This is a genomic window from Arthrobacter sp. Soil736, from assembly GCF_001428005.1.
In the GTDB taxonomy this organism is placed as follows: domain Bacteria; phylum Actinomycetota; class Actinomycetes; order Actinomycetales; family Micrococcaceae; genus Arthrobacter.
Genome location: NZ_LMSB01000002.1, coordinates 73132 through 157226, shown reverse-complemented (window position 1 = coordinate 157226; position 84095 = coordinate 73132). Strand labels below are relative to the sequence as shown.

Below are 84095 nucleotides of genomic sequence, written 5' to 3'. Positions count from 1 at the left end.
GGCGCGCCTGCTGGACTTTCGGGACGGGTGATTAAGACTGGTTTCATGCAGGGTCGTGAGGATGCTCAACGCGGGTATTTGGACGTGGAGGCGCTGGCCGGGGAGTTGTTGGTTCCGGGCAGCGTTTTCGCGTTTCTGGCCGGACACCGGGGGCGGTTGTTCCCGGATTCGATGATGGAGGATCTTTTCCCGTCGGGGCGGGGGCGCCCGTCGGTGCCGGCGCCTGTGATCGGCTMGGTCCTGGTGCTTCAGGCGTTGCAGGGGCTCTCGGACCGGGAGACCGCGGAGGCGTTGACGTATGACCTGCGGTGGAAAGCTGCCTGCGGGTACGGGCTGAACGAAACCGCATTCCACCCGAGCACCTTGACCTATTGGCGTAGACGGCTCGCGGCGAGTTCGGATCCACACCGGATCATGGACGCGATCACTGAAGTCGTCGCCGAAACCGGGATCCTCAAGGGCCGTCGCCGGCGCGCGGTGGATTCGACGGTGCTCGATGATGCGGTGGCCAGGCAGGACACGGTCACGCAGTTGATTGCCGCGATCCGCCGCTTCGGCCGTGAGGTGCCCGGTGGCAAGGACCTCCTCGCCGCCCACGCGACCGGGTATGACTACACGCGCACCGGCAAACCCGACATCGCGTGGGATGACGAGGACGCGAAGGATTCGCTGGTGTCGGCCCTCGTGGCGGATGCGCTGGCCCTGCTGGCCGCGGTGGATCCGGAGGGTCTGGACGGTAAGGCAGCGGACGCGTACGCGCTGCTGGCGCTGGTGGCCGGGCAGGACGTGGAACCGGCCGAGGGCTCGGACGGGACGGACGGGCGGTGGCGGATCGCCCGGAAAGTCGCGCCGGACCGGCTGATATCGATGGTGGACCCCGATGCCCGGCATGCTCATAAGACCCGGGAGGACCGCCGGGACGGATACAAGGCCCACATCGTGATTGAACCGGACACCGGGCTGGTCACCGCCGCGGCGATCACCAGGGCCGCGGGCGAGGGCGCTGCCGATGCGGAAGCCGGCGCCATGCTGCTGGAGCGGGATCCGACGATCACCGGAGAGGTCCAGGTGCTGGCGGACTCGGCGTACGGGACCGGGGAACTGCTCAGGACCCTGGCCGCGGCCGGACACACGGCGTTGATCAAGCCCAAGCCCCTGGCCCGGGCGATCGAGGGYGGATTCACGATCGATGACTTCGCCTACGATCAGCAGGCCCGGACGCTGACCTGCCCTAACGGGCTGGTACGCACGATCACCGCGAAGGGGCGGGCCACGTTCGGAGCCGGCTGCACCGGCTGCCCGCTGCGCTCCCGCTGCACCACCGCCGCCAGAGGCCGGAAGATCGAGCTGCATCCCGAGCACGAACTCCTGCGCGAACACCGCGCCGCAGCCCGGGACGACGGCTTCCAAGCCGACTACAAACGGCACCGGCCCATGGTCGAACGCTCCATCGCCTGGCTCGTGAAAGGAAACCGACGCCTTCACTACCGCGGGGCCACGAAGAACCATGCCTGGTGGCAGCTGCGCATCGCCGCGGTGAACCTCAAACGACTCCTTAACCTCGGTCTCACCCACCGGAGCGGCGGGTGGGCGACCGCATGAGGGCCAGCGGTAGTGAAGGCCCCGGAGGGACCCGGGGAAGGTTCCTCCGGGGCTGCGGGCCCGACCCGGACCGGCAACTGACCGAGGTCCGCCGCGAACACCGCACATGCCGGAGGGGCCAGCCAAAGCGCACACACGCCCGCACCGACCCCTCCAACAGCACTTAGTTCAGCAGGCTCCTAGCACAACGCGTCCAAAATGAGCTCGCCGGTGCAGTTTTGTGGGTGATCGTTCAACTGGGCCCGAAGAGGTAACTGTTGGCCAGCTCGAAAGGCCCAGACAAAAAGGTGTGGAAATCGCGATTCGGATGGGACGGTTCACTGCGCTCTTGACGATCGTTGCGATGATCGTCAACAACAGTTGGTGGACTGGCAGGAACGTCATTCGGGAGATACTGACGGTCGCCCTGGCGTTTTCCGTTTCGCTTGCCGTCGTAGGCCTATTCGACTTTGTGAGACGTTGCATTGGGTCTCGTCACAAAAGGTGGATAGGGTGCCTGTTGACATCGGATCCGATTCAAGGAGTCAACGGACCTTGGATCACACGCAGTGCAAGATCGGCGTCGCCTTCGATAGACGCGGTGTCCACAAGACCCGAGCGTCCCCAAAGGCCGAGGTACATTTCGCGCAGCGGACCGGAAATCGTCGCTGCCGCTGGCCCTTCGCCGAGCGTCCATGCGGAGCCATCTGGCACGCGGAAGGTCACCGCTTGTTCGAGAGGGACCATTCTCTTCAGCCCAATTTGGCGCGGCGCGAACATCGCCAAGGCTTCATCGACGCCGTCAAGCATGAAGTCCTCCGCGAAAGCCGGGATCGCCAGACCCGAAGCCGCGCAAGCGTCCACGAGATGGATGGCGTGTTCGTGGGCCTGGCGGCGGAGCCAGAACCCAGCGATGTGCGGCGCGGGTCCAAAGGTCCAGCACTGCGCCTCAGGGTCAAGGGCCGCCATGGTTTCGAAGAACGCACCTACACCGTCAAGGAACCAAGGCGCGGCTCGCTCACCCGGCGCCTTCCCCTCGTCCACGAACCTTCCGCGCCGGACTACTTCGGCAGCCCAGCGCTCGATCACGCCGAGGTGCCCGAAAAGCTCGTCAAGGGTCCAGCCGGGACAGTCCGGAACCGGTCGTCTGAGCGTTTCGGCAGACTGACGTGCAAGCGTGCTGAGGGAATCGAGGCTGCTGGCCAGTTCGGAAAGATAGCGGTCGGGCAACATGGGTTGAGCATAACTGGTCACCCAATGATCAAACCCGCACCGACCTCCCCCTAGTGCCCCAAACTCCGGGCAAAACGTGCGATGGCCTCCTCCGCCGTCGGGACCGGTCCGAATACCTCAGCTTGGCGCGTGGTGTCCGCGACGTATTTGCCGGTCTCGAACCAGGCGAGCATGGAGCTCATGTCCTTGACCATCGGAACAAATGGTCCCATCACGGCGCCGAGCCCGTTAACAAACCAAGCCGGCAGTGACCGGACGCCGACACGTTCACCCGCAATTGTCGAGGCGATGTCCGCCACGTCCTGCATGCTGACCGGGCGGTCCCAGCCGATGTCGATCCGTTCGCCGTCGGCGACCTCAGCGTCGACCGCGGCCGCGAGGTAGCTGGCGAGGTCGGAGGTGAGGACGAATGTTAGCGGGACGGTCTTGGTGCCGAACCACGTGAGGCGCTTCTTCTCGAACGGGTCGCCGCCCATCCGGGTGACCTGGTCGAGGAACGCACCAGGGCGAAGGGCGACAAACGGGACGTTCAGAGCCTCCAGTTTGTCCTCGGTGAGCTTCTTGTGCCAAAAGTGCGGGACGTTCGGTGTCTGGTCCGAGGTGAGGATGCTGACCAGAATGAACCGTCGGACACCCGCCCGGCTCGCCGCGATGGCGAGGTTGGTGTTGCCCTCGGTGTCGATTTCCAAAGCCCGCTTGTCGCGGCGGGTGTACCCCGCCGCGGAGGTGATAACGGCGTCGGCCCCTGTCATGGCGGCGGTGAGGGAGCCAAGGTCGAGCATGTCGCCCCGGGCGATTTCAACACCTTTGGCCTCGAGCTTGCTGGCATCCGAGGTTGGCCGGACCAGTGCCCGCACGCTCTTCCCCCTCGTGAGCAGTTCGTCGACCACTTTGCCGCCTACATGGCCGGTGGCGCCGACGACGAGGACCGGTTTGGTATCAGTCATGGGGTGCTCCTTCGTGCAGGGTTCGCTGCGGTTTTAGTTGGTGTTACCCGGCGGCAAGGCTCGGGTAGTCGGTGTAGCCCCGGTGGTCGCCGCCAAAGAAGCCGGACCGTTCGGGGGTGTTGAAAGGCCCGTTCTGGGCCAGGCGGGCAGGCAGATCGGGGTTGGCCAGGAAGAGCGCTCCGTAGGAGATCAAATCAGTGGTTCCGTCCTCCACGAGTGCGAGTTCGGCAGGACCAGTTGGGTTGCGGCGGGTGGCCGGGTTGAGGATGAACGCATGCGGCCACTGGCCTCGAAGCGCTGCGGTCAACTCACGGTGGCCATCCGTTTCCAAAACGTGGACGTAAACCAAACCAAGCTCGGCCAGTCCGGCGACAAGGGTCTTATAGCTCAGGTCGAGATCCTCCTCGAATATATCGTGCAACGGGTTGCCGGGCGAGAGTCGGATGCCGACCTTCTCGGCGCCGATTTCCGCAACCACCGCGCGCGCCACTTCCAGGGCGAAGCGGACCCGGCCTTCGACTGAGCCGCCCCAAGCATCGGAGCGCTGGTTTGCGCTCGAGGACAGGAACTGCTGGATGAGGTAGCCGTTCGCGCCGTGCAGTTCGACGCCGTCGAAACCTGCCGCGATGGCGTTGCGGGAAGCGCGGGCGAAATCCGCGATCGTCGCGACGATTTCTTCCTCGCTCAGGGCGTGCGGGACCGGGAAAGGTTTCATCCCTGAATGCGTGTAAATCTCACCTTTTGCGGCATCGCCGAGGGTCCGACGGGAATCTGGCCTTCCGGCAGGAGATCCGGATCGCCGGTGCGGCCGGCATGCATCAGCTGAGCGAAGATCCTGCCTCCCCGGGCATGGACAGCGTCCGTGACCTTGCGCCACGCGACTACCTGCTCGGCCGAGTGCAGTCCGGGAGTATCCGGGTAGCCCTGTCCGACGATTGAAGGCTGGATGCCCTCGGTGATCATCAGGCCGGCGCTGGCGCGTTGCGCATAGTAGGTGGCCATCAGTTCGGTGGGGGTCGCCCCTGTGCCGTGGGCTCGGCTGCGCGTCATCGGCGCCATGACGATCCGGTTTTTAAGGCGAAGGTTGCCAAGGTGGAAGGGGTCGAATGCGGTTGTCACGGGGGCTCTCCTCTGTGGCTCGTTCAATTGTTGAGTAACTCAACTAATATTTCCGACTCTAATCCATTGCGTGACTGAGTCAACTATTGAGTGATTGTAGTAATATGGGGATATGCCGAATCCAGAAGAGAAGCTCGCTGAGTCGCGACGGCTATCGGGCATGCTCGTGCGGATCGCTGAGCGCTCGAAAATGTCCTTTGCTGATGCGGTTGCGCCTTTCGGTCTCCCTATTCACTTGGCGCGGGCCATGCTCCTTCTCCACAACCCCGCCCCGATGCGCGAGCTCGCAGATCATCTCGCTTGCGACCGCTCCTACATCACTTCCTTGGCGGACCAGCTCGAGGAGCGCGGTCTCGTCGCGCGCACCCAAGGCGAAGATCGCCGGGTCAAGCTGCTCGCCCTCACCGAGGCAGGCCAGAATCTCCGCGATCAGATTTCGGGCGCCGTGGCCGAACAGAGCCTGGTGATGCGGAAGCTGACGGACGCACAGCGGCACGCTTTGGCGCCCCTTCTCGAGCGCCTGCTGGACGGCGACACCGACGACGACGGCGTCTCACCTGGGGCGTGCTGACCGTGGCAATGCGAAGCGGGCGATGAGAAGCGGGCCATGTCATGGGTCTCCGTCGAATCGCTGAACCAAGGTTGCCTCGGCCAACTGCCTTCCGGGCTAGGGTGGTTTCCTCGCGGCCGCTCACGCCCACAACGCACGCAATCACGGTCGAGAAACCCGAGCCCTTCAGCTTCCTTCCCACCCAGTTCACCTTCCTCCAGTTGCTGACCGAGGCGGGCGTCGACGCGCGGCCGATGTCGCTGGCGTCAGGCCCAACTCGCCCGCATCTCGAGTACGCGGTGCGCCTCTCGGACTCCTGGTTCAAGCGCGCCTTTGCGGGTCTCGAGCCCGGCAACGACGTGGCTGTGTTCGGGCCTATCGGCACTTTCGTCTTGGACGAGGAACGACCGGCGGTCCTCATCGCCGGCGGGATCGGGGTCACGCCCCTTAAAGGCATGGCTGAATATGCCGCCGACGTCGTGCTCCACATCCCCATCAGGCTCGTCTACAGCAGCCGGGACGAGACTGAAATCGCCTACCGTGACGAGTTGGACGCCCTCGAGCACCAGAACCCGAGCTTTCGCGTGTTGCACACGCTGACCAGAGATTACGACGCCGGATGGCGGGGTTCCACGGGACGGATCAGTCGGGCGCTCCTTCAGGAAGCAGCCAGTGACCTCGAGGATCCCGTCTACTACATCAGCGGCACAACCAGCATGGTAGTGGGGATACTCAGGCTGCTGCGTGAAACGGGCACATCCGGCGACTCCATCGAAGTGGAAGCGTTCCGCGGATACCGCTAGTGACAAAGCTGAAGGTTTGCCGCTCGCCCTAAACCTCAACCAGCCGCCGTCGGAGGCTCATGATCCCCAAGCCCAACCCAACTACCGCAGTCACCAGAAGGACCGCCAGGTCCCGGACCAAATTGTCGGCTGACTGGTAGAAGATCGCGGCTTCCAAAGCGTCCACCCCGTAGAACGTTGGTGTGAAGTGCACGATGTCCTGGATCCACTCCGGTAGGAACGCCGCGACACTGATTCCGCCGCTGAGGAAGAAGAGGTAGATCGAAAGGTTGATTCCGACCCCGGCCACGGCTGAAAAGCGCCGCAGCGCGCCTCCCAACGCAGTCCCGAGGCCAGCGCCGGCTAGCGCGATCAAGCCGATCGCCGCCAGTGCCGGCAGCCAATACCATCCGGCTGGTCGGAGAACGCCGAAGACGAACGACAGGACCAGGACCACCGCGGCCACCAGCATTGTCGTCACCCAGCACGCGAGGATCTTCCCGGCAATCAGCGTTCCGCGGCTGATCGGCGAAAGCAGCAGGGCTTTGATCGTCAATTCTTCGAACTCCCGGGCGGTGGCGAGCCCGCCATTGACGATCCCCATGATCGTGAGCAGGAGCACCAGGATAGGCACAAGCTCAAACTGAACCAGCTCGACGTCGTGCGGCCTCAGGTCAGATTCGGCGACGCCGACCATGACCGGTGTGTCCGGCTGCCCCGCGTAAAACCCCGTAATGGCAGCCGGGACCGATCGACGCAGGTCGTTGGTGAAATCCAGGTTCAGATTGTTGATCTGGACGCTCACGGGGTCCGGCCGATGAGCCCGGAAGTCGTCGTCGAATGAGGCCGGGACGGTGATGACCGCCGCAACTTGGAGCGTGTCCAGCAAATGCGTGGCCTCATCGTGGGATGCCCGCTGGACGCGGAACGCGTCCGAGTCCTCAAGGATCGAGACGAGTCGTTGCGCCTGCGGCCCGTTGTCTTCGACCACGAGCGCAACCGGGTTGCGGCCCACCGCGCCGGCGACGACGAAGATGATCAGCAGGAACGCCACCGGCGGCAGCAGGCTGGCCAGGATCGCCGAGGGCGTTCGGAACCACGTCAGGATATCTTTCGCCGCAATCGCGAGAACTGCTCGTCGGGCTGCCATCATTGCCTCGCCCCTCGTCGACCGAAAGCGAACGCAGCGAGCGCGACGGCCACCGCGGTGAATACGGCCAGCACGATCGCGTCAGCGGTCAGGCCTTGGGGTGCGGTCTGGTAGCCATGAAATGCGTGCTGGAAGGCGGCGATGGCGTAAGTAAGGGGCGAAGCCGCCGCGATTGCGCCGGGGATGGCGCCCAGCCAGTTCGCCGGTCCGAACGGCCCGCTCAAGAAGAACAGGGGAAGGACGGCGGCGATCGAGAGGGGAATGGCCTGCTGCCGCCGTCGGACCAGCGTCCCGACGAGGACGCCGAGGGCGAGGAAAGCCGCCAGTATCAAGAGTCCGAAGCCCAGGACTTCAAACGGATGGAGCGGGTGCACTCCGATAAAGAAGATCACGACGGCGAGTAGCAGCAGCGCGGACGCGGCCGCCAGGGCGGCGGCGCCCAGCACTTTGCCCACCCCTATGGTCAGTCGGCTGACCGGGGCCAACGCTAGTTCCTTGATAGTTCCGAGTTCGTAGTCCCGCGCTGTGTTGACGCTGCTTTGCAGGAGGGACGCAAGCATCAGTCCAGCCACCATGATGCTCACGGCAAGGTAGGGAATGTAGCCGGTGTCCTGGGCCTGGACATCGGACTCGCGGGCGGTCACCACCACCTGCGCTGGGAAGGCGTCCGCATAGAAGGACATTATCGATAGCGGAACGGCCCGCCGGATATCGTTGGTGAAGTCGACGTTCAAGTTGTTGACTTCCACGGGAATATCGATCCGCGCTTTGGCGGCCAGAGCGGCGTCGAACTCTTGCGGCACGGTGACGACGGCGACAATGCTGCCCGAGCGGATCTCGCGTTCGGCGTCGGCGGCAGAAGCGGTATGGATGATGAACGACGACGAGTTGCCCATGGCCTGGACGAACTGCTCGGCGAGGGGTCCACGGTCATTCATCACGACGGCGATCGGCGCCTGGCCGCCGCTGATGGCGAAAAGAAGGAACAGCAGCAAGAAGTTGATCGGGACGAGGACTCCGATGATCGCGAAGAGCGGCTCACGGAGGGTGAGCCGGATGTCCGCGCCGGCGACCGCCCTCACGACGCGCAGGTTGTGGCGAACGCTCATTCCCTGAGCTCCCTACCCGTCAAGCTCAGGAAGACCTCGTCCAAGCTCGGCTCGCGGCTTTGGATCTCCTCAAGGCTCGTCCATCCAACCACCTCAGTCACCACCTTGCCGGTGACGTCGGCACCGCCTTCCACCGTGACCTTCAATGAACTATCGGACGCAATCGCGGAGACGACTCCGGGGAGGGCGCGGACTTTGCGAACGACGTCGTCTCCGGGCGCCGGACGCGTGCGCATCTCAAGCACGGTGTCACCAAAACTGCGGCGGAGGTTGGACGGTGAATCGAGTGCCACCAGCCGACCTCGATCGATGATTGCCAACCGGTCGCAGAGGGCGTTCGCCTCCTCGAGGTAATTGCTGGTGATGAGCACGGTGGTGCCGCGCTGTTTGAGTTCGAGGATCCGGTCCCAGAGATCGTGTCGGCTTTGCACATCGACACCGAGGGTAGGTTCGTCGAAATAGAGGAGTTCCGGCTCGTGGAGCATCGCCCGGACGAGGGCCAGACGCCGTTTCATGCCGCCGGAGAAGGTCGAGACGCGGCTCTTCCGGCGCTCCTGTAGTTGTGCCAGTTCGAGCAATTCGGTGATCTTCTTGTCCAGGCCCTTCTTGGGGACGTCGAAGAGGTCGGCATGAAACCGCAGGTTGGCCTCGGCTGTGAGTTCCTCGTAGAGCGCGTTCTCTTGGGGTACGGTTCCGAGCGAGCGCCGGATCGTGCGTGGATCCGTAAGCACGTTGGTGCCGAGGACCGTGATGGCGCCGGAAGTGGGGTGGCTCAGGCCGCTGATCATGTTGATGGTGGTCGTCTTGCCGGATCCATTGGGTCCGAGAAGGCCGAATATTTCTCCGCGCTCCACTTGCAGGCTGAGGTCGTCGACGGCGGTGAAGGAACCGAAGCGTTTGGTGAGGCCGGTGAGTTCGATGGCCGTTTCCGTCATGCCGCACCTCTTGGTTGTCCGTGCCGGGAAGCGGTAGGCATACGGTCTTTCCCGGCGATGTGGCGGGTCACGGCTCCATGATGCGACCGCGGCGGCTAATGCACAAGGAGGGGTGGATGTTGTGGGTCCTGGATGCGCAGTGAGCGACCCCGCCGTTCTCTGTGAGTCAGGAGTCGGACCACTCAATTTTGCTGTTTTTACCACTCATTTTCTCCAATCGAGCACCTAATGGAGCAAACGGGCCGTTAGCCTCGATCTTTCATGAGGCGGGATTTCGGCGGGGTCAGGGCTTACTGGCTGCCTGACGTCGTCGATTTTTGCATGAGGGCGCGACAGAGTGCCCGCTGACCGGTGGCGGCTGGGCGCGGGCGGTTCCACTGCCACCCGGAATTTCGGTCCTTTCTCTGTCGATTCGTCGTTGGCCGACCGGTTATGGCGGTGTGATGGCCCCCAGTCTGGCGAGGCCGTTTATCAGCAGTGTTAGTTCGGGGGCCAAAGAGGCCAGATGAACGGTGACCCGTCTGGCGTGCCGGCTGATTTTCCCTCCGATCTCGAAAATCCGGGCCCGGAGTTTCTTGGGTTCCCACCGCCGCGCCTTCGTTCCCGCGAAGGCAAGCATCTGCGCCCACGCCATCAGCTCGGCCGCGAGCATGACCAGATGGCACCAGAGCGTGTTCGCCGCGGAGGAGTACAGGGGCAGGTTTTGAAGGCCGGTTTCCTTGGCACCCCGGATCCGGTCCTCGCAGCGGGCCCGCAACCGGTGCCGGACTTCGAGGTCAGCGAGTTGGCCCCGGGCCTGGTTGGTCGCGAACGCGGTGTAGCGCATCCCGTCGACGTCCGTGATCCGCAGTTGGGCGCCGGGGTCGGGATTTCCTTGCGGACGATGACCCGTAAACCTCTGGGCCATGCGGAGAGTTCGAGCATGCCGGTGATGTCGGCCACCCAGGCGCCGTCACGATCTTCACCGAAAGGTCCAGGCTGTGAACAGCAATTCTCGGCTTTCCCTGAACGACGGTGGCCGCGGCGTACAGAAGCCACGTGTCAGGGACCCAAGCACCCCCGCCCCACCCAACCCAGCTCTTTGTCCAGTCATGAGCTGACTTCCAGTCACCTGCCTCCAACGCCGCGAGAGCCCTCGTGCGACACTCCGTACCCCACTCCGCGACATTGCCACCAGGCACCATCCCGTGTTCAAACGCCATATCGAAGAGCCTGCCACAATTTCAGGCCCCGTAGCCGCGGAAGGTCTTGTGAACAGCGCCCGGTGAGGGGTTCTGAACGGGCGCCTATGCCACACAAATCGTCATTGCTTCTATTGCTGGCCTTTATGGGGTTGGCTAGCATGGGCTCCATTCAGGCCAAAGGAGATCATCACCATGTCCGTCATCATCACAACCAAGGTTTCCGGTGAAACGAGCGTGTTCACCAAGTCGCTCGAGGAGCGCGCGGATGAATACCGCAATTGGGGCGAGCGCGGTCGGGCGGCTGGCGCCATCCACCATCAGTTCGCGATCGGGGAGGGGTTTGTCCTCGTGATCGACGAATGGGAGTCCCTGGAGGCATTCCAGAAGTTCTTCGGTGATCCCGAGATCCAGGCGTTCATCGGCTCGGTCGGCGGCGATCCGAACGTGGCACCCGAAATCACGGTGGGGGAGTCGATCGACTCTCCGGACAAGTACTAGCCGACGATCCGAACTGATCCCACGCCGAGGCCAGCCTGCAGGGTGAATGCGTGTTCGGCATGATTGTTCCATGTCAGAACTCGTCGGTCAGGTCGTGAATCGGCTCCGTACCGCCGGGGTGGCGCTGGAGCGCGGCCTGAGCAATGAGGAACTGGACCAGGTCGAGGAGCGCTTTGGTTTCTCGTTCAGCCTCACGCACCGCCAATTCCTCACCGTGGTGCTTCCCCTCGGGCGCGGATGGGTGGACTGGCGGCACGGGGACCGTGAAGAGATCGAACGACGCCTCTTCTGGCCGGTTGAAAGTGCCTTGTTCGACGTTGAACACAACGATTTCTGGCCGGTGTCGTGGGGCGACAGGCCGGCTGATCAGGAGCTCGCGTTGGCTCACGCCCGGACTCGGCTTGAAGCCTTTCCGAGGCTCGTCCCTGTTTACTCACACCGATACGTCGCCGTCGGCCCGGGAGACGTGCCGAGTCCGCTCTTTTCGGTGTACCAGTACGATGTCATCTATTACAGCGACAACCTGCTGGACTATGTCGCCCGCGAGTTCCACGCACCTCCCGCTCATCCTTCAAGCGCTCAGCACATTCCGTTCTGGTCCGAGCTGGCAGACGGGCTCGAAGCCGACGAGCTGTAATTCGGCGGCAGTCATACGCGGATAGTGTCGACTGCGCGTTGTCCATGGAATGCGGCAACACGATAGCGCTTCCTGCCCCAGACGTGGCATTAGATAGCGGCGCCGTAGGCTAGTGAGGCTTGGGGCCTCTGAGTCAGGGGACGGAGGGGTCCCCGTAGTTGACGCCGATCGACCGCCCCCGCGCGAAGTGGGAGTTGGCGATTTCACTGAGTTCCCGGCTGCTCTTCTCCGGGTAGGTCAGCCGGATCCACTCGTAATCCCACTCCTGCATCTCGCGTATGTGGCGGACCTGTTTGGTGGCGCGCATCTGGTCCGCGAGATCGTCACTGACGAGGGCCGGGCTGGGCGGGGTCATGACCGGCCGGGGCTTGGGCGAACTGGGCGACTTGGGCGGGCGCACTCTGACCGGACGGGGCGGGGCCATAGCGAAGCGGACGAGCACCACGGTCAGTGCAACCACACCGAGAGCGATCAGGAGAACCCACCAGTACTGGATGAGGAGCCCGATCACGACGAGTGCGAGGAAGAAGCCGAAGGGGCCACACCCGACGGCGCCGGCCCCCGCGCTACTTGAGCGACGACGTTTGGTTGCCATGATGCAGGATCCCACCTGGTGCCGACAATCTACAGGGGCAGACGCGCTAAAGGGCCGGCGGGCTTGATGTCACTCTCTGAATCATCGGTCGCGAGCCCCTGTATTTGCGTCGGTTCGGGGCTGCTGAATTCGTTGCGCGTCGGCCTGACATGAGGTGAACGGGCGGTCTCTTCACTTGTGGGTCCCCCGTGGAGTTGTTGAACGTGAACGCCACTTTCGCATCGTGCCCGAGGCATGTCATGCGTATCTACTACTCGACTTGGCGGGGACCCGTGTGGAGACTACGGGGATCAGTACTCAGATCGAGTCGGCCTGCCGCGCGATGGTCCAAGGCGTCAGAGAGCCACGGACATGCAGTCATGGCGATTCTTCGCAAGGTTTCAGCTCTCGACTCGAGAGAAAAGTCACGATGCCCGATAGCCGGTCCTCCACCGGACAGGCCAGGCAACGATCTGCGCTCTTGATGTAATTCTCTGCGGTATTTGGCGTGAATTTTGCGGCGTTAAGTGGCGCGGTCAGGTGCCATACGTCAAGCAAGTGCTTCGACTAATGGGAGGGGTTGACCCCTGGGGGTGCGGGAGGCAGGAGTGAGAGCGTGAGGGTTTCGGTGAGCCATGACTGGAATTGTTGCGGGCTCCAGCCGCGGTCGCGGACTAGACGGTGGTAGACGTCGGCGGACATGTAGAGCCAAAGGATGTCTGCAGCGGTATGGGTATCGATGCCTTGACGGAGCGGACCTTTGCCGGCCAGGGAATCCGCCCACATGCGTGCCCCGGTGTGCCGTTGTTGCTCGGCGGTTTCCCATAGTTCGCGCAGGGCCTCATCTCCGCTGCCGACAGCGCCGCGCAGAACCTGGTCGATTTCGGCGTAGCGGCCCGCGATGGCTGTAATCAGACCGGCGAGAAGTTCTGTGGCACGGTACTGGTTCGGTTCGGCAAGGACTTGTTGGGCGGCTGGCCGGGCACCGACGGCGATCTCTTCATCGTCGCCTGCCATTGCCACATCGCGCAGTACAGCCAGCAGTGTCTGTTTGTTGCCTGCGGCAGAGAATACCGTCGGTTTGCTTACCCCGGCACGGCTGGCAATCTGTTCGACCGTCGTGGCGCCGTACCCTTTCGCGATGAACAGGTCCCGGGCAGCGTTGAGCACGGCGGCGCGGGTTGACTTGGCCTGCCGGATCCTCAGCGGTGATTCGTACCGGCCGGCGGAGTCCTTGACATTTTCCATGCCTCTAGTCTACCGTCCGACTATTGGTTAGATTACTAGTAAAGGAATTCAATATGACCGTCGAATCAGGAACAGAGCCAACCGCCCTTGTGGAACGGCTTAGCGAAGCCTTCAACACCAAAGACGCGAACGCGTTTGCTGCACTGTTCGCTCCGGAGGCCGAGTTTGTCAGTATCCTCGGGCAGCGGATGCGTGGGCGCGAAGGGATCGCCGCCGGGCACAAGGTGGTGTTCGAGAAGCTTCTGACCGGCACCAGGATGATGGTGACCCGGATCGACGTGATGCCGTTGAGCGATCAGATCGTGATGATGCACGCCGAATGGAACCGCGAACGCCTTCCTGAAGCTACCGCCACCACGCTTCCGCCCGGGAGCGGGGTTCTCACTTTCATTGCCCGCCGAACCGCACAGGACTGGGAACTGATGGCCGCCACCAACGTCCAGGAGTCCACGCCTCCAGGAGCACCGCGTCCCTGACGCAGTACCCCGTATCCGCCCTCGTCACTCCGCCCATCACCATTGGCAGCGGGTGGGAGCGCCTGAGCCAGCTCCAGGCGCTGGACTTCGACAGGGACGGAGGAATGGACATTCTTGCCCGCAACCATTCCGGGGCGTTGCTTCTGTACCGCACCAACGGGATGGGCAACTTCGTCAGGGAGAGCAGGAGAACGGTTGGATCTGGTTGGGGTACAATGAGCGGGATCACGATCAGGTCCGGGTTCGCGGGACCTGGGACGCTCGGACTGACGGCCAAAGATACACAAGGCCGGCTGCACTACTATCCCGTTGCCGGTGGCAGGTTCGGTGCATCAAGACTTCTTGGAAGCGGCTGGAATGGCTACGTGGTCGGCGGTGGGAGCGCTCCGGCGTCAGCAGCCTCTCCGAAGAGCGTCTACATGCAGGAATACTCGCGGCGCGTGTACGGCTACGTGAGGAACTGGTGTCCGCGGGCCCGGATCGTCCTCAACCACCCTTCGGTCGCTCCGGTGACGTCTACGGGATGATGTGGTGGGGCCGCGATGACCTTGCCGTCCGAATAGACATCCCCGAATCGACAACGAAGAGCATCGCTTTGCACGAGTGCGGCCACATGCTCCAAGCCAAGGTATATGGCCCCTACGGCAAGGGCACTGCCGTGTCACGGATAGGTGTGATCTATGGCGCGCACGGCACGTCAGGACTGGAACAGAACGCAGACTGCATTTCCGTCTACCTCAGCCCCCACGCCCAGCCGTCCAACATTGGCGCAGCAAGCCAGGCATCGCTCTGGTCGGTCCGTTGCGGCGGCTACAAGGGCGAGGCAGCCAAGAGCATAGCCGCCGGCAAACGGCCCTGACCGGGCCGGCCGGGCGCCTTGGCCGGCGCAGTTCGTCCGGGGCCGGAGCGCTGTTCAGGTCGCCACAATCCGGTGTAGAAGGCGGCCTTCCGCTGCGAGACCCTAGGATAGGCACAAAACGTGAGTCGCTCGTTGGGGGAATACAGAATGAAATTCAAGGTGATGGCCGCTGTCGCGGCATGTGCAGGATTGCTTCTTGCCGGCTGCAGCGGCCCGCCGCCTCAGGAGCAGGCATCCCCGACCGCGACGAGCACTACTGAGCCGAAAATCGTTCCGGACGTCACCGGAAAGACATTCACCCAGGCAAGGGACGCACTTGGAGCGGCAGGAATCGCCTGGAAGACGGTCGGAACAGACGGAGCCGCCTTCGGTGATCTTCCACCGGACTCAACTCTCGTGCTCCGCACCGAACCGGAAGCCGGCGGAGAGATAGAGCGCGGCTCGGCAGTCCTCCATCTGAAATCCACCCGCGCCGAAGCTGATGCCGCCAGGGCCGCGGTGCTCAGGTCGCTGAGATACGAGTTCCGGTGCTCACCCACAGGCAACGCAATCACCGCAGAGGACAATCAGGTCTTCCACTCCGTGAAGGCGATCTGGGCGGCCCCGGCGTTCAAGAAACTCCAGTCCTGCGACTTGTACGTGGACGGCACATGGCACCACGACGAATTCGAACTCGAGCCCGACGAGGCCGCCGTGGTCAAGCAGATAGGCGCCGGCGGTGGGGACATCAGTCTGCCTTCCTCTGCGTAGGCCGACGTGCTGCTGCTGTGCGCGCTACCGCCCGAAGATGGGTGGGACCGTAAATTCGGCGAGAACCCGGCAGGTCCCAAGGTTCGCTCCCAGGCGAAGGCCGCTGTGAAGATGTGCCCGACGGCGCCCTTCGTCGCTGAGCTCAAGCGTGTAGCCAACGGTGTCCCGCCGGCGCCTAAGACCACCATGACCGACGGGACGTTCACCGTAGGGAAGGACATCGCCGAGGGCACCTACCAGGTACAGGTGCCGAAAGGGGCGAACGGCATCCACGACTGCTACTGGGAACGGACAGCAGCCCAGGGCGGCACCATCGCCAATGACTTCCTCACTTTCGCGCCGCAGGGCCCGGTCGTCACCATCTACGGAGGGGAAGGGTTCGTCAGTAAGAACTGCGGCACCTGGACCAAAATCGGCTGACTCCCCGCAGTCGTCATGTCTCGCGCCTTGCGTCCGCTCTGGCGGCGTTGACGGACCGGGCCAGAAGCCGACCTACCTGTCGGCGATGGCCCGGTCCAGCCGCTGGAGCAATCCCGCATAGAAGGCCGGTGCCGGTCGGCCGCCGGCCGGCTCGGCCATTCTGATCCTCCACCTGTCACCGCTATCGAATCCCAGCGCGAGCGTAAGGGGCCCCGGCCAGTTCTTGACTACAAACCCGGCAGGGGTGAACGTGAGCCGTGTTCCAGGAGGCAGGCCGAGACGGCCCCAGACTATTTCGTCAAGATCCGCGACCTCCGCGGTGTCATCCTCCGCGTCGCCCGTAAAGAGGTCGAGGTCGATGATGCCGATGCGCTCGGCAGAAATAGCGAGAACAACTTTCAGTCCGGGGTCGTAGTCTTCATCCAGCGTGGTGGCGAAGTAACATTCGAGCCGGTCCGGCCGTGAAACATCTAGGCCTAGCGATTCGGCGGCAATCTGACGGATTCTGAGATCGGTGTCCGCAGTTGACTTTGTCGCGGAATCCAGCGTTCTGGCCATGGCTGCAACCATTCGGACGGCGTCAACACTTTCCGCCAGGACAAGGTCGATGATGAATCCCTGGGCCGCTCCGATGCGGACGACCGGAATTCTGCTCGTCTCTACCGATACGCGTTCCGGCAGGGAAATTCCGTGGAGGGGAAGGACCTCGGGAACGGGCAATTGGACTTGGACTACGGCGATGTCTGCTTCGTTCAGAACGGCGTCCAGTTTGTGCAGCCTGGGTGGCAGGAAGCCGCTCCAATCCACCGCAAGGACAGACACGGCTTGTGGGGAGATTACTAGAACCGCCTTCGTGGCCTTCAGCCCGAGGGCGATCCGGCATTCAGCAAATTCCAGTGGGCCAGTAGCGAGGTCATTGCGGCCCAAGGCTTCGAACTTCCGACGAATACTTGCCGTGTCCATCCACGCCTCCATTGACGGTCCACGCCTCCAGCCGGCGCGGTTGCCCCTTATGATAGGCCGGTTCGTCTCCGGATGGGACTGTCCTACGCGGCACCCTGGAGGTCTCACACTCCTGAGATTGTCCATGATGACAACTAGTGTGGACCTGCCCGTTCGGGGCGCCCGCACATCCTGAAGGAGTTTCACCGTGATAGCAGCCCTTGCAAGGCCAACCCTTGCCCAGCTGATCCTCTCCCGCAAAGTAGGGCGCAGCTTTGAAAGATTGGCTGAAAACTGCGGAGGTGAACCGGCCGGTCGGCGCCTGCAGCAGATCGCTAACGGCCGCCCGATGCGGAACTTCCCGGATCCGGAGACCATCACAGCCTTGGCGAGGGGGCTCGGCGTCAGCGAGGAAGTCATCCATGCCAGCGCCCGTATTTCCTTGGCGTCTTGACGAGGCACTAAGCGCCGCGTCCGAAGAGTTCAAGATGGGCTGCTATCGGGTGAGCCCGCTGTCGTGAACACCCATCCCCGTGTTACGTAGCGCGCTCTTAGCGGAGAACCAGATCAAAGTGATCCGCACGGACAGCTGAAATCGAACACTAAATGCGCGCTCCCGTTCCATCGTTGTGCATGTCTGGATCCCCGCCGGATGTCAGCACAGCCGATTGGCACTCTATGCTCATAGCGTGTCTTATCTGAGGGGTACGAACATGGAGCGTACAAGCCGTGCCAAGCTGCGAATCACCGCCCTATTTGGAGCAGTTGCAGCAGCCGTGATCCTGACCGGCTGCTCAAGCGTCCCTGAAGACGACCGCACTACGCCCCCTACCGTCAGTGAAAGTGCAACGACCGATACCGGCGCGGTGAGTGCAACGACCGATACCGGCGCGGTGAGTGCGACAGAGGATCCCTCTTCTCCTTCCGCCGGGCTCATTCACGCGGTCCACCACCAATGCGATTTCGGAAGCAAAATACTCCGCTACCTCGCGACGGGGGATAACCAAGGCGACCCGAAACTGGATACCGCCTTCTCGCAACATGTGGGCGTCTCGCTCCCGCAGGCTCGCGCCATGGCCGACCAGTCTATTGAGCGATGCGACGCGGCCATCTCCAAGCAAGAAGCAGCGCAGGCATCAGCCGCAGCGTCAGCACAAGCGGAAGCATCCGAGGCAGAAGCGGAAGCCCAGGCGTCGGCCATGGCTGCGCAGGACAAGGCAGACCGTCTTACCAGAGAACAGAAAGTTTGTGCTCCGCTCGGCGGGACCGTGCAGGACGGCGGCGACATTAGCGCTGACCTCTGCGTCTCGACCAATAAGGGCGAGGCGACCGACGAGGCGCACCTATCCTGCGCGTCCGCGACCATCCCGTTCCAACCGGACGGAACACTGTCCGCCGCAGATATAGCCACCTTCAAAGAGGGCTACCCTGGCTGCTTCTCCTAAAAGCTAGAGGACAGGCTGGCTGTACCCCTGCCCCTGGGGCAGAACCGGGTGAATGACCGTCCTGCTGCGCAGGGGGCCGGCAGCGCCTGCTGAGTTAGCTGACGCGGCGATAGCGGATGTGAGTGGCCAGCGGTGAGTGAAGCACCTCGGCGGGTTCGAAGCCGAAGGATTCAACCCCGTCGAAGATGCGCTCGCCCGAACCGAGCAGGACCGGTGCGATGTCGAGGGTGAGCTCGTCGATCACTCCGGCGATCAGTGCCTGTCGGACGGTCGAGGCCCCACCGGCGATGTCCACGCCTTTGTCCCCGGCGGCCTGGCACGCTGCGGAGTAGGCCGCGTCGAAGCCCTCGGTGACGAAGTGGAAGGTCGTCCCGCCGTCCATCTGGATCGGGTCATGTCCGTGATGGGTCAGCACGAACACCGGCGCGTGGTACGGCGGTTCGGCTCCCCACCACCCGGTCCATTCCTCATCCCAGTCCCCGCGGATCGGGCCGAACATGTTCCGACCCATCACATACGCGCCCCGCGGTCGCATGAGCCATTCGTTCGCGACCTTGTCGGCATCGTTGGCTCGCGGGTCGCCGATGTGCCAGCCGTGCAGCTCCAGCCCCCGCTTGCCCAGGGGGTTATCGCGGCTCTGGTCCGGCCCGGCGACGAAGCCGTCCAGCGAGATCGACATGTGGCAGGTTGTGTCCGGCACTGCGAACCTCCTGAGTGATTGCGACCTGAATACAGCCGCGTGAGAATTCTGGCGATCGTAGCACGTGATGGCATCCTCGCCGACTGCCTCCGGCGGCTGGTCGCCGACGCCAACCTCGTCGCGGAACAGCCGGGAGGGCGTGTGCTCGCTCGCCCCCACCCGGCGGCTGAGTTCGGCCAGGCCGGGGGAAGCGGTGCGAGGATCCATTCCAGGTCGGCCGGATTCAGCGCGACATTGCGGTAATGCGACTCCATCGCAGGGCCGGAGATCGCCAATATATGAGCATGTGGTGGCGAGGACGACATTGGCGTGCTGGCACGGATCTGAGGTTCCCTTTTCGCTCGTTTATGAGCACATCACCAGACCGATACACACTCCTCCGGGTCCATGTCCTTAACCATATATGTGAGAAGGCATGCGGGCGGTGGCCGATTTTCCGTCAAACATGTGCGCGGTGTTCATCGCGCGGACCTCGCCACCTGGATGGTCGCTGCCGAGTTTTGCCGACCGCATCGCGGCCTTGTCGGCAAGAATGTCGGTGCCGCCCGAGATAATACCGGTATGTCAGCTCTCGCCTCCGCGCTTGCCTACAAGCGCCTCCTCGATGACAACGCGACGCTCAGAATGCTTCGGACCGATCAAGTGGCGGTCTCGGCTGCCCTCCTTTCGGAGCATCTCGGGTCCCCGGGCATCCGTCTGACTTCCGAGGACCTGTATGAGGTGATCGATGCCGATCTCGAGGAGCTTCGCCCGCATTTCGATCTGCCCAAGACCGCCAAGGCGTACTGTGACGACTGGCGGAATGCGTCATTTCTCATCCGGCGTCCCGCGACCGAAGCGCGCGGAGAGACGTACGAGCTCTCCTCAGATGCCTTGAGCGCGATTCGCGTCCTGGACCAACTCGAAACTCCCCGATCAACGCTCACAGAGTCACGGCTGGTAAGCTTGGCGGCTGGCTTACGACAGCTCGCCGTCGACACCGACCCCGACGCCACACGGCGGCTCGAGGCGCTCCACCAGGAGCGCGAGCGCATAGACGCCGAAATTGCACGCATCCGCGACGGAGAGTTCGCCGTCCTCGATGAGCGGCGCGCGCTCGAACGCGTCACCGATATCCTGCTGCAAGCTCAGGATCTTCCTGCCGATTTCGCCCGGGTGCGCGCCCGATTCGAGCAGCTCAACCATGAGTTGAGGGTCAGCATCGTCAATACCGACGACACGCAGAGCACCGTGCTTGACGATGTCTTCCGAGGTGTCGACCTGATTGAGTCGTCCGACGAAGGCCGCACCTTCACTGCGTTCTCCGCCCTCATTCGTGACCCCGAGCGTTCTGCAGCGTTCGACACGGATGTTGCGGCTGTCCTCGATCGCGACTTCGCGGATCGGCTCGCCCCGGAGGCAAGGCGGGTATTGCGCACGCTGGTCCGCGAGCTGAAGGCCGGCAGTCGCGAGGTGCACGGGGTGCTCACCGAGTTCGCGCGCGGGCTGCGGCGCTACGTTCACTCACAGGAGTTCCAGCGCGATCGCGCGCTCCGCGGGGTGCTGCAGGAGGCGCTGGCCGCTGCGGTCGCCGCGAGCAAGAGGATCCGCCCGTACGCCGACACCGGCATCGAGGTTGAGCTCTCGGCCATGCGCCTCTTCAGCGTGGGCGAAATGATCGCCGACGACCCCTCCGAATTCGACACCGGGGCGAGGCTCGCCGACGACGAACCCGGCATCATCGACTTCGAAAAGCTGGCGGCCATTGCCCGTGAGAGCGAGATCGACTTCGCTGAGCTGATACGCAATGTGAACGAGCTGGTAGCAGGGTCGGCGCCCATGACCGTTTCCGAGATCCTCGCCTTCCGCCCGGCCACACAGGGACTCGCGAGCATCATCGGCCTGCTCTCACTCGCCACCCGGCACGGACAGGTGCGGCGCGGCGAAACCGAGCGCCTGACATGGCAGGGGGCCGACGGGATACGTCGACACGCCGACGTCGACACGCACATTTTCACGGAGAGGATCGAAGGGTGACCACCGAGCAGGAGCATGGTTCTCAAGAAGTGGGGCTGTGGAGCGGTGACATCGGAACGCTCCACGAGCAATCCCGGCGAGCCCTGCTGGAGATCCTCAAGGGTCCCTATCTATCGGGCCGCCAACGCCCGCAACTATGGGCCGCTCTGATCGCTGACGAACGTGCAGTACGATCCCAGCTGCACAATCTGTTCCTCGAACTCGTCATCGATCGGGTCGACGAATTCGCCTTCGCCCGCAAAGTGCGCACGACAGAGATTGACGTTCCGAGCGCGCTGCGCACCGAGCGACTGACCTTCCTCGACACAGCCATGCTGCTCGTGCTGCGCCAGCTGCTGCTGGCAGCGCCAGGCGAGCGCCGCGTGATCGTCGGGCAGGACGAGGTCTACGCGCGCCTCGCGGTCTATCGCGACGGCGACGAGGGGGCGTACCTGCGCAACCTCAACGGCGCCTGGGGGCGGATGAGGGACAAGTTCCGCGTCGTCCACGCCCTTGGCGACAACCGAGCCGAGATCTCGCCGGTGGTCAAGTTCATCATCGACGAGGAACAGGTGCACGCACTCGCCGATGTCTACCGGCGCGTGGCAGGGGCCGATGACGCGGAGACAGCAGCGACATCCATCACCGACGAGACGGTTGCTCCATGAGTGAGACATCACCTGCCACTCCCGAAGTTACGGCGCCCGTCGCTCCCGGACAGTGGCGCCTCGCCGAGGTGCAACTGGCCAATTGGGGCACCTTCGACGGGGCGATCTATCGCGTCCCGATCGCCCGCAAGGGACACCTGATGACCGGCCCGTCCGGTTCCGGCAAGTCCTCCCTCCTCGACGCCATCGCCGCGGTGCCCACACCCGACAAGTGGCTGCGTTTGAACCAGGCCGCGCAAGGCGACGGCACCCGCGCCGACCAGCGCACCATCGTCAGCTACGTGCGCGGGGCGTGGTCGCGCACGACCGACGAGAACGAGGATCGCGTCGTCAGCGCATACCTGCGGCCGGGCGCGACCTGGAGCGGCATCGTGCTGCGGTACGAGAACGGAGTCGATCGGCCCGTGTCACTCTGCCGCCTGTTCTTCCTCCGCGGCACTGCGATGGCCTCCGCCGACATCGCCGACCTCTGCCTCCTCGAACGCTCGGCGGTCGACCTGCGAGACCTCGAGCCCTTCACGCGCTCGGGCATCGAAACGCGCAAGGTGCAGGCGAACTGGCCCGACGCCGTCGTCACGTCGAACAGAAGCCATGGCCGGTTCTACGCCCGCATGCGCTCACTGTTCGGCATCGCCCACGAGAGCGCCCTGCAACTGCTGCACAAGACGCAGTCGGCCAAGAGTATCGACAGCCTCGACCAGCTCTTCCGTGACTACATGCTGGAACGGCCCGCCACCTACGACCTCGCCGACACCGCCGTCGCTCAGTTCGGCGAGCTGCGAGACGCTCACGAGCATGTCGTGCAGCTACGGCAGCGGCGCGACCACCTCACTGAGCTGCGCGCACACTCCGATGCGTACGACAGGGCCAACAACGCTGCCGATGCCGCCCGCTCCATGGCCGACTCGGTGGTCCCCTACCAGAAGCACCAGAGCCTCCGCCTTGCCCTGGCCGAACACGGTGCAGTTGGCGAGCAACTCGTGAGCCTGAGGGCCGACGCCGAGCGGGCGGACGGGTCGTACCGACGTGCCGACGAAGACGCAGACCTCGCCCAGCGGCGCGCCCTCGAGCTCGGCGGCGACGAGGCCGAACATCTCCAGCACCGTATCCGGACAGCGCAGGATGCGGAACGGGCGACCAGACAGCGGTGGGACGCCCTCGAATGCCAGCTCACCGAGGCCGGGGTCGCGCACACACCGACAACCGCGGCGGAGTTCGCCGAGCTCATGGCCGAGATCGACCGCACCCTGCAGTCTCCCTCCACCTCGACCGGACCGAGCCACGCGCAGCAGGAGCGCTTCTTCATCGCGCGAGCCGCGAAGGACCGCATCGAGACGGCGATCCGTACGCTGCGCATGAGCGGAACGACCGTGCCCGACAACCTCATCGGCATCCGCCGAGCAATCTCCACCGAGACGGGGCTGCCGGTCACGGCTCTCCCCTTCGCCGCCGAGATCATCGAGGTGCGACCCACGTTCGCTGAATGGACCGGAGCGATCGAGCGGGTGCTCCGCCCGTTCGCCCTCACAATGCTGGTGCGCAGCGAGCACCTCCCTGCCGTGCGACGGTGGGCAGAAGCGCACCGCGTCAACGCCCGCCTCGTCTTCGAGGAAGTCTCCTCGGAGATTCCCCCGCCCCGGCCAGCGCGAAGCAGCCTGTCCCTCGTGAACCGGATCTCCGTCGCACCTGGGCCGTTCGCCGAGTGGGTCGCTGGCCAGCTGTCAGAGCGGTTCGACTACGCGTGCGTCGACAGCCCCGACGAGCTTGACGACCATACCCGAGCGGTCACGGTCAACGGCCAGGTCAAGTCCTCCCGCACGCGGTACGAGAAAGACGACCGCGTCAAGATCGACGAGCGAGGCTATTGGGTGCTTGGCGACCGCGAGTCAAAGCTCGAAGCACTCATCGAGCAGCTGCGCGGCGCGGAACGCGAGTATTCCCAGGCCGAGACCGACGTCGATCGCGCCGAGAAGGAACGCAACAGCGATCTGGAGCGCCGAGCAACGCTCAAGGCAGTGCGGGGGCAGATGTGGCATGACATTGACCGGGATGCTGCGGCGGCGGCGATCGCCGACCTGCAGCGGCGCCTCAACGACCTGACCCGCGAAGACGGCGGGCTGCGCGACGCCGTCGGTGCGGCGCAGACCGCACGGGAAGCTCGCGAGACCGCCGCGAAGGCCCTTCAGGACGCCGAGCTCAGTCTCCGCCAGGCCACGGCGAAGCACGAAGAACTCGGCACAGCCATCCGGGATCTGGAAGAAGCCATCGCCACAGGAGGCGTCCAGGATCTCGACGAGCACACCACGGCCGCGCTCGGCCGCCGATTCCGCGAGGTCCAGCGCAGCATCACGCGGCAGAACATCGCCGAGGTCGGCCAGGAGGTCATCCGCCGGCTGCAGCAACAGCGGGACAAGGATCTGGAGGCTGCGCGCACGTCCGGCAACGATGTGGCGCGCCTGGCCGCCCAGTTCAACGAACGCTGGTCGGCGGCAGCGGCAGCGGCAGACTTGTCGCCGACGACAGCTGACCGCCGCGCCTACCTCGAGGTGCTGGACAGCATCGTCGCCCACGGCCTGCCCGAGCACGAGTCCAACTTCCTGCGCCTGCTGAGAGAACGGTCCCGCGACATGATCGGCGAGCTCGTCAGTGACATTCTGGGGGCGCCGCGGGAGATCGAGGAACGCGTCGCGCCCGTGAACGCGTCTTTGAAACGGTCAGAGTTCGACGAGGGTCGCTACCTGAAGCTGCGCGTCAAAGTGCGGCGCAGCGAGACGGTCACCCGCTTCATCGCCGACCTGCGGTCCATCTCGGAAGGCGGATGGGCGGACAACGACCTCGAATCCGCCGAAGAACGTTTCGCCACCCTCGCGGACATCATGCGGCGCTTCGCCTCCAGCGACCACGTCGACCGCAGCTGGAAGCGCCAGTGCCTCGACACGCGGCAGCACGTGACCTTCCTGGCCGAAGAGATCGACGCCCACGGAAGGGTGCACGCCACCTACGATTCGGGAGCGGCGATGTCGGGCGGCCAGCAGCAGAAACTCGTCATCTTCTGCCTCGCGGCAGCCCTGCGGTACCAGCTCGCCGACCCCGACGATGAGTTCCCCCGCTACGGAACCATCGTGCTCGACGAGGCGTTCGACAAAGCCGACACACGCTACACCCGCATGGCGCTGGACATCTTCGTCGAGTTCGGCTTCCAACTCATACTCGCGACCCCGCAGAAGCTCCTCCAGACCATCGAGCCGTACGTTGGTGCCGCGACCTCCATCGAGAACCCGACCCGCCGACGGACAGCCATCGCGAACGTGCCGTGGCGACAGGACGCCGCAAGCGACGTCACAACCGCCGGAAACGCGGACGGCGAGGCAACCTCAGAGGCCGCCCAATGATCACCGTCGCCCAGGCACGCGATACAGCTCGTGCGCGACTGCAGGCCAAACTCGGCGAGTGGGGATCAGCCGGCGACCGAGCATCGACCGGGGCGCTCCTGTCTATCGCGCTGAAACCGCCGACCGAACGGGAGATGCTCAACGACGAGGCCGCCGCGGAGAACTGGGCCAAGGACTGGGCCGCCCTTCCACTCGGCAACGGCGCCACCGTCGACTGGGAGGTGCGCGCCTGGCGCAGCATCGGCCGGCAGCGCGTGCCGGTACGGCTTCGGCTGGCCACCCTCGACGATGTCGCCGAGTTCGCCGGCGGGGAGCCCGCGCGAGCGTGGTCGCGACTGCGCACCCGCGCAGCAATCCTGCGCGAGCGGTTCGGCGACACTGATCCGATCAACACGGTGATCCGCCGACACACCGAGACCCTGATCCAGTTCGACGAGTCCCGCTTCGCCACGGTGGTTGAAGCCGTCGCATGGTTGGTCCGCCATCCGGTCACGGGCCTTCGACCCCGTCAGCTGCCGATCCGCGGCGTCGACACCAAATGGTTCACCGCACATCGCAGCATCGTCTCGTCCCTCTACGCCGCAACGACGGCCTCCACCGACCTCGGCATCGTCAACACCGACAAGCTCGTCCGGGTCCGGGTCCTCGACGAGGCGCTGGCGATCGGCGGCATCATCGACTTCGCCGCTCCCGTGTCCCAGCTCAACGTCCTGTCGTTCTCTCCCGCTGCCGTCCTCGTGTACGAGAACCTCGAGACCATCCTCGCGATGCCGCTGTGGCCGGATGCCATCGCCGTCCACGGTTCCGGCTACGCCGTCGATGTCGTCGGCCGACTGCCTTGGGTGCAGCAATCGCCAATCCTCTACTGGGGCGACCTAGACTCGAATGGCTTCGCGATCCTGCACCGCCTGCGATCGTCGCATCCGGACGTAACATCCGTCCTGATGGACGAGAGCACCCTGCTCGACCACCGCGACCTCTGGGTACAAGAACCGACGCCTAACCGCGGAACCTTCGACACACTGACCGGCAGCGAGCAGCGAGCCCTCAAACGCCTGCGTGACGAAGGGGATGTGCGTCTGGAACAGGAACGCATCCCGTGGCAGACCGCGCTGAAATCGCTGCAGACGGCATGGGAAATGATCGCTGAACGAAGCCAGTGGAAAATCAATTCCGATTGAGGCCGAACTTTCCGGTCACGAGGGCGCGCTTGTAGTGGGACTCGGCGGCGTCCACTTCAGAGGAGGACGTGCCGGAGGGTCGAACACGCGGAGGATGCTGAACACGAAGTCCCGGGCGTACTTCGCCTCGGTTCCGCTCCCGGTGGCTGCGCTGGCCTCGATCAGCTCGCGAAGGGCAACGTTGCGGCGTCAAGCGCCGGAGGGGGTCCAAATCAGGATGTCCGCCAGACGTAGGAGTGACAGCGACCGTCCATCCGGGGTTGCCTTCGTGGCGGCCAAATCCGTCAGCCAGTCGGCGTTCGCTCGGATGTCTTCCCAGAGGGCTGTACGAACCTCGCCTGGATACTTCGTGCCGTAAAAGTCGTACACACGGGAGTCGATCAGGGGCACGATGTGTGGGCGGCGACGGTGGAGAACCTTGGAAACTGTTATCGCGGTCCACCCTTTGACCTCCAAAGCGGCTCTGTTGGCGGCTGCCAGGCTTTCCACTGCCTGTTCGAGTCGAGACACGTCATCGTAAGACTCGAGGCAGTCCGCCTCGCGCAGGTCAACCAACGCGTTGTCGATCGCCTTCCGGAGTTGTTGCGCTGGACCGTCACCGTGCGTGAATAGTGGAATGACATCAGGGGCGCTGAGCTTCAGGCTCAGGAGGTTTGCCATCAGCACATCGGCTGGGGAAAGCGGGGCATCAACATCACCCTGGTGATCATATGTATTGAAGGCGTACCCGCCCGTCCGGGAAGCGTAGCGCTCCAGCTTCGCCTCAGCTGATCCCTTTAAAGACGCCAGGCTCTTCTTCATCTTCTTCGCCACGGTTACTTCCCCTGAGTATGTTTAGGCGCCCGCCCGTATGAACGGCATTGCTATGGACACGCTAACCCCTGGAGGTTGTCGAAGTGCCAAGGCCGGCAGGTGTGCCGCACGATGCCGCCGGCGTTGACGGCGAAGCGGCCGTCATCCAGGCGCCCTCTCAGATGCGGCCGGCCCGGTCCGGCCTTCCCATCGGCCCCAGAAAGTTCTTCGATGTCCCTCGTTAGTTCCTCATCTGAGCAGCAGCCATAGATCGATAGTGGCCCAGGCGGCCGCGATCAACAGGGCATGTAGGGGTGTGGGGGTCTGACCACGGTTGAGGTTCTGAAAGCTCCGGATCCCCGGCCGTGCACAGGATCCCCACAGAGGCCACGCCGCAGCAGGTGCTCCCTGAGGAAGCGCGGGCGGCAGCCGTCCACAGAAAAGTCAGGGCGTGCCGTCAGCGCCCCGGCGCGCCGCCGAACCCAGGGTCGGCCTTCGACGGCGGGTTATGCGCAGTGTGGACAGCTTTGAGCTAATCCAGGGCGGCGCTCCACCTGTCCACAATGGGCATAACCGGCGGAGGTCCCGCCCCCATGCGGCCGCTCAGCTGTCAGTACGGATGACGATCAGCTTCGTTCCCTCAGGCATTGCAGCCTCCAGGGTGGGCCTTAGAGCATCTTCGTAAGCGTCGCCCTGGGCAGAGATGTGATCGGTGCTGCCGTCCGGCATCTGAATCCTTCCTGTGATTTCCACCGGATGACCCCTAGCTGGACGGCCGGCCGCAGGCAGCTGCACGGCGAATCCCTGGTCCAGTGAAATGTACCCGTCCCCTTTGGGTTCAAACATCAGGGTCGTCATCGAGACCTTCCAGGGCTCCGATTTCCACCGCATCCAGCAGCTCGGCGGTGCTGTTCCCGGTGGCGCGGGCGAGATCATTGAGGGCGGCGAACCGGGCGCGGGCCAGGACGATGACCAGCTCCGCCAGGTAGCCGGCCCCGTTGCGCTGCACCAAGTCATCGATGACCTCGCGCATCCGCCCTGTCATTGCACTGGGGCCTTCTGATTCCTCGGCTGCAATCCTTGTCAGGGTCAGCGCGGCCAGCTGCGGGTCGTCGTAGATGAGTCCCATGGCCGCACGCTACGCACGGCGGCCTCAGTTGTCAGTGATGGACTGCAGCAACCACTGTTTCGACAGGGGATCGCGGCGCAGCTCGAAAGTCCGCAGCGCCGATGCCGAGGATCCGAGTCGGACCTGCACCCGCCAGTGCTCGACGTCCACCACGTTCCCGGCGCCTACCGGCGCGGTCCGCCGGGTGTCCCACCAGGAATCCCTGGCGAACCAGTGCACCGGATCGGCCGCGACAGCCCAGACCCGCCCGTCATAGCGGACGGCCAGGGGAGTGCCGGCCGGGGTAAACCGGACGTCCACCGGGGCGTTCAGGGTTGTTGTTTCACTTACGGTTGCTGTCACTGCTGGTTCGATCTCCCAAATTCTTCTTGTTTACATCGTCTCGGCGGGTCACCGCCGAACTCCACACCCACGTCCGGTACGTCACCGGCCCGTAGCGGCTTCTCAGCCGCACATTTATTCTGGGGGAGGGGTCTGACAAGAACGGGTTGCACGCCACGGGGACAGCTTTGAGCTGTGCGGAGGGTTCCACTTGGCCCTCAGTGGGCACAATCCGTTCTAGTGTTTTGGCTTCCTGCCGCGCGTTCTTCCGGTCCGCCATCCCGGGACTGCGGCGTCCAGCGGCTCCACCTTGGCGGAGGCGAGGTCGCCTCGGCGAAGCATGAACCGCTGGGTGTGCAGCCACACGCCGAGCTCATGCTCTTCGCCGGTGACCGTTGCCTTGTGACGCGGCCAGTCCTGCCCGGAGGCCCGGTACGCCGCCAGGGCCGCGAGCTGGTCCTGCCACCGGGCCTCATCGGCCACCGCTCGGGGGACGCCGCGCCACTCCGGCAGTACGCCCAGCCCTTCACGCAGCGCAGGCGCCAGCGTCCCGACAGCGGCTTCGCGGCGACGCCGCTGAAGCCATTCCGCCAGGGTCCGTTCCGAGACGTTGCCTGAGCTTCTGGACGGGTACCGGCCGGTTTCCTGTACAAACGCGGCGAGCTGCTGCACCCGTTCTGCCGCGTGGGCGGTGGGCCGGTCGGGTTTCCGGGCCGCCGTCTCGTGCTCGTTCTGCAATCCGGGATCATGTATCCGAGCGAGTCCGAGGTGGTAGCCCACAGTCGCCGGCGCGGCATCGGTGAGGTCGCGATCTGCGCCCGGCTCAGGCCCTTCCGGTACATGAGCACCCACTCCTGGTAAGGAGCGCTGCGTCGCGGAGTAGTCTTCATGGCTTCATCCTGCCAAAGCCCCGCCGGATCCGGGATCTTTGAGCATCCGCTGCACTCAGGTACGCAGGCCGCTATGTCGTCCGCCGGCTGTCCGTGTTCGGGAATTCGCGGAGTGTGGCCGCTACGGCTCTGACGCCGCATCAAACATAGAATGGTAGCTCCCCGGGAGCAGGCAAGACTATGCACGATCGGTGGGGCGGCGAACTTCGCCCGATCGCGATGACGCCGCGCCGCGGTGACCATTCGATCCTGTCCACTCGGATTCCCGGGCGGCAACATGTCAGGAGACAATCGGCGGCGCACCTGTAGACGGCGGCCTCCGCCGGACACGGGTAGTCGTGACCGAGCTCGAGCCCGCGTTCCACCCGAGGACCATCCATGCGCCCGATTGTTCGTCCGTCAGTCGGACGCTGGTTGGTCGAGCGAGCACGATGCGACCTGGGCCTATGCTGACCCACCTCGTTCTTGAAAGTTCGTCAAACAAGCTCGTCTCAGATGGTCTCTCGCAGGGTCGCGCTATCGTCCGTCCGGTCAAGCTCGATCGCCGTTCCAGGGGCCTATTGAATGCCGAGAACCTTGCCTGAACAAGGAGAAACACGGGCCTGAAACGACCCACCTCCTGTTTTAACATTCACTGGCAAGAAAATCACTAATTTTATATGGGTTCAAATCGGGGCAGTTTCGCGTATTTCCGCAGGTCAAAGTCATTTTTGTTACCCATCTCCGGCTAATAGTTTGTGACCACCAATGTTCACTTTTGAGGTACTCCATGCGCCGATGAGACTTCGCTCGGGGCGCGAACTTCTGCTGACCGGCACTGGGCCGCGGCCATTGAGAGTCGGATCTTGGGGGAGAGGGGCAGTCCACCGTCGGCGCATAATACTGTTCCACGAACCCGTAGCTCCTCAGCGACTGACATCGAGCCGGCCGGCCTCAGGGCTCCTGCGGGGCCCTGAGGCAGAGAAAATCCCCCAAGTGCACATCGTTGAGAGGCATGGGGGATGTGATCTCGGCAAGTTTGGCTGCGGTTGAAGAGGGCAGTTCACGAATCAACAATCACTGGCGAAGTTTAGGGGGTGGGTGTCGCAGCCCCGCCGCGCCGCTTGCCTAGAAAGCGGCCCTTCAGATCAAGTTTTCGCCACCAATCCCGGACTTGAGAGTTGGAGCGGACTCTGGCTGTCCTCAGGTTGTGCCTACGCATCACGGGTGAGGTGGGTTCACGACTCCAGGCGCAGCGGGTCACTGGGTCGCGGCTACACCAGATGTCCGTCTACTGCATCGCATATGCCGTCGGACCCTACCGGTTCAGCGATCCCGGCGTCCGTCCGAAAGCCGTACGGAGGTCGAGACACCGTGCCGGCTCCTGCTGTCGAGGTGCTGAACTTCTACCTGGGCATGAGCGGTGCTGATGTGGTTCCGCCTGGAACGAGTCAGAGGCGCTTCGTACAGTCCAACGTCTGGCCCGGCAAGCCGGCGTGGATGGCTGCATCAGCCCGCACAACCTGCGGTTCTCGTTTGCCACGATCGCCCTGGACAACGGTGTAGCTCTGCACGATTAACAGGACAGCCTCGGGCAGGCGGATCCGCGGACCAAGAGACGCTACGACCGATTGCGGCACCAGCTGGCGAAGTCCGCCGGCTACGACGTCGCGCGGAAGAGGCTAAAGTCGCGGTGCCTGCTCCGGGCAGAGGGGCCAAGACCCTACGTGTCAGGCTGGGATGAGATCACCGGTTCATAGCATGTCCGCTTGATCGCATGGGGAAATACACACGGCTGGGAATGCGTGTGTTTGCCCCTCGACTACACGGGCTCAGTAAAAAAGCCAAATCCTCCGGGCTTTTCCCGCACACATGGACGATGGGACCCACCTGACCGGATGCACACAAACGCCAGGTCACCACTGATTCTCCTCTCGCCACCGGACCGGCGAATGTGCACGGTCTTTTAGACGGCACCGTAAATTCGCCATAAACCACTTTTTGCGCTCAGTACTGTAATCCATACCGTAAATCCCCATGCGAGAAGGAAAGCGACCCAGCCCACTGCCGGCCAGAAGGCAAGTTCTGTTGGAACAGCGCACAGGAGAATGCCGGCAGCGATGACGGGAAGCCCCTTTGCTTGAATGTCGGCAGAGGCCGTCTTAGTCTGCTCCATCTGCCTTTGAAGATCCGCCTTCAGTCCTGATAACAATCCTTCGAGACGCACCAGATCATCGGAATGAGCGTCGAGCCTTGGTTGTGTCAACCATTTGTGGCCCCGGCACGACGGCCGTATCTGGCCCCACCTCCTACTAAAACTGGGAGAATCGGTTCCACGTTATCTACCCTCGCCGGAGGGTCCCCAGCGATGTGTGGTCTGAACTGGGGTCGTCTCGGAACGACGGATTAGCTACCCCTTTCGAGGTACGTTCGTATCTACGGGTCCGGTGAGGGTGACTCCGGCCGTCAGCAGCCGCAGTTCCAGGATGTCTTCGGCAAGGCTGGCGCTCGGTACCGGCTTGCGGCATCGGTCAGGATGGAATCTTTTCCCAAAGGGGCTCCTGGTCGTCTTAGCGGTGTTCTTCCTTTCACTGTGGACGTGGATGCTGCACGTTCACTGGGTTGCTCCGCCCGTGTGAGCGTTCCGGCGGAGCGGGGGAGGCCGCCCCGGCGCACCCAACGGGAACGGGGCTTCGGCCGGACCCTGATGTGGGGTCGCTGTCGAGATGGCGGGATTCCCGGCAGCGATGGGGAACGCCGTCAATGCGTGTTGTTCCTTTGTTCAGCCCGCCAACCTGTCGAGGGTCCATGCATTGGCTATGTACCGGTATTCAAGACGGTTTGAGGGACCGTCGGAATCGCCGCGCCAGAATGTCATCCGGCGCGGGGCAATTTTGTATCCGTACCAACTGGGCGGCGCGAGAAGAAGTGAGCCGGGTGGGTGCGCTTCAGCGAACCGCTCCCAAGCATCACGGCGTTCCGCGAGCGGCATCCGGGCCGTCTGGTCATCGTTTACCCAGGCGAGCAACTGGAGGTAGCGGCTACGTTGCTGGAACACGGAGGCCGCCTCCTCGTCCGAAACCCGGTGGACATCACCCTGCACAACCAGCTGCCTGCCAATGTCCGGCCATACCAGCGCAAGCGCGGCGCGGGGGTCTGACTCAAGCTGTGCGGTCTTGCGGGACCGCACGTCCGTGTTGAAGTAGAACGCGGCGCCGTCGAAGGCGCTGAGGAGCACATGCCGCACATCCGGATAACCATCCAGATCCGTGGTAGACAGCGCCATAAGGGGTCGCAACCCGTCTTCGTGCTCAGGTAACCATTCCTTGGCTAATGCCAGCGGGTCCGTTGGATCCGTATCGGGATGCGCCGTGTCACTGCCGAAGGTCGTGGAGGAGGTGATCATAAGCCTTCTCTTGCCGGACGGAAGCGCGAGATTTCCACCAACGCCGCCGTGGCCTGCGAGACTGCGGCCTCGAAGATTGCGGCGCCGTCAGCGGTGTTGGCGCGCGTCGGATCACCGATCACGCCGCTGGGGCCGAAGTCGTCGGAGAGCCAGCCAAAGCTGACCGGCTTGGAATGGAATCCGATGTACTCAGCGTCGGCAATATGGGAGGGCACGTTTCGCTCTGCGAGCGACATGTCCACCAAATCGGGCCGGATGTGCATGATAAGCGAGGTTTCGCCATGGCCGCCATGGATGCCGAGGTCGCATTCCTCCTCTGGCGGCTCGACGCCGTCAGCCGATACTTGGACCCCTATGAGGAATGTATTGAGGCCGAAGCGGCGGCGGATCTCCCTCAACGCGACCTGCAAAAGCGCCACATTTCCGCCATGCCCGTTCAGGAACACGAGGGTCCTGGCTGGGGTGGTGGCCACGGACCGGCCGATGTCAATCACGGTCTTCATCATGGCGTCCCAGCTGAGCCACACAGTCCCTGGAGCCCAGGCGTGTTCGTCCGATTTGGTGTAGGCCAGCGTTGGCAGCATCCAGACGTCGATGCCGGCCGCGGCGGCGCGTTCTACGGCGCTGCTTCCCACCGAGTCGGCAAGGAGGTAGTCAGTGATCAGGGGCAGGTGTGGACCATGGTGTTCGACCGCACCGGTAGGCACCACCACTACCGATGATGGAGCGAGCATGGAAGCGGCGGCGGGGCCGGACAGCTCTGCCAGATTGCGGGTCATCTCTGGGCCTCCACCGTCATGAGGCCGTGTGGCTGCTCTTCGTCGCGGACGAGTTTCCCGGGGTTTAGGAGCCGGAAGGGGTCGGTCACGGCCGCGAGGTCCATGGTCCGTTGGACTTCGAAGTCAACGAACCACTGGTGTGGATTGTGAACACGCACTCCAAGGTCTTTAAGCCGCTCCAGGCCAGCCTCCACCTGGGCTTTGCTCTCAAAGCGCCCGGCGAGCATGCCGATCGGATAGTCGCGCTGCGCCTCAATGTGGAGCATTCCGCCGGAGTAAACCGCGTGGACTTCATCGATCCGTTCAATCAGCGCATCACCTGCCACCTCGACGTGGAAGTAGGTGTCACGGTGTGCTTTCTGCAGCCACTCGATTGGATGGTTGTACGAGATCATGCTGAGTTTGATGACTGCCTGCGGGCCGACCCGGACGTCTTCCACCCGTCCGCCCGCTCGTTCGACGAGGGCGGTGGCTGCGGGCACGGCAGCCACGTCCAGGATGGCGCGTAGGCTTGCCCGGCCGGCGGGGATGGCTGCATCCGCCGGTAGCGCTGCGGCGAGCATCGGCAGGTCGGCCGAGACGAGTCGCGGGGTCGGTGTGGCTTGCCCGAGCTCGCGGATGATGGACAGCGCCCCCTCGAAGGCCGGGAAGCTTGCGTAGAAGGCGCGCCACTCGCGCAGCGGTTCAAGTTTGACAGTGGCCCGGACAATGATCCCGGCCGTGCCGTAGTTGTGAAGGTAGCTTTGCGCCTCTGCGCCCTCCACCCGGATCATCACCGGATCGGCAACGGCGTGAACCACGTCCAGCGCTACTACGAAGCCCGACTCGGATATGACACCGTGTTCAATTGAGCCGGTTCCACATGAACCGCCGGAGAGGAAACCGCCAATGGTGCTTTGAGCCGTGGACGGATACATGAGCAGTTCCTGGCCTGCGGCGCGGGCTGCTGTTTCCAGCTGGATCATGGTGGCCCCTGCCTCTGCGGTGACGAAACCGTCCCCGACGTCGAGGATCGCCTTTGCCCGGGAAAGGTCCAAGACCATGCCTCCGGGCATGGGGATTGCCTGGCCGTAGTTGCCGGTGCCCTTGCCCCGCGGGGTGATGGAGACACCGTGGCGCACCGCAGCCCCCACGGCCTGGACGATCTCACCGGCCGTGGCGGGGAAGGCGACCAAGTCCGCGAGACCGAGCGGAAGCTGTTCCATGATGACGGGTGAGAGCTTGGCTCCGTCGATCGAGGCCTTCTCGCGCATCGCCAGTTCGGTACTGACGCCGCGTTCGCCCAGAATGCTACGCAGTTCCGCGGCCAGCGCATCGATTGTTGATGTGGGGTAGGTGTCGTTCATGGTTATCGTTCTTTCTTTAAGAAAAGGTCAACGGCGCCGCCGGCCGTGCCGCTGTTAGGGCACGGCCGGCGGTGCTCGCCCGGAGCTGCTGTTTTGCGCGGTTACTTCAGACCGATTGAGGTGTCGATGTACCTGTTGGTGTAGATGTCCTCGGCCCTCAGCCCGGGCTTGGGGTTGCTGCCGAGCTTGGTGAAGAGCGGGATGGATTCGTCGAAAACCTTCTTCACGCGATCCGCGTCGAAATCGCCCAGTGTGGTGTTGTTGCCGTTGCCCACTATCTTCTGTTCGATCATGGCCTTCACCGAGAAGTCGGCCACACCCCGGGAGTAGACCCAGCCCGTGTTGAACTCCGTGACCAGGTCAAGGATGAGGCTCTCAACGGGCTTGGGGTCCTTAAAGAAGTCCACCTCGGCCTGCTGGAGCACGGGCACAAGTTTGGCAAGGCATCCGCCCAGCGTGGATTCGTCGGCAGACCGGACGGAGACTGCGGCCTGGTAGATCTGCCACCCGGCGTCGTGGATGAGCTGGTAGGCAACCGGCTTCTTCCACGCCGATATTTCGTTCTGGTAGATGTACGGTTCGGCGCTGGCGAAGCCCTGCTGGGCGTCCTTGCCGCCGCCGGCGACGAAGTTGGCCGGGGTTCCGTCGTAGCTTCCGTCAACTACCTTCTCGGAGAGGACGCCCTTCGCCATCAGGTACTCCATCCAAGTAGAGCCCCCGAAGTAGCGCACGACGCCGCCGTTCGCGGCAAGTTCGGTTCCCAGCTCGGCTATGGTCTTGGCCTTGTGCGTGCCCGGGTCCCACATGATCATTTGTGGGTTGATGTCCAATGGAGCGAACACCGCCTTTGTAGGCATTTTTGCGGACAGCTGGACGGCTTCGTCGGTGTTGATGTAGCCGATGGTTATGGCGGGGTCCTGGTACATCTGTGCCGCCACGCTCTGGAAGCCGATGGCCGGCCCTCCCGAGCGGACTTCGACGTTGACACCGGTGTACTGGCCGCTGGCATAGAGGGGGCCGGAGACGGATTTGTTCGCGGCGTCGATCGTGGGGCTGGGCCCGAGCAGTTGGTAGAGGTGACCGTGTTCGCTCTCCGGGTTCCAGTCGGTCTGGATCACGACGTTAGCCGGGCAACCTGCGGCCTTCAGGTCAACCGAGCCGATTGCTTGGTCCGCCGCGCTTGCGGCGGGTGCGGTGGCGCTCGATGCGCCGCAAGCGCTGAGCGTGAGCGTGGTGAGCGCCGCGACGCCGGACAGGACAATGGCGCGGGCTGAGGTGCGGGGTGTTGGGCGTTGCATGTGTCTCCTCGAGTGGGGGAAGATCCCGAATGGGGAAGGATGGAGCGTGCACGGTGAAACATCTTGGGGTGGCCAGGTGCGGCCATTAGCGGGCGTCGACGTCGTACCAGGCTCCGACCACGAGCTTGGCGATCGAGCCGAAGAGCCAGAAGATCACGACGCCGAACAGTGAGGCGGTGATGATCGCGGCGAAGAGTTCGGCGGATTCGACCCGTGATTGGTAGTTGCTGATGAGGGAGCCGATGCCGGGGGCACCGCGGCGGAAGAAGAAGTCTCCGACGATGGCGCCGACGACGGCGAGGCCTGCGGAAATACGCATGCCCGCGAAGACCGCCGGCAGGGCAGCGGGCAGTTGGAGCTTGGCCAGCACCGTCCAGCGGCTGGCGTTCTGCAGCCGGAAGAGTTCCAACTGGGAGCGGTCCGCCGATTGGAGCCCGAACAGGGTGTTCGAGACGACGGGGAAGAGCGCGATCATGACGCAGACGACTGTCCGGGAGAAGAAATCGAAGCCGAACCAGAATCCGATCAGGGGCACCAGTGCGAGGATGGGGATGCACTGCAGGATCACGGCGTAGGGAAACAGTGAGCGTTCGATCCACCTGGCCTGTGACATTGCGATCCCCCACGCCATCCCAATGACGATCGCTGCAGCGAGACCGGCGAGGGCCACGGCGGCGGTCTGCCCCAGGCTTGCCAGGATCTCGCCCAGGACATCCGGGTCCAGGAAGCCCTTTGTGACCACCTGGTCTGGAGGCGGCATGAGGAACCGTCGCTTCTCGTCCAGCACCAGGTAGCTGACTGCGTACCAGAGCCCCAGGAGCACCAGGGAGACTAGCATGGGCGGAACCCATGTGGCCGTCTGGGGCCTACGAGCCCGAACAGCGGGCATTGTTCGCCTGATGGGAAGCCCGGAGGCCGTGGCTGTGGGGGCCTTCTCCGGGTTGATCGTGGCTGACATCAGTGGTGCCCCTCTCGGAGTGCGTGGGAGACGTCGCCTACCAGGGCGGCGAACTCGGGCGTGAAACGGATGTCAGGGTCACGGGGTATGGGGAACGGCACGTCAAAGGTGCGCACGATCGCTCCGGGCCGGCCCGACATGACCACCACCTTCGTGGAGAGGTACACGGCCTCGGAAACGGAGTGAGTGATGAACAGTCCCGCGAAGCGGCGTTCGGCGAAGAGCCGAAGAAGTTCGTCGTTGAGCCGCTCGCGCGTGATCTCATCGAGGGCTCCGAACGGTTCGTCGAAGAGGAACAGTTCCGGGTCCAGGGTGAGTGAACGGGCCAGGGAGGCACGCATCTTCATGCCACCGGAGAGCTGCCGCGGAAGGTGCTCTTCGAAGCCTTTGAGCCCGACCAGATCGATGGCTTCCCGGGCCTTCTGCGAGCGGACCGCCCGGGGGGCCTTCCTTAACTCGGCCAGCAGTTCGACGTTCGCGCGGACGTTGCGCCAGGGAAGCAGGGTGGCATCCTGGAAGACGTATCCGATCCGGGACGTGGCGATGCTGACTGTTCCGTGGGATGAGCTTTCCAGCCCCGAAGCGATGCGGAGCAGGGTGCTTTTGCCGCATCCGGAAGGTCCAACGACGGTCACGAACTCGCCCTCGCGGACCGTCAGATCGACGCCCGAGAGGGCGACGGTGCCGTTGGGGAAGGTCATTTCGACGTCCTGGAAATCGAGCAGAGTCCTGGCTTCGTCCTGTGTTGCCGGCGGCGCTGCTGCCTGTGTAGCTGTCATGCGGAGTACCTTGATTCGATCGGGGTCAATGAATTGACCCGGGTTCCGGGAATTGCGATGCGGCGCGATACTTCGCTGTGCGCCACAAGCATCCCGGCGTGGATTACGTACCGGTCAGGGGACGCAGTTGCGACCACATCGCCGATGCTGGTGCCGCGGATGGCCAGGAGCTCGGCGCTGGCGTTCTCGTCCGGGCCCGCTGCGGGCAGACCCATGACGGAACGGGCGCCGGAAGAAACCGCGTCGTAGGCCTCGGCAGGTGTCAGATGCGCGGCGGCGACAAGCAGCCCGGCCGTTTCGAAGGCGTCACTTCGCCCCACTGGATTGAACGGGTCTCGCACGTTGTCAGCCCCGGCTCCCAATCGGGCGCCACGGTCCAACAGTGCACGGACTGCGGTGAGGCCGCGCGGCGTCGACACCGGGTGGTCCCAGCCTTGAAGGTAAAGGTTGGTGAGGGGGAGGGTGACTATTCCGAGGTCGCTCCGGAGGATCTCGTCTATTACGGAGTGGAGATCCTCCGTTTCGAGGGTTCCGAGCCGCACGCAGTGGCCTGCTGTCCTCATCCTGTCCGGAGGCCACGCTCGGACCAACCGGGCGAACTCGACGATGGTGAGGGCACCGTCCAGGCTCTCGTCTGTGTGAAGGTCGACGCCGACGCCGCGTCGTTCGGCGAGCGTGATCAGCCGGCGCAGATCTGTAAACGGGTCTGCGGCGAGGTGGGGTGATCCGCCGACGAGGTCGACGCCGAGATCGATGGCTGCTTCGATGTCCTGGTCCGGGACATCGGGACCCGCGAGGGCCACAAGTTCGAGGTCCATGAGCCCTGCAAGTTCCCGGCGGACAGCAGCGAGGGCTTCGACGCCGCGGAGGGGTTTGTCTCCGAGCAGGACGTCGACGTGGCACCGCACCGACGTGGTGCCGTTGGCGAGCAGCGTGAGTGCGGCTTCAAGGGCCCGGTCGCGGATGTCGTCGACGGTCATCGTGGAGGCGTGTCGCCGCCACGAATCAATCGCGTCTCGCAGATTTCCCAGGGGAGGCCGGATGGCGTCCGCGGACAGTGCCTTGTCGAAATGCGCGTGCGGTTCGGCAGGTGCCGGGAGGAGCATGAAGCCGCTGAGGTCTATCTCCGTTCCGGAGCCGGACCGCCGGCCTTGCCCAGCGGCCACGACGCGGCCAACGCGGTTTCCGTTGATCTCTACGTCCCGGACGGTTCCATCGAGCAGCGTAGCTGAACACAGGAGCGAGATCTGGCGAGGCAGCTGGTGCACAAGGCCCTCCGATTACATTGCTTTCGATGTGGGGCAAAATGTTGATACAGTCAACATGTTGATAGCTTCAACATACGGTGGTCGTGTTTCGCCCGCGTAACGCGTTGATTTCCCGACGGTGAATCCGCCGGCGTCCTGCACCACCGAGGATGAAATGACGGTTCCATAGTGTTGAGGGGGACCGAAAGGAGTGACGGTGAATAACCCGGTAGACGTAGCGGGATCCGGCGGCGAAGGCACCGGCCGGGCGCCCGCCATTGACAGGCAGATCGCACTGATGGGCCAGCGCATCCGTCGGCTGCGCAAGGACAAAGGACTCACGCTGGTCCAGCTCGCGGGAGCAACAGACCTTTCGCATCCCTTTCTCAGCCAACTGGAAAGGGGCCTTGCCCGCCCGAGTATGTCGTCGCTGGACCGGATCGCCCATGCACTGGGGATCGGCCAGATCGAGCTGATGCTCGCGGCGGAGGCCCGCGGCCCGTCCTCGGCCGACCACGGCAACGTCCACGTCGTCCGGGCCGACGAAGGCATCCGCGGGCCGACGCGCAAGGGCGAGGCCCGCACCCTGGCCCGAGGGAACCGGGGAGTCATGACCTTGGAATGGCACGATTCCAATGTCGATCCGGGCAGGTTCTATGTGCATGACGAGGACGAGTTCCTGTTCGTCATTTCCGGCAGCGTGCTGGTGGAACTGGACGACCGCGGGTGCGAGCTGCTGCATGCGGGGGACTCGATCCACTACCCCGGGGGCACCCGGCACCGCTGGAGCTCACCGGACGGCAGCGTGTACCGCGCCATCGTCGTCAAGGAAGACCAGTCGTTGACCAGCAGGACCGGCGACGTCCACTTGGAGCGCGCGGACGCCGACCGGGGTGGGAAGTCATGAGCGCCGAACACGTCGAGGTGTTCGAGGTCAGCGTCGCGGCATGCCGAGAGCTTGCGGCCGGCGTCATGGCCTTCGAGCTGGCAAGCGCAGACGGCTCAGCCCTTCCCCCCTGGACGCCGGGTTCACATCTTGATGTCCTGTTGCCTGGCGGGATTGAACGGCAGTACTCCCTGTGCAGTAGCGAGGGTACGGGATCGCCTTGGCGGATCGGCGTCCTGCGCGAGCCCGGCGGTCGGGGCGGCTCCATGCAGTTGCACGACTCCGCCACAGTTGGGACCACATTGCGCGTTCGCGGTCCTCGCAATCATTTTCGCTTTGAGCCGGAGGCCTCGGCCCGGGTCCTATTTGTGGCTGGCGGAATCGGCATCACCCCGATCCTTCCCATGGTCAGTGAGGCAACCGCACGGGGCCTCGACTGGACCCTGGACTACGCCGGGCGCTCCCGGCAGACCATGGCGTTCGTGGATGAACTGCTCGCCACCCATCCCGAACGAGTGCGGATCCACGCCGCCGATGAAGGTCGGCGTCTGGCACTGGGTGTGCTTGCGGCAGACAGCCGTCCAGGACCAGGTGCCCGGCTTGCCGTGTACAGCTGCGGCCCCGCCAGGCTGCTCGACGCCGTCGAGGACGCTTTCGCCGGGCGCGTCGGAGTGAGTGTGCATCTGGAGCGTTTCACCCCGAAGGAGGCCGGCGCGCCTCTTCTGAACGGGCCGTTCGAGGTGGAACTCCAGCAGACGGGTGTGACCGTCACAGTAGCCGAGGGCCAAACGATCCTGGAGGCCGCGGAAGAAGCCGGGGCTTTTGTTCTCTCCTCCTGCCGCGACGGTACCTGCGGCACCTGCGAGACCCCCATCATCTCCGGAACGGCTGACCACCGAGACTCCGTTCTGACAGCGGAAGAACAAGCCGAGAACCGCGTGATGATGGTCTGCGTCTCGCGCGCGGCATGCAGCCGGCTCGTGCTCGATCTCTGACCCCAGCCGCCACGTTCACCCACACGCCCACTATGCAGGGAGTCCCCCGTGCTCACCATCACCAACGCCGAACGGATCTTCATCGACGGCAACAACGAACGCACCGGCCCGCTGCACATCAGCGCCGGGATCGTGGCTGCCGAGGCAGCGCCCGTCCCAGCGGGCTCCATCCCTACATCGGGCGTTACCGCACCCTCCGACGGAGAGGTGCTCGACGCCACCGGCTGTGTGGTCACACCCGGGCTTGTGAACGCACACCACCACCTGCTTCAATCGGCCTTCCGCACCCTTCCCGGCACGCGCGGTGTGGCCATGAGCGAATGGCTGCCCACCATGGCAAAGGCCTACGGCACCGCCACCATCGACCCGGAGCTCGCGGGCCTTGCGGCAGCTGCCGGCGCCGCGGAGGGCCTGTTATGCGGGGTGACTACCGTGGCCGACCACCACCTGAGCTGGCCGCACGCGGCCGACACTGTGGCGATAGCCAGTGCAAGCGCCGAAGCCGTCCGGCGCGTGGGCGCCCGCCTTGCCTTTGTGCGAGGAACCGCAGGGGACGATCCCCAGACCGCCGCTACATCGACGGAGGACATCGTTGCAGCCCTCATGCCCGGCGCTACGGGCGGCACGAGCGGGGACGGCATGCTGCAGCTCGCCGTCGGTCCTGCCGGGGTCCACAGCGACGGCCCTGAAACGTACAAGCTGCTCGGTGAGGTGGCGCGCAGGCACGGGCTGCGGCGCAGGACTCAATCAAACGAGCAGGTGGATGTCGGGATTGCCCTGGAGCGCTACGGTCGCCGCCCCCTGGAGCTTCTGGAGGACTGGGGCTGGCTTGAGGACGATGTAACTCTGGCTCACCTGTGCGACGTCACACCCGGGGAGATCTCCCGGATTGCCGCATCCGGCGCGACGGCCACCCATGCCCCAGGTTGTGACCTCCCCATGGGCTGGGGAATCGCCCCGGTCGCCGCACTGCTCGACGCCGGCGTGAATGTGGGTCTGGGCACGAGCGGCGGCGGCTCAAACGACGCCGGCCACCTGCTCGCCGATGCACGGCTGGCCATGCAGATCGCTCCTCTTGTGGGCCGGGCCGTTTCCGCCCGCGAGGTGCTCAGCATGTCCACGGAAGGCTCGGCACGAGGCCTTGGCCGTCCGGAGCTCGGCCATTTGCGGGCCGGGGCGGCAGGGGACTTGTGTGTGTGGGATGTATCCGGGATTACCGATGCCGGCGTAGCGGATCCCGTTGCGGGGATCTTGTGGGCATCGCCGGGGCGCCGGCCACGGCATGTAGTGGTCGCGGGCAGGGTAGTAGTCCGCGACTTCCGGCTGGTGGGCGCGGACGAGCATGATCTCGTCATCGCTCTACACAGACGAGTGGGCAGATAATTCGCCTATCCGCGGCAGCGCAACTGCGGACCTTTCGTCGATCTGGAGTCCCTCATGACCTACTTGGCCTTGGTCCCTTGGAATGTCCCCGACTTCCGGGTCGACGACCACCCCGAGAAACTCCGGGAGCTGAAGCAGATCGGCGGGCTACGGGTTCACCCAAAGGCGCTACCGCGTCTACGGGGACAAGCCCTAGCTTGCAGCGCTTGTGACGCGAGAAGGGCGCACTATGCACTCGCAAACGAAGAATTCGGGGAACGCCATAATTCGAGAATCGGCGTCGGAGCTCCACGTTCCAAGAGCTGTCTCACCCTTCCCGGAAATAGGACGTTGGCACGGGACCCAGTGTCCCTCACATGGAAGTGGTCTGACGAGGCAATGGGAGTCCGGGCGGTCCACCCCAGACGAGCAGGACCGGGCAAGCTGCCCGGTCCCTGCTTGCTAAGTGGCCAATTATTGGGCTGGAAGCAATGAATGTGGCTGCCGAGCTATGACTGAAGAGATGGTTGGGGCGGCTGGTGACCGGTCGGTCTAAAGGGGGGCTGGGGCCTGGTTCTGGCGTTTTTTGGATCTTCCGGTGATGGCTGCCGTGACGCTGCGGGCGGCGATGGTCAGGATGAAGGCTGTTGCCAGGCCGAGGATGGTCCAGGAGTAGATTTCCCGGCCGGGAAGGTTCGATGCGGCGAACCAGCGGACGGCGTAGTTTGCCGTGGTGGCGACGGGGAAGGCGAAGACCCAAAACAGGGGGCTGAAGGCCAGCTTGCGGTATTCTCCGATGAGCAGAAGTTGCATGAGCAGCATGATGACGAGCACTCCGGTGAGGCCGAGCTGCAGCGCTCCCATGGGTCCCGGGTGGGAAACTATCCAGGCGATACTGGCTGTGGCCGGCGCGGCAAGGTAGGCCGACAGTCCGATGCGGGCTGTTGGGGGAAGCTCGCTGGCGGTCATCAGCCGGACCGTGACGACGGTTCCCACGACCAGCCAGAAGAACGCGCCGATGCCGAACGCGGCCAGCGCCGCATCGTGGGCGTGCACGCTGGAGAAACCGATGCTGGCGACGAAGGATCCGGCCACGACGGGCAGGAAATAGCCCGGATGAATGGACTCCATTGATACTCCGCCGGTTAGCCAGTGCGCGAAGAGTTGAGTGGCGACGATTGCGAGGGCGGCGATGAAGGCTATGCACACCCAGGTGCCTAACGCGGGAACGTATTCGCTGTAGTGGGCCGAAAGCAGGATCCCCACCAGTGGAATGAATGATGCAAAGGGGCCAGTTACGGGGTTTCTGAGGTCGGCCCGGAAGGCTCCTTTGCGTCGCAGGCCCCGCAGTAGATAGATGGTGGTCAGGATGAGCCAGATCGCGCTGGCTACCCCGTAGAGGACTTCCTCCGGCCAGGGCGGCGCCCCGAGAGTGGCTCGGGCGGCGGACCATCCGGCACCCAGGCCGGCCAGGCCCAGCGGCATACCGAACAGGCTCAGCGGCAGCATGCCCGAAGGGGCGGCAATCGGGGAGGGCGCGGGTGGAGGGACGCGCGCTCCGAGAGTTGTCGGCTCGGTTTTGATGTCAGTAACACTCATTCCGGACTCCTCGAAGTTGGCGGTGCGGTGCACTGCAGTGGTTGATTCGTTCCGGTGTCGGCGCGTAGACTCACCGTACAAGCTTTCTTGAAGAAAGTAAATTAGCTTGCTTGAAGAGAGTAAGTGGGTCTATGGAAGGGATCTCTTATGCCGCTTCGTACCAGCTGGTCAGAAGACAATTGCCCCATTGCCCGGGCCGCTGACGTCCTGGGTGATCCGTGGTCTCTGCTGGTTCTGCGGGAGGTTTTCATGGGCAACAACCGGTTCGACGGTATGAAGAAAGAGCTGCGGGTCGCTGACAACGTTCTCAGCGAACGCCTCCGGCGTCTGGGAGGGGCCGGCCTTCTGATCGCTGAACCCTACAGTGCGGGAAACCGTCCCCGGAAGGAGTACGTCCTCACCGGGGCCGGAACCGACGCACTGCCCGTGTTGCATGCACTAACTGTGTGGGCGCAGAAACATACAGAGTCTCCGAGCGGGAAATCCTTGCGCATTATTTGCACGACCTGCGGGACGGAGTCCGCCTCCGGTGCCTGGTGCCGGATATGCGGGGCGGAACTCACGGCGGCAACCACCGCATGGAACCACCCGAAATCCACTGAGAATCTCATCCAGCTCGCCACGGCCGGCACACCCAAAGTCCAACGACTGACGTCTGAATGCATGACCTAACATTCTGGAGAAGCCTAAAAGTACGCGCATATGGCGTCCGGCCACGAAACTGTCCCGCTAGGAAGCGAACCGGCCAAGGCTCGGCCGCAATTTTCTTGGGTGACGTGATGTGCTGGCTTGAGGGAGTGCGGGTCATGAGTGGTGCGGCTCCGCCAGACGGGAGTCAAAGCCGTACTGATGGGGTGCTCGGAGATGCTCGCGCTAGGTGGTGCCTTCGTAGTCGAGGTGGAACAGGCCGCGTTCTTGCAGGATGGGGACGACTTCATCGACCAAGGCGTCGATTTCGTCGTGGTAGCTGTCGATGGCGAGGGAGAATCCGTCGGAGGCGCCTCCCTCGAACCAGTCCTGCATGTGGTCGGCCACGTGGGTGGGGGTGCCGGTCACGACTGTGTGGTAGTCGATGACCCCGTGGGCGATGACGTCGCGCAGGGTCCACCCCTCACGGGCGACTTCGAGGGCGCGGGCCGATGGAAGCTCCCGGCGGCCCCGTCACAGAAGAAACGCTGCGATCAGCGCTCAGCCACGGAGCCAGGGTCCACGTCGCACAACGCGTCTTCTGATGAGGAGCGAAATCACCTGCTGAGCCAGGAGCCCTAAGGGCTCGACCAACCCCGAGCCCAGAATCTCACTGGTAATCCCTTCGGAGCGGTGAGTGGCAGCCAAACGGTCACCGCGACCAGGGTGCGTTATAAGACGTTCCGCAACCAACCGCCGTCCGTGGCTGGTTGCAGGTCACCCATCTGTGGGCGGGTGGAGCCCGAAGGATCGAGCTCAGCCGTCCATGGGCGAGCCATCAGTGCCACCGGGTTTCGCTGAGATGTCCCGACGTCAGCTGAGGGGGAAGACGAGCAGCGACCCAGTGGCGGTAGCGACCAGCTTGCCGCTGGCGTCGGTGACAGTGCCGTCTGCGAAGGCAACGCGGCTGCCGGCCTTCGATACAACACCTACACAGGTCAACGGGCCGCTGCCGGCTCGTATTGAGCGAAGGTAGTTCACTTTGATTTCTATGGAGGTGTAGCCGACGCCCTGAGGAAGGGTTGTCTGTACGGCGCAGCCCAGGGCCGAATCGAGCAGGGTGCACACCAGCCCGCCGTGAACTGCGCCGATCGGGTTGTAATGGGATTCGTCCGGGTGGCAGGTAAAGGTGGCCGTTCCCGGCGCCGCCTCAACGAGCGTCATGTTCAGTAGTTCGCCCATGGGTGGAGGCGGCAGCTTTTTGCCCATCATTGAGTGCAGGTAGTCAAGGCCGCTCATGCTCGGCATGGCCGCCGCGCCAACCGCGGGGTCATCCCAGACGATTACTCGTTCACGCTCTGTCACTGCTGCTCCTATCGTTAGGCAATTCCTGGGGGGCAAGCGCCTGCGTAGACCCGGTCGGCTCCGCGTTCAAGTGCCTGGGCTACGAAGTGTTCGCCGAGGCCGCCGTTGGCTCCGGGGTTAAAGTGGCGTGTTGTGCGTCCATGTCGCTCACCGCTCATTCGCATCAACAGTGTATCGGTTGTGGTCAGAGGCGCAACATGGTTGTTCTTTTTATTCCGGAATCTGTTCCTGCTGAGTATCCCTTAGGATGGAAATGACCCTAAAGATGGAGAAACCAATGGGCCGAGCACTACGGGCCGACGCTGAGCGAAGTGTGCGCGCCATTCTGGAAGCCGCCGAGCAAGTACTGGCCGATGACCCCCGCGCTTCCATGGAGCAGATCGGCGAGAGGGCAGGACTGACCAGGACCACAGTCCACCGCAGGTTCGCCAATCGCAAAGCCCTCACGGATGCTCTAGCGATCTCCGCCAAGCAACAGCTTGCCGACGCCATCGAAGCCGGCAACCCCGATTCGGCCCCTCCACTCGTTGCGCTGCATCGTGTGACAGCGAATGTACTGAGGACAAAGAACGCGTGGAGATTCACTCTTGGCAGCCCCCTGGCAGACACGAGTGCGGCCGAGGAAATCTGGGATCGGATCAACGCCCGCTGCATGGATCTCCTCACCAGAGCGCAGCGTGACGGGCTGCTCCATCCGGCCGCAGACCTGGAATGGACGCGGCAGGTGTACTACGCGCTCATGAGCGAGGCCCTGCAGAGATTCCCCGAAGATCAAGATCCGGACGCAAATGCTACGGATACACTCGCCACACTGGTCATCGACACCTTGCTTCACGGAACCGGAAGACGAAACTGACGGCCGATTTCGCCCATCCTGAACGTGATTGTTTAGTGCCGATAACTGTCCCCGTAAGATATCTACCAAGCCGATCGTGGGTTGAGGATGCAGCGAGCATCCGGGCCAGGTGCGGCGGAGAACCTTGGCGGACTCTCCGCCGGGAGCCCTGGAAATGGATTCCTCCACTGGGTAGGCCTCTCTGTGTCTGCACCAGGAAGTTCAGGGCCAACCGTTGCCTTTTTGCGCCTGTCGTTTGGCCTTGCCGCTGATATCCGTTCCCAGCCTTCGGAATAGAGCTGGAGCACGAGTTAGGCCATGCAGAGAGATGCCAGGAAGATGGAAATCGAACGCGAAACACTGGCCATCGACACCTTACTGGGCGATACCTGTGTCGGGCTCGTCCTGCAGCCTCAAGTAGAAAGTCCCACCCCTCGTTGACGAGGTGCAGAGCCACGAGGGACTGGAGCTTGCGGGGCATGGGCCGCACGGATCGGGTCGGGCAGCTCCTGCGTCGCCGAAGCCCTATCCGCTGCGAAAGCCGGTTGCCGGCGTCGAGAATCTCACGCCGCCCCGTTCCCGCCTCGGCCCGTAGTGGACGCACCATGGCCCCTGCCCGGTTTCCCTCAACCGACCACGCGATAGTCTCAATTGTCCTAAATAGAGACAGTCATGGCGCAATTGGAGGCATAACTGCTACAGTTCTGTAACGAATAGTCGGCGATGGGCCGAGACGAACTTTTGGAGGCAGAAATGGCATCAACACAAAAAGTAGCCATCGTGACGGGGGCGTCGACAGGCATCGGCAAGGCGGCCGCCGTCGCGCTTGTGGAAGCAGGATTCAAAGTAATCGGCACGAGCCGCAACGCATCGCGGGCCGAGCGGGTCAGTGGAGTGCAGTTCGTTGATCTCGACGTGGCCAGCGACTCGTCGGTCGAAAAAGCGATCGCAGAGGTAGTCCAGGCGCACGGGCGCATCGACGTTTTGGTCAACAACGCAGGTATCGGATCTTCGGGTGCGGCTGAGGAGAGTTCCGCGGTGCAGGCCCAGCACGTCTTCGATATCAACGTGTTCGGGGTCATTCGCGTGACCAACGCAGTCCTTCCCATCATGCGGGCCCAGAAGAGCGGCCGCATCGTGAACATGTCGTCGATCCTCGGGATCATCCCGCAACCGTACATGGCCGTGTACGCGGCATCGAAGCACGCTGTGGAGGGGTACTCGGAGTCCCTCGATCACGAGCTCCGGGAGTTCGGTGTGCGGGTCACCCTGGTCGAGCCTGCGTGGACCAACACCTCTTTTGAGGCCAACAGCATCAGGCCGGACCGCCCGCTGCCGGTGTACGCCGAGCGACGCCAGGTGTTTGAGGAGTATATGATCGGCGAGATCAAGGATGGCGATGACCCCGCGACGGTGGCAAAGGCGATCCTCGCCGCCGCTACTGACAAGAACCCCAAGGTGAGATACGCCGGCAGCTCCCGCACCGCAAGCGTGTCGACCATGCGCCGTCTCGTGCCCGTCCGGATGTTCGACCAGCAGCTCCGCAAGCTCAACAGGCTTCCTGCCTGATCCTGCTGACGATCCAAAGCAGTTCAAGCGGGGAACATCAGCCCTCGCTGACCTTAGAGCCATGAGAAATGGAGTGCCCGGTGCCAGCTGTGAAGTTTGAACAGGTCCGTTGGACGGATGAGCGTGCTGTGGCGCTCCAACGGATCCTGGAGGAGGACCTCTACAGCAGGTATGCGCACCACCTGCGGCCTGGTCCCAGGCGGGACGCTGCGCTCAGGGCCTTGGCCGTTGATCCGAGTGACGTGCTCGCGACCGTCCTGGCAGTGTCGGATGACACCGCGTCGGTGGCCCACGCTGCCCTCCGGTCACTGAACGGGGAGTGGGAAGTCAAGCGGGTCGTGGTGCTTGAGAGCGAACGAGGCCGGGGTGTGGCCAGCCTGCTGATGGGGGAGATCGAAGCGATCGCGGAACGCGGGGGAGCCTTTCGGGTCATTCTTCAGACCGGGGATCGGCAGCCCGAAGCTGTCGCCCTGTACTCGAAACTGGGGTACACGCGCATCCCGGTGTATGAGCCCTATGCAAGTGCCATTCCCTTCTCCTTTTGCTTTGAAAAGCGTTTGAGGTAACTCCCTTCGGGGCGCGCAGGATTATTCGACCCTCTGGGAAAAGCTGACCAGGAATGTGATGACTGAAATACCCGCCAGGCCCGACGAAGGTCCTCAGCACCCGAGCCGAACTGTTCGCAGCCTATGTCTGGCCATGATCTATGATCCGTCAGCGGACTCGACGAGCGCTTACCCGGGGAGGTGCCGACGCTTTTGAAGAAGGCTACCGAGCTGGCCGCAGACCATGGTTCAGGCGTACCCGCTTTCGCCGAACTCCTTAAGATCAGCCCCAGGCTGGTGCGGGACCTGCTCGGGGAGGCCGATCAGCGACCGGTGCTGCGCCTCGTCGTCGACGATTGAAGTCTGACGTAGCGCCGTACAGTGTGGGTGCAATTATTATCGGACCATCGATGTGGAGGCCGGGCGGGCGTCGTCTCATGCCCACAAGCTCCGAGTCAAGGACTCGCTACGCGGGTTTCTGGCTCCCTATATTTCCAGGGTTGTGCTTAAGCACTTCCCCTCAAGCTGCATAGGGGACACCCACCTCCCAAAACAACAATCACTGGAAAGAAAATCTGGAATTTTATATGGGTTCAAAACGGGGCAATTTCGCGCATTTCCGCAGGTCAAAGCCATTTCTGCTACCCATCTCCGGCAAATAGTTTGTGATCACCAATGTTCAATTTGAGGTATTCGATGCGCCGATGAGAGTTCAACCGGCCGCAAACTTCTGCTCACCGGAATCGGGCTGCGGCCCTTGAGAGTCGCAGGTTTGGGGGAGAACAGCCCACCGTCGGCGCAGAATGATGCTTTGCTCCCGGAACATACAGCTGCTCAGCGGCTGATATCGAGCCGGTGCGACCCGGGCCCCTGTAAATCGTCTGGGGAAAAGGGGAGCTTCGGCTACCCACCTCTGAGAAGAAGGTTGGGTCGGGTCTGGTGCTCTTGGATGCCCCCGGGTCGGGGCTTTTATCGGTTCCGCTAGCGGGTGGGTCGGGTCGGCACATGCCAGGCGCGGGGCGACAGACCGTCAGGATGGCTGGTGACGATCTCTCGACGCGGTCGCGGCCGCAGGCGAGTAGCCCCGGCGCATCGCGGGAAGGGCTGCTCGGCCGGTCCGACGCGGCGGGAGGCGCTACGCCACCCGGTAGTGCATGTGCGTGACGCCGGGTGCGTCGATTACGCGCGTCAGCTCCAGTTCGGCGCGTTCTGCGCCGAACAGTCGCCGCCCCAGTGGCTGGCGTAGTCAACGGTCTTGCGGCCGACGACGACCGCGCCGGTCGCCATTGACTCGGCGAGGACCTGTCCGCTGACCCCCGGCGGGTCGAAGTGGGGATAGTCGGAGACGGGCTCGCCCAGCCACTCGTGAAGTCGGAGACCGCCGGTTCCGAGCCCGTTGTCCGGGCCATCGTCGGGACCTGCGATGTAGCCGTCGAGAGACATCGACCGGAGACCGCCGGTTCCGAGCCCGTTGTCCGGGCCATCGTCGGGACCTGCGATGTAGCCGTCGAGAGACATCGACATGTACAGGATGGCCTTGCTCATGGTGATTCTCCTCGCGGTGTTCTGTCTGTGATGCCGAGCGGGAAGGTAGAGGAGTTCTTGGGTGCGGCCGTCGAGCGTGCGACTCTCGACCAGCTCCAGGTCGAAGTCGGCGGCACCGGCGAAGATCGGTGCGTCTCCGGTCTGGCCGCTGATCACCGGGAAGATGGTCACCTGGAGCCGGTCGACGAGGCCGGCGGCCATGAGGGTCCGGTTCAGCGAGAGGCTGCCGTGCGAGCGAAGCGGGATCTCGGATTCATCTTTGAGCCGTGCGACGACATCGGCGGCGTCGCCGCGTGCCAGAGTCGCATCAGGCCAGTCGAGAGGCTCTTCCAGCGTGGACGAGAGCACCGTCGTGGGCTGGTGCTTCATTCTGGTGTTCACGGGATCGATGGCCTCTGAATCCCGGGTGAGCTTCCGAGGAACCGCTGGAACATCCGGAACGTGTTCGCTCCGAGGACCAGCCGGAGTTCCTCGCCGTACTGCGCGACGCGGCGATCCAGGAACTCGGGACCTTGTTTGCCCCAGTAACCACCCCAGTCGCCGTGGGCTTTGTACGAGCCGAAGCCGTCGAGGGTGGTGAACACGTCCCAGGTGTAGATGGCAGTCATGATGGTCTCCTGATTCTCACTTGGTGGGGTCGGACGCGTACCGGGGGAGTCCGGCGGGCCGGTACGTCTGCAGGATGATTCCCTTCGGGAAGGCCCGCGTCGCTACCAGTTCGAGCGCCAGATCGGGGCCGTGTTCGGGGAACAGTCGCGCGCCCTGGCCGACGATCACGGGGCACACGAGCAGGGTGAGCTCGTCGACGAGGTCGTTTGCCAGCAGCCAGCGGGCGAGTGCGCCGCTGCCGTGCACCTGCAGTTCGCCGCCGGGCGGGGTCTTGAGCTCGCGGATCGCGCTGGCGAGGTCCCCGGAGAGCACGGTCGTGTTCGCCCAGGCCGGGTCGGTGAGGGTGGTGGATGCAACGTACTTCGGCCTGGTGTTCAAGGCCGTGGAGATCGGGTTGTCGCCCTGGTCGGAGCCCCAGGTGCCGGTTCCCCAGGACCAGGCGAACATCTCGTACGTGCGTCGGCCGAAAAGGAACGCGTCGGCGCGCTCGTAGTAGTCGCCGACGTAGGCCAGCGACTCGTCGTCGAACAGCGGCCTGGCCCAGCCGCCTCTCTCCATGCCCGGGTCGAAGTCGGGATGACGTCCGCCGTTGGACTGGTAGACGCCGTCGACGGACACCTGGATGTTGACCTTCAGCTCCATGGCAGTGGTTCCTCGTCTCATGGTGGCGGTCGCGTTGGGACGCGCGCCGGCTGATTGCTCGATATGTACCTTAAGAAGTGAAGCACGCTTGACCTTAACTGAGTATGCATGGAGCTGTGGCTGACTTGCCGCCAAGTAGGCGCTCGTCCTCGAAACCCTCCCTGACCTGATGTGCCCCCTGAGCTAAGAGTTGGTGCGGACTCTGGCTGTCCTCTGGCCATGCCTATGCATCGCGGGGGAGAGGCGCCCGGAGTACTGAAGGAATCATGCCGCTGGTCGCTGGAGGAGCAGGCTACGCCCTGTGGTGGATTCCAATGATGGGATGAAACATCGGAGACTGCGTGTTGCGCCCGATCCTTCCCCCTCTGGGACGCCCATTATCCTGTCCCACCGCACTGGCGTCCTCTCTTCAGCCACGGAGGCCTTCCTGGAAATCGTGACGCCGGGAAATGACCGGTAAAGGAATCAGCAACCCCGTCTGTTGTTCAGAATTGCAGCCGAGCCTGTGACACCGGCCTGAGCCGGTCTGCAAAGTTCAATTGACCCCGTAGGGGCATCGTCGTGGACACAACAGGTGCGAGCCTGCGAGCATGCCCTTCGTCTAGCTTGGGACTATTGCCCTTGGCAGGCCGGGCGGCGCAGCCGGCGATGTCTATATTGCTGGGCTGAACAGGGCAATTTCAGTCTTCCGGGTTCGGAGTCCCGGACGCGTTAAGGGGGCATTGATACTCTGGTAAGGGGAACGGGGAACAGAAATGGGTCTTAGAAGTCTTTTTCAGCGAAAAGCGGCAACCGAGGCACCCGTGAGTCCAGTTGGGGCGGCAGCACCTGTCCCGGATGCGCCCATGTCACCGGAGCTCCAGGACGAACTGAGCGCAGCGTGGGCAGAACTCACTGAGGCTGCCAAGAACTCACGAGTGTCCAACTTCCAGGCCTGCACCCGGACAGGCCGGCCTTGGACCGAAGACCCGGCGGCGGTCAGAGCCGTAGCGGCCACACTCCGTGAATTCCCGGAGACGGACAGCCAGCGGACGACCTAGCGGCCTGCGTACCTGAGTGCAGCGGACGCTCGTGGATTCCGGATTCGGCTGGGCCTTTAGGAAGGATGGACCCGTGACGGCTACTCCGCGGCGCAGCGCTCCTTACCAGGAGTGGGTGCTCATGTACCGGAGGGGCCTGAGCCGGGGGCATATCGCCGACCTCACCGGTGCCGCGCCGGCGACCGTGGGCTACCACCTCGGACTCGCGCGGACACAGGACCCCGGCATGCAAAGCGAGCATGACGCGGCTGCCCGGAAACCCGCGGTCACCGGGCAGGGGCGGGAACGCCTTCAGCAGCTCGTCGCATTCGTGCAGGACACCGGCAGGTACCCGGCCAGAGGCTCAGTCGACGTATCGGAGCGGACCCTGGCTGCCTGGCTTCAGCGGCGCCGCCGCGAAGCCGCGGACGGGACACTTGCACCGGCCTACCGTCAGGCCCTGGCAGTGCTGTCGGGCTGGCGGGGCACACCGATAAGAATGGACCCACGGAGACGCCGGCCAAGAGCTGCGGCGGCCAGCGCCTGGTGCTTGAGCCGCAGTTGGTGTGACTCGGCACGGCCGTGCATGCCGGTCAGGGCGCCGAACACGGCGTAGATCATGAGGTCCGGCCGGCCAGCCGCGAGAAGTACAAGCGCCGGTATCGCGACGCTCAGGGCGACCCGGACGGCAATGAAGCTAGCGGCATCCCTCGGAATCCCATTTGTACTCGATCCAGGCGGTGAACCCTTCGCAGCGCTCGAACATCGTGCGGGGCTCGGCGCCGTGTCCCTCGATCCAGAGGATCGCTCCGTCCTGGGTGACGCCGTCGACGCGTCCGGTGCGGACCGTTCTGTCATCCAGCCGGACTTGGATCACTTCGCCGAGTAGTGCCACCCAGTCGTGCTGGAGGTGCATCCGCTTGGCCCCGGTACTGATGGGGGCACCGGTCGCGGCCGGCGCAGCAACTGTGCCAGCTCCGACCGTGACCGAAGTGGCCGAAGTGACCGTAAGGCGCGTTAGGCCGGGAAGCATGACAATGCCGTCGAGTAGGCGGATTCCAGCGCTTCGCGAACAGGACGTGTGCGGTGTTGTTTGGAGAGGATTTCCACGCCCCAGGGTCCCTTGAAGCCGATGGCCTGGAGCGTTGTGATAAACCCGGTGACGTCTTGGTCGCCCTCTCCACAAAGACGGCGATTGTCGCGGGTGTCTTCGAAGAGGGTTCCTTTTATGTCCGCATCCGCGTCATTGAGTTCTACCCCGAAAACCTGGTCGGCGGTGAGGCTGCGGGACAGCTCATCCAGGCTTGTTCCGGCCCGGAAGACATGCCAGTAGTCAACGACCAGGCCGCATTCCGGCATATCAACGGATCGCATGAGGCCGGCGGCCGCCGGCAGCGAGCCGACCATCGAAAACGGCATGGGCTCGAGAGCGACGCGGGTCCCCCTTTTCGAGGCTTCCGTTGTCAGGCGTCGTAGTGGCTCTACCAGGAAATCAAGATCATCCAAGGGCTCGCTGAACGCCGTTCCGACCTTGATGAAGCGCGCCCCCAGTGTTTCGGCAGCATCGAGGAGCAGGTCGAACTGCGGCCCCCACTCGTGGGAGCGGGATTCGTCCCACCAGTTGTTGAGTAACTCGACTTCAACATGGCGGAAGCCTGCTTGGTCGATGAGTCTCCTGAGCCCGGAGAAGCCGATTGTGTCCCTCGCGGCAACAAGGTCATCGTGGACCAATCCGAACCCTGCCCATCCGGTGGAGGCGATGGCTGCCAAACGCTCGCCGATAGGGATGGGGCTCGTCTCGGGGTTGCTCAAAGGCGCGATATTTCCTGCGCTGGTCCAGCAGGTTGCGGTTAGTTCGGGGGTGCTTGAGTACGTCATCGTTCTCCTCGCGACGGTGCGCGGTTAGCTAAGAAACAGGGGGCAACGGTCATCGATAATTTATCGTCAATCTCAATTGGAACGGTCTATTGACATTTGGTCAAGTCTTGATTTAGCGTTGGACCGTTCCACTATGAGAAGTGGATCACATCCGTTCACAGCTAAATGGATCCGTTCTCCCACCATGCCTTCGAAGGCACAGAAGCGCGGGCGGCGGTCGAAATACGCGACATCAAAGGAGATTTCTCGTGGCGAAGTTCAATTGGCGGCGTGGCGCAGTGGCGCTGGCCGTAGTACCGCTTCTGGCACTGGGGGCATGCTCGGCAGGCGGCAAGACCGAATCGGGAAGCGCCGGGGCCGCCGGCGGTGGTGGGCAGGTGGCTGATACGGCCCGCCTCAAGATCGCTATGATCACGCATGCTGCCGCCGGTGACACCTTCTGGGACATTGTCAGGAAGGGGGCGGAGACGGCAGCGAAGAAGGACAACGTCGAGCTTCTGTACAGCGGCGACGCTGAGGGTGGTCGCCAGGCGCAGTTGGTGCAGCAGGCCATCGACCAGAAAGTCGACGGCATCCTGGTTACCCTGGCCAAGCCCGATGCATTGAAGGACGTCGTCAAGAAGGCGGTCGACGCCGGCATCCCGGTAGTGAGCTTCAACGCCGGCGAAGACCAGTCCAAGGCCATGGGAGCGATCACCCACTTCGGGCAGAGCGACAAACTCGCCGGCGTCACCGTTGGCAAGCGACTCGCCTCAGAGGGGGTCAAGCATCCTATTTGCGTGATTATGGAGCAGGGCCACGTCGGGCTTGAAAACCGGTGTGCAGGCGTGAAGGAGCAGGTACCGGGGTCTGAAATCCTCAACGTCAACGGTGCTGACATGACGTCCGTGTCCTCGACCGTTACGGCCAAGCTGCAGTCGACTCCGGATGCCGATGCAATCGTCGGTCTCGGCGCCCCGTTCACGCTGACCATCGTCAAGTCAGTCAAGGAAACGGGCAGCAAGGTCAAGGTGGCCTCCTTTGACCTGAACGCCGATCTGGCCAAGGCGGTCGAGGATGGAAGCGTCGAGTTCACGGTGGACCAGCAGCCCTATCTTCAGGGCTACGGCAGTGTTGACGCCATCTGGCTGAGCAAGGTGGGTGGCTTCAAGGTCGGCGGCGGCCAGCAGGTCTACACCGGACCGGCTGTGGTGGATAAGTCCAACGCAGCTGACGTCTCCAAGTTCGCCCAGGCCGGCATCCGCTAACCCGCCAGAAAACCGTCGGGATGCCGGGCACCTCTACCAGCCCGGCATCCCACGCCAAAGGAGTTAAGAAACCATGGCCAATGCTGTCCTCACAGCTGCCACCGACGAGCGTGTCGGCAAGCGCAGCACGCTCCAGAAGCTGCTTGTTCGTCCGGAAATCGGCGCCCTTGTCGGCGCAGTAGTCCTCTTCGTTTTCTTCGCCGCGATTGCGCCGGTCTTTCTGCAGCCCAATTCGCAGGCGACCGTCCTGTACGGTTCTTCCACCATCGGCATCATGGCTGTGGGAGTCGCGTTGCTGATGATCGGCGGCGAGTTCGACCTTTCCACCGGCGTCGCGGTGATCACCTCGGCCCTCTCGGCCTCGATGTTCAGCTGGTACTTCAGCGTGAATATCTGGATCGGAGTCGCTTTCGCCCTCGTCGTTTCTTTGGGGATCGGTTTCATCAACGGCTGGATCCTCGTCAAGACCAAACTGCCCAGCTTCATCGTCACCCTCGCTACCTTCCTGATGCTGGCCGGTCTCAATCTTGGCCTGACCCGCATGATTGGAGGTGCTGTAGCCACCCCGTCCATTTCCGGCATCGACGGCTTCGAGGAGGCACACGCAATTTTTGCCTCCAGCGTGAACATCGCCGGCATTGAAGTTCGGATCACGGTCTTCATCTGGATCGCGCTGGTGCTGCTGGCCTCGTGGGTTCTCCTGCGGACCCGGGTGGGCAACTGGATCTTCGCCTCGGGTGGAGATGCGAACGCTGCCCGTGCTGTGGGTGTTCCGGTGACCCAGACCAAGATCGGCCTGTTCATGGCGGTCGGCTTCTGCGGCTGGATCCTGGGCATGCACAACCTCTTCGCCTTCAACACCGTGCAGTCGGGCGAAGGAGTGGGCAACGAGTTCCTCTACATCATCGCGGCGGTGATCGGCGGCTGCCTCCTGACCGGTGGTTACGGTTCGGCGGTGGGCGGGGCGATCGGTGCGTTCATCTTCGGCATGGCCAACAAGGGCATCGTCTACGCGCAGTGGAACCCGGACTGGTTCAAGTTCTTCCTGGGCCTCATGCTGCTGCTGGCCACCATCGTCAACCTCATCGTCAAACGCCGCGCAGAGCTCAAGTAAAGGGCCGGAGAAATGAACGCCAAACAGATCGACCAACAGACCCTGCTCAAGGATGAAAAGGATCCGCTGACCCACACCCCCGTCCACCTTCTCTCGCTGGACGGCGTCGGAAAGCATTACGGCAACATCATCGCCCTCCACGACGTCACCATGGCAGTGGACAATGGCCGCGTCACCTGCGTCCTGGGCGACAACGGCGCGGGCAAGTCCACCCTGATCAAGATCATCGCCGGCCTGCACCAGCACGACGAAGGCGTGCTGCACATCATGGGCGATGAGCGGAAATTCAATTCGCCCAGGGACGCCCTCGACGCCGGCATCGCAACGGTCTACCAGGACCTCGCCGTGGTCCCGCTGATGCCCATCTGGCGCAACTTCTTCCTCGGTTCCGAGCTCACCACCGGGTGGGGTCCGCTGCGGCGCATGGATGTCCAGAAGATGAAGGACATCACGCTGAAGGAACTGGCGGACATGGGCATCGACCTGCGCGATGTGGAACAGCCCATCGGTCAGCTCTCCGGCGGTGAGCGCCAGTGTGTCGCGATCGCCCGTGCCGTGTATTTCGGTGCGAAGGTCCTGATCCTGGACGAACCGACGGCCGCCCTGGGTGTGAAGCAGTCCGGCGTCGTGCTCCGGTACATCCTGCAGGCCCGCGACCGTGGCCTCGGGGTCATCTTCATCACCCACAACCCGCACCACGCCTTCCCCGTCGGCGACCGGTTCCTGCTGCTCAAACGCGGCAAGTCAATCGGCTACTACGACAAGAAGGACATCACCCTCGACGAGCTCACCGCCCAAATGGCCGGCGGCGCCGAGCTCGCTGAACTCGCCCACGAACTCGAACAGCTCGGCGGACACAGCGACATCGTCAAGGAAGTCCAGGCCGAAGTCGCCGAGGTAACCGAGGTCGCTGAAGCCGCGCTCGAAAGCAACACCAAGCGCCACTGAGCGCAAACGTTCACAACCTGATGGAGCAACCATGGAAATGCTAATAGCCGGAAACTGGCGCGGCGCCGCCGACGGCCGGACCGAGGAAGTCCGCTCACCCTTTGACGGCCGGATCATCGACACGGTCCCCGTTGCAACGGTCAAGGACGCCCAGAACGCTCTCGACCGCGCCGAGATCGGCGCCCACCTGCAGAGGTCCACGCCCGCACACGTGAGGGCGGACATCCTCCTGCGCGCCGCGGCCCTGGCTGACGAACGCGCTGAGGACATTGCCCAGACCATCAGCGCCGAGACCGGCAAGCCCATCACGGAGGCCCGGGGCGAAGCCAGCAGGTCGGGGAACATCATCCGTCTGGCAGCCCACGAGGGAAGTCAGCTGTACGGCTCGACCCTTCCTCTGGATGCCAATGCCGGCACCGGGCTGGACAAGATCGGGTTCACCCTCCGGCAGCCGTGCGGCATCGTCGTGGCCATCACACCGTTCAACTACCCCGCCCTGCTGGTGCTGCACAAAATTGCGCCGGCGCTGGCTGCCGGTAACGCCGTCGTGCTCAAGCCCGCCCGTGCAACGCCGCTGACCGCGTTGAAGCTGGCGCAGTGCTTCGTCGACGCCGGTCTGCCGCCTGAAGCGCTGTCCGTGATCACCGGACCCGGCAGCTCTTTGGGCGACGTGCTGGTGACGGACCCGCGGGTCCGCAAGGTGTCCTTCACCGGCTCCACCAGCATCGGAACGCGCATCAGTTCCATCGCCGGTGTGAAGAAGCTGTCCCTCGAGCTAGGGGCCTCGTGCCCGGTCATCATCCTGCCGGACGCCGACCTGGAACTGGCCTCCACTGCAGTGGCGGCCGGCGGTTACGTCAACGCCGGGCAGGTGTGCATTTCGGTGCAGCGGGTCATCGTTGACCGCCGCGTCGAGGCGGACTTCCTGGACGCGCTGGTCCCCAAAGTCGAAGCCATCGCCGTGGGCAACCCCAAGGAAGACGGCACCCGGCTTGGCTCGCTGATCTCCGTAGAAGAGGCAACCCGCGTGCACTCCTCGATCATGGAGGCCCGCCATTCCGGCGCCCGCGTCCTCACCGGCGGTGACCGTGACGGCGCCGTGGTGACTCCCGCCGTCGTCGCCGGCGTCGATCCGCGGTCGCCGCTGAGCCGGAACGAACTGTTCGGACCCGCCGTCGCCGTCTCCTCGGCGCAGGACATGGAAACGGCCATCGCCATGGCCAACGACAACGCGTACGGTCTGGGCGCGGGCATTTTCACGAACGACGTCGCCGGAGCGGTGCAGGCCATGCGGCAGATCGACGCCGGCAACATCCATATCAACTGGTCCCCCCTGTGGCGGGCCGACCTCATGCCCTACGGGGGCTTGAAAGGCAGCGGGATCGGCAAGGAAGGCGTCCGCTCCGCTGTCCAGGAAATGACCGAAGAAAAGACGGTCGTCCTGCACGGACGCCCCTGGTAACGACGACAACTGGAATAAGGCAATGACCACACCAACGCAGACCATCAGGCTCACCACGGCCCAAGCGGTCATCAAGTACCTCTCCGCACAGTATTCGCTGGCCGACGGAGTCCGCCGCCGCCTGGTCCCCGCAGCACTGGGGATCTTCGGCCACGGCAACGTGGCAGGCCTGGGCCAGGCACTGGACGAACTGGCCGACGACATGCCGTTCATCCAGGGCCGGCACGAGCAGTACCTGGCCCACATCTCCACCGCCTATGCCAAGGCGAGCCGCCGCCGGGCAGTCCTCGCCGTAACGGCCTCCATCGGCCCGGGCGCCCTCAACCTCGTCACCGCCGCCGGCCTGGCAACAGTGAACAGGATCCCCCTCCTGCTCCTGCCCGGTGACACCTACGCCACCCGGCACCAGGGCCCGGTCCTGCAGCAGCTGGAACACCCCACGGAGGCTGATGCCACGGTCAACGACGCGTTCCGGCCCGTATCGCGCTTCTTCGACAGGATCACCCGCCCGGAGCAGCTCCTGACCGCCCTTCCGCAGGCAATGCGCGTGCTCACCAGCCCCACCGACACCGGCGCTGTGGTCATTTCGCTGCCCCAGGACGTGCAGTCCCACGCCCACGACTTCCCGGCCGAATTTTTCGAGCCGCGCGACTGGAAGATCCGCCGGACGCTGCCTGACCCGGAAGAGGTCGACGACGTCGCACGGCGCATCCGGTCGGCTGACCGCCCGGTGATTATCGCCGGCGGCGGCATCCACTACTCAGACGCCCACGCCGCCCTTGAGGCGCTGGCTGGGCAGGCCGGAATTCCCGTCGTCGAGACCTTCGGAGGCAAGGGCGCCGTGACCAAAAACGAATGGTGGCAAGTGGGCGGGGTGGGCCTGGAGGGCAACTTCGCCTCCAACACCCTCGTCAAGCAGGCCGACCTGGTCCTCAGCGTCGGCACCCGCCTCACCGACTTCGCCACCGGCTCACAGTCGATCTTCGAGAACCCGGACGTCCGTTTCGCGTCCTTGAACATCGTGGACGCCGATACCCGGAAACAGGGCGCCACCGGGATCCTCGCGGACGCCCGGCTGGGCCTGGAAGCACTTACCCAAGCACTGGAGGGACACACTACCAGCGAAGCCTGGCAGGAAACGGTCCACTCCGAGAAGGCCAAGTGGGCACCCATCCGGTCCCAGTGGCTCGACGCCGACACGCCCTTCCGCCCGGAGGACTACCCGGACGCGCCGGTCACCGGTGCCGTGTTGACCCAGCCGCAGCTGATCGGACTGATGCAGGAACACGCCCGCTCCGGCGACACCATCATCGCCGCCGCCGGAGGACCTCCCGGTGACCTGCAAAAAGTGTGGGATGCCACGGGCAACCGCAACTGCCATTTGGAATTCGGGTTCTCCTGCATGGGCTACGAAATCGCGGCAGGCATGGGCGTCCGGCTGGCCGAGGGCAACAACGACAACCGCGTGGTCACCTTCATCGGCGACGGAACGTTCCTCATGGCACCCACCGAAATCCTCACTGCTGCCCAGGAAGGGCTCAACGTCACGGTGGTCGTCTCCGAGAACCACGGCTACCAGGTCATCCACCGCCTGCAAATGAACCGCAGCGGCAAGGAATTCGGCAACGAATTCCGGTACCGCACCACCGGTGGCAGCGTCGCAGCAGACGACGCACCCAAGGCCCGACTGGACGGCGACTACCTCAAAGTGGACCTGCGCCAGATCGCCGAAGGCCTGGGCGCACTGGCCATCCGTGCCACCACCGCGGCAGAGGTCCGGGAAGCACTGGCCTCCACACGCGACACGGAAGGCCCCGTCGTGATCGTGGTGCCCACCGTTCCCCACGTGGACCTGCCCGGCGGCGACGTCTGGTGGGACGTGGCTCCCGCAGAAGTGTCCGGACAGGAATGGGTCCGCACCCTCCGCGCGGACTACGAGCAGGCACGCAGCCGCCAGCGGTGGTTCGGATGAGCGGCGGACCCATTGAGAGTCCACTCGACGGCGGTGAGCTGCGGCGGCGCTTGGCCGCCGGCGAGGTGACTGTGGGAACCTTCGTTGGCATGGCTTCCGCCACGGCAGCGGAAGTGTGCGCCGCTGCCGGCGCGGACTGGGTGCTGATCGATCTTGAACACGGTTCCGGCGGTGAAGACGCCGTCCGCGACGGGGTCCTTGCCGCCGGAAGCTACGGCGTACCCACCATTGTGCGCGTGGAAAGCGCAGAGCGGATCCGCATCGGGCGCGTCCTGGACCAAGGCGCGGCAGGCATCATGGTGCCCCGCCTGAACACCGTTGAGGAAGCCGGCCAAACGGTGAGGCACATGCTGTATCCGCCTTACGGCGACCGCGGCGTTGCAACATACAACCGCTCCTGCCGCTGGGGCATGGACCGGGCGCCGTTGAGCGCGGACCAGCAGTCAACCGTGGGAATCATCCAGATCGAAACCCTCGACGCACTGGAACATGTGGAAGAGATCGCGGCGCAGGACGGGGTGGATGTCCTCTTCGTCGGCCCGATGGACTTGTCCTACGCCCTGGGCGTGCCGCTGCAACTGGACAGCAGTGCCTTCCAGGAGGCGCTGCAGCGAGTAGTCGCGGCCGCGCAACTGCACAACAAAGCGGCCGGCATCCTCGCGGTGGACGGCGTGGCGGCGGCCAAGTATGTCCGCCAGGGCTTCCGGTTCGTTGCCATCGGCTCAGACTCCACCATCATGGCGGCGGCGTTCCGTGACGCCTTCGACACCGCACGCAACTGACAAGAATTTTCAACAAGAGAGGCATTAACGTGAGCCAAGAATCCCGCACCGTCGGTGTAGGCCTCATCAGCGTCGGATGGATGGGAAAGCTCCACTCGCGCGCCTACCAGACCGTCCCTTACGCCTACCCCGAGCTTGGCCTGACCACCAAGCTCGTCATCGCGGCAGACACGGCGCCGGACCGGGTGGACTACGCCCGCGACGTTCTCGGGTACGCCGAGGGAACCACCGACTACCACGACGTCCTGAACCACCCGGACGTAGACGTCGTTTCCATCTGCGCCCCCAACTTCCTGCACGCTGAAATCGGCATCGCAGCAGCCAAGGCGGGTAAGCACTTCTGGATCGAAAAGCCTGTCGGACGCGGCTACGAGGAAACCGCAGCCGTGCAGCAAGCCGCCGTGGAGGCCGGCGTCGTGACGTCCATCGGATACAACTACCGCCACGCACCGGCGGTAGAGCACGCCAGGAAGCTCATTGCCGATGGCCGCCTCGGTCGCGTCACCAACGTCCGCGCGGTGTTCTTCTCGGGGTACGCGTCCGAACCCAACGGGGCGCTGTCCTGGCGCTTTGACCGGAAGCTCGCCGGGACCGGCGTGTTGGCCGACCTGTTCAGCCACGCAACGGACCTGTGCCAATATGTAGTTGGTCCCATCGCCGAGGTAACCGCGCTCACCAGCACGGTCTACACGCAGCGCCCCAAGCTGGCAATGGGGTCCGGAACGCACTTCGCAGTGATCGAAAACGGTGAAATGGGAGAGGTCGAGAATGAGGACTACGCAGCAGCGCTGGTCCGCTTCGGCCCGTCCGCCCGCGGAGCAGGGGCCGTCGGCACCATCGAATCTTCCCGCGTTGCCGTTGGGCCCGAATGCGGTTACCAGATCGAGGTCTACGGGACCGAAGGCTCGCTCAAATGGGATTTTGAGCGCATGAACGAACTCAAGGTCTGCCTGGGTCGCAACAACGACGAGCAGGGCTACACCACGGTCAACGCCAGCCCCCGCCACGGGGACTACGCGCACTTCCAGCCCGGCCCCGGCAACAGTATGGGCTTTGACGATCTCAAGGTCATCGAGGCCAAAAAGTTCCTGGTCGCCGTCACCGGCGGGGTGCAGGAAAACTCCAACATCCACGATGCCGCGTCCGCTGCCGCTATTGTCAGCGCGGCCGAAGCGTCCTCGCTGTCCGGTCAGTGGCAGAAGATCGAGGAAATCCACGGCACCACGGCAGCGCGGGTGTAGCGATGGCGACTGCATCCGCCCGGCGGCCAACGATCAAGGACGTGGCCGAACGTGCCGGCGTATCCAAGTCCTTGGTCTCGCTCGTCCTGCGCGACTCACCGCGCGTCAGTGACGAACGCCGCCAGCGGGTGCTGGAGGTTGTGGAGGAGATGGGCTACGAGCTCAACATGGCCGCCAGGTCGCTCTCAACCCGTAGCAACGGGACCATCGGTGTGCTGGTCAGCGACCTGCACAACCCGTGGGCGTTTGACGTCGCCGATGCCGCACGGACCGTACTTGAAGAGGCCGGACACACGGTCCTCTTCAGCGCGGTCACGGCGGCGGGCAGGGGAGTGGACCAGTCCATCCTCCAGGCCTTCCGGGACTTGCGCGTAGCGGGCCTGCTGGTGGTTGGAACGGTGCCTGACCAGCACCCGTTCAGCCGGGCCGTTTCCGGCGGGGCTGTCGTCTTTGCCGGCGGCGGACCGGACTACATCGATACCGCCGATGTGGTTCGCAGCGATGATGCCCACGGCATGGCCATGGTTGTTGAGCATCTGATCGCCCAAGGACACCAGAACATCGTGCACCTCGGCGGGCTTGGTGGCTCGGTTGGTCGGGAACGTGTGGATGGGTATGCCGCAGCCATGGAAGAACACGGACTGGACCGCCACATCCGCGTGGTCGACGCCGACTTCTTCCAGGAGTCCGGCTACGTTGCCGCTCAAAGGGCCCTGGGCTCCCGGTCCAGGCACCAGCGTCCCACAGCGCTGGCTTGCATCAACGACCTCGCCGCGTTCGGCGCCATGACGGCTGCCGATGAACGGGGCGTGGAAGTTGCCATCACCGGCTACGACAACATCGCGTTGGGTGCCATGCCCCGCCTGGGACTGACCACCGTTGACCCCGATAGCTCCACCATTGGAATCACCGGAGCCAAAACCCTCCTGGAACGAATCCAAGGTGAGGGCAACGGGTTCGTCCACCACTCCGTCACGCCCCGGTTGGTCGTGCGTAAATCCAGCCTCCTCGGCCTCTAAAACACCAGGCTTCTAGAAACACCCATAGCGGCGCCATTCCCGGCGCAGCCCCCATACCCACATCTTCAAGGATGACGATGGCTTCTTTAACCACACCCCAAATCTTTGTCGCTCTCGGCAGCGTCGAACCAGACCTGGTGGAACCGCTGCTCTCCGAGCACCAGCGACTCATCCAGGACCCTACCGCTGAGGATCTGGCCACCGCTGATGCCGCGATCGTGAGGGCCGCCTACCGCGTGGACCGGGAACTGTTGGATCGCATGCCGGCCCTCAAAGTCATCGCCAGGACCGGCGTCGGAACCGACCTGGTTGACGTCGCCGAGGCCAACCGGCGTGGAATCCCGGTGGTCATCACGCCCGGAAGCAACACGGCCTCGGTAGCTGAAGGCGTGTTCGCCCACCTGCTGGCGCTCGTCAAGAAGCTCTCTCCGCTGACCGCCCTGGTCCGTGAGGGCCGCTGGGAGCAGCGTGCCGCCGTCGACGTCGGAGACCTCGAGGGTTTCACGCTGGGCATCATCGGCTACGGCCGTATCGGCCGCAGGGTGGCGCGCATCGCCGATGCCTTCGAGCTGAAGGTCCTGGCCTACGATCCGTTCACCGAGATTCCCGCGGAGATCCGCTGCGACAGTGTTGAAGAGCTTCTCGCGGGCAGCGACTTCGCCACCCTGCACGTGCCCCTGACACCCGAAAACCACAACCTCATCAACGCCGACCGCCTCAAAGCCATGAAGCCCGGAGCGATTCTCATCAACTGCAGCCGCGGAGGCCTGATTGACCTCGACGCCGCCCACCAGGCACTGCAGTCCGGACACCTTTCCGGGCTCGGCCTGGACGTGTACGATCCCGAACCGCCCGCGCACCACCCGTTGTTCGACCATGAAAACGTCGTCCTGACCCCGCACCTGATGGGCTTCACCCGTCAAGGCATGGCGCACACGGTCAGGGACGCCGCGCAGGGCGCGGTCGACGTCCTTGCAGGCAGGGCTCCGGCGGCGGTGGCGGCGCCATGACCGTGCGGATCGGGGTCATCGGAACCGGCGTCATGGGCGCAGAGCACGCCCGTGTCCTGCAGGGCAACGTCTCCGGCGCCACGGTGACGGCGGTCGCCGATACCGTATACGACCGTGCAAAGGCCGTGGCGGCCGAAACCGGTGCCCGCAGTTTCCAGTCCGCTGAGGAACTCATCACCTCCCCCTTCGTGGACGCAGTGCTGATCGCCTCGCACGACACCGCCCACGCCGAACAGGTGAAAGCCTGCCTCACGTCGGGCAAGCCCGTGCTGTGCGAGAAGCCGCTCGCCCCCGCGGTGGGGGAATGCCAGGACCTCGTCAGCTTGGAGGCATCCTCGGTCAGGGGAAATCCGCTGATCTCCGTCGGGTTCATGCGGCGCTTCCACCCGGCCTACCAGGGCCTGAAAGCGCAGTTGCGCGAAGGTGTCATCGGGCAGCCGCTCATGATGCTCAGTTCCCACCGCAACGTCCGGTCCTATCCGGGCGGGGATTCGGCGTCCACCATCACCAACTCCGGCATCCACGAAATCGACATCACCGCCTGGCTGCTGGATTCGCCCATCGAAACCGTGAGCTGGCACGCCCCCAGGAGCACGTCAGTGGACGGGAGCAGGCAGGATCCTCAGGTCTTCCACCTCCGCACGGCCAACGGCGTCCTCACGATCGTGGACGTGTTCCTCAATGCCCGTTACGGCTACGACGTCCGCTGCGAAGTGGTGGGGGAAACGGGCAGCCTGGAACTGGCCCGGCCGCAACAAACCATGGTGAATCAGGGACTCGGCCGCTCCCGCAGCTACGCGGACGACTGGAGGCCTGTGTTTGCCGACGCCTATCGGCTGCAATCCCAAGCCTGGGTGGATTCATTGGCATCCGGAACTCCGTCGCCCTTGGCATCGGCAACGGATGCACTCAACGCCACCCGCGTGGCCGAGGCACTGATTCAGTCCATGAACGCCGGCGGGGCAACCGTTGCCGTCAACCCTGAAGTAACAATCCAAGCCCAGTCTTCTCCGGGCAGCCCGCTAGAAAGGACCCTCTCACATGTCCACTGACCGACCCCTCAAAGTTGCGCTGTTCGGTTCCGGCCGCATCGGGCAAGTCCATGCCCGCAACATCCTTGCCAATCCTGAGCTGGAGCTGGCCCTCATCGCTGATCCCTACATCGAGGGCGCTCAAGCCCTCGCAGAGGGAACCGGTGCCCGCGCCGTCGCCACCGCAGACGAAGTTTTCGCCAGCGACGGCTTGGATGCCATCATCATCGGTTCGCCCACCAGCACCCACGTCGACCTGATTTCCCGGGCCGCAGCACATGGCGTCGCTGCCCTCTGCGAAAAGCCGATCGACCTGGACCTCGACAGAGTTCTGTCCTGCCGGGACAGCCTGCGCGACAGTGAAACGCCGTTGATGCTCGGCTTCAACCGCCGTTTCGACCCAAACTTCGCTTCTGTCCAGGCGAGGGTCCAGACAGGAGAAATCGGCCGCCTGGAACAGCTGACCATTATCAGCCGCGACCCTGCACCTGCACCGGCTGCATATATCGCTGCCTCGGGCGGCATCTTCCGCGACCAAAGCATCCACGACCTGGACATGGCCCGGTTCTTCGTCCCTGACATCATCGAGGTATCTGCGACGGGCTCGAACCTGTTCTGCGATTACATCGAAGAGGCTGGCGACTTCGACTCGGTCGTCATCAACCTCAGAGGCCGCGGTGGTGAGCAGATCACGATCATCAATTCCCGCCACAGCGCCTTTGGACACGACCAGCGCCTGGAAGCATTCGGCAGCGAGGGAATGCTGACCGCAGGCAACCTAACCCCGACAAGCGTCCGGAAATTCAGCGCGACGGGCGCCGAAGAATCCGACCCCTATCTGCACTTCTTCCTGGAGCGCTATGCCGAGGCTTACCGCCTCGAGTTGGAGAACTTTGTGCGCTTCATCCGCGAGGGAATCCCATGCAGCCCAGGTTTCGACGACGGCCTGCAGGCACTCGTACTGGCCAACGCTGCCGAAGAGTCCGCTCGTTCCGGCCGCGTCGTGAAGATCGGACAGGAGTAGGCATGTCACTTCTCCAGGACAAGGTGATCCTCATCAGTGGAGGCACCCAGGGGTTGGGGGCCGGAGTCGCGCGGCGCGCAGCTGCCGAAGGTGCAGCCGGCATCGCCGTCACAGGCCGGAACGCGGAATCAGGCGACCGACTCGCGGCGGAGATCACAGCCTCCGGCGTCGAAACCCGGTTCATCAAGACCGACCTCGCCGACGTTGAACAGGCCCGGAACTCCGTGCTCGAGACAGTCTCGGCCTTCGGGCAACTCGACTGCACGGTCAACGCGGCCGGCCTGACCACCCGCGGCACCATGCTGGACACCACACCGGAGCTCTTCGATGCGCACATCGCGGTGAACCTGAAATCGCCGTTCTTCATCATGGCCGAAACCATCAAGCATCTTCGTAGCAGGGGTGTGCCAGGAAGCATCGTGAACGTCATCTCGATCGCAGAGCTCGGCGGCCAGCCATATCTGGCACCCTACGTCGCGGCCAAGGCCGGCCTGGCCGGGGCGACCCGCAATGCCGCACATGCCCACCGATGGGACAAGATCCGCATTAACGGCCTCGACATTGGCTGGACCGCCACGGACGGAGAAGCCGAAACCCAAAAGAAATTCCACGGCGCAGGCGAGGACTGGCTGGAGAAGGCCAACGCATCCGTCCCCATGGGGAAGCTCGGACAAGTGGACGAGATCGCCGAATTCATTGTCTTTCTCCTCTCCGACAGGAGCGGAGTCGTCACCGGCTCAGTCATCGACTGGGACCAGAACGTATACGGAGGATCAGATTGAGCACTATCACCAACCGCCTCGCCGCAGCCCCCATCTCCTGGGGCGTCTGCGAAGTACCGGGGTGGGGTTACCAGCTTGAGGCGGACAGAGTCCTGTCCGAAATGACCGCACTGGGCATCAGCGCCACCGAATTTGGCCCGGCCGGGTTCCTGCCCGAGCAAGCTGCCCAACGCGCGGCCGTGCTGAAGCAGCACAACCTCCAGGCCATCGGCGGCTTCTTCCCGGTCATCCTTCACGATCCGTCCAAGAACCCCTTGGACGTCGTGTCGGCTGAGCTGGACGCGTACGAAGCTGCCGGGGCCAGCATCATGGTCCTCGCAGCGGAGACCGGAGTTGCAGGGTACGACCAACGGCACGAGCTCGACGCCGAGGGCTGGAACCTGTTCGGCAGGAACCTCGACGCCGTGGTCAAGGCCGCCGCAGACAAAGGCATCCAGGCAGTGGTCCACCCCCACGTCGGAACCATGATTGAAAGCACCTCGGACGTCAACCGGGTCCTGAACGACACCGCCGCGAACCTTTGCCTGGACACTGGCCACCTGCTCATCGGCGGCACCGACCCCAGCCTGCTTGTCCGGGACTACGCTGGACGCATCGGCCACACCCACCTGAAGGACGTGCGCAAGGCTATCGCACAGCGCGTCCAGGCCGGCGAGATCTCCTACACCGACGGCGTCAAGACCGGCATGTACGTGCCGCTGGGGCAAGGCGACGTCGGCATCGCAGGCATCGTCCGGGACCTGCTGGACGCCGGCTACCCGGGGTGGTTCACCATGGAGCAGGACACCATCCTCGAATCCGAACCCACCGATGAAGGTCCCGTCCGGGACGTCCGCCAGTCAGTTGCGTTCCTGCGCCAACTCGATTCGGAGATCAGCCAGTGAGCGCCGTCCGCTGGGGCGTGCTGACCACTGCACGGATAGCCCAAGACAGGTTCCTGCCCGCCATGAGCCGGGCCCGGAACGCCGTGGCGTCGGCCATCAGCAGCCCGAACGGAAAGGCCACCGAAGTCGCCGAACGCTTCGGCATCCCGGTTGCCTATGATTCCCACGAGGAACTGCTGGCCGATCCGAACATCGAGGTCGTCTACCTCCCGTTTCCCAACTCGCTGCACGCCGACTGGATTGTTGCGGCCGCCGAAGCGGGCAAGGACATCCTCTGCGAGAAACCGCTCGTCGCCAACACCCACGACTACCGCCGCGTGCTGGAAGCCTGCGAACGCAACGGCGTGAACCTAATGGAAGCATTCATGTACCGCTTCCACCCCCAGCACCAAAAGGTCCGAGAGTTCATCGACTCAGGCAAAATCGGTGACCTGGTGTCCATGCACGCCCGCTTCCACTTCGCCATGGACCGAACCGACGGTGAGGTCCGCCTCCAGCCGGGAATGGACGGAGGTGCGCTCAACGACGTCGGCTGCTACGCCCTCGACATCATGAACATGGTCATGGGCCGCGCTCCGCAAACCGTCTACGGAAAGGGCGCAAGTCGCACAGACCCGGTGGAAACCACCGTGGCCGCGATCCTGGACTATGGGGACGTCCTGGGAACCCTGGATTGTGGCTTCGAAGGCCCGCGCACCAACACTTTCCAGATCATCGGCACGAAAGGCCACATCACCCTGGACCAAGCATTCGACCCGGACCCTGGGGAAATTGCCCGGGTCACCGTGTCCCTCCGGGACGGACGGACCGAATCCTTCGACATTGGAGAAGACCAATTCAAGACCGAAATCGAACGCTTCAGCGCGTGGGTACGCAACTCCGGACCTGAGCTCGTCAACAGGGAACTGACCGAACAAAACCTGGCGGTCCGCCTCGCACTCCAGGAATCACTCGCCACCGGCTTGCCGCGCACCGTCACCGACGTACACGCCGCGGAGCACCACCTCTCACAGGAGCAGTAATGACCACCACCACCATCAATCATTTCATCAGCGGAGCCGAGTCCGCCGGCAGCGGAACGGGCACCAAGCCCGTCTATGATCCGGCCACGGGCGCCGTGACAGCCCAGCTGCGTCTGGCCAACCGCGAAGACCTCGACACCACCGTGGCCAACGCCAAGAAGGCGGCCGAGTCCTGGGGCGACATTTCCCTGGCCAAACGCACAGCGGTGCTGTTCAAGTTCCGCGAACTCGTCGCATCCCACGTGGACGAGCTCGCCGCCCTGATCACGGCCGAGCACGGCAAGGTCCTCTCCGATGCGAAAGGCGAGATCGGCCGTGGCCTGGAAGTCATCGAGTTCGCCTGCGGCATCCCGCAGTTGCTCAAGGGCGAGTATTCGGACCAGGTTTCCACCGGGATCGACGTCTTCTCCTTCCGGGAACCCGTCGGCGTCGTCGCCGGCATCACCCCGTTCAACTTCCCGGTCATGGTGCCGCTCTGGATGGCCCCGATGGCGATTGCCACCGGCAACGCGTTCATCCTCAAGCCATCGCACCGCGTCCCGTCGGCCGCGATGCTGCTGGCCAAGCTCTGGAAGGATGCCGGCCTGCCCGACGGCGTCTTCCAGGTACTGCACGGCGACCGTGAGGTGGTCTCCGGGCTGCTGACGCACCCGGACGTGGACGCCATCTCCTTCGTGGGTTCCACCCCTGTGGCAAAGCACATCCTCGAAGTGGCCACGGCGCACGGCAAGCGGGTCCAGGCCCTGGGCGGGGCGAAGAACCACGCGATCATCATGCCCGACGCCGACCTGGACAACGCTGCCGACCACCTCGCCGCCGCCGCGTTCGGTTCGGCCGGGCAGCGCTGCATGGCGATCTCTGTTGCGGTCGCCGTCGGCGATGCCGCCGAACTGCTGGTAAAGAAAGTCGAAGAACGCGCCCTTGATGTGAAGGTCAAGAACGGCACCGAGCCCGACGCCGACATGGGTCCCGTAATCAGCTCCGAATCCCGCGAGTTCATCGTCAAGACCATCACCGAGGCCGAGAAGGCCGGCGCTGCGATGGTGGTGGACGGCCGCGCCCTCGTCGTCCCCGGTCATGAAGAAGGCTTCTGGGTGGGCCCCACCGTGATTGACCACGTCAAGACCGAAATGACCGCCTACACCGAGGAAATCTTCGGACCCGTCCTCGTGGTGGTCCGCGTCGAGGACCTCGACGCCGGCATCAAGCTCATCAACTCCAACCCTTACGGCAACGGCACCGCCATCTTCACCTCCTCCGGCGCCAACGCCCGCAAGTTCCAGCGCTCCGTCACCGTGGGCATGATCGGCATCAACGTGCCGTTGCCCGTCCCCGTGGCCTACTACTCCTTCGGCGGCTGGAAGGCGTCCCTCTTCGGCGACAAGCACATCTACGGCCCCGAAGGCGTCTCCTTCTACACCCGCGGCAAGGTCATCACCTCCCGCTGGCCCGAAGCTAGCCACGCCTCCGGTGCCTCCTACAACTTCCCGTCCAACTAGCCCGAAGTTACGTGGGCCTCGCGCCCGGATTCGTTGAGTTTCCGGGCGCGAGGGCCTTTTTCGGGTCGACATTTGTAGACAGAAAAAATGGCGGGGCGGGACTGCTGATCCTCAGTTTCTTGCGGCTATTGAGTGAGCGAAACTTTCGAAAGAACGGTTTGCAAGCGAAACACCTTCGTCAGAAGGACCACAACAATCGTCGAAATTTGAGAAATAGGAGGACCACTATGAAATCAGCCCATTCAACAACGTCTGAAGGAAACCAAGCCGTAGGCGGGGCAACCCGCTCATGGTGGCAGTATGGATTGGAAACTGTTTGGGCCGCTGGAGCTGGGGTATTGGCAGCCCGCCCCTTTCCTTGAGGGAACGAATCGAAGGGCCCTTTCGGGGCCCTTCTTTTTTCGACACTCCTCTGCCGGCTCCGCATGGAGCGGTCGGGCCCCGAGGATCGATTAGCCGATCTGTCTCATGAGCCTGTCGAATAATTCCCAGCTCAAAAGGGCCATGAAATCCGCCACCAAAGTCCGGCGCGAATGGGTCAAGACCTTGCTGGCCAGGAACCAGGCGCCGAAGCGCCGGAAGGACTTCACCGTTCACGCCAGCACCCACCACTCCGAAACCGCCAGCGGCTAGGACGGCAAAGTGGCCGCTGAAATGGTCGGCGCCAAGGTCATAGAATCTAACGCCTGGGCATGGAAACCCGCCTCAAACTCTGTCTCAGTTATTGACCGGACTTGTCATCTTGTTCGCGTCATTACTCATAGGGTTTCTCTATTCTTTTGATAATTGTTCCCGTACTTTGAGCTCAACTATCCAAACGCTTGCTGGGGAGCAACGATGCTTGTTGGGGGACTGCGCGCAGCGCGCCACATATCTGCACATAAATCTGTTCGTGACACAACGCCGACGTCCTTGGTTTGCCAAGGCTTTTTTGGCTCTGTACCGAGTTCTGGCTTGAACCTTCGGACGGCTGAACAGCTTTCCCTGGCCGGGACGGCCACGATCATGGGTTCGAGGGGCTGACGTGGCGCGGTAATTCCTAAAGTCTGCAGGCATTGCGTTTGCTCTGGTCCTCGCGACAGTAACTCAGCTCATCGGTCCTGCGGGACCGGTTCAGGCTACAAACAGCCTCGCTAACGAAATCGCTTCGGCAGCCAGCGCGACCTTCGAGGTCACGAGTGCGGGGGCCAAAGACGTGCTGGTGGCGTCACTGAAACCAGCCGGGTTGAAGACCCCTGGGCCGGCCCGGATCGACGCTGTGGCGGGAACGGTGGGCGGCTACGTCGACGGCGTGCGCTACCGGGAGGGCTTTAACGGTCAACAAGCGTTCCGCGATGACCTCCAGCTGATCTCCCACATGGACTCCGCGGTGAGCAAAGCCACGGACGCGGCAGCCAAAGAGATCCTGTCCTCGGCTTTGACAGACCTGCTGCTCGCGGACCGCCTGACCTCCGAGACCGCCGTCNGCGGTGAGCAAAGCCACGGACGCGGCAGCCAAAGAGATCCTGTCCTCGGCTTTGACAGACCTGCTGCTCGCGGACCGCCTGACCTCCGAGACCGCCGTCGCGGACGCGCGCACCGCTCTCTCTTCGCCAACGTCTTCAAATGTGATGCTCAACGCCTCAGACCGTACAGATGCGGAACGGGAGCTGGCGTCGGCCGAGAAGGCGCTCGAACAGGCTCGTGCTGCCCTCGCTGAGGGCTTGCCCGTTGCCGCCGAAACCCATTTCGGGACAGCCTGGCGACACGGCACGAACGCGCTGGCAGAACTCGGCATCAACTACGACGGCGACCGCGACGGGGACGGCATACCTGACCGTGCTGAGCTCACCGTGGGTGCCTCGCCACTTTCCCTCGATACCGACGGTGACGGGCTGCGGGACTCCTTTGAGTTCAATGCAATGGCTGTGTTGGCCTTGAATAAGGCGGACACCGACGGCGACGGCGTGCAGGACGCCGAGGAAGAGCACGACGGCGATGGGCTGACTGCGGCAGAGGAGCAGTCGGCAGGAACCTCCGCTGTCGACCACGACACGGACGGCGACGGCCTCACCGACGCCCAGGAGCCAACCCACGGAACGGACCCCCTACGTGCCGACACCGACGGCGATTCCCTGCGCGACGGCGCTGAGTTGCGAGCTAAAACCAACCCGACCAACCCCGATACTGACGGTGACGGCGTCCGGGACGCGGATGAACTGCTCTCTGTCTCTGTGGAGGGTCCCGAGCGCGCCTCGGCGGAGGTAGTAGGAGCCGGTCAGTCCGNCGCGGATGAACTGCTCTCTGTCTCTGTGGAGGGTCCCGAGCGCGCCTCGGCGGAGGTAGTAGGAGCCGGTCAGTCCGCTCTTGGTGCCCGGATCGCCAAGGTTCCCGCCGATGACCTACGCACGAAAGTCGGCGCCAAACTTGGCCCGGCCTTCGAGTTCGAGTCCCCAGGTGAGGGGATGGTCCAGGCGCACGTCACGTTGCCTTATGACGCAGCCTCCCTGCCGTCGGGTGAGGCCACCACGCGCGCGCGTCTTCTGGTTGGACGAGAACGCCAACGCCTGGGTTCCGGTAAAAGCCGACCAACGCGTGGACGCTGCTGCCGGTACGGTCACTGTCACCGTCGACCACTTCTCTACCTACGCCGTCTTCGACATCGTCAACTGGGGCCAGACCTGGGAAGCGAAAGACAACCCGTGCCGGGTACGCACGGACGGCGGGGGAGACGACGTAGTCTTCCTTGACCTCGCCCTCTCTATCGACTCGTCCGGGTCCATGAGCTGGAACGACCCGGAGGGCCTGCGCCGGGACGCCGCGAAGATTTTCGTCGACGCGCTGCTGGCCGAAGACCGCGCCGCCGTCGTCGACTTCGACAGCCGGGCCCGCGTGCTGCAGCCCCTGACAACGAACAAAGAGGCCGTCAAGAGCGCCATCAACCGCATTGATGACTTCGGCGGCACGAACATCTGCGCAGGCGTCAGCACCGCCAACAGTGTCTTGATCAACAACAACGACCCGGACCGCGGACGGGTCATGATCCTGCTGACCGACGGTGACGGATCCTGGAACCCGTACTACCTGCAGCAGGCCAAGCAGAGCAACATCACGATCTACACCATCGGTCTCGGCAACGCCGTGAACACCGGCCTGCTCAGCACCATCGCCTCCGAAACGGGCGGCCAGTACTACCAGGTCGCCAGCGCCGACCAGCTGCCCGAGGCTTTCCGCCGCATCAGCGATGACACCGGCGGAGACGAGGGGATCACCCGCGACTCCGACAACGACGGGCTCAACGACTGCGTTGAGATCCAGGGAGCGCACAGCCCCGGCACGGCGCTGCGCTACACATCAGACCCCTTCGATGCGGACACGGACAAGGACGGTTTGCCTGACGGCGACGAGGTCCGTCCTCTCGGTGCCGACGTCGGCATCCCGACGGCGTCGGATACTTTCCAGGTGCTATCCGATCCCGCTAAGGCCGACACGGATGGGGACGGGCTCTCTGATCCCGCCGAGCTCGATGAGGAAACTTCGGTGTGGCGTGCCGACACCGACGCCGATGGGCTTGGAGATTCCGATGAGCTGAGCTGGACGACGGACCCTCTGGGCGGTGACACCGACGGCGATGGGTACGGCGACGGCACCGAGGTCCAGTGGGCCAAGCTGACCTACGCTTTCGGGCTGCCTGACCCGGCAGAGTTTCCAGCTTTGCCGGCGGCTCTCAGCACAAGGGACTTCGCGTCCGTGGGGCGGTACATCGACGCTTGCCAGGAGCTGGCCGGCTACAGCCTGCTTACAAGTCGGGGGAGAAGAGGAATTCAACGTGAGAGAAGTAGCGTTGAAGGACCACGCTGTATTGCTCCCAGTTCAGGTTGTTTCTCTCGCGGGCGACGGCCGAGGCCTTAGTTTCAGCGTCAAACCCGTCGATCTCGAGGTGACCCAGTTCAGAGTTGGGCACGAGTTTACCATCGGATACGAATGCTGAACCGATCCCTGTTCCCAGCGTGATTACCAGGACTGTGCCACTAACATCTTTGCCAGCACCAAATTTCGCTTCCGCCAAGCCAGCAGCGTCCGCGTCGTTGATGACCTCGACAATTCGTTGAAGACGATCTGTGAAGAGGGCTTGAATATCGAAGCCAACCCACGAAGGGTCCAGGTTTGCAGCTGAGCGGGCAACGCCGTGCTGGACGATCCCGGGGTAAGTAACMCCTACCGGCGCCCCCACTGACTGCGCTGCAAATCGCTGCTCCAGTTCCCGGACTACCTCTGCGACAACGTCAGCGACGGCATGCGGCGTGCGCAGACTTGGGGTCGCGATGTGTACCCCATCTCCTTCCANATCAAGAATTCACCGGCGTCGCCGCGGCACCGGTCAACGGGGTCACAAATCGCTGCTCCAGTTCCCGGACTACCTCTGCGACAACGTCAGCGACGGCATGCGGCGTGCGCAGACTTGGGGTCGCGATGTGTACCCCATCTCCTTCCAGACGGCCAGTGGTGAGGTCAGTGATGCCGCCCTTAATGCCGGTKCCGCCGATGTCGATGCCGATCATGGAAAGTGAGGTCATGCCTGTGTTTGGTCCTCTGTTAGCTGTTTATGAATTTGCCGMGTCTGGCATCTGCGTGGCAGCGAACCGAGGCAGGCGGCTTTCAGCCGAATAGCGGCGACTTTGGTGCCTTCAGGATCGGTGACAACGCGGGTTGTCACTTCAGCCGTTGTCAGCAGTTCTTTCAACAGTTAARTCTTTGSTGCTGAAGGCGGCGTCGAAGCTGGTCTGCGAGGCCGGGAAATCGTACTTTTTGAGGTTRGCGAGGGCTTCGGGCGCGCCGTGGAGGCGGTCCATGCCGGCGTCTTCCCATTCCACGCTGATGGGTCCGTTGTAGCCGATGGCGGCGAGGGCGCGGAAAGACGCTTCCCAGGGGACGTCACCGCGGCCGGCGGAGACGAAGTCCCAGCCGCGGCGGGGGTCGCCCCAAGGCAGGTGGGAGCCCATGACCGTGTTCCGGCCTGTCTGGCGGATCCTGGTGTCCTTGCAGTCCACGTGGTAAATACGGTCCTTGAAGTCCCAGATGAAGGAGACGGGATCGATGCCCTGCCACATCATGTGCGACGGGTCCCAGTTCAGGCCGAACGCTTCGCGGTGGCCGATCGCTTCGAGGGTGCGGACGGTGGTCCAGTAGTCGTAGGCGATTTCGGAGGGGTGGACTTCGTGGGCGAAGCGGACGCCGTTTTCGTCGAAGACGTCCAGGATGGGGTTCCAGCGGTCGGCGAAGTCCTGGTAGCCGGCGTCGATGACCTTTTCGGGGACGGGCGGGAACATGGCGACGTACTGCCAGATGGAGGAGCCGGTGAACCCGACGACGGTGTCCACGCCCAGTGCCYTGGCGAGCCGGGCGGTGTGTTTCATTTCCTCGGCGGCGCGGGTGCGGACGCCTTCGGGGTCGCCGTCGCCCCAGACCCTGGACCGGACGATCGCTTGGTGCCGGAAGTCGATCGGGTCATCGCAGACGGCCTGGCCGGTGAGGTGGTTGGAGATGGCCCAGACCCTGAGGTTGTACTTCTCCAGGATCTCCAGTTTGGAGTCGACGTAGCCGGGTTCGTCCCAGCGCCAGGCGTCCAGGTGGTCGCCGGAGACGGCGATCTCCAAGCCGTCATAGCCCCAGCCGGAGGCCAGCTTGGCGACTTCCTCGAAGGGCAGGTCGGCCCACTGGCCGGTGAAMAGGGTGAACGGGCGGGGCATGTCAGTCTCCTTCGGTGACAAGCGAGTTGTCGTCCACGACGGTCAGAGTGCTCTTGTTGTTGGCTGATTCTTCGACGGCTGCCAGGACGCGCTGGACCTGCAGGCCTTCCTCGAACGAGGGCGAGGGAGCAACACCTGTGGCGATGGCGGTGAGGAAGTCGCGGATCTGATGGGTGAATGTGTGCTCCCAGCCGATGATGTGGCCTTGCGGCCACCACGCCGCCAGGTAGGGGTGCTCGGGTTCGTTGACGAGGATCCGGCGGAAGCCCTGCTCGCGGACCGGGGAGGTGGCGTCYAGGAACTTCAGTTCGTTGAGATTTTCCAGGTCGAAGGTCAAGGCGCCTTCCGTGCCGTAGACCTCGATCTGGAGGCTGTTCTTCTGGCCGGTGGCCACCCGGGAAGCTTCGACGGAGGCGGCGATGTCATCGGTGAGCCAGAAGGTAGCCCACGCAGCGTCATCGACCGTGACGTCCTCCAGGCCTTCCGGGCCGGGGCGCTGGGTGACGAAGGTCTTCAACACCCCGGATGCCTCGAGGATGACTTGTCCGGTGAGGTATTGGATTTGGTCGACGGCGTGCGAGGCGATGTCACCGAGCGCCCCGGAACCCGCGGTCTCCTTACGCAGCCGCCACGTCACGGGTGATGCTGAATCTGCGAGCCAGTCCTGGAGGTAAGCGGCGCGCACGTGCCGGATGGTGCCAAGGCGGCCCTCCTCGATCAGTTCCCTGGCGAGTGCAAGGGCCGGGACCCGTCGGTAGTTGAACCCGATCATGGACTGCACGCCGCGGGCGCGGGCCTTTGCAGCAGCTGCGCTCATGAGCTCGGCCTCGGCAAGGGTGTTGGCAAGCGGCTTTTCAACCAGCACGTGCTTGCCGGCCTCAAGGGCGGCGATGGCGATCTCGGCGTGCATCCAGCCCGGTGCGCAGATATCCACGATGTCGATATCGTCCCGGGTGATGACGGAACGCCAGTCCGTGGCGGACTCCGCCCAAYCGTACGTGGCGGCTGCTTCTGCTACCTGTACGGCATCCCGGCCGACGAGCACTTTCTGCTCGAAGGCCGGGACATCGAAAAAGCTGGCCACATTTCGCCACGCATTCGAGTGCGCCTTYCCCATAAAGGCGTAACCGATCGCGGCTACGCCCAGCGGACGGGGAGTTCCGGCAAACGGCTGCCGGTCGGACGGGTGTGGGGGAATGGTCATGATGGGTTCCTGCTTGCTTTCTAGAGAGTGCCGGTTCCAGGTGCCCGGTCCTTAGCGAGGGCGGCCGGGAAAACCGGAGCGGAGCTTGCGACGTCCGGGTGGTTCAGCGCCTTTTCCACTCCGCCCCACTCGGGGATGCCATATTCCTTGGCCCGGGCTTCCGCCACCTCCTCGAACAGGTCCGCGATGACGTGCACCTTGAGGTCCCGGGAAAACGGTGCGGTTGTCYAGGTACTGCTTGCTGATGTTCTCGGCGCCGATGACGGCAACGCCTACCGGACCGTGTYCGGTTGCGGCGTTCRGCGGGGATGGGCGCTCAGGCTTCTGCTGCTGCCGTGGCGGAGGTGGACTCCTGCAGGAACTTCAGGCTCTGGGCGATGCCGTCGAAGATGTCGCCGTCGTAGTCATCAAACTCCACCACTCCCGCTTCGAGCGACTTTGCTGCTGCGATGACGTCCAGGACCGCCATCTTGCCCTTGCCCGCTGGCAGTTGGGCCTTGGTGTCGGTGGTCAAKGGCCCGTCCTTGATGTGGATGAACTTCACCCGGTTCCCGAGCTTGGTGAGGATGTCCACGGGGTCTTGGCCGCCGACGGCTACCCAGTACGTGTCCACCTCCAGAACCAGCTCAGGGTCCAGCAGGTCGGCAAAGTACTCGAGCGCGGTCCGGCCTTCGATGATGGACTCCAGCTCCCACTGGTGGTTGTGGTAGCCCACCCGGATGCCGTATTCGGCACCCTTTTTGGCTGCCTCGTTCAGCTGGGCGGCCGTCGCCTGGACGTCCTCCGCAGACTGCCAGCGGTCTGCCGGGATGAACGGATCGATCACCGTGGTGATGCCCAGATCCTTGGCTGCAGCGAAGATCCCGTCTTGGTCCTGGCTCAGCAGCGGTGCGTGGCCGGACGGTGCGGTGAGGCCGTTCTCCTTCAGGGCAGCGCCGAGTTCCTTGGCGGTGGCCACGAAGTTGTAGGGCTCCACTTGGGTGAAACCGATCTCCGCGACCCTGCGGAGGGTGGCGGGCAGGTCCTCCTGGATGGCGTTGCGCAGGGTGTAGAGCTGGAGTGAGTAGAACATTGCGTTCCTTTGCGGGAGCTGGTGGTTCTGGAAGTTGGTTTTTCGGCGGTGTCAGCGCCCGGCGAGGGATCCGCCGATGCCGCCGACGCTGAAGTATTTGTTCAGGGTGGCGAAGACGATGACGGGCGGAAGCATCATGATCACGGCGAGTGCCATGACGCCGGACCAGTCGGTTTGGTTCTGCTGGAAGAAGGACTGCACGCCCACAGGGAGGGTGAAGATCTCGGTGGAGCGCAGGAACACGATCGCTACGAGGTAATCGTTCCAGGCCAGGAGGAAGGAGAAGATCGCGGTGGAGAGAATTCCGGGGAGGGAGTTCCGCAGGACCACTTTTCTGAAGGAACCGAAGACGGAGCAACCGTCGATCCAGGAGGCCTCTTCAAGGCTGACGGGAATGGAGTCGAAGTAGGCGGCCATCATCCAGGTGGCCACGGTCATGGTGGAGCCCACGTAGATGATGGTCAGGCCCAACAGGTTGTCCACCAGGCCCATCCCGGCGAACAGGATGAACAGCGGCACGATGGAGGTGATGATGGGCAGGGACTGCATGACGAACAGCAGCAGGGAGTAGCCGGAGACGGCTTTGTTGCGGCCGCGGGAGAGGACGTAGCCGGCGGGTGCGGCGACGGCGACTGAGACGATGACGGTGGCCAGGGTGGTGATGAGGCTGTTCTGCAGCCACGTTCCGGCGAGGGTGGTGGAGAACACCCGGGTGATGTTTTCGAAGGTCAGTCCGGTGGCGGTGCTGTTCGCCGCGGGGGTCAGCGCCAGGATGATGGTGACGGCGATGGGCACCAGGACCACGGCGGTGATCAGCAGGATGGCGGTGAAGCGCCACCAGCGGCCCCGCATGCCTGCCTCGGAGAGCACACGCTTTTTCTTGGCGGGCTGTGCAACGCCGAGTTCCGGACCGGATTCTGGATGTGCGTGGAGTACTGCGCTCATTATTCGACGCTCGACTTTCGGATCTGGCGGTACAGGATGACCGAGATCACCACGAGGGTGAGGGTCATGAGGAAGGCAATGGCGACGCCGGGGCCGGTGGCGAAGTCCTGGAAGACGGTGCGGTAGGCCAGGACCACCAGTGAAGTGGTGGCGTCAACAGGGCCGCCGCCAGTCAGAAGGTAGATCGTGGGGAAGTCGTTGACGCAGAAAATGGTCATCAGGATCCAGGAGATATAGGTGGAGCGGGCGATCAGCGGCAGGGTGATCTGACTGAACTGCTGGAACCTGGTGGCACCGTCCATGCTGGCGGCTTCATAGACCGTGCCGTCCACGGACGCCAGGGCCGCGGAGATCATCATCATCATGAACGGGAAGCTGACCCACACCTTAAAAATACAAACCGTGATGGCGGCCAGGGTCGGGTCCGCCAGAAAGAGCGGCGTGCCGAGTCCAATGTTCCGGAAGATGGATGGGATCAGGCTGTCCGGGGTGCTTACGAGCCAGCTCCAGGAGGTGGAGGAGACCACGATCGGCACCACCCAGGGCAGGAGCAGCAGGACTTTGAAGGTGTTGCCCGCCGGGATTTTCGTCCGCAGCAGCAGCGCCAGGCCCAGGCCCACCAGCCAGGACCCGAAGACACCCACGACGGTGAACAACAGGGTGAACTGGGCCGCCTTCCAGAACGCGGGTGAGGACAGGACGGCGGTGAAGTTCTCGGCTCCGACAAAGTTGCCGGTCTCGATCAGGTTGCCGTCATGGGTGGCCTGGACACCTGCATAGAAGAGCGGGTAGCCGTGGATGAGCACGAGCAGGATGACGGAGGGGATCAGCAGCCAGAAGAACGTGCGGGTAGTCTGCGCCGATAGCTTGCTTTTGCGGTTCAGGCTGCCGTTGCGGGACCCGCCCCCGGGCCCGCCGGGGGCAAGCCCCCGGYGGGCCCGGACCAGGCCGGACTGCGCTGTGTTGGATGACATGGTCGGCCCTTACTTCTTCAGGACAGACTTGAGGCCGGACTCGAAGGCCTGCAGGGCGGACTTGGCGTCGGTCTTGCCGGTCAGGACAGTCTGGGTGAACTGGTTCAGTGCCTGTCCGCCGTCCACAGCGGCAAGGTCCGCGTTGAGCGCAGTTCCCTGGGCGGCGAAGGTCTTGGCGATGGGCTGCCATTCCTTGATGATCTTGACGTTGTTGGCGTCCGCCGTGAATTCGGGCAGTTCGGTGATGGACTTGAAGACCGGCAGAGCGTTCATCAGCTTCTTCTGCCACAGTTCCTTTATTCCGCCCAGGTAATGCACCAGGAACTCCTCCGAGACCTCCTGGGAGGGTGTATTCGTGTACATCATGATGTTGTTCAGGAAGACCAGGCCGTGCTTGTCGCCGTGCGGGCCGGCGATGGGGCTGGCCACCACGATATCGCCCGACGTGTCGCCCACGCGCTCGGGAACGCCGGTTACGAAGGGACCGAAGGCCGCCTTGCCGTCCTTCCACTGGGCGTTGAGGTTCTCGCTGGTGTAGCTGACGGCGGCAGGGTCGATGATGCCGTTGGACACCAATTCCAGCAGGAACTCGACGGCCTCGACGTTGCGGTCATTCAGGACATCGAGCTCGCCGTCCTTGGTGAACAGGCCGCCGCCGTTGTTAAGCATCATCATGATCATGGCGTGGTTACCCATGTTGTTGCCCGCGCCGGAACCCGTGGCGAAGCCGAAGGCGCCAATGCTCTTCAGGGCCTTGCCCGCCTCGAGAAGGGTGGSCCAGTCCTTGGGTACCTCCACGCCGGCCTTCTCGAACAGGGATTTCCGGTACCAGAGCACGCGCATGTCCAKCTGCCACGGCACAGCAACGTAGCCCTTGTCCAACTTGAACGGCTCCAGCACGCCGGGCAGGAAGTCATCGAACTGGCCGTTTTCCTTGAGCTTGTCGATCACCTTGTCCGCGTACGCGATCTGGCCCTGCCGCTCAAACTGGAACGCCTGGAAACCGCTACCGGTGGACACCGCCGGCCCGGTCTTGGACGCAATGGCCGAGGAGAACGTCTGGTAAAAGTTGTTCCACTGGATGATCTGGTAAGACGCCTTACTGCCGTTGGCTCCGGAGAAACCCTCAGCGATGCCCTTCGCGGCATCGTTGTAGGCCGGYGTGGCCCACGGCATGTCCCAGAACTTGATGGTGGAACCTGCGCCGCCGCCCCCGCCTTGGGACGCGCTGCCACCGCCGCAGGCTGCCAGGAGCGGAACTGCGGCTGCTGCGGCCGTGAGTCCGAGGAAACCGCGGCGGGAGACCGATTTGGCGGTAGTGCTGCTGGGATTCTTCATTGTTCTTTCCTGTTCTGGCCTGGTGCCCCGGGCCTTGCTCGTCGTTGAGATGGATAAATTGGAACTGGAACTGCTAGAGATATGAGATCGCGGCCCGGAACTCCGCGAGGTCCGGTGCAGTGGAACCGCTGGCAGCGAGAGCTGCCAGGCGCTTCCAGGTTGCGCGGTGGGATGACTCGTAAATGGTTGGAGAAATCAGTGCCCCCTGCGGGTCTGTCCTCTTCAGCATTGCCGGGCGAGCGGTGTCAGGAGCCGGGATCAAGAGGTCGACGCAACCGTTCTTGGTGAGCATCCGGACACGCACGTCGTTGTTCAAAGCGCTTGAGACTACGGCAGCTATGGTCAGGGGAGCCCCCGACCCGGTGAGGGTGGCAGCAACGGCAAACCCATTTTTGTTGGTGCGAAGAGTGCGAACGTYCTCCAGTGGTCCCAGAAGCCTTCCGGCCAGCACCAGGAGTTCAGCCCTCACCTGCTCGATTGGAATGCTGCCGCGTATGTAGGCGGTTACTTCAACGAGCGCACTGTCAGGGACTGCCCGTTTATAGACCTCCGCTGCCTGGGCTACCGCAGGGTTGGAAGCCCAGCGGAAGCCCAGCACCACGGGTACCGACGCGCTGGCCGCCAGGCTTTCAAGCGACTGAGTGTCGCCTGGCTCCGGCGCGATCACCGCGACCCCGGATGCACCCTTGGTGATGGTTTCGGCGGCTCGATGCGCCCAGCCATTCGTGCCGGTCATGCCCTSCAGCGCCGCCGTAKCCGCCTGTCCCGGCGCGAGGGACATGGGCAGGGACGCAATGACAGATGCTATGGCGCCCGTCTGAGCGGCCCCGTCGTCCGCATGGACGTCGAATGTGGTTCTCATGCTGCKGCCTCTTGTCGTTTCAGTGCTGCSGACGCCGCCGCGTCGGCTGTTGCGAGTGCGAATTGCAGATCCTGGATAAGAGTGTCGGCGCTTGGAGGGCTGGCTTCGCCCCGTGCCAGGAGCGCAAGGAACTCCCATTCCGCCTCGTAACCGTTGGCG

At 63.9% G+C, this 84095-nt stretch carries 81 protein-coding genes and 6 pseudogenes; 43 read left to right on the top strand and 44 right to left on the bottom strand.

Translation table 11 applies throughout. The annotated features are described in order from the left end of the window. Nucleotides 1-45: 45 nt before the first annotated feature. The gene (locus ASG92_RS03110; RefSeq protein WP_056624325.1) at nt 46-1602 is read left to right on the top strand and encodes an IS1182 family transposase; all 1557 of its coding nucleotides are present in this window, start codon (nt 46-48) and stop codon (nt 1600-1602) included. Between the two features lie 516 nt (nt 1603-2118). Here the strand turns inward: ASG92_RS03110 and ASG92_RS03105 are convergent. The 4 genes from ASG92_RS03105 to ASG92_RS30220 are packed head-to-tail and all read right to left on the bottom strand — an operon-like array spanning nt 2119 to nt 4880. Next, entirely contained in the window at nt 2119-2814 is a 696-nt protein-coding gene (locus tag ASG92_RS03105; protein ID WP_056624322.1) for a maleylpyruvate isomerase family mycothiol-dependent enzyme, read from the bottom strand. A 50-nt stretch (nt 2815-2864) separates the two neighbouring features. Then, the gene (locus ASG92_RS03100; RefSeq protein WP_056624319.1) at nt 2865-3761 is read right to left on the bottom strand and encodes an SDR family oxidoreductase; all 897 of its coding nucleotides are present in this window, start codon (nt 3759-3761) and stop codon (nt 2865-2867) included. Between the two features lie 43 nt (nt 3762-3804). Continuing rightward, the gene (locus ASG92_RS03095; RefSeq protein ID WP_277307777.1) at nt 3805-4476 is read right to left on the bottom strand and encodes a hypothetical protein; all 672 of its coding nucleotides are present in this window, start codon (nt 4474-4476) and stop codon (nt 3805-3807) included. Then, entirely contained in the window at nt 4473-4880 is a 408-nt protein-coding gene (locus ASG92_RS30220) for a hypothetical protein (RefSeq protein ID WP_277307775.1), read from the bottom strand. The genes ASG92_RS03095 and ASG92_RS30220 overlap by 4 nt, the downstream gene beginning before the upstream one ends. Before the next feature lie 112 nt (nt 4881-4992). Here ASG92_RS30220 and ASG92_RS30215 point away from each other — a divergent pair, with 112 nt between their 5' ends. Both ASG92_RS30215 and ASG92_RS03085 read left to right on the top strand, forming a co-directional pair. Further along, on the top strand, nt 4993-5451 hold the full coding sequence (locus ASG92_RS30215; protein WP_082579264.1) for a MarR family transcriptional regulator: 459 nt from the start codon (nt 4993-4995) through the stop codon (nt 5449-5451). Between the two features lie 101 nt (nt 5452-5552). Beyond that, nucleotides 5553-6233 (top strand): hypothetical protein, encoded by a 681-nt coding sequence (locus tag ASG92_RS03085; RefSeq protein WP_056624315.1) that lies wholly within the window; start codon nt 5553-5555, stop codon nt 6231-6233. A 28-nt stretch (nt 6234-6261) separates the two neighbouring features. Here the strand turns inward: ASG92_RS03085 and ASG92_RS03080 are convergent, their stop codons facing one another. The 4 genes and pseudogenes from ASG92_RS03080 to ASG92_RS03065 form a co-directional block, all read right to left on the bottom strand. Then, nucleotides 6262-7365 (bottom strand): ABC transporter permease, encoded by a 1104-nt coding sequence (locus tag ASG92_RS03080; protein ID WP_082579262.1) that lies wholly within the window; start codon nt 7363-7365, stop codon nt 6262-6264. Next, nucleotides 7362-8471 (bottom strand): ABC transporter permease, encoded by a 1110-nt coding sequence (locus ASG92_RS03075; RefSeq protein ID WP_056624310.1) that lies wholly within the window; start codon nt 8469-8471, stop codon nt 7362-7364. The genes ASG92_RS03080 and ASG92_RS03075 overlap by 4 nt, the downstream gene beginning before the upstream one ends. Further along, on the bottom strand, nt 8468-9406 hold the full coding sequence (locus tag ASG92_RS03070; protein ID WP_056624307.1) for an ABC transporter ATP-binding protein: 939 nt from the start codon (nt 9404-9406) through the stop codon (nt 8468-8470). The genes ASG92_RS03075 and ASG92_RS03070 overlap by 4 nt, the downstream gene beginning before the upstream one ends. A gap of 430 nt (nt 9407-9836) precedes the next feature. After that, nucleotides 9837-10363: pseudogene (locus tag ASG92_RS03065) on the bottom strand (transposase); the annotation flags it as partial. A 419-nt stretch (nt 10364-10782) separates the two neighbouring features. Here ASG92_RS03065 and ASG92_RS03060 point away from each other — a divergent pair. Both ASG92_RS03060 and ASG92_RS03055 read left to right on the top strand, forming a co-directional pair. After that, nucleotides 10783-11088, top strand: coding sequence for a hypothetical protein (locus ASG92_RS03060; protein ID WP_056624300.1), 306 nt, complete (start codon nt 10783-10785; stop codon nt 11086-11088). Nucleotides 11089-11158: 70 nt separating this feature from the next. Beyond that, on the top strand, nt 11159-11725 hold the full coding sequence (locus ASG92_RS03055; RefSeq protein WP_056624297.1) for a hypothetical protein: 567 nt from the start codon (nt 11159-11161) through the stop codon (nt 11723-11725). A gap of 133 nt (nt 11726-11858) precedes the next feature. Here ASG92_RS03055 and ASG92_RS03050 read toward each other — a convergent pair whose 3' ends face one another. Both ASG92_RS03050 and ASG92_RS03045 read right to left on the bottom strand, forming a co-directional pair. Next, nucleotides 11859-12320: a hypothetical protein gene (locus tag ASG92_RS03050; RefSeq protein WP_056624292.1), complete on the bottom strand. Its 462-nt coding sequence runs from the start codon at nt 12318-12320 to the stop codon at nt 11859-11861. A 546-nt stretch (nt 12321-12866) separates the two neighbouring features. After that, a complete protein-coding gene (locus ASG92_RS03045; protein WP_056624289.1) occupies nt 12867-13547 on the bottom strand; it encodes a TetR/AcrR family transcriptional regulator in 681 nt (226 codons plus the stop codon). A gap of 53 nt (nt 13548-13600) precedes the next feature. Here ASG92_RS03045 and ASG92_RS03040 point away from each other — a divergent pair, with 53 nt between their 5' ends. From ASG92_RS03040 to ASG92_RS03025, 5 genes are all read left to right on the top strand, one after another. After that, on the top strand, nt 13601-14023 hold the full coding sequence (locus ASG92_RS03040) for an SgcJ/EcaC family oxidoreductase (protein WP_056624286.1): 423 nt from the start codon (nt 13601-13603) through the stop codon (nt 14021-14023). A gap of 104 nt (nt 14024-14127) precedes the next feature. Continuing rightward, nucleotides 14128-14550, top strand: coding sequence for a hypothetical protein (locus tag ASG92_RS28910; protein ID WP_162256292.1), 423 nt, complete (start codon nt 14128-14130; stop codon nt 14548-14550). Nucleotides 14551-14636: 86 nt separating this feature from the next. Beyond that, entirely contained in the window at nt 14637-14882 is a 246-nt protein-coding gene (locus tag ASG92_RS28905; protein WP_162256291.1) for a hypothetical protein, read from the top strand. A gap of 147 nt (nt 14883-15029) precedes the next feature. Further along, a complete protein-coding gene (locus ASG92_RS03030) occupies nt 15030-15632 on the top strand; it encodes a PASTA domain-containing protein (RefSeq protein ID WP_056624281.1) in 603 nt (200 codons plus the stop codon). A 6-nt stretch (nt 15633-15638) separates the two neighbouring features. Then, nucleotides 15639-16052 (top strand): hypothetical protein, encoded by a 414-nt coding sequence (locus ASG92_RS03025; RefSeq protein ID WP_157372070.1) that lies wholly within the window; start codon nt 15639-15641, stop codon nt 16050-16052. A gap of 72 nt (nt 16053-16124) precedes the next feature. On the opposite strand, the gene ASG92_RS03020 is transcribed toward ASG92_RS03025, so the two are convergent. Next, entirely contained in the window at nt 16125-17141 is a 1017-nt protein-coding gene (locus ASG92_RS03020) for a hypothetical protein (protein ID WP_157372068.1), read from the bottom strand. Nucleotides 17142-17202: 61 nt separating this feature from the next. Here ASG92_RS03020 and ASG92_RS03015 point away from each other — a divergent pair, with 61 nt between their 5' ends. Then, on the top strand, nt 17203-17448 hold the full coding sequence (locus ASG92_RS03015) for a hypothetical protein (RefSeq protein WP_056624273.1): 246 nt from the start codon (nt 17203-17205) through the stop codon (nt 17446-17448). Nucleotides 17449-17707: 259 nt separating this feature from the next. Next, nucleotides 17708-18439 (top strand): hypothetical protein, encoded by a 732-nt coding sequence (locus tag ASG92_RS03010; RefSeq protein WP_157372066.1) that lies wholly within the window; start codon nt 17708-17710, stop codon nt 18437-18439. Between the two features lie 94 nt (nt 18440-18533). On the opposite strand, the gene ASG92_RS03005 is transcribed toward ASG92_RS03010, so the two are convergent. Further along, a complete protein-coding gene (locus ASG92_RS03005) occupies nt 18534-19139 on the bottom strand; it encodes a dihydrofolate reductase family protein (protein ID WP_056624366.1) in 606 nt (201 codons plus the stop codon). A 561-nt stretch (nt 19140-19700) separates the two neighbouring features. Here ASG92_RS03005 and ASG92_RS03000 point away from each other — a divergent pair. From ASG92_RS03000 to ASG92_RS02985, 4 genes are read left to right on the top strand one after another with little or no spacing between them, the layout of a single operon-like run. Beyond that, nucleotides 19701-21155, top strand: a complete 1455-nt coding sequence (locus tag ASG92_RS03000) for a DUF3375 domain-containing protein (protein WP_056624271.1) — start codon at nt 19701-19703, stop codon at nt 21153-21155. Then, nucleotides 21152-21802 (top strand): DUF4194 domain-containing protein, encoded by a 651-nt coding sequence (locus ASG92_RS02995; protein ID WP_056624268.1) that lies wholly within the window; start codon nt 21152-21154, stop codon nt 21800-21802. The genes ASG92_RS03000 and ASG92_RS02995 overlap by 4 nt, the downstream gene beginning before the upstream one ends. Further along, the gene (locus tag ASG92_RS02990) at nt 21799-25194 is read left to right on the top strand and encodes an SbcC/MukB-like Walker B domain-containing protein (protein ID WP_056624266.1); all 3396 of its coding nucleotides are present in this window, start codon (nt 21799-21801) and stop codon (nt 25192-25194) included. The genes ASG92_RS02995 and ASG92_RS02990 overlap by 4 nt, the downstream gene beginning before the upstream one ends. Continuing rightward, the gene (locus ASG92_RS02985) at nt 25191-26375 is read left to right on the top strand and encodes a Wadjet anti-phage system protein JetD domain-containing protein (protein WP_056624261.1); all 1185 of its coding nucleotides are present in this window, start codon (nt 25191-25193) and stop codon (nt 26373-26375) included. Before ASG92_RS02990 ends, ASG92_RS02985 begins: the two co-directional genes overlap by 4 nt. A gap of 189 nt (nt 26376-26564) precedes the next feature. Here the strand turns inward: ASG92_RS02985 and ASG92_RS02980 are convergent, their stop codons facing one another. From ASG92_RS02980 to ASG92_RS02925, 13 genes are all read right to left on the bottom strand, one after another. Further along, entirely contained in the window at nt 26565-27188 is a 624-nt protein-coding gene (locus ASG92_RS02980) for a DUF6308 family protein (RefSeq protein WP_056624258.1), read from the bottom strand. A gap of 582 nt (nt 27189-27770) precedes the next feature. Next, nucleotides 27771-28025, bottom strand: a complete 255-nt coding sequence (locus tag ASG92_RS02975; protein WP_056624255.1) for a hypothetical protein — start codon at nt 28023-28025, stop codon at nt 27771-27773. Then, nucleotides 28006-28296, bottom strand: coding sequence for a hypothetical protein (locus ASG92_RS02970; RefSeq protein ID WP_056624252.1), 291 nt, complete (start codon nt 28294-28296; stop codon nt 28006-28008). The genes ASG92_RS02975 and ASG92_RS02970 overlap by 20 nt, the downstream gene beginning before the upstream one ends. Nucleotides 28297-28320: 24 nt before the next feature. Further along, nucleotides 28321-28638: a hypothetical protein gene (locus ASG92_RS02965; RefSeq protein ID WP_240986975.1), complete on the bottom strand. Its 318-nt coding sequence runs from the start codon at nt 28636-28638 to the stop codon at nt 28321-28323. Nucleotides 28639-28854: 216 nt separating this feature from the next. Beyond that, complete coding sequence (locus ASG92_RS02960) at nt 28855-29355, bottom strand: helicase associated domain-containing protein (protein WP_056624246.1); 501 nt, start codon at nt 29353-29355, stop codon at nt 28855-28857. A gap of 2097 nt (nt 29356-31452) precedes the next feature. Next, nucleotides 31453-31713, bottom strand: a complete 261-nt coding sequence (locus tag ASG92_RS28055; protein ID WP_157372064.1) for a hypothetical protein — start codon at nt 31711-31713, stop codon at nt 31453-31455. 555 nt (nt 31714-32268) lie between these two features. Further along, nucleotides 32269-32892, bottom strand: a complete 624-nt coding sequence (locus tag ASG92_RS02955) for a pyridoxamine 5'-phosphate oxidase family protein (RefSeq protein WP_056624243.1) — start codon at nt 32890-32892, stop codon at nt 32269-32271. Then, nucleotides 32889-33671, bottom strand: a complete 783-nt coding sequence (locus ASG92_RS02950; protein WP_056624240.1) for a creatininase family protein — start codon at nt 33669-33671, stop codon at nt 32889-32891. The genes ASG92_RS02955 and ASG92_RS02950 overlap by 4 nt, the downstream gene beginning before the upstream one ends. After that, nucleotides 33668-35017, bottom strand: a complete 1350-nt coding sequence (locus ASG92_RS02945; protein WP_056624237.1) for an FAD-binding oxidoreductase — start codon at nt 35015-35017, stop codon at nt 33668-33670. Before ASG92_RS02945 ends, ASG92_RS02950 begins: the two co-directional genes overlap by 4 nt. Before the next feature lie 101 nt (nt 35018-35118). Then, on the bottom strand, nt 35119-36315 hold the full coding sequence (locus tag ASG92_RS02940; RefSeq protein ID WP_056624235.1) for a hypothetical protein: 1197 nt from the start codon (nt 36313-36315) through the stop codon (nt 35119-35121). Nucleotides 36316-36400: 85 nt separating this feature from the next. Further along, nucleotides 36401-37153, bottom strand: coding sequence for an ABC transporter permease subunit (locus tag ASG92_RS02935; RefSeq protein WP_056624232.1), 753 nt, complete (start codon nt 37151-37153; stop codon nt 36401-36403). Between the two features lie 119 nt (nt 37154-37272). Continuing rightward, the gene (locus ASG92_RS02930) at nt 37273-38052 is read right to left on the bottom strand and encodes an ABC transporter ATP-binding protein (RefSeq protein ID WP_056624230.1); all 780 of its coding nucleotides are present in this window, start codon (nt 38050-38052) and stop codon (nt 37273-37275) included. Then, nucleotides 38049-39320, bottom strand: a complete 1272-nt coding sequence (locus ASG92_RS02925; protein WP_056624228.1) for an amidohydrolase family protein — start codon at nt 39318-39320, stop codon at nt 38049-38051. Before ASG92_RS02925 ends, ASG92_RS02930 begins: the two co-directional genes overlap by 4 nt. Before the next feature lie 196 nt (nt 39321-39516). Here ASG92_RS02925 and ASG92_RS02920 point away from each other — a divergent pair, with 196 nt between their 5' ends. Genes ASG92_RS02920 through ASG92_RS02910 form a run of 3 tightly spaced genes read left to right on the top strand, consistent with a single transcriptional unit; the run spans nt 39517 to nt 42563 of the window. After that, nucleotides 39517-40206: an XRE family transcriptional regulator gene (locus ASG92_RS02920; protein WP_240986974.1), complete on the top strand. Its 690-nt coding sequence runs from the start codon at nt 39517-39519 to the stop codon at nt 40204-40206. After that, entirely contained in the window at nt 40203-41180 is a 978-nt protein-coding gene (locus ASG92_RS02915; protein ID WP_056624225.1) for a PDR/VanB family oxidoreductase, read from the top strand. The genes ASG92_RS02920 and ASG92_RS02915 overlap by 4 nt, the downstream gene beginning before the upstream one ends. Before the next feature lie 48 nt (nt 41181-41228). Continuing rightward, nucleotides 41229-42563: an amidohydrolase family protein gene (locus tag ASG92_RS02910; RefSeq protein ID WP_056624222.1), complete on the top strand. Its 1335-nt coding sequence runs from the start codon at nt 41229-41231 to the stop codon at nt 42561-42563. Nucleotides 42564-43094: 531 nt separating this feature from the next. Here ASG92_RS02910 and ASG92_RS02905 read toward each other — a convergent pair. After that, entirely contained in the window at nt 43095-44141 is a 1047-nt protein-coding gene (locus ASG92_RS02905; RefSeq protein ID WP_082579269.1) for a TDT family transporter, read from the bottom strand. 147 nt (nt 44142-44288) lie between these two features. On the opposite strand from ASG92_RS02905, the gene ASG92_RS02900 reads away from it, so the two are divergent. Then, nucleotides 44289-44813, top strand: coding sequence for a helix-turn-helix domain-containing protein (locus ASG92_RS02900; RefSeq protein WP_056624219.1), 525 nt, complete (start codon nt 44289-44291; stop codon nt 44811-44813). 201 nt (nt 44814-45014) lie between these two features. Here the strand turns inward: ASG92_RS02900 and ASG92_RS27065 are convergent, their stop codons facing one another. Continuing rightward, on the bottom strand, nt 45015-45197 hold the full coding sequence (locus ASG92_RS27065; RefSeq protein WP_200951868.1) for a hypothetical protein: 183 nt from the start codon (nt 45195-45197) through the stop codon (nt 45015-45017). A gap of 444 nt (nt 45198-45641) precedes the next feature. Continuing rightward, nucleotides 45642-46133, bottom strand: coding sequence for a PaaI family thioesterase (locus ASG92_RS02895; RefSeq protein WP_240986973.1), 492 nt, complete (start codon nt 46131-46133; stop codon nt 45642-45644). Nucleotides 46134-46410: 277 nt separating this feature from the next. Between ASG92_RS02895 and ASG92_RS02890 the strand changes: the two genes are divergently transcribed. The 4 genes from ASG92_RS02890 (at nt 46411) to ASG92_RS27060 (ending at nt 49442) form a co-directional block, all read left to right on the top strand. After that, nucleotides 46411-46989 carry an AsnC family transcriptional regulator gene (locus ASG92_RS02890; protein ID WP_056624360.1) on the top strand — a complete coding sequence of 193 codons (579 nt, stop codon included), beginning with the start codon at nt 46411-46413 and terminating at the stop codon, nt 46987-46989. Between the two features lie 732 nt (nt 46990-47721). Continuing rightward, nucleotides 47722-48537 (top strand): oxidoreductase, encoded by an 816-nt coding sequence (locus tag ASG92_RS02885; protein WP_056624214.1) that lies wholly within the window; start codon nt 47722-47724, stop codon nt 48535-48537. Nucleotides 48538-48617: 80 nt separating this feature from the next. Then, the gene (locus tag ASG92_RS02880; protein WP_240986972.1) at nt 48618-49103 is read left to right on the top strand and encodes a GNAT family N-acetyltransferase; all 486 of its coding nucleotides are present in this window, start codon (nt 48618-48620) and stop codon (nt 49101-49103) included. Between the two features lie 192 nt (nt 49104-49295). Further along, nucleotides 49296-49442: a hypothetical protein gene (locus ASG92_RS27060; protein WP_200951867.1), complete on the top strand. Its 147-nt coding sequence runs from the start codon at nt 49296-49298 to the stop codon at nt 49440-49442. 828 nt (nt 49443-50270) lie between these two features. Here the strand turns inward: ASG92_RS27060 and ASG92_RS29475 are convergent. Genes ASG92_RS29475 through ASG92_RS02870 form a run of 3 tightly spaced genes read right to left on the bottom strand, consistent with a single transcriptional unit; the run spans nt 50271 to nt 51878 of the window. Beyond that, the gene (locus ASG92_RS29475; RefSeq protein WP_240986971.1) at nt 50271-51008 is read right to left on the bottom strand and encodes a dihydrofolate reductase family protein; all 738 of its coding nucleotides are present in this window, start codon (nt 51006-51008) and stop codon (nt 50271-50273) included. Further along, nucleotides 51005-51235 (bottom strand): hypothetical protein, encoded by a 231-nt coding sequence (locus ASG92_RS29470; protein WP_240986970.1) that lies wholly within the window; start codon nt 51233-51235, stop codon nt 51005-51007. The genes ASG92_RS29475 and ASG92_RS29470 overlap by 4 nt, the downstream gene beginning before the upstream one ends. 16 nt (nt 51236-51251) lie before the next feature. Continuing rightward, nucleotides 51252-51878, bottom strand: a complete 627-nt coding sequence (locus ASG92_RS02870) for a dihydrofolate reductase family protein (RefSeq protein ID WP_056624208.1) — start codon at nt 51876-51878, stop codon at nt 51252-51254. 845 nt (nt 51879-52723) lie between these two features. Between ASG92_RS02870 and ASG92_RS02865 the strand changes: the two genes are divergently transcribed. Continuing rightward, a complete protein-coding gene (locus tag ASG92_RS02865; RefSeq protein ID WP_056624206.1) occupies nt 52724-52918 on the top strand; it encodes a hypothetical protein in 195 nt (64 codons plus the stop codon). Between the two features lie 467 nt (nt 52919-53385). On the opposite strand, the pseudogene ASG92_RS29465 reads toward ASG92_RS02865, so the two are convergent. The 3 genes and pseudogenes from ASG92_RS29465 to ASG92_RS02850 form a co-directional block, all read right to left on the bottom strand. Then, nucleotides 53386-53587 (bottom strand): annotated as a pseudogene (locus ASG92_RS29465) (FUSC family protein); the annotation flags it as partial. A 7-nt stretch (nt 53588-53594) separates the two neighbouring features. After that, the gene (locus ASG92_RS28040; RefSeq protein WP_162256290.1) at nt 53595-53813 is read right to left on the bottom strand and encodes a hypothetical protein; all 219 of its coding nucleotides are present in this window, start codon (nt 53811-53813) and stop codon (nt 53595-53597) included. Between the two features lie 101 nt (nt 53814-53914). Beyond that, nucleotides 53915-54775, bottom strand: a complete 861-nt coding sequence (locus ASG92_RS02850) for a sugar phosphate isomerase/epimerase family protein (RefSeq protein ID WP_056624197.1) — start codon at nt 54773-54775, stop codon at nt 53915-53917. A gap of 248 nt (nt 54776-55023) precedes the next feature. On the opposite strand from ASG92_RS02850, the gene ASG92_RS02845 reads away from it, so the two are divergent. The 18 genes and pseudogenes from ASG92_RS02845 to ASG92_RS02760 all read left to right on the top strand — a co-directional run bounded on the left by ASG92_RS02845 (nt 55024) and on the right by ASG92_RS02760 (nt 75703). Next, the gene (locus tag ASG92_RS02845; protein ID WP_056624196.1) at nt 55024-56022 is read left to right on the top strand and encodes a substrate-binding domain-containing protein; all 999 of its coding nucleotides are present in this window, start codon (nt 55024-55026) and stop codon (nt 56020-56022) included. A 73-nt stretch (nt 56023-56095) separates the two neighbouring features. Beyond that, nucleotides 56096-57136 carry an ABC transporter permease gene (locus tag ASG92_RS02840; RefSeq protein ID WP_056624193.1) on the top strand — a complete coding sequence of 347 codons (1041 nt, stop codon included), beginning with the start codon at nt 56096-56098 and terminating at the stop codon, nt 57134-57136. 12 nt (nt 57137-57148) lie between these two features. Continuing rightward, nucleotides 57149-58084, top strand: coding sequence for an ATP-binding cassette domain-containing protein (locus ASG92_RS02835; protein ID WP_056624189.1), 936 nt, complete (start codon nt 57149-57151; stop codon nt 58082-58084). A gap of 31 nt (nt 58085-58115) precedes the next feature. After that, nucleotides 58116-59546, top strand: a complete 1431-nt coding sequence (locus tag ASG92_RS02830) for an aldehyde dehydrogenase family protein (RefSeq protein WP_056624186.1) — start codon at nt 58116-58118, stop codon at nt 59544-59546. Nucleotides 59547-59568: 22 nt separating this feature from the next. Beyond that, on the top strand, nt 59569-61518 hold the full coding sequence (gene iolD, locus ASG92_RS02825) for a 3D-(3,5/4)-trihydroxycyclohexane-1,2-dione acylhydrolase (decyclizing) (protein ID WP_056624172.1): 1950 nt from the start codon (nt 59569-59571) through the stop codon (nt 61516-61518). Continuing rightward, the gene (locus ASG92_RS02820; protein ID WP_056624168.1) at nt 61515-62300 is read left to right on the top strand and encodes an aldolase/citrate lyase family protein; all 786 of its coding nucleotides are present in this window, start codon (nt 61515-61517) and stop codon (nt 62298-62300) included. Before iolD ends, ASG92_RS02820 begins: the two co-directional genes overlap by 4 nt. 29 nt (nt 62301-62329) lie before the next feature. Continuing rightward, nucleotides 62330-63541, top strand: a complete 1212-nt coding sequence (locus ASG92_RS02815; protein WP_056624165.1) for a Gfo/Idh/MocA family oxidoreductase — start codon at nt 62330-62332, stop codon at nt 63539-63541. 2 nt (nt 63542-63543) lie between these two features. Further along, complete coding sequence (locus ASG92_RS02810) at nt 63544-64560, top strand: LacI family DNA-binding transcriptional regulator (RefSeq protein WP_056624162.1); 1017 nt, start codon at nt 63544-63546, stop codon at nt 64558-64560. Between the two features lie 77 nt (nt 64561-64637). Next, on the top strand, nt 64638-65570 hold the full coding sequence (locus ASG92_RS02805; RefSeq protein WP_056624159.1) for a hydroxyacid dehydrogenase: 933 nt from the start codon (nt 64638-64640) through the stop codon (nt 65568-65570). Continuing rightward, on the top strand, nt 65567-66622 hold the full coding sequence (locus ASG92_RS02800) for a Gfo/Idh/MocA family oxidoreductase (protein ID WP_082579256.1): 1056 nt from the start codon (nt 65567-65569) through the stop codon (nt 66620-66622). The genes ASG92_RS02805 and ASG92_RS02800 overlap by 4 nt, the downstream gene beginning before the upstream one ends. Continuing rightward, the gene (gene iolG, locus ASG92_RS02795) at nt 66612-67625 is read left to right on the top strand and encodes an inositol 2-dehydrogenase (RefSeq protein ID WP_056624155.1); all 1014 of its coding nucleotides are present in this window, start codon (nt 66612-66614) and stop codon (nt 67623-67625) included. The genes ASG92_RS02800 and iolG overlap by 11 nt, the downstream gene beginning before the upstream one ends. A 2-nt stretch (nt 67626-67627) precedes the next feature. Continuing rightward, nucleotides 67628-68407 (top strand): SDR family oxidoreductase, encoded by a 780-nt coding sequence (locus ASG92_RS02790; protein WP_056624151.1) that lies wholly within the window; start codon nt 67628-67630, stop codon nt 68405-68407. Continuing rightward, nucleotides 68404-69291: a sugar phosphate isomerase/epimerase gene (locus ASG92_RS02785; protein ID WP_082579255.1), complete on the top strand. Its 888-nt coding sequence runs from the start codon at nt 68404-68406 to the stop codon at nt 69289-69291. The genes ASG92_RS02790 and ASG92_RS02785 overlap by 4 nt, the downstream gene beginning before the upstream one ends. Beyond that, the gene (locus tag ASG92_RS02780; RefSeq protein ID WP_056624148.1) at nt 69288-70313 is read left to right on the top strand and encodes a Gfo/Idh/MocA family oxidoreductase; all 1026 of its coding nucleotides are present in this window, start codon (nt 69288-69290) and stop codon (nt 70311-70313) included. The genes ASG92_RS02785 and ASG92_RS02780 overlap by 4 nt, the downstream gene beginning before the upstream one ends. Beyond that, the gene (locus ASG92_RS02775) at nt 70313-71812 is read left to right on the top strand and encodes a CoA-acylating methylmalonate-semialdehyde dehydrogenase (RefSeq protein ID WP_056624145.1); all 1500 of its coding nucleotides are present in this window, start codon (nt 70313-70315) and stop codon (nt 71810-71812) included. Before ASG92_RS02780 ends, ASG92_RS02775 begins: the two co-directional genes overlap by 1 nt. A gap of 468 nt (nt 71813-72280) precedes the next feature. Continuing rightward, nucleotides 72281-72445, top strand: coding sequence for a hypothetical protein (locus ASG92_RS27050; RefSeq protein ID WP_346762976.1), 165 nt, complete (start codon nt 72281-72283; stop codon nt 72443-72445). Between the two features lie 977 nt (nt 72446-73422). Then, a pseudogene (locus ASG92_RS30390) lies at nt 73423-74077 on the top strand (hypothetical protein); the annotation flags it as partial. Nucleotides 74078-74188: 111 nt separating this feature from the next. After that, a complete protein-coding gene (locus ASG92_RS02760; RefSeq protein ID WP_082579254.1) occupies nt 74189-75703 on the top strand; it encodes a VWA domain-containing protein in 1515 nt (504 codons plus the stop codon). On the opposite strand, the pseudogene ASG92_RS27045 reads toward ASG92_RS02760, so the two are convergent. The 10 genes and pseudogenes from ASG92_RS27045 to ASG92_RS02720 all read right to left on the bottom strand — a co-directional run. Continuing rightward, nucleotides 75594-76138 (bottom strand): annotated as a pseudogene (locus ASG92_RS27045) (ROK family protein); the annotation flags it as partial. The gene ASG92_RS02760 and the pseudogene ASG92_RS27045 sit on opposite strands and share 110 nt — an antisense overlap. 50 nt (nt 76139-76188) lie before the next feature. Further along, a pseudogene (locus tag ASG92_RS02755) lies at nt 76189-76368 on the bottom strand (ROK family protein); the annotation flags it as partial. A gap of 141 nt (nt 76369-76509) precedes the next feature. After that, nucleotides 76510-77541 (bottom strand): sugar phosphate isomerase/epimerase, encoded by a 1032-nt coding sequence (locus ASG92_RS02750; RefSeq protein ID WP_056624131.1) that lies wholly within the window; start codon nt 77539-77541, stop codon nt 76510-76512. Between the two features lies 1 nt (nt 77542). Further along, nucleotides 77543-78745 (bottom strand): Gfo/Idh/MocA family oxidoreductase, encoded by a 1203-nt coding sequence (locus tag ASG92_RS02745; RefSeq protein WP_056624128.1) that lies wholly within the window; start codon nt 78743-78745, stop codon nt 77543-77545. 89 nt (nt 78746-78834) lie between these two features. Then, nucleotides 78835-79006, bottom strand: a pseudogene (locus ASG92_RS27040) (gfo/Idh/MocA family oxidoreductase); the annotation flags it as partial. 55 nt (nt 79007-79061) lie between these two features. Next, on the bottom strand, nt 79062-79817 hold the full coding sequence (locus ASG92_RS02740; protein ID WP_056624125.1) for a sugar phosphate isomerase/epimerase: 756 nt from the start codon (nt 79815-79817) through the stop codon (nt 79062-79064). Between the two features lie 51 nt (nt 79818-79868). Next, a complete protein-coding gene (locus ASG92_RS02735) occupies nt 79869-80762 on the bottom strand; it encodes a carbohydrate ABC transporter permease (RefSeq protein ID WP_056624123.1) in 894 nt (297 codons plus the stop codon). Continuing rightward, the gene (locus tag ASG92_RS02730) at nt 80762-81736 is read right to left on the bottom strand and encodes a sugar ABC transporter permease (protein ID WP_056624121.1); all 975 of its coding nucleotides are present in this window, start codon (nt 81734-81736) and stop codon (nt 80762-80764) included. Before ASG92_RS02730 ends, ASG92_RS02735 begins: the two co-directional genes overlap by 1 nt. 9 nt (nt 81737-81745) lie before the next feature. Beyond that, a complete protein-coding gene (locus tag ASG92_RS02725) occupies nt 81746-83074 on the bottom strand; it encodes an extracellular solute-binding protein (protein WP_056624118.1) in 1329 nt (442 codons plus the stop codon). A gap of 73 nt (nt 83075-83147) precedes the next feature. Continuing rightward, nucleotides 83148-83936, bottom strand: coding sequence for a hypothetical protein (locus tag ASG92_RS02720; RefSeq protein WP_056624116.1), 789 nt, complete (start codon nt 83934-83936; stop codon nt 83148-83150). Nucleotides 83937-84095 lie beyond the last annotated feature (159 nt).

What these genes read in the sequence shown, in the direction of transcription:
- ASG92_RS03105 (WP_056624322.1), bottom strand. Translation starts at nt 2,814, where the DNA reads ATGTTGCCCGACCGCTATCTTTCCGAACTGGCCAGCAGCCTCGATTCC.
- ASG92_RS03100 (WP_056624319.1), bottom strand. Translation starts at nt 3,761, where the DNA reads ATGACTGATACCAAACCGGTCCTCGTCGTCGGCGCCACCGGCCATGTA.
- ASG92_RS03095 (WP_277307777.1), bottom strand. Translation starts at nt 4,476, where the DNA reads ATGAAACCTTTCCCGGTCCCGCACGCCCTGAGCGAGGAAGAAATCGTC.
- ASG92_RS30215 (WP_082579264.1), top strand. Translation starts at nt 4,993, where the DNA reads ATGCCGAATCCAGAAGAGAAGCTCGCTGAGTCGCGACGGCTATCGGGC.
- ASG92_RS03080 (WP_082579262.1), bottom strand. Translation starts at nt 7,365, where the DNA reads ATGATGGCAGCCCGACGAGCAGTTCTCGCGATTGCGGCGAAAGATATC.
- ASG92_RS03075 (WP_056624310.1), bottom strand. Translation starts at nt 8,471, where the DNA reads ATGAGCGTTCGCCACAACCTGCGCGTCGTGAGGGCGGTCGCCGGCGCG.
- ASG92_RS03070 (WP_056624307.1), bottom strand. Translation starts at nt 9,406, where the DNA reads ATGACGGAAACGGCCATCGAACTCACCGGCCTCACCAAACGCTTCGGT.
- ASG92_RS03060 (WP_056624300.1), top strand. Translation starts at nt 10,783, where the DNA reads ATGTCCGTCATCATCACAACCAAGGTTTCCGGTGAAACGAGCGTGTTC.
- ASG92_RS03055 (WP_056624297.1), top strand. Translation starts at nt 11,159, where the DNA reads ATGTCAGAACTCGTCGGTCAGGTCGTGAATCGGCTCCGTACCGCCGGG.
- ASG92_RS03050 (WP_056624292.1), bottom strand. Translation starts at nt 12,320, where the DNA reads ATGGCAACCAAACGTCGTCGCTCAAGTAGCGCGGGGGCCGGCGCCGTC.
- ASG92_RS03045 (WP_056624289.1), bottom strand. Translation starts at nt 13,547, where the DNA reads ATGGAAAATGTCAAGGACTCCGCCGGCCGGTACGAATCACCGCTGAGG.
- ASG92_RS03040 (WP_056624286.1), top strand. Translation starts at nt 13,601, where the DNA reads ATGACCGTCGAATCAGGAACAGAGCCAACCGCCCTTGTGGAACGGCTT.
- ASG92_RS28910 (WP_162256292.1), top strand. Translation starts at nt 14,128, where the DNA reads ATGGACATTCTTGCCCGCAACCATTCCGGGGCGTTGCTTCTGTACCGC.
- ASG92_RS28905 (WP_162256291.1), top strand. Translation starts at nt 14,637, where the DNA reads ATGCTCCAAGCCAAGGTATATGGCCCCTACGGCAAGGGCACTGCCGTG.
- ASG92_RS03030 (WP_056624281.1), top strand. Translation starts at nt 15,030, where the DNA reads ATGAAATTCAAGGTGATGGCCGCTGTCGCGGCATGTGCAGGATTGCTT.
- ASG92_RS03020 (WP_157372068.1), bottom strand. Translation starts at nt 17,141, where the DNA reads ATGGACAATCTCAGGAGTGTGAGACCTCCAGGGTGCCGCGTAGGACAG.
- ASG92_RS03010 (WP_157372066.1), top strand. Translation starts at nt 17,708, where the DNA reads ATGGAGCGTACAAGCCGTGCCAAGCTGCGAATCACCGCCCTATTTGGA.
- ASG92_RS03000 (WP_056624271.1), top strand. Translation starts at nt 19,701, where the DNA reads ATGTCAGCTCTCGCCTCCGCGCTTGCCTACAAGCGCCTCCTCGATGAC.
- ASG92_RS02990 (WP_056624266.1), top strand. Translation starts at nt 21,799, where the DNA reads ATGAGTGAGACATCACCTGCCACTCCCGAAGTTACGGCGCCCGTCGCT.
- ASG92_RS02985 (WP_056624261.1), top strand. Translation starts at nt 25,191, where the DNA reads ATGATCACCGTCGCCCAGGCACGCGATACAGCTCGTGCGCGACTGCAG.
- ASG92_RS02975 (WP_056624255.1), bottom strand. Translation starts at nt 28,025, where the DNA reads ATGACGACCCTGATGTTTGAACCCAAAGGGGACGGGTACATTTCACTG.
- ASG92_RS02970 (WP_056624252.1), bottom strand. Translation starts at nt 28,296, where the DNA reads ATGGGACTCATCTACGACGACCCGCAGCTGGCCGCGCTGACCCTGACA.
- ASG92_RS02955 (WP_056624243.1), bottom strand. Translation starts at nt 32,892, where the DNA reads ATGATCACCTCCTCCACGACCTTCGGCAGTGACACGGCGCATCCCGAT.
- ASG92_RS02950 (WP_056624240.1), bottom strand. Translation starts at nt 33,671, where the DNA reads ATGACCCGCAATCTGGCAGAGCTGTCCGGCCCCGCCGCCGCTTCCATG.
- ASG92_RS02945 (WP_056624237.1), bottom strand. Translation starts at nt 35,017, where the DNA reads ATGAACGACACCTACCCCACATCAACAATCGATGCGCTGGCCGCGGAA.
- ASG92_RS02940 (WP_056624235.1), bottom strand. Translation starts at nt 36,315, where the DNA reads ATGCAACGCCCAACACCCCGCACCTCAGCCCGCGCCATTGTCCTGTCC.
- ASG92_RS02935 (WP_056624232.1), bottom strand. Translation starts at nt 37,153, where the DNA reads ATGCTAGTCTCCCTGGTGCTCCTGGGGCTCTGGTACGCAGTCAGCTAC.
- ASG92_RS02930 (WP_056624230.1), bottom strand. Translation starts at nt 38,052, where the DNA reads ATGACAGCTACACAGGCAGCAGCGCCGCCGGCAACACAGGACGAAGCC.
- ASG92_RS02915 (WP_056624225.1), top strand. Translation starts at nt 40,203, where the DNA reads ATGAGCGCCGAACACGTCGAGGTGTTCGAGGTCAGCGTCGCGGCATGC.
- ASG92_RS02905 (WP_082579269.1), bottom strand. Translation starts at nt 44,141, where the DNA reads ATGAGTGTTACTGACATCAAAACCGAGCCGACAACTCTCGGAGCGCGC.
- ASG92_RS02900 (WP_056624219.1), top strand. Translation starts at nt 44,289, where the DNA reads ATGCCGCTTCGTACCAGCTGGTCAGAAGACAATTGCCCCATTGCCCGG.
- ASG92_RS02890 (WP_056624360.1), top strand. Translation starts at nt 46,411, where the DNA reads ATGGGCCGAGCACTACGGGCCGACGCTGAGCGAAGTGTGCGCGCCATT.
- ASG92_RS02885 (WP_056624214.1), top strand. Translation starts at nt 47,722, where the DNA reads ATGGCATCAACACAAAAAGTAGCCATCGTGACGGGGGCGTCGACAGGC.
- ASG92_RS29470 (WP_240986970.1), bottom strand. Translation starts at nt 51,235, where the DNA reads ATGACTGCCATCTACACCTGGGACGTGTTCACCACCCTCGACGGCTTC.
- ASG92_RS02870 (WP_056624208.1), bottom strand. Translation starts at nt 51,878, where the DNA reads ATGGAGCTGAAGGTCAACATCCAGGTGTCCGTCGACGGCGTCTACCAG.
- ASG92_RS02865 (WP_056624206.1), top strand. Translation starts at nt 52,724, where the DNA reads ATGTCACCGGAGCTCCAGGACGAACTGAGCGCAGCGTGGGCAGAACTC.
- ASG92_RS28040 (WP_162256290.1), bottom strand. Translation starts at nt 53,813, where the DNA reads ATGCACCTCCAGCACGACTGGGTGGCACTACTCGGCGAAGTGATCCAA.
- ASG92_RS02850 (WP_056624197.1), bottom strand. Translation starts at nt 54,775, where the DNA reads ATGACGTACTCAAGCACCCCCGAACTAACCGCAACCTGCTGGACCAGC.
- ASG92_RS02840 (WP_056624193.1), top strand. Translation starts at nt 56,096, where the DNA reads ATGGCCAATGCTGTCCTCACAGCTGCCACCGACGAGCGTGTCGGCAAG.
- ASG92_RS02835 (WP_056624189.1), top strand. Translation starts at nt 57,149, where the DNA reads ATGAACGCCAAACAGATCGACCAACAGACCCTGCTCAAGGATGAAAAG.
- ASG92_RS02830 (WP_056624186.1), top strand. Translation starts at nt 58,116, where the DNA reads ATGGAAATGCTAATAGCCGGAAACTGGCGCGGCGCCGCCGACGGCCGG.
- iolD (WP_056624172.1), top strand. Translation starts at nt 59,569, where the DNA reads ATGACCACACCAACGCAGACCATCAGGCTCACCACGGCCCAAGCGGTC.
- ASG92_RS02820 (WP_056624168.1), top strand. Translation starts at nt 61,515, where the DNA reads ATGAGCGGCGGACCCATTGAGAGTCCACTCGACGGCGGTGAGCTGCGG.
- ASG92_RS02810 (WP_056624162.1), top strand. Translation starts at nt 63,544, where the DNA reads ATGGCGACTGCATCCGCCCGGCGGCCAACGATCAAGGACGTGGCCGAA.
- ASG92_RS02805 (WP_056624159.1), top strand. Translation starts at nt 64,638, where the DNA reads ATGGCTTCTTTAACCACACCCCAAATCTTTGTCGCTCTCGGCAGCGTC.
- ASG92_RS02800 (WP_082579256.1), top strand. Translation starts at nt 65,567, where the DNA reads ATGACCGTGCGGATCGGGGTCATCGGAACCGGCGTCATGGGCGCAGAG.
- iolG (WP_056624155.1), top strand. Translation starts at nt 66,612, where the DNA reads ATGTCCACTGACCGACCCCTCAAAGTTGCGCTGTTCGGTTCCGGCCGC.
- ASG92_RS02790 (WP_056624151.1), top strand. Translation starts at nt 67,628, where the DNA reads ATGTCACTTCTCCAGGACAAGGTGATCCTCATCAGTGGAGGCACCCAG.
- ASG92_RS02775 (WP_056624145.1), top strand. Translation starts at nt 70,313, where the DNA reads ATGACCACCACCACCATCAATCATTTCATCAGCGGAGCCGAGTCCGCC.
- ASG92_RS27050 (WP_346762976.1), top strand. Translation starts at nt 72,281, where the DNA reads ATGAGCCTGTCGAATAATTCCCAGCTCAAAAGGGCCATGAAATCCGCC.
- ASG92_RS02760 (WP_082579254.1), top strand. Translation starts at nt 74,189, where the DNA reads ATGACCTACGCACGAAAGTCGGCGCCAAACTTGGCCCGGCCTTCGAGT.
- ASG92_RS02735 (WP_056624123.1), bottom strand. Translation starts at nt 80,762, where the DNA reads ATGAGCGCAGTACTCCACGCACATCCAGAATCCGGTCCGGAACTCGGC.